76 protein-coding genes and 1 pseudogene are annotated in these 87,445 nt (G+C 74.0%); 36 read left to right on the forward strand and 41 right to left on the reverse strand.

Annotated elements, in window-relative coordinates; translation table 11 throughout:
• Positions 1–226: 226 nt before the first annotated feature.
• Genes ACWDBB_RS24295 through ACWDBB_RS24305 form a run of 3 tightly spaced genes read right to left on the reverse strand, consistent with a single transcriptional unit; the run spans position 227 to position 3,707 of the window.
• The gene (locus ACWDBB_RS24295) at positions 227–1,132 is read right to left on the reverse strand and encodes an SDR family oxidoreductase (protein ID WP_449791606.1); all 906 of its coding nucleotides are present in this window, start codon (positions 1,130–1,132) and stop codon (positions 227–229) included.
• Positions 1,129–2,136 (reverse strand): alpha/beta fold hydrolase, encoded by a 1,008-nt coding sequence (locus tag ACWDBB_RS24300; protein WP_449791607.1) that lies wholly within the window; start codon positions 2,134–2,136, stop codon positions 1,129–1,131. The genes ACWDBB_RS24295 and ACWDBB_RS24300 overlap by 4 nt, the downstream gene beginning before the upstream one ends.
• Positions 2,133–3,707 (reverse strand): flavin-containing monooxygenase, encoded by a 1,575-nt coding sequence (locus tag ACWDBB_RS24305; protein WP_449791608.1) that lies wholly within the window; start codon positions 3,705–3,707, stop codon positions 2,133–2,135. Before ACWDBB_RS24305 ends, ACWDBB_RS24300 begins: the two co-directional genes overlap by 4 nt.
• Before the next feature lie 202 nt (positions 3,708–3,909).
• On the opposite strand from ACWDBB_RS24305, the gene ACWDBB_RS24310 reads away from it, so the two are divergent.
• Entirely contained in the window at positions 3,910–4,698 is a 789-nt protein-coding gene (locus ACWDBB_RS24310) for a MerR family transcriptional regulator (protein WP_392871836.1), read from the forward strand.
• Between the two features lie 299 nt (positions 4,699–4,997).
• Entirely contained in the window at positions 4,998–5,789 is a 792-nt protein-coding gene (locus tag ACWDBB_RS24315) for an ABC transporter substrate-binding protein (protein ID WP_449791609.1), read from the forward strand.
• A 99-nt stretch (positions 5,790–5,888) separates the two neighbouring features.
• On the opposite strand, the gene ACWDBB_RS24320 is transcribed toward ACWDBB_RS24315, so the two are convergent.
• The 4 genes from ACWDBB_RS24320 to ACWDBB_RS24335 form a co-directional block, all read right to left on the reverse strand.
• Positions 5,889–6,815 (reverse strand): CPBP family intramembrane glutamic endopeptidase, encoded by a 927-nt coding sequence (locus ACWDBB_RS24320; protein WP_449791610.1) that lies wholly within the window; start codon positions 6,813–6,815, stop codon positions 5,889–5,891.
• 361 nt (positions 6,816–7,176) lie between these two features.
• Positions 7,177–8,814 carry a M4 family metallopeptidase gene (locus ACWDBB_RS24325; protein ID WP_449791611.1) on the reverse strand — a complete coding sequence of 546 codons (1,638 nt, stop codon included), beginning with the start codon at positions 8,812–8,814 and terminating at the stop codon, positions 7,177–7,179.
• A gap of 555 nt (positions 8,815–9,369) precedes the next feature.
• Positions 9,370–11,400, reverse strand: a complete 2,031-nt coding sequence (locus ACWDBB_RS24330) for a serine/threonine-protein kinase (RefSeq protein ID WP_449791612.1) — start codon at positions 11,398–11,400, stop codon at positions 9,370–9,372.
• A 312-nt stretch (positions 11,401–11,712) separates the two neighbouring features.
• Positions 11,713–12,471, reverse strand: a complete 759-nt coding sequence (locus tag ACWDBB_RS24335; protein WP_449791613.1) for a dienelactone hydrolase family protein — start codon at positions 12,469–12,471, stop codon at positions 11,713–11,715.
• A 220-nt stretch (positions 12,472–12,691) separates the two neighbouring features.
• On the opposite strand from ACWDBB_RS24335, the gene ACWDBB_RS24340 reads away from it, so the two are divergent.
• Positions 12,692–13,054 carry a DUF6191 domain-containing protein gene (locus ACWDBB_RS24340; protein ID WP_392871854.1) on the forward strand — a complete coding sequence of 121 codons (363 nt, stop codon included), beginning with the start codon at positions 12,692–12,694 and terminating at the stop codon, positions 13,052–13,054.
• On the opposite strand, the gene ACWDBB_RS24345 is transcribed toward ACWDBB_RS24340, so the two are convergent.
• Positions 13,015–13,416, reverse strand: coding sequence for a VOC family protein (locus ACWDBB_RS24345; protein ID WP_392871857.1), 402 nt, complete (start codon positions 13,414–13,416; stop codon positions 13,015–13,017). The two genes, ACWDBB_RS24340 and ACWDBB_RS24345, sit on opposite strands and share 40 nt — an antisense overlap.
• A gap of 66 nt (positions 13,417–13,482) precedes the next feature.
• A complete protein-coding gene (locus tag ACWDBB_RS24350; RefSeq protein ID WP_449791614.1) occupies positions 13,483–14,298 on the reverse strand; it encodes a (2Fe-2S)-binding protein in 816 nt (271 codons plus the stop codon).
• A gap of 249 nt (positions 14,299–14,547) precedes the next feature.
• Here ACWDBB_RS24350 and ACWDBB_RS24355 point away from each other — a divergent pair, with 249 nt between their 5' ends.
• The 10 genes from ACWDBB_RS24355 to ACWDBB_RS24400 all read left to right on the forward strand — a co-directional run bounded on the left by ACWDBB_RS24355 (position 14,548) and on the right by ACWDBB_RS24400 (position 27,285).
• Positions 14,548–15,525, forward strand: a complete 978-nt coding sequence (locus ACWDBB_RS24355) for a FecCD family ABC transporter permease (protein ID WP_449791665.1) — start codon at positions 14,548–14,550, stop codon at positions 15,523–15,525.
• Positions 15,522–16,556, forward strand: coding sequence for a FecCD family ABC transporter permease (locus ACWDBB_RS24360; protein WP_449791615.1), 1,035 nt, complete (start codon positions 15,522–15,524; stop codon positions 16,554–16,556). Before ACWDBB_RS24355 ends, ACWDBB_RS24360 begins: the two co-directional genes overlap by 4 nt.
• Entirely contained in the window at positions 16,556–17,500 is a 945-nt protein-coding gene (locus ACWDBB_RS24365; RefSeq protein WP_449791616.1) for an ABC transporter ATP-binding protein, read from the forward strand. The genes ACWDBB_RS24360 and ACWDBB_RS24365 overlap by 1 nt, the downstream gene beginning before the upstream one ends.
• A 115-nt stretch (positions 17,501–17,615) precedes the next feature.
• Positions 17,616–18,620, forward strand: coding sequence for an ABC transporter substrate-binding protein (locus ACWDBB_RS24370; RefSeq protein ID WP_449791617.1), 1,005 nt, complete (start codon positions 17,616–17,618; stop codon positions 18,618–18,620).
• A gap of 152 nt (positions 18,621–18,772) precedes the next feature.
• Entirely contained in the window at positions 18,773–19,999 is a 1,227-nt protein-coding gene (locus ACWDBB_RS24375; RefSeq protein WP_449791618.1) for an ATP-grasp domain-containing protein, read from the forward strand.
• Positions 19,996–21,900, forward strand: coding sequence for an IucA/IucC family protein (locus tag ACWDBB_RS24380; RefSeq protein ID WP_449791619.1), 1,905 nt, complete (start codon positions 19,996–19,998; stop codon positions 21,898–21,900). The genes ACWDBB_RS24375 and ACWDBB_RS24380 overlap by 4 nt, the downstream gene beginning before the upstream one ends.
• The gene (locus ACWDBB_RS24385) at positions 21,897–23,120 is read left to right on the forward strand and encodes an MFS transporter (RefSeq protein WP_449791620.1); all 1,224 of its coding nucleotides are present in this window, start codon (positions 21,897–21,899) and stop codon (positions 23,118–23,120) included. Before ACWDBB_RS24380 ends, ACWDBB_RS24385 begins: the two co-directional genes overlap by 4 nt.
• Positions 23,117–24,964 (forward strand): IucA/IucC family protein, encoded by a 1,848-nt coding sequence (locus tag ACWDBB_RS24390; RefSeq protein WP_449791621.1) that lies wholly within the window; start codon positions 23,117–23,119, stop codon positions 24,962–24,964. Before ACWDBB_RS24385 ends, ACWDBB_RS24390 begins: the two co-directional genes overlap by 4 nt.
• Positions 24,961–26,262 (forward strand): type III PLP-dependent enzyme, encoded by a 1,302-nt coding sequence (locus ACWDBB_RS24395; protein WP_449791622.1) that lies wholly within the window; start codon positions 24,961–24,963, stop codon positions 26,260–26,262. The genes ACWDBB_RS24390 and ACWDBB_RS24395 overlap by 4 nt, the downstream gene beginning before the upstream one ends.
• A 225-nt stretch (positions 26,263–26,487) precedes the next feature.
• Positions 26,488–27,285, forward strand: coding sequence for an inositol monophosphatase family protein (locus tag ACWDBB_RS24400; RefSeq protein WP_449791666.1), 798 nt, complete (start codon positions 26,488–26,490; stop codon positions 27,283–27,285).
• A 96-nt stretch (positions 27,286–27,381) separates the two neighbouring features.
• On the opposite strand, the gene ACWDBB_RS24405 is transcribed toward ACWDBB_RS24400, so the two are convergent.
• The 4 genes from ACWDBB_RS24405 to ACWDBB_RS24420 all read right to left on the reverse strand — a co-directional run bounded on the left by ACWDBB_RS24405 (position 27,382) and on the right by ACWDBB_RS24420 (position 33,285).
• Positions 27,382–28,896 (reverse strand): pyridoxal phosphate-dependent decarboxylase family protein, encoded by a 1,515-nt coding sequence (locus tag ACWDBB_RS24405; RefSeq protein WP_449791623.1) that lies wholly within the window; start codon positions 28,894–28,896, stop codon positions 27,382–27,384.
• Positions 28,893–30,350 carry a diaminobutyrate--2-oxoglutarate transaminase gene (locus ACWDBB_RS24410; protein ID WP_449791624.1) on the reverse strand — a complete coding sequence of 486 codons (1,458 nt, stop codon included), beginning with the start codon at positions 30,348–30,350 and terminating at the stop codon, positions 28,893–28,895. The genes ACWDBB_RS24405 and ACWDBB_RS24410 overlap by 4 nt, the downstream gene beginning before the upstream one ends.
• A 299-nt stretch (positions 30,351–30,649) precedes the next feature.
• Positions 30,650–31,402, reverse strand: coding sequence for a response regulator (locus ACWDBB_RS24415; protein ID WP_449791625.1), 753 nt, complete (start codon positions 31,400–31,402; stop codon positions 30,650–30,652).
• The gene (locus ACWDBB_RS24420) at positions 31,399–33,285 is read right to left on the reverse strand and encodes a sensor histidine kinase (RefSeq protein ID WP_449791626.1); all 1,887 of its coding nucleotides are present in this window, start codon (positions 33,283–33,285) and stop codon (positions 31,399–31,401) included. The genes ACWDBB_RS24415 and ACWDBB_RS24420 overlap by 4 nt, the downstream gene beginning before the upstream one ends.
• Before the next feature lie 243 nt (positions 33,286–33,528).
• On the opposite strand from ACWDBB_RS24420, the gene ACWDBB_RS24425 reads away from it, so the two are divergent.
• Positions 33,529–34,944 carry a cation:dicarboxylate symporter family transporter gene (locus tag ACWDBB_RS24425; protein ID WP_449791627.1) on the forward strand — a complete coding sequence of 472 codons (1,416 nt, stop codon included), beginning with the start codon at positions 33,529–33,531 and terminating at the stop codon, positions 34,942–34,944.
• A gap of 144 nt (positions 34,945–35,088) precedes the next feature.
• On the opposite strand, the gene ACWDBB_RS24430 is transcribed toward ACWDBB_RS24425, so the two are convergent.
• Together ACWDBB_RS24430 and ACWDBB_RS24435 are read right to left on the reverse strand one after the other, a co-directional pair.
• Positions 35,089–36,201, reverse strand: coding sequence for a hypothetical protein (locus ACWDBB_RS24430; RefSeq protein WP_449791628.1), 1,113 nt, complete (start codon positions 36,199–36,201; stop codon positions 35,089–35,091).
• Positions 36,202–36,231: 30 nt separating this feature from the next.
• On the reverse strand, positions 36,232–36,870 hold the full coding sequence (locus ACWDBB_RS24435; protein ID WP_449791629.1) for an RNA polymerase sigma factor: 639 nt from the start codon (positions 36,868–36,870) through the stop codon (positions 36,232–36,234).
• A gap of 298 nt (positions 36,871–37,168) precedes the next feature.
• Here ACWDBB_RS24435 and ACWDBB_RS24440 point away from each other — a divergent pair, with 298 nt between their 5' ends.
• Positions 37,169–37,540, forward strand: coding sequence for a hypothetical protein (locus tag ACWDBB_RS24440; protein WP_449791630.1), 372 nt, complete (start codon positions 37,169–37,171; stop codon positions 37,538–37,540).
• Between the two features lie 199 nt (positions 37,541–37,739).
• Here the strand turns inward: ACWDBB_RS24440 and ACWDBB_RS24445 are convergent, their stop codons facing one another.
• The 7 genes from ACWDBB_RS24445 to ACWDBB_RS24475 form a co-directional block, all read right to left on the reverse strand.
• Positions 37,740–38,312: a GTP-binding protein gene (locus ACWDBB_RS24445; RefSeq protein ID WP_449791667.1), complete on the reverse strand. Its 573-nt coding sequence runs from the start codon at positions 38,310–38,312 to the stop codon at positions 37,740–37,742.
• Positions 38,313–38,427: 115 nt separating this feature from the next.
• On the reverse strand, positions 38,428–38,775 hold the full coding sequence (locus ACWDBB_RS24450) for a DUF742 domain-containing protein (protein ID WP_392913937.1): 348 nt from the start codon (positions 38,773–38,775) through the stop codon (positions 38,428–38,430).
• 125 nt (positions 38,776–38,900) lie between these two features.
• On the reverse strand, positions 38,901–39,311 hold the full coding sequence (locus tag ACWDBB_RS24455) for a roadblock/LC7 domain-containing protein (RefSeq protein WP_355257205.1): 411 nt from the start codon (positions 39,309–39,311) through the stop codon (positions 38,901–38,903).
• Positions 39,308–42,388 (reverse strand): nitrate- and nitrite sensing domain-containing protein, encoded by a 3,081-nt coding sequence (locus tag ACWDBB_RS24460; RefSeq protein ID WP_449791631.1) that lies wholly within the window; start codon positions 42,386–42,388, stop codon positions 39,308–39,310. Before ACWDBB_RS24460 ends, ACWDBB_RS24455 begins: the two co-directional genes overlap by 4 nt.
• Before the next feature lie 106 nt (positions 42,389–42,494).
• Positions 42,495–43,358 (reverse strand): MHYT domain-containing protein, encoded by an 864-nt coding sequence (locus tag ACWDBB_RS24465; protein WP_449791632.1) that lies wholly within the window; start codon positions 43,356–43,358, stop codon positions 42,495–42,497.
• A gap of 379 nt (positions 43,359–43,737) precedes the next feature.
• Positions 43,738–45,141, reverse strand: a complete 1,404-nt coding sequence (locus ACWDBB_RS24470; RefSeq protein WP_449791633.1) for a cytochrome P450 — start codon at positions 45,139–45,141, stop codon at positions 43,738–43,740.
• 121 nt (positions 45,142–45,262) lie between these two features.
• Entirely contained in the window at positions 45,263–46,330 is a 1,068-nt protein-coding gene (locus ACWDBB_RS24475) for an RNA ligase (ATP) (protein ID WP_449791634.1), read from the reverse strand.
• Between the two features lie 379 nt (positions 46,331–46,709).
• Here ACWDBB_RS24475 and modA point away from each other — a divergent pair, with 379 nt between their 5' ends.
• The 3 genes from modA to ACWDBB_RS24490 all read left to right on the forward strand — a co-directional run bounded on the left by modA (position 46,710) and on the right by ACWDBB_RS24490 (position 49,712).
• Complete coding sequence (gene modA, locus ACWDBB_RS24480; RefSeq protein WP_449791635.1) at positions 46,710–47,570, forward strand: molybdate ABC transporter substrate-binding protein; 861 nt, start codon at positions 46,710–46,712, stop codon at positions 47,568–47,570.
• A gap of 95 nt (positions 47,571–47,665) precedes the next feature.
• The gene (locus ACWDBB_RS24485; RefSeq protein ID WP_449791668.1) at positions 47,666–48,520 is read left to right on the forward strand and encodes an ABC transporter permease; all 855 of its coding nucleotides are present in this window, start codon (positions 47,666–47,668) and stop codon (positions 48,518–48,520) included.
• A 115-nt stretch (positions 48,521–48,635) separates the two neighbouring features.
• On the forward strand, positions 48,636–49,712 hold the full coding sequence (locus tag ACWDBB_RS24490; protein ID WP_449791636.1) for an ABC transporter ATP-binding protein: 1,077 nt from the start codon (positions 48,636–48,638) through the stop codon (positions 49,710–49,712).
• 154 nt (positions 49,713–49,866) lie between these two features.
• On the opposite strand, the gene ACWDBB_RS24495 is transcribed toward ACWDBB_RS24490, so the two are convergent.
• Both ACWDBB_RS24495 and ACWDBB_RS24500 read right to left on the reverse strand, forming a co-directional pair.
• Entirely contained in the window at positions 49,867–50,526 is a 660-nt protein-coding gene (locus ACWDBB_RS24495) for a response regulator (RefSeq protein WP_392913935.1), read from the reverse strand.
• 44 nt (positions 50,527–50,570) lie between these two features.
• Positions 50,571–51,926 (reverse strand): sensor histidine kinase, encoded by a 1,356-nt coding sequence (locus ACWDBB_RS24500; protein ID WP_449791637.1) that lies wholly within the window; start codon positions 51,924–51,926, stop codon positions 50,571–50,573.
• 205 nt (positions 51,927–52,131) lie between these two features.
• Here ACWDBB_RS24500 and ACWDBB_RS24505 point away from each other — a divergent pair, with 205 nt between their 5' ends.
• From ACWDBB_RS24505 to ACWDBB_RS24515, 3 genes are read left to right on the forward strand one after another with little or no spacing between them, the layout of a single operon-like run.
• Positions 52,132–53,049: an ATP-binding cassette domain-containing protein gene (locus ACWDBB_RS24505; RefSeq protein ID WP_449791638.1), complete on the forward strand. Its 918-nt coding sequence runs from the start codon at positions 52,132–52,134 to the stop codon at positions 53,047–53,049.
• Positions 53,046–53,819, forward strand: a complete 774-nt coding sequence (locus tag ACWDBB_RS24510) for an ABC transporter permease (RefSeq protein ID WP_449791639.1) — start codon at positions 53,046–53,048, stop codon at positions 53,817–53,819. Before ACWDBB_RS24505 ends, ACWDBB_RS24510 begins: the two co-directional genes overlap by 4 nt.
• A gap of 57 nt (positions 53,820–53,876) precedes the next feature.
• Positions 53,877–54,620 (forward strand): hypothetical protein, encoded by a 744-nt coding sequence (locus tag ACWDBB_RS24515; protein ID WP_449791640.1) that lies wholly within the window; start codon positions 53,877–53,879, stop codon positions 54,618–54,620.
• Positions 54,621–54,745: 125 nt separating this feature from the next.
• Here the strand turns inward: ACWDBB_RS24515 and ACWDBB_RS24520 are convergent, their stop codons facing one another.
• On the reverse strand, positions 54,746–55,459 hold the full coding sequence (locus ACWDBB_RS24520) for a peptidyl-tRNA hydrolase (RefSeq protein WP_449791641.1): 714 nt from the start codon (positions 55,457–55,459) through the stop codon (positions 54,746–54,748).
• A gap of 263 nt (positions 55,460–55,722) precedes the next feature.
• Positions 55,723–56,652: a hypothetical protein gene (locus ACWDBB_RS24525; protein WP_402400157.1), complete on the reverse strand. Its 930-nt coding sequence runs from the start codon at positions 56,650–56,652 to the stop codon at positions 55,723–55,725.
• Positions 56,653–56,776: 124 nt separating this feature from the next.
• On the opposite strand from ACWDBB_RS24525, the gene ACWDBB_RS24530 reads away from it, so the two are divergent.
• Positions 56,777–57,148, forward strand: a complete 372-nt coding sequence (locus ACWDBB_RS24530) for a YbjQ family protein (RefSeq protein WP_449791642.1) — start codon at positions 56,777–56,779, stop codon at positions 57,146–57,148.
• A gap of 117 nt (positions 57,149–57,265) precedes the next feature.
• Positions 57,266–58,405, forward strand: coding sequence for a flavin-containing monooxygenase (locus ACWDBB_RS24535; RefSeq protein WP_449791643.1), 1,140 nt, complete (start codon positions 57,266–57,268; stop codon positions 58,403–58,405).
• 3 nt (positions 58,406–58,408) lie between these two features.
• Here ACWDBB_RS24535 and paaE read toward each other — a convergent pair whose 3' ends face one another.
• From paaE to ACWDBB_RS24575, 8 genes are all read right to left on the reverse strand, one after another.
• Entirely contained in the window at positions 58,409–59,677 is a 1,269-nt protein-coding gene (paaE, locus tag ACWDBB_RS24540) for a 1,2-phenylacetyl-CoA epoxidase subunit PaaE (RefSeq protein ID WP_449791644.1), read from the reverse strand.
• The gene (gene paaD, locus ACWDBB_RS24545) at positions 59,678–60,295 is read right to left on the reverse strand and encodes a 1,2-phenylacetyl-CoA epoxidase subunit PaaD (RefSeq protein WP_449791645.1); all 618 of its coding nucleotides are present in this window, start codon (positions 60,293–60,295) and stop codon (positions 59,678–59,680) included.
• Positions 60,289–61,197 (reverse strand): 1,2-phenylacetyl-CoA epoxidase subunit PaaC, encoded by a 909-nt coding sequence (paaC, locus tag ACWDBB_RS24550; protein ID WP_449791646.1) that lies wholly within the window; start codon positions 61,195–61,197, stop codon positions 60,289–60,291. Before paaC ends, paaD begins: the two co-directional genes overlap by 7 nt.
• A gap of 13 nt (positions 61,198–61,210) precedes the next feature.
• The gene (gene paaB / locus ACWDBB_RS24555) at positions 61,211–61,528 is read right to left on the reverse strand and encodes a 1,2-phenylacetyl-CoA epoxidase subunit PaaB (RefSeq protein WP_387757691.1); all 318 of its coding nucleotides are present in this window, start codon (positions 61,526–61,528) and stop codon (positions 61,211–61,213) included.
• Complete coding sequence (gene paaA / locus ACWDBB_RS24560) at positions 61,525–62,577, reverse strand: 1,2-phenylacetyl-CoA epoxidase subunit PaaA (protein ID WP_449791647.1); 1,053 nt, start codon at positions 62,575–62,577, stop codon at positions 61,525–61,527. The genes paaB and paaA overlap by 4 nt, the downstream gene beginning before the upstream one ends.
• Before the next feature lie 300 nt (positions 62,578–62,877).
• Entirely contained in the window at positions 62,878–64,464 is a 1,587-nt protein-coding gene (locus ACWDBB_RS24565; RefSeq protein ID WP_449791648.1) for a M20 family metallopeptidase, read from the reverse strand.
• Positions 64,465–65,238: 774 nt separating this feature from the next.
• On the reverse strand, positions 65,239–65,898 hold the full coding sequence (locus ACWDBB_RS24570) for a response regulator (RefSeq protein WP_392871939.1): 660 nt from the start codon (positions 65,896–65,898) through the stop codon (positions 65,239–65,241).
• On the reverse strand, positions 65,895–67,283 hold the full coding sequence (locus ACWDBB_RS24575; protein ID WP_449791649.1) for a sensor histidine kinase: 1,389 nt from the start codon (positions 67,281–67,283) through the stop codon (positions 65,895–65,897). The genes ACWDBB_RS24570 and ACWDBB_RS24575 overlap by 4 nt, the downstream gene beginning before the upstream one ends.
• Positions 67,284–67,480: 197 nt before the next feature.
• Here ACWDBB_RS24575 and ACWDBB_RS24580 point away from each other — a divergent pair, with 197 nt between their 5' ends.
• The 4 genes from ACWDBB_RS24580 (at position 67,481) to ACWDBB_RS24595 (ending at position 71,174) form a co-directional block, all read left to right on the forward strand.
• On the forward strand, positions 67,481–68,338 hold the full coding sequence (locus tag ACWDBB_RS24580; RefSeq protein WP_449791650.1) for a class I SAM-dependent methyltransferase: 858 nt from the start codon (positions 67,481–67,483) through the stop codon (positions 68,336–68,338).
• Positions 68,339–68,552: 214 nt separating this feature from the next.
• Entirely contained in the window at positions 68,553–69,488 is a 936-nt protein-coding gene (locus ACWDBB_RS24585) for an aldo/keto reductase (protein ID WP_449791669.1), read from the forward strand.
• Between the two features lie 67 nt (positions 69,489–69,555).
• On the forward strand, positions 69,556–70,143 hold the full coding sequence (locus ACWDBB_RS24590) for a TetR family transcriptional regulator (RefSeq protein WP_449791651.1): 588 nt from the start codon (positions 69,556–69,558) through the stop codon (positions 70,141–70,143).
• Positions 70,144–70,250: 107 nt separating this feature from the next.
• Positions 70,251–71,174: an ADP-ribosylglycohydrolase family protein gene (locus ACWDBB_RS24595; protein ID WP_449791652.1), complete on the forward strand. Its 924-nt coding sequence runs from the start codon at positions 70,251–70,253 to the stop codon at positions 71,172–71,174.
• A 79-nt stretch (positions 71,175–71,253) separates the two neighbouring features.
• Here ACWDBB_RS24595 and ACWDBB_RS24600 read toward each other — a convergent pair whose 3' ends face one another.
• Together ACWDBB_RS24600 and ACWDBB_RS24605 are read right to left on the reverse strand one after the other, a co-directional pair.
• Entirely contained in the window at positions 71,254–71,517 is a 264-nt protein-coding gene (locus tag ACWDBB_RS24600) for a GlsB/YeaQ/YmgE family stress response membrane protein (RefSeq protein WP_449791653.1), read from the reverse strand.
• A 150-nt stretch (positions 71,518–71,667) separates the two neighbouring features.
• On the reverse strand, positions 71,668–71,934 hold the full coding sequence (locus ACWDBB_RS24605; RefSeq protein WP_449791654.1) for a GlsB/YeaQ/YmgE family stress response membrane protein: 267 nt from the start codon (positions 71,932–71,934) through the stop codon (positions 71,668–71,670).
• A gap of 258 nt (positions 71,935–72,192) precedes the next feature.
• Here ACWDBB_RS24605 and ACWDBB_RS24610 point away from each other — a divergent pair.
• A pseudogene (locus ACWDBB_RS24610) lies at positions 72,193–72,306 on the forward strand (glycosyltransferase); the annotation flags it as partial.
• Here the strand turns inward: ACWDBB_RS24610 and ACWDBB_RS24615 are convergent.
• The 5 genes from ACWDBB_RS24615 to ACWDBB_RS24635 form a co-directional block, all read right to left on the reverse strand.
• Entirely contained in the window at positions 72,279–72,581 is a 303-nt protein-coding gene (locus tag ACWDBB_RS24615; RefSeq protein ID WP_449791655.1) for a hypothetical protein, read from the reverse strand. The pseudogene ACWDBB_RS24610 and the gene ACWDBB_RS24615 overlap by 28 nt on opposite strands.
• 637 nt (positions 72,582–73,218) lie before the next feature.
• Positions 73,219–74,811, reverse strand: a complete 1,593-nt coding sequence (locus ACWDBB_RS24620) for an NCS1 family nucleobase:cation symporter-1 (protein ID WP_449791656.1) — start codon at positions 74,809–74,811, stop codon at positions 73,219–73,221.
• A 219-nt stretch (positions 74,812–75,030) separates the two neighbouring features.
• Positions 75,031–76,044 carry a TIGR03842 family LLM class F420-dependent oxidoreductase gene (locus ACWDBB_RS24625; protein ID WP_449791657.1) on the reverse strand — a complete coding sequence of 338 codons (1,014 nt, stop codon included), beginning with the start codon at positions 76,042–76,044 and terminating at the stop codon, positions 75,031–75,033.
• A 175-nt stretch (positions 76,045–76,219) separates the two neighbouring features.
• A complete protein-coding gene (gene hydA, locus ACWDBB_RS24630; protein ID WP_449791658.1) occupies positions 76,220–77,668 on the reverse strand; it encodes a dihydropyrimidinase in 1,449 nt (482 codons plus the stop codon).
• Between the two features lie 11 nt (positions 77,669–77,679).
• Positions 77,680–78,522 (reverse strand): nitrilase-related carbon-nitrogen hydrolase, encoded by an 843-nt coding sequence (locus tag ACWDBB_RS24635; RefSeq protein ID WP_392871972.1) that lies wholly within the window; start codon positions 78,520–78,522, stop codon positions 77,680–77,682.
• A 427-nt stretch (positions 78,523–78,949) separates the two neighbouring features.
• Between ACWDBB_RS24635 and ACWDBB_RS24640 the strand changes: the two genes are divergently transcribed.
• The 8 genes from ACWDBB_RS24640 (at position 78,950) to ACWDBB_RS24675 (ending at position 87,344) form a co-directional block, all read left to right on the forward strand.
• Positions 78,950–82,132 (forward strand): hypothetical protein, encoded by a 3,183-nt coding sequence (locus tag ACWDBB_RS24640; RefSeq protein WP_449791659.1) that lies wholly within the window; start codon positions 78,950–78,952, stop codon positions 82,130–82,132.
• Positions 82,133–82,269: 137 nt separating this feature from the next.
• Positions 82,270–82,347 carry a putative leader peptide gene (locus ACWDBB_RS24645; protein WP_350736542.1) on the forward strand — a complete coding sequence of 26 codons (78 nt, stop codon included), beginning with the start codon at positions 82,270–82,272 and terminating at the stop codon, positions 82,345–82,347.
• A gap of 201 nt (positions 82,348–82,548) precedes the next feature.
• On the forward strand, positions 82,549–83,235 hold the full coding sequence (locus ACWDBB_RS24650; RefSeq protein WP_449791660.1) for a cysteine dioxygenase: 687 nt from the start codon (positions 82,549–82,551) through the stop codon (positions 83,233–83,235).
• Complete coding sequence (locus ACWDBB_RS24655) at positions 83,229–83,615, forward strand: rhodanese-like domain-containing protein (RefSeq protein ID WP_360251340.1); 387 nt, start codon at positions 83,229–83,231, stop codon at positions 83,613–83,615. Before ACWDBB_RS24650 ends, ACWDBB_RS24655 begins: the two co-directional genes overlap by 7 nt.
• Before the next feature lie 214 nt (positions 83,616–83,829).
• Positions 83,830–85,011, forward strand: coding sequence for an ABC transporter ATP-binding protein (locus ACWDBB_RS24660; RefSeq protein WP_449791661.1), 1,182 nt, complete (start codon positions 83,830–83,832; stop codon positions 85,009–85,011).
• On the forward strand, positions 85,001–85,669 hold the full coding sequence (locus ACWDBB_RS24665) for an ABC transporter permease (RefSeq protein WP_449791662.1): 669 nt from the start codon (positions 85,001–85,003) through the stop codon (positions 85,667–85,669). The genes ACWDBB_RS24660 and ACWDBB_RS24665 overlap by 11 nt, the downstream gene beginning before the upstream one ends.
• On the forward strand, positions 85,666–86,343 hold the full coding sequence (locus ACWDBB_RS24670) for an ABC transporter permease (protein WP_449791663.1): 678 nt from the start codon (positions 85,666–85,668) through the stop codon (positions 86,341–86,343). Before ACWDBB_RS24665 ends, ACWDBB_RS24670 begins: the two co-directional genes overlap by 4 nt.
• Positions 86,344–86,387: 44 nt before the next feature.
• Positions 86,388–87,344 carry an ABC transporter substrate-binding protein gene (locus ACWDBB_RS24675; RefSeq protein WP_449791664.1) on the forward strand — a complete coding sequence of 319 codons (957 nt, stop codon included), beginning with the start codon at positions 86,388–86,390 and terminating at the stop codon, positions 87,342–87,344.
• The last annotated feature ends 101 nt before the right edge of the window (positions 87,345–87,445 follow it).

The following is an 87,445-nucleotide window of genomic DNA, read 5'->3' on the forward strand; positions in this document are numbered from 1 at the left end:
CCACGTGATCATTCTGACGGTCCAGCGTCGCCCGGCACGGCAACCGGGCGACACGTCACGACGGGGCGAACGTTGCCTGATGCGGCACTAGGGGGGACGGGTGACAGATGACAGCTGACAGATTTCGAAATCTGTCAGCTGTCATCCGTTCGCTGTCATCCGTCTGCTGTCATCCGTCTGCTGTCATCTGTTCGCAGCCAGCCGCCGGCCGCCGGGCTGTCAGCCGTCAGCCGCCCGACCCGCTCCGGCTCCCCCGGGCCTCCGTGTCCGCCGCGCCCCCGGCACCGACGGCGCGCAGGCGGCTCGCGGCGGTGGCGGCGAGCTGGGGGGCGAGCCGGGCCACGTCCCGGGAGCCGACCACCGCGATCATGGTCGGCAGCAGCCAGCGGACCGGCTGCATCCCGCGCAGCCAGGCCTGCGCGTAGACGTGGGCGGACCGGCGGGCGATCCCGGCGACGATCCGCTCCACCGCGGGTTCCAGCGGGTACGTCTTGTTCGCCGGCCACGGCAGCCGGGATCGCATCTGCCTCAGCACGGCGTCCTGGTCGGCCCCGCGCACCATGTCGGTGTCGGTCCAACTCAGGTACCCGACACCGACCTTGATCCCCTGGTACGCCACCTCGGCACGGATCGAGTGGGCGAAGGCCTCCACCCCGGACTTGCTGGCGCAGTAGGCGCTCATCAGCGGCGCGGGGGTCAGCGCGGCGAGCGAGGCGATCTGGAGCAGGTATCCGCGGCTCTCGGCGAGCGCCGGCAGGAAGGCCCGCGCGGTGGCCACGCTGCCGAGCAGGTTCACCTCGATGACCCGGCTGAACGCCTTGTGGTCGCTGTCGGCGAGCGGCCCGCCGATGGCGATCCCGGCGTTGGCGACGACGGTGTCGATCCGCCCGTAGTGCTCCTTGATCCGGCGGGCGGTGTCCTCCAGCGCCTCGAGGTCGGTGACGTCCACCTCCCAGCTGGTGGCGGACGGACCGCACCGCTCGGCGACGTCCTTCAGCTCCTCCGGCTCCAGCCCGAGCAAGGCCACCTTGGCCCCGCGCCGGGCGAGCTTACGGGCCAGCGACGCGCCGACGCCGCGCGCGGCCCCGGTGACGACGACGACCTGCGCGGACAGCGGCGGGATGGCGTTCATGCGACGGAGGTCCTCTCCTCGACGGAGGCGGGAACGGTGCCGACGGGCTCGGCACCAGCGACGGCACCAGCGACTGAAGCGGCGGCGGAAGCGGCGGCCAGGTACGCCGAGGCCATCCGGTGGATCTCGGCGGCGACCTCGTCCGGGCGTTCCAGCGGCGACATGTGGCCGACCCCGGGGAGCAGCAACAGCCCCTGCGGGTCCTGGAGTTCGGCGACGATCCGGTGGGCGTGCACCGGCGGGGTCAGGCGGTCGGCGGTGCCGACCACCACCGCCGTGGGCGCGGCGAGCCGGGCGAGCCCGGCGTGGACGTCCAGCCGGTCCAGCACCGCGGCCCAGTTGGCGCGGACGGCGGTCGGGCAGGCGTGCACGATCCGGGCCGTCGCCTCGACCTGACCGGCGGGCGAACCGGGCCCCATGGTCGCGTACTTGAGCGCCACCCGGCTGACCGGCGAGACCGGCCCGAGCGGCATCCGGGAGCGCAGCAGCTGCCGGTGCAGGAGGCGCCGCAGTCCCGGGGAGCGTACGGCCGGTGGCAGGACGGTGAGTTCGGCCACCAGGTCGCCGGGCCCGGTGGAGATCAGGACGGCCGCGGCGGTGCGTTCGGCGACGTCGGGTCGGCCGCCGGCGGCCATGATGGTCATCCCACCCATGCTGTGTCCGGCCAGCACGGCCCGCTCGCCCGCCGGAACGGTCCGCGCGAGCACGGCGGAGAGGTCCTCGGCCAGTGCCCGGGTCGAGTAGCGGGCCCGGCTCGGCGGGATCTCGCTGCGTCCGTGGCCGCGCTGGTCGTAGGCCACCACCCGGTAGCGGTCGGTCAGTCGGCGGATCACCGGGGCCCAGAAGGCGGTCGAGCAGGTCCAGCCGTGCGCGAGTACCACGGTGGGCGCGCCGGGCCGGCCGTGCACCTCGACGTGCAGCCGGATGCCGTCCGCCGACCGGATGCTCAACTCCTCCGCCGGAACCGGTGGTTCGTACCCATCGGGGAGGTGGACGCCGCTCATGCGGAGACCTCCTGGTCGGCGGTGCGGGCGGCGGTCGGTGCGGCGCGCATGATCAGTTCGTACTCGCCGAGGTCGACCTTGCGGGTGGCCCGGCGGAACGAGGTGGTGGAGCCGGGCCAGAGCACGGTGTTCTTGCCGTTCGGGTCGAGGTACCAGCTGAGGCAGCCGCCGGTGGTCCACACGGTGCGGTCCATCCGGTGCTGGAGTTCGAGGTTCCACTGCCGCTGGGCGCGCGCGGTGGGCTGCATCGCGGCGGCTCCGATCGAGCCGAGCGTGGCCAACGCGTCGATCATGTAGTTCAGTTGGGACTCGATCATCAGGATCATCGAGCTGTTGCCGAGGCCGGTGTTGGGCCCGATGACGAAGAAGAGGTTCGGGAAGCCGTTCACGGTCGAGCCGCGCAGCGCCTCCATGCCGTCTTTCCACTCCTCCGCCAGGCTGGTGCCGTTGGCACCGAACACCCGGGCGCCGATGGGCATGTCGGTGACGTGGAAGCCGGTGCCGAAGACGATGGCGTCCACCTCGTGCTCGCTGCCGTCGGCCGCGACCAGGGTGGAGCCGCGCAGTTCGCGCAGGCCGGAGGAGACGACCTCGGTGTTGGCCGCCGCGAGCGCCGGGTAGTAGGTGTTGCTGAGCAGGATGCGCTTGCAGCCGATCCGGTAGTCCGGGGTCAGCTTGGCGCGCAGCGCCGGGTCGGGGACGCCCTGGGCGATGTGGCGTTCGGCGAGCCGCTGGACCAGGCGCAGCAGTCCGGGGCGGCGCACGAAGGCGTCCACCTGGATCTCGCGGAGCGCGAAGAGGGTGCCGCGGCGGATCTTGGTGGTGACCGGCAGGCGGCCGTGCAGCCACCTCTCCAGCTGGGTGATCTCGCGGTCGCGGCGCGGCAGCACCCAGGCCGGGGTGCGCTGGAAGACCGTCAGCTTTCCTACCTTGGGCTGGATCGACGGGATGATCTGGGCGGCGGAGGCGCCGGTGCCGACCATCGCGACGCGCTTGCCGGTGAGGTCGAAGTCGTGGTCCCAGCGGGAGGAGTGGAACACCTTGCCGGGGAACCCGCTGAGCCCGGGCAGGTCGGGGATCTGCGGGTCGGCGAGCGGTCCGGCGGCGGAGACGATGGCGTCGGCGGTCCACTGGCCGGCCGAGGTGGTGATCCGCCAGTGGGTCCGCTCGCTCTCCCAACGGGCTTCCAGCACATCGGCGTTGAAACGGAGGTGGGGTCGGAGGCCGAAGACGGTGGCGACCTTCTCCAGGTAGGCGCGGATGTCCGGCTGGCCGGAGAAGCTGCGCGGCCAGTCGGGGTTGGGCGCGAAGGAGAAGGAGTAGAGGTGCGAGGGCACGTCGCAGGCACAGCCGGGGTAGCTGTTGTCGCGCCAGGTGCCGCCGACGGAGTCCGCGCGCTCCAGGACCACGAAGTCGGTGATCCCGGCGCGGCGCAGTCGGACCGCGGCGCCGAGGCCGCCGAAGCCGGAGCCGATCACCGCCACCCGGACGTGTGGGACGGACTCCTGCGCAGCGGCGGTGTCGATCGCTGCGGACGCGCCGGAGCCGGGGCGCTTGCTGCTGGATGCCATGCGGCAACCTCCTGAGGGTGGGACGGTGATCGTCGCGCTCTCCCGGGGGTCTGCGGCCCCGGGACCTCCCGGGGGCTCGCCTCCGGGACCCCGCCAATCGCGCCAGCAATCACTGGCATCGTTGGCAGGGTAGCCCTTGCTGACACCGGATGGAAGAAGCACGACAGCTCCGGTTCGGGGATCGTTCCGAGCCGACGGTCCTATGCTGATCGCCGTGGACAAGGTCAGAGCTGCTGCGGGCGACAGAAAACGCGAGTACCGGGTGGAGGAACTGGCCGAGGCCGCCGGCATCACCACCCGCACCCTGCGCTTCTACCGCGAGCGCAAACTGCTTCAGCCGCCCCGCAAGGAGGGCCGCATCGCCTGGTACGGCGAGGAGCACCTGGCCCGGCTGCGGATGATCGGCGAACTGCTCGAACGCGGCCACACCTTGGGCGGCATCGCCGAGCTGATCGGCGCCGGGGAGAGCGGGCGGGACGTCGCCGGACTGATCGGGCTGGAGGCGGCGATCGTCGCACCGTGGTCGGACGAGACGCCGGTGCGGCTGGACTGGGAGGAGCTGAAGGCGGCCTTCGGCGACCAGCTCACCGAGGAGAACACCGCCGAGTCGATCGCCCAGGGCTACATCACCGTCGAGGAGGACGGCATCACCCACGTCAGCCGCCGGCTGATGGACGCCACCACCGAGTTGGTGGCGGAGGGGGTGCCGCTCTCGGCGGTGCTGGAGGCGAGCCGCCGCACCCGTGAGCACGTGGACGCCATCGCCGAGATCTTCATCGAGGTGGTCACCGAACACCTGCTCAGCGCGCTCGCCACCGACACCCCGCTGCCGCGCGGCGAGGCGGCCCGGCTCACCGAGCGCATCCTTCGGGTCCGGCCGCTGGCACGGACCGTCGCGGACGCCCAGTTCACCCTCGCGATGGACCGGCGGGTCCACGTCGAGTACGCCGAACTCCTGCGCCAGCGACGGGAGAACGGCTCCGAGGCGTAACCGGGCCACTGTCCGGGCAGGGATTCCGGCGCCCCGCCCGTACGTTGGAGGTGCCGCCGATGCCCCGACCGCTCAGCCGCCGCACCGCTCTCGGCCTTGCCGCCGGGATCGCCCCCGGGCTCGTGCTCGCCGCGTGCGGGGCCGGCTCCACGGCGTCGAGCTCCGGCTCGTCCGGATCTTCCGGCACTGGCGGAACGGGCGGGACCGGCGGCGCTGGCGACACCGGCAGCACCGGCGGGCCCCGGACGGTCCGGCACGCGCGCGGCGAGAGCACCGTACCGGCGCGGGCGAGCCGGGTGGTGGCCCTGGACAGCGACGCGCTGGACTCGGTGGTCACCCTCGGGCTCGCCCCGGTCGGCACCACCACCGTCGCGGCGGGTGCCGCCTTCCCCGCCTACCTGCCCGCCGAACGGCTGGCAGGTACGAAGCCCGTCGGGGCCATCGGCCAGCCCAGCCTGGAGACGATCGCCGCACTGCGGCCGGACCTCATCCTGAGCAACCAGGTCCGCGACGACAGGCGGTACGACGAACTGTCGAAGATCGCGCCGACGGTGCTCACCCGGACCACCGGGCCGACCTGGAAGGAGAACGTCCGGCTGCACGCCGAGGCGCTGGGTCGGACGGCCGAGGCCGACGCGGCGGACGCGGCGTTCCGGGCGAAGCTCCGGGACCTGGTCACCGCGCTCGGCGGGCCGGCCAGGGCGGCGGCCACCCGGGTCGAGATGGCCCGCTTCCTGGCGGGCGCGCCGACCAGGCTCTACCTGAACGACACCTTCGTCGGCTCCCTGCTCAAGGACCTCGGGCTCGGCCGGCCCGCCAACCAGGACAAGACCGGCTTCTCGATGGAGATCAGCCCCGAGCAGGTGGACCAGGCCGCGGCGGACGTCATCTTCTACTCCGTGTACGGGGACGAGGCCAAGTCCGACCAGGGGAAGATCACCGGAGGGGCGCTCTGGAAGAACCTGGACGCCGTGAGGAGCGGGCGGGTGTTCCGGGTGGACGACGGTTTGTGGATGCTCGGCATCGGCTACACCGGGGCCGGGCTGATCCTGGACGAGATCCGCAGGGACCTGGTGCCGACGGTCGGGTGACGGGTGCCGGGTGACGGGTGCCGGGTGACGGTGCCGGATTTCAGATGTCAGCCGTCAGCTGACGGAGTTCATCATCTGTCATCTGAACTCCGTCATCTGTCACCGACCGCCCGCCGGCGCCAACCGCCCGGTACTCGCAAGGAAGGCCACGAACCCGCCGAGGACGATCCAGCCGGGCCAGCCCGCCAACGACATGGTGAGCGGGTCCAGCTCGGCGTCGGGGTCCGCGAACTCCCGGACCATCGACACGCTCATGCTGCTCGCGAAGGCGTGCGCCACCACCGCCGGGACGACCGACCCCGAGCGCAGCCTCAGCCAGGTGAAGACCGGCACGACGAGCACACAGCTCACCGTCAGCGCGGGCACCGCCAGGTACCAGGGCCTTCCCGGGTACTGGCCACCCATCAGCAGCGTCGGCAGGTGCCAGAGCGCGAAGGCCGTCCCGGTGAGCAGGTACGCCCGCACCAGCACCCCTGCACCGCCGCCTCCGCCACCACTACCGTCACCGCGTCGCAGCAGCCGGGGGAAGAGGAAGCCCTGCCAGCCGATCTCCTCACCGAAGAACAGCGGCAGCGACAGCACCAATCCGATCAACCCCCGGGCCGCCCACGCAACGACCCGCCCCGGATCCAGCGAGCCGAAGCCGGCGAAGGGGTAGCTGCCCGCCAGGGCGCCGAGCACCAGCGCCGCGGCCGTCAGCCCGCCGAGCACCCCGAGCGGCAGCAGGCAGGCCCGGACCGCGCGCCACCGCGGCCGGGGCAGGCGCAGCGCGAGCGCCTCCCGCACTCCGCCGCCGCGTTCGACGAAGCGGACCACGAGCAGCGCCGCCAGCGCCGGGGCCAGCATGGCGGCCCCGATGCAGAGTTGCTCCAGGGCACCGGTCTCTTCCCGGGCGTCGGCCCGCCGGTACCCGTCGGCGAGCAGCGGTGCCATCGCCGCCCACATCCCGGCGTAGGCGAGCACCAGGTAGACCAGCAGGCCGCGCCGCCGGACGGCGCTCGTCGGGGTTCGCGTCAGTAGCGTCATGTCGGGGACGTTACGGACCTCGGGCCCGTTCCCGGAACCAAGTGCACTGCCACCCGCGGTAGTTGTCCACTACCACCGCGATGGTCGAGTTTTCTGGGTGTACGGGAGCCCGGCAGAGGTGCTACGTCACGCCCCGCTCTCCGCCGCCCGCCACCCGTCATGCCGCGAGTCACCACGAAAGCTGCACGAGAAGGAAAATTGACGTATCGTCAGGCGTCACACAGCGGGGGCGACGGTGGTCCGCTCACCGTCGCCCCCGCCGTACTCCCCCGCCGGCCGGCACCCACGGCCCGGCGGGGCCTCGACACTGTCCCGGGCCGGGCCCGATCGGTTCAGGCCCGGACCTTGACCTCGGTCCGGATCAGTTGACGTTGACCGCCGTCCACGTGGCGGCGACCGCGTTGTACTCCGCACTGCCCGAGCCGTACAGGTCGGCCGCCGCGCTGAGGGTGCCCGCACGGGCGCCCGCGTAGTCGGTGGTGGAGGTGAAGTACGTGGTCAGCGCGCGGTACCAGATCTGCGCGGCCTTGTCGCGGCCGATGCCCGCGAGCGTGGAGTTGTCGTACGTCGGGCTGTTGTAGCTGAACCCGTTGATCGTCTTCGCGCCGCTGCCCTCGGACAGCAGGTAGAAGAAGTGGTTCGCCACCCCGGACGAGTAGTGCACGTCCAGGTTGCCGACGTTCGCGTCCCAGTAGTCCGCCGAGCCGCCGTCCTTGCTCGGCTGGTCCATGTAGCGCAGCGGGCTGCCGTCGCCGCGCAGGTTGATCAGCTCGCCGATCCAGTAGTTCGGCGGGTTGGAGGGCAGGTTGGCGTACCACTCGACCATCGTGCCCATGATGTCCGAGGTGGCCTCGTTGAGGCCGCCGGACTCGCCCGCGTAGTTGAGGTTGGCGGTCGCCGCGGTGACGCCGTGGCTCATCTCGTGGCCGGCCACGTCGATCTCGGTGAGCGGTGCGGTGTCGTTGCTGCCGTCGCCGTACGACATGCAGAAGCAGCTGTCGTCCCAGAAGGCGTTGACGTAGCTGGAGCCGTAGTGCACCCGGCTCAGGGCGCCGACGCCGTCGTTGCGGATGCCGCTGCGGCCGAAGGTGCTCTTGTAGAAGTCCCAGGTGGTGGCGGCCCCGAACTGGGCGTCCACGGCGGCGGATTCGCGGTTGTTGACGGTTCCGTCGCCGAAGCTGTTGCTGGTGTTGGCGAACAGCGAGCCGGTTCCGTCGGTGCCGTTCTTGAGGTCGCTGGTGGACTGGCCGCCACGGCTGTCGTCCTTCAGCTGGTACTCCGAGCCGCTCTGGGCGGTGGTCAGCGGGACCTGGCCGACGAAGACGCCGTTGCCGGTGCCGGCCGCGGTCTGGACGGTCTCGTGGCCGGCGAGGGTGCGGCCGTCGGTGGCATCGGTGACCAGGATCTGACGGCTCGGGGTGCCGTCGGCGCGCAGGCCCTCGACGGTGGTGCGGTACGCCAGGCGGGGGTTGCCGTCGGTGGCCCAGACCATCAGCTCGGCCCGGCCGGCCTGGTGGACCTCGGTGAGCGGCGACTCGTCGGCGTCGGTGGTCACCCCGACGGTGGCCCTGACCGCCGCCGTGACCTGCGTGACGGCCTGGTCGGCGGAGAGCTTCGGGGTCAGGTTCGGCAGCGCGATCCGTGCCGCGACCGCCTTGTCGACCGACTTCACCGAGCCGTCGGCCTTCTGGTGCACGACGAGGTCGCCGCCGATCACCGGCAGGCCGGCGTAGGTGCGCTCGAAGCGCAGGTGGCGGGTGCCGTTCTTGTCCAGCACGGCGTCCCTGGCGACCAGTTGCTCCTTGTCGCCGAGCTTGAGCGCCTTGGCCAGCGGGCCGGCCTGACCGGCCGCCAGCTTGAGCACGGTCGCGTGCTGCTGGGCGGCCTGGGCCTGCAGCGAGGGGGTGGGAGCGGCCTGGGCGGCGGTGCTCACCTGGATCACACCGGTCAACAGGGCCGTGGCCGAGAGTACGGCGACGGCCGCGAGCTTACGCTTCACGTACGAGTCCTTCCGGGAAACCGCGTCTGGGCGCGGTCGCACCGCGTCCCGGGGGGCCGGGTCGGCACCTGTGGGGCGGGACGGGCACTGACGTGCGGGAACCCCGTGCAGTCGAGCGGCTCGCCACCGAGGGGTGGGGGTGGGGCTACCGCCGGGGGATGACCAGAAGCATGACAATCCAGCAGATGAATTGACAGGTCTGGTTCAGCGATTGGCCAGGTCCCGCCATTGGGTAAAGGGCGTCCAATCGACGGGCATACCAGGGCGATTCACCACATCCCACCGCGGGTCTCGACCCGTGCGACGGCCGACCGCCTGCACCTACGGGCACTCACCCGCCGAACGCCGGGGTGACTCGTGCGCCCGGCCGACCGTCGATCGACTTTTACATGTGTGTAGAAGATTCCATACGGTCCCTTGACACCCTGGTGGCGAGGTCCCGCCACCCGAACCCCCTTGCCCACCTGGCGAGTTCCTGCTATCGGCGCGCATCGGCCCGTACCTGCGCCCGGGCCTGTGGCCGGGCCTGAACCCGGGTCCGCGCGGCCTGGGCCGTCACTGGAGCCGCCACTCCTGGGCGGTGTTTCCAGGGGTGCAGGCGACCATGGTGACCGCGCTGCCGGGGCCGTTGTTGGTCATACAGCTCTGGTTCTGGTAGTCGCCGAGCGTGTACGAGCCAGCCGAACTCCCGGTGCGAACCGTCCAGTTGGTGAGGAAGCTGAATCCGCTGTTCAGGACGACCTTCCCGTCCATCGTCTGGACCATCAGCGGGCCTCCGTTGTTGCAGGCGTTGAAGAGGATCCACGAGCCGGGGTTGGTCGAACGCACCCAGCCGTACTGCGCGTGACCTCCGACCACGATCGGGTTGTCGCCGTTCAGGTTGTCGTCGCGCATGCCGATCGCACGGCCGTCCTTCACGCTGACGATGGTGCCCCAGCTGTTTCCGCCACAGGAGGCGGGCCGGCTCGGGCTCTGCGGGGCGCCGGTGGCGCCGCCACCGTTGGTCTGGGCCGGGGGCTGCGGGTTCTGGTTGGCGGGCGGGTTGGCCGGGTTGCCACCGGCGGGCTGGTTCGCCTGACCCGCCGACGCCCCGCCCGCGGCCGTTCCCGTACCGCCGGCCCGGTTGCCGCCGGAGCCACCCGGGCCGCCGCTGCCGCCCTGACCGGCGGCCGGGACCTGGGCGGCCGGGAGCTGCGGCTGGCCCTGGGCGGCGCCGGGCACCGGCTGGTCGGACCCCGGGGTGGCCGCCGGGGTGTCGGTCGGTGCCGGGGCGGCGGGCGCGGTCGTGGTCGCGGGCGCGGTCGCCGGCGTGGCGCCGCCCGGGTTCGCGGGGGCGGTGACCACCACGGTCGGCTGCGCGCCTGGCGGCAGGGCTGCATCGGAGCCGCCGGCACCGCGGTCGATCAGCAGGACGGTCGCCGTGCCCATCGAGATGACGACGGGGATGACGACGGGCACCAGAAGGGTGCGCCGCGGGCGCCGTCGGCCGGGTTCGGTGGGCGCCTGCGGCCCCACCTTCGCGACCTCGTCCGGCGCCGGGGTGCCGCCCTTCGCCAGGTCCACCGCGGCATCGCCCCCGGCCGGCTCCGCTGCCCGGTCCTCGGGTCGATCCGCCGTGACCCGCTCGGCCGGGTCCGCGGCACGGGCACCGCCCGCAGCCCCTTCGCCGGCACCGGGCCGCAGCGGGATGGTCCCGCTGTCGGCCGCGCCGGCCTTCCCGGGCACCCGCGCGCCTGCGGCGCCACCCTCCCCCGCGAGCGCCGCACGGGCCGCACGGGCCGCCGACGCCATCGCGGCGGCATCCGCGTACCGCTCCTCGGGCTTCTTGGCGAGCGCCCTGGCGACCAGTGCCCGCACCGACACCGGGAAGGTGTCCGGCAGTTTCGGCACCGGCTGGTTGACGTGCTTCAGCGCGATCTGGAGCGGCCCGTCACCGGAGTACGGCGGCCGGCCGACCAGCAGTTCGTAGCAGACGACACCGATCGAGTAGAGGTCGGTGGCCGGCCCGAGGTCCGCGCCCTCGGCCTGCTCCGGGGACATGTAGAGCGCGGTGCCGATGATCGCGAACGGGGCGGTGAGCTTGGTACTGGCGAGCGCCCGGGCGATGCCGAAGTCGGTGATGGCCACCCGTCCGTCGGCGCGCACCATCAGGTTGGACGGCTTGATGTCCCGGTGCACGATCTCCCGCCGGTGCGCGGCGTGCAGCGCGTCCAGCGCGCCGGCCACCAGGTCGAGGACGCGCTCGACGCCCATCGGGCCGGTGTCCTTGAGCACCCGGTCCAGCGGACGGCCGTCGATCAGCTCCATGACGATGTAGGCGCAGCGCTCCTCGCCGTCCCCGCCGCTCTCGCCGTAGTCGTGGACGCCCACCACGCCGGGGTGGTCGACCGCGGCAACGAGCTGGGCCTCGCGGCGGAAGCGCTGGGCCGAGGTCTCGTCCTCCAGCAGTTCCGAGCGCAGGATCTTGACCGCGACCCGCCGCGCCAGCACGGTGTCCTCGGCCTCCCAGACCGATCCCATCGCACCGCCGCCGATCTTCTCGACCAGCTCGTACCGCCCACCGAGCACGGTGCCCGCGCCGCTCATACCCCTGCTCCCCCGTGTCATGACCCCGCCCCCGCGGGTCGTCGGCACACAGTGTGCCAGAGGATGTCGAGGACTCAGTCGCGCAGTCCTGAAGAGGAATTGAGCATCGCTTGTCAGTCGGCGAGGAAGTACCGAGCACAGTCCGCGACCTTCCGACCGGCCGCGGCGACGGCCCGCGGCCGGTCGGACTGGATGGCGTGACCGGCGCCGTGAACGGTGCCGTGCGTTTCCCCGGACGGCGCTGCTGGCCATGTGCCGACGGGTCGGCCGGATCGGCCGGGTCGGCCGGGTCGGCCGGGTCGAAATCGGGCCTCAGGCCGGCAGGACCCGCTTCAGCAGGCCGAGCAGCGCATCCCAGTGCCGTTCGGCGGCCACCGCGTCGTAGCGGGTGGTGTCGGCCTGGGTGTAGCCGTGCGGGGCGCCTGCGTAGACCTCGGCCTTGTACCGGACGCCGGCGGCGGTGAGGGCCTCGGCGAGCCGGTCGATCTGCTCGGGCGGCAGCGCGGGGTCGTCGTCCGCGTGGCCGAAGTACAGTTCTGCGGTGATCCGATCGGCACCCAGGTGCGGGCTGTCCGGGAGGTCGGTGGCGAGGCTGCCGCCGTGGAACCCGGCCGCGACGGCGATCCGGTCCGGGTGGCTGGCGGCCGTGCGCAGCGCCAGCAGGGCGCCGCGGCAGTAGCCGGTCAGGCCGACCGGGCCGTCCTGGACCAGCGGGGACTCGGCGAGCCAGCGCAGGTACGCGTCCGCGTCGCGGGCGGTCGCCTCCGGGGTGAGCGTGTCGAGCAACGGGACGAGCCGGCCGAAGAGTTCGTCGGCCTGGTCCAGGTCTATGAGTTCCGGCAGTTCGACGACCGGCGAGCGGCCGTTGCGGTAGTAGGCGTTGGGGACGAGCACGGTGTACCCGGCGTCGGCCAGCCGGTCGGCCATGGCCTCCAGGTGCGGCCGGAGCCCGAAGGCGTCCATGTAGAGGATGACGCCGGGGTGGGCCCGACCGTCGTCGGGGTGGGTGAGGTAGGCGTCGGCGGTGCCGTCCGCCGTCGGGATGTCCACGAGGGTTCCGCGCACGGGCATGGTGAGGGGCGCTCCTTCCGGTTCGTCCGGCAGCGTATCCGGTGGGTCCGCGGCCCGCCCGTGCGCTTTTCGCCACAGCGCGGCCTCGCCCTCACAGCGCGGTCTCGCCCTCCCGGCGCGGCCCCCACACGCGGCGTGGCTTCGCACCCCGGCGCAACCACGATGCACGGCCAGGACGTGCCCGGGGAACGCCGGGGCCCCGCGGGGGCGTTGTGCGGGCATGGGGTGGATCGTGGGTGTGACGGCGGTGGTCGCGGCGGTGCTGGGGCTGGTCCTGCTGGCGGCGTGGCAGGTCCAGGACGAGGCCTCGTCACGGCCGCGTCAGCGCGGGCCGGGGACGGGGCTGGGTGTCGGCGGGCTGGAGGAGCTGCACGCGCTGTTCAGCCCGGGCAAGCAGGTGCAGATCGAGCAGAAGCACGAGCGGCTCGTGCTGCGGGACGACGCGCAGGCCGGAGCGCCGCCGCACTTCGGCGTGGACCTGGACCGGGGCGTGGCGGTGCTGCCCGACGGCGCCGGCGGGCGGACGCCCGGGGAGAAGGGGGCTCAGGACTCCCAGGTGCGGGAGCAGAGCACCAACCGGTAGCCGTCCGGGTCGGCCATCGTCACGCCGTACTCCTCCCAGTACGGGTTGTGGGACTCGACCCGGGTGCCACCGGCCTCCTCCAGCCTGGCGACCAGGGCCTCGTCCACCGGGGCGCCGAGGTAGACGACGAACAGGTCCTCCACCGTCGGAGTGGGCTCCAGCGGCCGTTCCGGGTCGTGGGTCAGCTCGAAGTGCCAGCTGCCGCCGGACGGACCAACCATCAGCAGGTCGTGCTTGCCGGGCACCCGCTCGGTGCTGCGCCACTGCACGTCGAGGCCGAGGCCGCCGACGTAGAAGCGCTCGGCCGCCGCGAGGTCGCGCGAGGGGCGGGCGATCCGTACCCGCGTCGTGGAATCGATCATGCGAGTGACCATAGCCGATGCCACTGACAGCGAACGGGCCCGTCCGGCAGTGCTGTGGACGGCCCGTCAGAGGCGGCCCAGCCGTTCCTCGTCGGAGGTCCGCGGGCAGGTCAGGCAGGCGGCCGCGGCGGGACCGACGGCGTAGTAGAGGCAGCAGCCGAGCCGGGTTCGGGTGTGGTGGGCGCGCCCGTCGGGGGTGTGCAGGCGGCGGAAGTCGGCGCCACCGGGGAGCGGCAGGGTGCCGCCGGGCAGGACGGCCTCGGCGGCGGCGACGGAGGCGTCCTCCTCGCCGAGCATCCGGCCGAGGTACCAGAGGGCGGAGGCCAGGTCGTCCGTCACCATGCCCCAGAGCGCGCGGTCGCGGCGCCGGGTGGGCCCGGCGAACGCGGCGAGCACCGGTTCGAGGTGCGCGACCACGGCGGCCCGCAGTTCGGCGCGCAGTTCGTCGTCGCCGGGGAGGGTGACGTGCCCGCGCGGGCGCAGGGCGAGCGCACCGGTGGGGGCGTGCAGCCAGAGGTCGGCGGCCTCGACGACGGGGACCCGGCGGGCGAGGTGCCAGGGCCCGGCGATCAGCAGGCAGACCGACCAGGCGTAGTGGTGGAGCAGCCGGGAGGCGGTGACGTGCGGTCGCGGGGCGCGGCCGTGCTCGTCGGCGATGCGGGCCTCAGTGCCGGCCAGGACGGCGGCCAACGCCGGTTCGTCGGTGATGAGTTCGGCTCCGGAGTACCAGCCGTCGGCGGCGCGCGGGTCAGGCTCTGCGGCGTCGAGCAGGCGCAGTTCGAGCACCGGGCAGAGCTCCAGCAGCCGCCGGTAGTCGGCGACGAGCGCCGAGGACGCGGCGGGCACCGAGGACGCAGCGGGCACCGAGGATGCGACGGGCACCGAGGATGCGACGGACGCCGCGGACGCGACGGACGCAACGGGCGCGACGGGCATGGGTGTTCCGGGAACCATTGGCACTCCCGTGATCGATTCTGCATGATCGATTAAGGTGAGGCTCACCTTACAACGCTTCACGGTCGAGCCAACCGAAGCTTGACGAATTTAGGTAAAGCTAACCTAAGATATTGCTTCGTGCTGAGAACCGACCCGCCGGCCTCCACAGCCCCGGCGACGCCTCGTTCTCCGGCGATCCGGCAGCCCCTGCTGCTGCTCGCCGGCGTGTGCGCGCTCGTGCTGTGTGCCGCCCTGAGCCTCGCTCTGGGCTCCCGCTCCATTCCGCTCTCCACCGTGGTCGACGCCCTCACCGGTGCCGCCCACGGCGGTGACGCCGATGTGGTGACGGGCCTTCGGGTCCCGCGCACCCTCGTCGGGCTGGCGGTCGGGGCCGCGCTCGGCGTCGCCGGGGCGGTCGCCCAGGGCGTCACCCGCAACCCGCTGGCCTCCCCGGTCACCCTCGGCATCAACGCCGGCGCGAGCCTCTTCGTGGTCGCCGCGATCTACGCGCTGGACCTCGCCCGCCCGGTCGAGTACGTCTGGTTCGCCTTCGCCGGTGCCGCCGTCGCCGCCGTCGGCGCGTACGCGATGTCCCGGCGCGGCGGGGACCTGGACCCGGTCCGGTTGGCGCTCGGCGGCACCGTGCTCACCATGGTGCTCACCTCCTGGACCTCCGCGCTGATGCTGGCCAGTCACCGCACCCTGGACGAGGCCCGGTTCTGGTTGGCCGGCTCGATCGCCGGCCGGCACCTTGACACCCTCGCCCCCGTCCTGCCCTTCCTCGCGCTCGGTCTGGTCGGCGCCCTCGCCATCGCTCCCGCGCTCAACGCGCTGGCGCTCGGCGACGAGACTGCGCAGGCCCTGGGCGTGCCGGTGGCCCGGATCCGGCTGGCCGGCGGGCTGGCCGTGGTCCTGCTCGCGGGCAGCGCCGTCGCCGTGGCCGGACCGGTCGCGTTCATCGGGCTGGCCGCACCGCACCTGGTCCGTCCGCTGCTCGGCAACGACCACCGCTGGCTGCTGCCCGGCTGTCTGATCACCGGTCCGCTGCTGCTGCTCGGCGCCGACGTGCTCGGCCGGCTGGTGGTACGGCCGTCCGAGATCGAGGTCGGCATCGTGACCGCCTTCCTCGGCGCGCCGCTGCTCGCGGTGCTGGCCCGGAAGGTGGCCAAGTGAGCGCGATCGCGCTGCCCGTCCGGGGCCTCGCCCGCCGCCGCGCCCGTACCGCCGCCTGGTCGCTGGTGGCCGCCGCCCTGCTGGTGCTGCTGACCGGGATCGCGCTCGGCACCGGCCAGGTCGGCATCCCCGCCTGGGACGCGCTGCGCGCGCTGGTCGGGCAGGGCGAGCCCGGGAACGTCCTGGTGGTGCAGCAGTTCCGCGCGCCCCGGGTGGTCTCGGCACTGATCGCGGGCGCCGGGCTGGCGGTGGCCGGCTCGATGCTCCAGCGGCTGTTCCGCAACCCGCTCGCCGCACCCGACACCATCGGCATCACCGGCGGCGCGTCCTTCGGCGCCGTGCTGATGCTCGCCACCGGCGCCTCCCAGCAGCTGATCCCGCTGGCCGCGGTCGGCGGCGGTCTGCTCGCGGCGCTGTTGCTCGGCGGCTTCGCCTGGCGCTCCAAGATGGCCGTCACCCGGCTGGTGCTGGTCGGCCTGGCGGTCCAGCAGGGCCTGGCGGCCGCCGTGAACCTGATGATCGTACGGTTCCCGGCCGAGCTGGCCTCCTCCGCTCTCCAGTGGACCACCGGCTCGCTCTACGGCCGCAACTGGGCCGAGGTGTGGATCGGCGGCACCGCGATCGCGCTGACCACCCTCGCCCTGCTGCTCTGCCAGCGGCGGGTCGCGGTGCTCGACCTCGGCGACGACTCGGCCGGCGGCCTCGGCCTCAACCCGGCCCGGGACCGGCTCTGGCTGCTGCTGCTCACCATCACCCTGGCCTCACTGGCCGCCGCGCTCACCGGGCCGGTCGCCTTCGTCGCGCTCGCCGTCCCGCACCTGGTCCGGCTGCTCGCCGGGCCGCCCACCCTCGGCACGCTCGGCCTCACCGCGCTCACCGGCGCCGTGCTGCTGCTCTCCGCCGACCTCCTCGTGCTGCACGTGATCCCCGTCCACGGCCTGCCGGTGGGTGCCGTCACCGCCACCCTCGGCGCGCCCTGGCTCCTGGTGCTGATGATCCGCCAGGGCCGGCTTCCCCAGAGGAGCAGCTGATGACCTCCGTCGAGACGACTGCCGGGACGGGTCAGGCCGCACGTGCGGCTACCGGTGCGGCCGTCGGTGCCGGTGCTGCCGCCGGCGCCGCCGTCGGTGCCGGTGCTGCCGCCGGTGATGCCCCCGGTGCCGCCGCGAACCGGCTCGCCACCCGGAGCCTCGGCCTGCGCTACGGCGACCGGACCATCGTGGACGGGCTCGACCTCGAACTGCCCGGCAACGCCGTCACCGCGATCGTCGGGCCGAACGCCTGCGGCAAGTCGACGCTGCTGCGCGGGCTGGTCCGGCTGCTCGACCCGGCCGCCGGGACGGTCACCCTGGACGGCGCCGACATTCACCGGATGCCCGCCCGGGCGCTCGCCAAGCGGATGGGCCTGCTGCCGCAGCAGCCCGTCACCCCGGAGGCCGTCACCGTCGAGGCGCTGGTGCGGCTCGGGCGCTACCCGCACCAGCGGATGCTCAGCCCGTGGTCCAAGGCGGACCAGGCGGCGGTCGAGGAGGCGCTGGAGCGCACCGGCACCGCCGAGCTGCGCGACCGTCAGGTGGACCGGCTCTCCGGCGGGCAGCGCCAGCGGGTCTGGATCGCGCTGGCGCTCGCCCAGGAGACCGACCTGCTGCTACTGGACGAGCCGACCACCTTCCTGGACCTGCGTCACCAGCTGGACGTCCTCGACCTGGTCGCCGACCTGCACGCCCAGGCCGGGCGCACCGTCGTGATGGTGCTGCACGACCTCGGGCAGGCCGCCCGGTACGCCGACCACCTGGTGGTGCTCAAGGACGGGCGGCTCGCCGCCGCCGGTCCGCCGTCGGAGGTGCTGACGGCGGAACTGGTGGAAGCCGTCTTCCAGGTGCCGTGCCGGGTCGTGCCCGACCCGGAGACCGGGACTCCGCTGGTCGTGCCGCGGGCGCGCGGACGCGGCGGCGCCACCGCGTCCGCCTCCTGAACCCGGGCTCCTGAGCTCCGCCTCGTGACCTCCGCCCTGCCGAACTCCCCCTTCCCATCCCCCCTCCCCGTCCCCCTGTTCGGGCCGACCGCCCGAACCGATCCAAGGAACCCCGATGAACCGCCGACTCCCCGTCGCCGTCCTCGCCGTCGCCCTCTCGACCACCCTGCTCGCCGCCTGCGGCAGCAACGGGGACGGCACCAAGTCGGGCGGCGACTCCGCGTCGTCCGCGTCCTCCGCCTCGGCCGCGACCGCCGCCGGGTTCCCGCGCAGCGTCAAGCACGCCGCCGGAACGGCCCAGATCAAGAGCCAGCCCAAGCGCGTCGTGGTGCTGGACAGCGGCGAGCTGGACGACGTCACGCTGCTCGGCATCACGCCGGTCGGCGCGGTGTCCCCGCACATGAAGACCGAGGGCGGGTTCCCGAACTACCTCAAGGACAAGATCAAGGACACCACGGACGTCGGCCCGATGAACGAGCCGAACCTGGAGCTGATCGCCTCCCTCAAGCCCGACCTGATCCTCTCCTCGAAGGTCCGCCACGCCAAGGTGTACGACCAGCTGAACGCGATCGCCCCGACCGTGCTGGCCGAGACCACGGGCTTCCCGTGGAAGGAGAACCTCGCGCTGTACGCCCAGGCGCTCGGCCGGGAGGACGACGCGAAGAAGGCGCTGGCCGACTACGAGGCGCGGGCGAAGAAGCTCGGCGAGGAGATCAAGGCGAAGAACAACGGGACGATGCCGACGGCTTCGGTGGTCCGCTTCGTGGCCGGCCCGACCCGCCTGTACGCCAAGGCCTCCTACAGCGGCGTGGTGCTCAAGGACGTCGGCCTGGCCCGTCCGGCCTCGCAGGACGTGGAGCAGAACATCGTCGAGGTCAGCGCCGAGCAGATCAGCCAGGCCGACGCCGACCTGGTGTTCGTCACCACCGCCGACGACCCGAGCAAGACCAAGGAGAGCGAGGTCCAGCAGACCCCGGTCTGGCAGGGCCTGAACGCTGTCAAGAACAACAAGGTGTTCAACGTCCCGGACGAGACCTGGATGTCCGGCATCGGCGTCCAGGCCGCCGACGCGATGCTCGTCGACATCGCCAAGGCCGCGGGCGTGGACGCGCCGAAGTAACCGTCGACAGCCCGGGCGAACAGATGACAGCCGTCGGACGAGCGATGACAGACGACAGATTTCAGATGACGGGTTTCAGATAACAGATTTCGAAAGTTGTCAGCTGTCATCTGTTCGCCCCTCCCGCTTCCGCCAGCCCCCGAGGACCCTCCATGCGGCTCTACCTGCTCGCGCTCAACCCCACCGACTCCGTCACCTCCGGCTTCCTGCCCGCCGCCGCCCGGCTCGGGCTCGACGTCACCGTCCTGACCGACGGCGCCGAAGCCCACCGTCGGGCCTACGCCGAGCTCCCGTTCCCCGCACCCGAGGTCCTGGAGTGCGACGTCCGCGACTTCCGCGCCGTCATCAGCCTCGTCTCCCGCCGCGCCCTGGCCGACCCGGAGCACGCGCCCGACGCGGTGTTCAGCAACAGCGACCACCTCCAGACCCAGACCGCGCTGGCCGCCGAGTACTTCGGCCTCCCGGCCAAGGACTGGAAGGCTACTTTGCGAGCCAAGGACAAGGGCCAGTTGCGCCGCCACCTCACGCTGACCGGCCTGGACACCGTCCGGTCCGCCGAGCTGGCCCCCGGCCAGGACCCGGCCGAGCTGGACGTGCCGTTCCCCTGCGTGGTCAAGCCCCGCGAGGGCGTGGCCAGCGAGGACGTCACCCTGGTCACCGACGCCGCCGAACTCGCCAAGCGCTGCGAGGAGATCCGACTCCGCAGAGCCGGCGCCACCCTGGTGGTCGAGGAGTTCCTGGCCGGGCAGCTGTGCACCCTGGAGACCCTCGGCGACGGCCGGCGACGGCACGTCCTCGGCGGGTTCCGTACCCGGCTCTCCCCGCCGCCGGACTTCATCGAGGAGGTGCTCACCTTCGTCCCGGCCCACCCGCAGCCGGTGGTCGACCAGGTCATCGCCCAACTCGACGCGCTCGGCGTCGGTTTCGGCGCCTGCCACACCGAGTTCGTGCTCCAGCCGGACGGCCGGGCCCGCATCATCGAGGTCAACTACCGCGCCATCGGCGACCAGTGCGACCTGATGCTGGCCGAGGTCCTCGACATCCCCCTGTTCGAACTCGTCCTCGGCGTCCACCTGGGCCGCGACCTGCCCGCCGACCTCACCGAGCGGTGCGCCGCCACCCCGCGCCGGGCCCGCAACGAGGTGGTCTGCGCCGACCGCGCCGGCGTCCTCACCGCCGCGCCCGGCCCGTACGACGAGGAGCGCGACGGCGTCCGGCTCGCCTACCGGCCCCTGCGCCCGCTCGGCGAGCGCCACGAGCACTACCGCACCAACCGCGACTACCTGGGCGTCGTCTGGGCGATCGGCGCCGACCAGGACGCGGTGGACGCAGCCGCCGCCCGCTTCCTCGCCGCCAACCGCTGGGAGATCACCCCATGACCGCCGGACAGGCGTCGACCGGTGCCGCACAGCGCTGGACCGCGGCCGAGCAGCTCACCCTGCGCGTGCTCTCCGCCCTGCTGCGTGAGGACGTCCTCGGCCTGCGCACCCTCGGCCGCGTCGAGGAGCGTACCGACGGCCACTGGCTGACCGTCCCCGGGCTTCGACTGGCCCTGCCCGTACGACCGGAGGGCTTCCAGTGCGAGTACGCGGCCCGGCTGCCACTGCTGGAGCCGGCCGGTCGGCGGATCACCGGCCCGGAAGCCGTCGTGGCGGCGCTCGCCGAGTCGGCCGAGGCCGAGGACCGGCCCGGCTGGGCGGCCTTCGCCGAGGAGTGCCGGCAGACCCTCGCCACCATGGAGTTGCACGAGCGGGTCCGCCCCGAGGTGCACGACCGGCTCGTCGACCTGTACGGCGAGGACCCGGCCGACTGGACCGGCCCCGCCGCCGCCCTCGGCCACGACACCCTGGCCGCCTACCTCGACCACCCCGTCTACCCCACCGCGCGCGGCCGCTCCGGCCTCACCGAGCCACAACTTCGTTTGTACGCCCCCGAGTTCCATTCCCCCTTCGAGCTGCGCTGGCTGGCCGTGCCGGCCGAGGCGCTGACCGTCCACGGCGGGCAGCCGCTGCCGAGCTGGTGGCCCACCCCGGCCTGGCTCGGCCTCGGCGACCGGTGCCCCGGCGAGGGCTGGGCCACCCTGCCGGTCCACCCGCTCACCGTCGGCGAACCCCTGGACGAGGCGCTGGCCGCCACCGGCCTGACCGGCCGCGCGGTGCTCGCCGAACGGCCGTACCTGACCGTCGTCCCGACCCTGTCCATGCGCACCGTCGCCGTCGTCGACGACCCCTCGTGCCACCTCAAGCTCCCGCTCGCCACCGCGACCCTGGGGCGCCTCAACCGCCGCACCATCAAGCCCGGCACACTGCTCGACGGCGCCGCCGGCCAACGGCTGGTCGAGGCCGTACTGGCGCGCGAGCCGCGCTTCGCCGGCCGTATCCTGCACGCCGACGAGCAGTCCTGGGCGCATGCCGGACACGAGCTGCTGGCCGTGCTGCTGCGCCGCTACCCGACCGGGCTGGAGCAGGCCGTCACCGTCCCGTTGGCCGCCCTGCTGGCCCCCGCACCCGGCGGCCGCCTCGTCCTGGACCACCTCGCCGACCGCTACTACCGAGGTGACGTCCTCGCCTGCTACGACGCCCTGTTGGAGCTGCTGCTGGACTGGCAGGCCACACTGTTCGGCCACGGTGTCGCCCTGGAGTCGCACCAGCAGAACACCTCGCTGGTGATCGACCGGGACGGCCTGCGGCTGCTCTACAAGGACGACGACGGCCCGCGCGTGCACACCGCCCGGATGACCGCATCGCTGGGCGAACTCGCGCCCGCCCGGGAGGAGTTCGACGACGCACGGATATTCGGCGAGGACGACCGGGCGCTCACTGACCTGTTCGCCACCATCACCGGCCACCTGTGCACCGGCGCCCTCGCCTTCGGTCTCGCCGACCACGGCCGGGCCGAACTCTCGGAAACCCTGGCTCTGTTGCGCAAGCGTACGGCCGAGGCCGTGGAGCGGATCGGGCCGGCGGGCGCACCGCTGCGGGCCGCGCTGCTGGACGCCGAGCGACTGCCGGTCAAGGCCATGGTCACGGCCGGGACACTGCTCAGCAAGCAGCGTTCGGGCGCCGCCGACATCAACAAGCACTACACCAGCGGGCCCAACTATCTGCGCGAACAGGCCGGAGAGCCCCCGCACGACCGGCCGGGCGGCATCGTTCCGGACGGCGATTCGGATGACCACCCACACAACCACCCGCACGACCACCCGGTCGGTCTTCACGAGGACGGACTTCAGGACGGACTTCCGAACAGCCGGCGACGCACGGACGAGGCCGTCCGGTGACCGTGGAGACCCTGCCGCCGCAGTCGCAGCCCTCGGCCGACCGCTCCGGCGGGCTCGGCCGGCGCCAGGTGCACGCCGTCGCGGCCTGTTACTTCGTCGCCTCCTTCGCCGCGCTCGGCCTGCCGCCCTACCTGACCGCGATCCTGCCCTCGCTCGGCGACCCGCAGGCCCGCTGGGCCGGTGTGCTGTACATCGTCCCGACGGTGTTCAGCGCCCTCGGCGCGCCGCTGTGGGGCCGACTGGCCGACCGCTTCGGCCGCAAGCGGCTGCTGCTGCGCGCACAACTGGGGCTCACCGTCTCCTTCCTGCTGGCCGGAGCCGCCGACAGCCTGACCACGTTCACCCTCGCACTGGTCCTCCAGGGCTTCCTCGGCGGCACCTTCGCCGCGACCAACGGCTACCTGGCCGCCGCCCTCGACGGCCCCCGGCTCTCCCGCGCCCTCACCCTGATGCAGGGCAGCGCGCGGGCCGCGCTGGTGGCCGCGCCGATCCTGGTCGGGGCGCTCTCCCCGTGGATCGACCCGCACCGCCAGTACCTGGTGATGGCCGTGCTCCCGCTCGCCGCGGCGGTGTTCCTCTCGCTGCTGCCCGAGCCGGAGCGCCCCGAGACCGTCCCGGCGACCGGCGGCCGGCCCGTCGAGCGGACCGCCACGGTGTCCCTAATGCCGCTCTACGCCTTCGAGTTCACCTTCGTCTTCGCGACGGTGATCTCCTTCCCGTACCTGATCGCCCTCGCCGAACAGCGCCTGCCCGGCGTGGACGGCACCACCACCGGGGTGCTGTTCGCCCTGCCGCACCTGTGCTACCTGGTGTTCGCCGCCCGCACCCACACCGTGTTCCACTCCCGCCCGCACGCCGGCATCGCGCTCGGCTTCGGCTTCGTCGCGCTCGGCCTGGTCGGGCACGCGGTGGCGTACTCGCTGCCCGTGTTCGTCGCCGTCCGGCTGCTGCTCGGGGCCGGGCTCACGCTGGGGCTGGTCTGCCTCGCCGTGCTCGCCGCCGGCGCCGCCCAAGGGCGCCCGCCCGGGCGGATGTTCGGCACCCTCGAACTGGTCTCCAAGGGTGGCGCCGTCGCCGCCGGCGCCGTCGCCGCGCTGGCCAACGGGCGGTTCGGCGCCGCCGCCCCCGTGGTGGCCGGAACCGCCGCCGCCCTGCTGGCCGCCGTCGCAGCCACCACCCTCACCCTCCCGTCCCTCCGCCAGCGCTGGAGTCGCCGATGACCCCCGAGCAGTCCCCCCACTCGCCCAGGACCGACGACCCCCGCGGCACCGACGGCCGGCCCTTCGAGCTCGGAAGCCGAACCTGCGGCACCGACGAACTGCCCACCGCCGACGAGGCGGTGGTCCACACCCTGCTGAACTGCCTGTTGCGCGAGGTCTCCGCGCCCGAGCACCAGACCGCCGCCGACGAGGGCCGCCTGCTGCTGCGCCTGCCGCGCCGCGGCGTGCTGCTGCGGGTCGCGCTGCGCCGCACCTCGCTGCTCGGCGCGCATCGCTTCACCGGCCCGGTCGAGGCCGAACGCGACGGCGGCTGGGCCGAGTTGGACTGGCGGGAACTGGCCGAGCACGTCCGACACGAACTGGAGCTGCGCACCGGCACGGTGAACGAGGAGTTCCTCGACCAGGTCGCCTCCAGTCACCACGGCGTCCGCGAGGGCCTGGCGGGCCGACCGGCCGCCGGAACCGACCGCTACCTGGAGTCCGAGCAGGCGCTGCTGTTCGGCCACCGCTTCCACCCGGCCCCCAAGTCCCGCTCCGCCGCCCGCGGCGACTGGCGCAGCTACGCCCCCGAGTCCCGTGCCGCCTTCCCGCTGCACCACCTCGCCGTCCGGGCCGACCTGCTGGCCGAGGAGTCGCTGGACGGGAGCACGACCGCCCTGCTGGACGGGCTCGGCGAGGTACCGGACGGCTACCGGCTGCTGCCCGCCCACCCCTGGCAGTACCAACTCATCGGTGACCACCCGCTGTTGCGCGCCGCCCTGGCCCGTGGCGACGTCCTCGACCTGGGTCCGCGCGGCGAACGCTTCACCGCCACCGCCTCGGTGCGCACCCTGCACGGCGCCGACGCCTTCCTCAAGTTCAGCCTGAACGTCCGCATCACCAACTGCCTGCGCAAGAACGCCGCTTACGAGCTCACCGGAGCCGTCGCCCTCACCCGGCTGCTCGCCCCGGCCCTGGCCGACCTCGCCCGGCGCTTCCCCGACTCGGCCATGCTGCGCGAACCGGCCTTCCGCACCCTCGCGCTGCCCGGCGCCGACGGCCACGCCGACCGGGCACTGTACGAGGGCTTCGGCCTGATCGTCCGGGAGGGCTTCGGCGGTGTGCTCCGGCCGGGCGTCACCCCGCTGCTGGCCGCCGCCGTCGCCGACGAGCACCCGACCAGCTCCGCGCACGTCTCCCGGCTGCCGGCGGGCGGTTCGGACGGCGCGGCGGCGCTCGGCTGGTGGCGCGACTACCTGCGGCTGCTCGTCCCGCCGGTCCTGGCCGCCTACTTCGAGCACGGCGTGGTGCTCGAACCGCACCTGCAGAACGTGCTGATCGGCGTGGACCCCACCGGGCACCCCGTCCAGGTGCTCTTCCGCGACCTGGAGGGCACCAAGCTCGTCCCCGAGCAGAACGGGGACGTCCTCGCCGCGCTGCCGCCCGAGGTGGCCGGCCCGATGACCTACGACGCGGAGCGCGGCTGGGACCGGGTGGTCTACTGCCTGCTGGTCAACCACGTCGCCGAACTGCTCGCCGCGCTCGCCGACCGCCACCCCGACCTGGAGTGCGCGCTCTGGCAGGCCGTCCGGGACAGCCTGGAGGAGTACGCCGCCGCACACGGCTGCCCGCCCCGGCTGCGCGCGCTGCTCGCCGGTGTCCCGCTGCCCGCCAAGGCGAACCTGCTGACCCGCTGGGAGCGCAAGGCCGACCGCGAGGCGGGCTACGTCCGACTGCCCTCCCCGCTGGCCGGCTCCGTCCTCGCCGAGGCCGCCCGCATGCCCGCCCGGACGTCGGCCCGCGCGTCCGCCCACGCGCCCACCCACACGTCCGTCCGCCTTCCCGCCGGGAGCACCGCCCGATGACGAACCAGACCATCCGGCCGACCCAGCCCTGCCGAGCGACCCAGCCCTGCCGGGCGACCGAGGCGGCCGGGCCGACCGAGGCCGTCCGCCGCTTCAGCGCCGGCCTGGCGGCCGAAGAACTGCCCGCCTACGTCTACGACTTGGCGGCACTGCGGGAGCACGCCGCGGCCGTCCGGGCCGCGCTGCCCGAGCGGGTCGAGCTGTACTACGCCGCCAAGGCCAACCCGGAGGCACCGCTGCTGATCGCGCTGCGCGAATCGGTGGACGGCTACGAGGTGTCCAGCGGTGGGGAATTGGCCCACGTCCGGGCCGCCGTGCCGGGCGCACCGCTGGCCTTCGGCGGCCCGGGCAAGACCCCGGCCGAGATCACCTCGGCGGTGGAGGCCGGGGTGCACCGCTGGCACGTCGAGAGCGAACAGGAGCTGCATCGGCTGGCCGCCGTCCTCGCGGACCGACCGGGCACGGTCGTGGACGTGCTGCTGCGGGTCAACCCGGCGGTCGAGACGGAGGCACTCGACGCTGTGCCGCTCGCGATGGGCGGACGTCCGACGCCGTTCGGCCTGGACCCGGACCGGGCCGAGGAGTGCGCCCGACTGCTCACCGGGGACGGCCCGCTGGGGCGACAGCTGCGGCTGCGCGGCGTGCACGCCCACCTGGCCAGCGGGCTCGCGGCAGCGGAGCAGCTGTCGGTCGCGGCGCAGATCGTCGGTTGGTCGGCCGCGCTGGCCGAGCGGCACGGCTCCCCGCTGACGGAGGTCAACATCGGCGGCGGGATGGCCGTGGACTACGCGGACCCGTCCGCCCGCTTCGACTGGACGGCCTTCGGCGAGGGCCTGGCCAAGCTGCTCGACGCCCACCCCGGGCTGACGCTGCGGATCGAGCCGGGCCGGGCACTGACCGCCTACTGCGGCTGGTACGCGACCGAGGTGCTGGACGTGAAGGCGAGCCGCGGCGAGGACTTCGCGGTGGTCCGCGGCGGCACCCACCACCTGCGCACGCCCGCGACCCGGGGGCACTCCCAGCCCTTCGCCGTCCTCCCGGTGGACGCCTGGCCGCACCCGTGGCCGCGCCCGGCCGTCACCACCGGCCGTGCCACCCTGGCCGGGCAGCTCTGCACCCCGAAGGACGTCCTCGCCCGCGCCGCCGAGGGAGCCGACGGTCTGCGGGCGGGCGACCGCGTGCTGTTCGCGATGGCGGGCGCGTACGCCTGGAACATCTCGCACCACGAGTTCCTGATGCACCCTCGCCCTGGCTTCCACCACCTGGACGGCGACGGGCCGGGCGCGGTGGAGGAGTGACGGAGGAGCCGACGAAGGATCGCTGACGGATGACAGCTGACAGATTTCGAAATCTGTCAGCTGTCATCCGTCAGCGGTCGGCCGTCGGCTGTTGTCCGTCGGCCGCCGATCGCCCGCCCCGCCCGCCACCTGAACCGCCGCCCCCTTCCGCCACCCGGTCCGCCGCCGCCCCCTTCCGCCGCTCGTGGGAGAGTGGTAGGCAGCGAAGGGAGCGCGAACGTGCTGATGGACAAGGTGGCGGAGATACTCGCCGAGGCGTCGGCCGAGGCGGTGGAACCGCGCTTCCGGGCGCTGACCGCCGGCGAGGTGCTGGAGAAGGCCCCCGGCGAGATCGTGACGGTCGCCGACCGCGAGGCCGAGGCGATCATCGCCCGCCGCCTGCACGAGCTGCTCCCCGTGCCCGTGGTCGGCGAGGAGGCGGTCGCCGCCGATCCGTCGCTCGCCATGGCCCTGCACGACGAGCCCGCCGTCTGGCTGGTCGACCCGGTGGACGGCACCGCGAACTTCGTCGCCGGCAGACCCGAGTACGCCGTGATGTGCTCACTGGTCCGTTCCGGCCGGACCGTCGCCTCCTGGATCTGGCAGCCCGCCACCGCCACCGCCTACCGCGCCGAACTGGGCTCCGGCGCCTGGCGCGACGATGTGCGCCTGACCCGCCCCCCGGCGCCGAAGGACGTCGCGAAGCTGCGCGGCTCGGTGAAGAGCCGCTACCTCGACGCCGAGCACAGCCGCCGGCTCCAGGACAACATCGCGGCCTTCGGCGAGATCTCCCCCGGTCGGCACGCCGCCGGGATCGAGTACCCGGACGTCGTCGAGGGCCGCTCCGACTTCGTCCTCTACTGGCGCACCCTCCCCTGGGACCACGCCCCCGGCTCCCTCCTGGTCACCGAGGCCGGCGGTGTCTCCGCCCGCCCGGACGGCTCCCCGTACCGCCCCGAGGCCCCCGGCTGCGAGGACGGTCTCCTGGTCGCCGCCGACCCCGAGACCTGGGAACTCACCCACTCGATCCTGCTGGACGGCTGACCCCGCGGCCGCGCCCGCCCGGAACCGTTCCGGCCGCGCCCACCTGGCCCCCTTCCGGCCGCGCCCCGTTCCGGCCCCGAACAGCCGGACCGGCGTCTACCCCGCCCGCTCGCCCGCCACCTCGCGGCCGGCGCCCACCACTTCCCGCAGCAGCGCGCCGACCTCCTCCACCGTGGTGTGGGGGTTCAGCAGCGTGAGCTTCAGCCGAACCCGGCCCGGACCGTCGCCCGGCAGTTCGGTGCGGCCGACCACCGCCCGTCCGGTGCGCAGCAGCAGGCGACGCAGCCGCCCGTTGACCTCGTCCAGCGCCGTCTCGTCCGTCATGCCGGGCGGCCGGTACCGGAAGAGCAGGACGGTGAGCACGGGCTCGGCGTGGAGTTCGAGCGCCGGGTCGGCGCGCACCGCGTCGGCGGTGGCGCGGGCGAGGTCGTGGCAGGCGTCGACCAGCCGGCCGAGTCCGTCGCGGCCGAGGGTGCGCAGGGTGACGGCGAGCTTGAAGGCGTCGGCCCGGCGGGTGGTGCGCAGCGAGCGGCCGAGCAGGCTGGGGTAGCCGGCCCGCTCGTCGTCGGCCGGGTTGAGGTACTCGGCTCGGCGGGCGAGCGAGGCGTAGGTCTCGGCGCGGCGCACCAGGAAGATCCCGGCCGCGGCCGGCTGCCAGCCGAGCTTGTGCCAGTCGAGGGAGACCGAGTCGGCGCGGGCGAGGCCGTCGAGCAGTGGGGCGAGCCGGTCGGAGAGCAGCGCCCCGCCGCCGTACGCGGCGTCCACGTGCAGCCAGGCGCCGTGGCGGCGGGCGAGGTCGGCGGCGGCGTGCAGCGGGTCGACGGCTCCGGTGTCGGTGGTGCCGGCGGTGGCGACGACGGCGATCGGGGTCCGTCCGGCCCGGTCGGCCTCGGACATTGCCCGCTCGAGTGCGTCCTCGCGCATCCGCAGCCTCCGGTCCACCGGGACGGGGATGACGGCCCGCTCGCCGAGTCCGAGCAGGGCGGCGGCGCGCTGGACGGAGAAGTGCGCGGCCTCGGAGGCGAGGATGCACGGCCGGACGCCGGCCGGGATGCCGTCCAACTCGACGATGCCGCCGAGCTTCTGGTCGCGCGCCAGCATGAGCCCCATGAGGTTGGACTCGGTACCGCCGGAGGTGAGGACGCCGGCGGCGCGGTCCGGGTCGTAGCCGACCAGTCCGGCGATCTCGGCGAGCAGGGCGCTCTCCAGGGCGGTGGCGGCGGGGGCCTGGTCCCAGGAGTCCTGGGAGGGGTTGAGGGCGCTGACCGCGAGGTCCGCCGCGGCGGCGACGGCGAGCGGCGGGCAGTGCAGGTGCGCGGCGCAGGCGGGGTCGGCGGGGTCGGCGGCGGCGTGGGCGAGCAGTTCGGTGAGCCGGGCGAGCGCACCGGGTCCGTCGGCGGTGGCCAGCGCGTCGTCGACGAGTGCGGCGATCTCGGCCGGGCTGCCCTTCGGCAGCGGTCCGGAGCGCGTGGCGGTGCCGCGCTCCAGGGAGTCGAGGACGGTGGCCAGCAGCGGTCCGAGTGCGCCCGGCCCGGCCGCGCCGCCCGCCAGGGCGTCCGTCGCGACGCTGTCGTGGGGGAGCCCGACGGGGCCGGCTCCGGCCCCGGTCACCGCTTCCCCCGAACCGCCGACGCTCCCGCCGGACCGCCTGCCGAACCATGTACCACCGCGCCCGACGACCCACCGCCGGGCCCGCTCGCGGAAGCCGCCGCGATCGCCTCCGCCAGCCGCTCCAGCACCGCCGCCACCTGTTCGTCCGTGATGGTCAGCGGCGGGAGCAGCCGCAGCACCGCGTCGTGGCGTCCGCCGAGTTCGACGATCAGCCCCCGGGCCAGGCACGCCTCCCGGACCCGCACCGCGAGCGCCGAGTCGGCCGGCCGGGCGCCGCACGCGTCGGGCTCGGCCGCCGGGTCGACCAGTTCGACCCCGAGCATCAGCCCCCGTCCGCGAACGTCGCCGATCACCGGCAGGTCGGCCGCGAGTTCGCGCAGTCGGGCCGCCATCCGCTCGCCGACGGCGGCGGCCCGCTCGGCCAGCCCGTTCGCCGCGACGTGGCGCAGTGTCGCGGCCCCGGCGGCCATGGCGAGGGTGTTGCCGCGGAAGGTGCCGGTGTGGGCGCCGGGCCGCCAGCCGTCGTAGTCCTCGCGGTAGACGACGACGGCGAGCGGCAGGCTGCCGCCGATCGCCTTGGAAAGGACCATGGCGTCCGGGACGATGCCACTGTGCTCGATCGCCCACATCGCCCCGGTGCGGCCGACTCCGGTCTGCACCTCGTCGACGATCAGCGGGATGCCGCGCTCGGCGGTGATCCGGCGCATCGCGCGCAGCCACCCGTCGGGCGCGGGGACGACCCCGCCCTCGCCCTGGACGGCCTCCAGGATCATCGCGGCGGGCGCCACCACACCGCCCGCCGGGTCGTCCAGCAGCCGCTCCACGTACGTCTCGGCGAGTTCGGCACCCGCCTCGCCGCCGACCCCGAACGGGCAGCGGTAACCGTACGGGTACGGCAGCCGGGCGACCTCGCCGCCGCTCGGCAGCGGCTCCTTGACGGCGACGTTGCCGGTGAGCGCGAGGGCGCCGGCGGTCATGCCGTGGTAGGCGCCGGTGAAGGCGAGCGCGCCGGAGCGGCCGGTGGCGGTCTGCATCAGCTTGAGGGCGGCCTCGACGGCGTCCGTCCCGGCCGGTCCGCAGAAGTGCACCCGGGCGCGGGCGGCGAACTCCGCGGGCAGGCTCTCGAACAGCGCGCTGGTGAAGTCGTCCTTCTCCGCGGTGGCGAGGTCGAGCAGGTGCAACGGGGCGCCGCTGTCGAGGGTGCGGCGGATCGCCTCCAGCACCACCGGGTGGTTGTGGCCCAGGGCGAGCGTGCCGGCGCCGGAGAGGCAGTCCAGGTAGCGCCGTCCGTCGGCACCCTCGACGGTCATGCCGTGGGCGCGGACCGGGACGATCGGGAAGGAGCGGGCGTAGGTTCTGGCGGCGGACTCGCGGACGCGCTGACGGCGCAGGATGGCTTCACCGGCGGCCGGGGTTCCGGAGGTGGCCTGGACGGGTACGGCAGCGAGCGACACGAGAAACCCCCAGGGGAAGTTAGGTAAGCCTAACTTTACTGGCCGTGACCTGGCGGAATGCCCCCGGGGCCCCAGAACCACCCGCGCGAGTGAACCTCCCCCGGTTCGCCCAACGAGCGCCGCGTGGAAAGGTCACGGCCCGGACCTCGACGCCCCCTCCGACCGACGGTCCGGGTCCGGATACGGCCCCGAGCCCGGACTCGGGCTCGGGGCCGGGCTCGGGCTCGGGCCGGGCTCGGGCTCGGGCTCGGGCTCGGGCTCTGACCAGGCTCGGGCTCTGACTCGGGCTCGGTGAACCGTCAGGCCCGGCTCCTCCACCGGTAGCAGAGCTCCGGTCGCCCGACGCTGCCGTACTGCGGCTCCCGCACCGCGCACCCGGTCTCCACCAGGTGCTCCAGGTAGCGCCGCGCGGTGATCCGCGAGACCCCGGCGGCGGCGCCGGCGGCCGCGGCCGACAGTCCGGTGGCCGCTTCGCGCAGGACCGAGGCGACGGAGTCCAGGGTGGGCGCGCTCAGCCCCTTGGGCAGGGTGGTGCGCTCCGGCGTGCGGAGCAGCGCGAACGCCTGGTCGACCTCCTCCTGGCCGGTCGCCTCGCCGGTGCGCCCGAGGCTGTCGCGGTAGCGGGCGTAACGCTCCAGACGGTCGTGCAGGGCGGCCGCGCTGAACGGTTTCAGCAGGTACTGCACGACGCCCGCGGAGACGGCCTGCCGGACCATGGCGAGGTCACGGGCCGAGGTCACCGCGATGACGTCGGTGCTGTGACCGGCCGCGCGCAGGGTGCGGCAGAGCTGGAGCCCGTGGCCGTCCGGCAGGTAGAGGTCGAGCAGGGTGAGGTCGACGGGCGTCCCGGCCGCGCGGGCCCGGTCCAGGAAGCGCAGCGCGTCGGCGCAGCTGTGGACCGTCCCCGCGGCGTGGAAGCCGGGCTCGCGCCGCACGTACAGGGTGTGCGCTGCGGCGGCCACCGGGTCGTCCTCGACCACCAGGACGGAGATCTCCTTCCCGGCGGGGGCGCCGATCCCGGTGTCGGCCGTGCTGTCGGCGGCGCCACTCATGCCAGGGCCCCTTCCTGTTCCCGACCGGCAGACCGGGCGGCCTGGTCGGCCCGGTCCGCGGACTCCTCCGATTCGCCCGCCGCTCCTCCCGGCTCCCCCGGCCCACCCGGCCGGCCGGCCAGCGGAAGCCGCACCGTGAGCACCGCGCCACGCTCCCGTCCGACCTCGACGGTGCCGCCGTTGCGCCGCGCGGCCTGGGCGACCAGCGCCAGCCCGAGCCCGTGCCCACGGCCGTCCTGCTTGGTGCTCCAGCCGCGCCGGAACACGTCCTCGACCGCGCCCGGGTCGATCCCCGCGCCGGTGTCGGCGACCCGCAGTAGCAGGCACGCGCCTGGCGCCCCCGCGTCCCCGTCGTCGCCCCGGCCGTCGCTCCCGCGATCCCGACCGACGCCGTCCCGACTGCCGCCATCCCGAACGCCATCGTCCCGAACGCCGCAGTCCCGGCCGTCGGCGATCCGCGCCGTGACGGTGACCTCCGGCGGGACGGGGCTCTCGGCCGCTCCGGCGATCGCGGCGTCCACGGCGTTGTCGATGAGGTTGCCGAGCACGGTGATCAGGTCTCGTGCGGAGAGCCCGGGCGGCAGCACCCCGTCGTCGATCCGGCTGTCCTCGGTGAGGGTCAACTCCACACCCCGTTCGGCGGCTTGGGCCGCCTTGCCGAGCAGCAGCGCGGCCAGCACCGGCTCGCTCACCGCCGCGACCACCCGGTCGGTGAGCTGCTGGGCGAGTTCGAGCTCGGCGGTCGCGAACTCCACCGCCTGCTCGTGGCGACCCAGTTCGATCAGCGAGACCACGGCGTGCAGCCGGTTGGCGGCCTCGTGCGCCTGCGCGCCGAGCGCCTCGGTGAAGCCGCGCACAGAGTCCAACTCTCCGCTGAGTGACTGGAGTTCGGTGTGGTCCCGGAGGGTGACCACCCGGCCGAGGCCGGTGCCGGCGCCGATGGTGGAGGTGTTCAGCACGACGACCCGCTCGGCCGTCAGGTGCACCTCGTCCCGGACCGGCTCCTTCCCCAGCACGGCCGCGACCAGCGCCTCCGGCAGGCCCAGCTCCACCACCGGACGCCCCTCCAAGTCACCCGCCAGTCCGAGCAGTTCACGGGCGGCGTCGTTGCACAGCACCACCCGGTGCGAGCGGTCGACCAGGACCAACCCCTCGCGCACCGCGTGCAGGGTGGCCTGGTGGTACTCGTAGAGGTGGCTCAGCTCGTCCGGCCCCATCCCGTGGGTGTGCCGCCGCAGCCGGGAGTTGGCGAGATAGGTGCCGGCGCCACCGAGCGCGAGCGCGGCCACCGCCACCCCGACCAGGGCGAGCAGCGGACCGCTCAGCTGCGCGGAGATCGACTCCACCGTGAGGCCCGCGCTGACCAGCGCGACCACCCGGTGCTGGTCGTCCCAGACCGGGGTGACCACCCGGACGGACGGGCCGAGCGTTCCGGTGTACGTCTCGCTGCGGGTCTGCCCGGCGAGCGCCCAGTCGATGTGCCCGAGGTAGGTCCGGCCGATCTGCTCGGGCAGCGGGTGGGTCCAGCGCACGCCGTCGGTGTCCATGACGGTGATGAAGGAGACCCCGGTGTCGGCCCGCACCTGCTCGACGTACGGCTGGAGCACCGCGGTCGGGTCCGGGCCGCCGACGGCCGCACGGACGGACGGCGAGTCCGCGACGGCGTGCGCGACCGCGGTCACCTGGCGGCGGGCGGCGTCCTCGGTGCGGTCGGCGGTGAAGAGGTAGGCGAGCACCGCGCCGCCGGCGACCACGGCGGCGACGATCACCACCTGGACGACGAACAGCTGCCCGGCCAGGCTGCGGACCAGCCGCCGGGGCCCGCGGCTCGTCGACCGGTGCGAACGGCGGCGCGGGGCGGTGGGGGCGGTGCGCTCGGACATGCCTGCCAGTGTGCACCACACTCCCGGACGACCCCAGGGCACGGCGGCGGGCGGCCGCAGCCCGCCCGTGCCCGCCCGGCCCGCACCGTTCGCGGCCCGCACCGTTCGCGGCGAGGACATCCGGGCCACCCGTACCGTTCATGAACTCTATGAACGCAAACGTGACCTCCGTCACCTCCGGGCTCATAGTCAGAGCGGCCCGTCCCCCGGGGCCCCCAGGACTGCACGGCAAGGGAGCCGCAGATGTCGATCACCGGAGCCGCCACGGCGGCAGGACCCAGACGCAAGGACCGGACCCACTACCTCTACATCGCCGTGATCGCCGCGGTGGTCGCGGGTGTGGTGGTCGGCCTGGCTGCCCCCGGTTTCGCCGTGGAGCTGAAGCCGGTCGGTACGGGCTTCGTCAACCTGATCAAGATGATGATCAGCCCGGTGATCTTCTGCACCATCGTCCTGGGCATCGGCTCGGTGACCAAGGCCGCCAAGGTCGGCAAGGTCGGCGGCCTCGCCATCGGCTACTTCCTCGCCATGTCGACCGTCGCGCTGGGCATCGGCATGGTCGTCGGCAACCTGCTGGAGCCCGGCGGCGGCCTGCACCTGACCGCCGCGCTCGCCAAGTCCGGCCACGCCCAGGCGGCCGCCGGCGGCGCCCAGTCGACCACCGACTTCCTGCTCGGGATGATCCCCGAGACCCTGTTCTCGGCCCTCACCCAGGGCAAGGTGCTCCAGACCCTGCTGGTCGCCCTGCTCGCCGGCTTCGCCCTCCAGGCGATGGGCACGGCCGGCGCGCCGGTCCTGCGCGGGATCGAGCACTTGCAGCGGCTGGTCTTCCGGATCATGTCGATGATCATGTGGGTCGCGCCGATCGGCGCCTTCGGGGCCATGGCCGCCGTGGTCGGAGCCACCGGCACCGCCGCGCTGAAGAGCCTGGCCGTCATCATGATCGGCTTCTACGTCACCTGCGTGCTGTTCGTCGTCGTGGTGCTGGGCACGCTGCTGCGCCTGGTCGCCGGGGTCAACGTGTTCTCGCTGCTGAAGTACCTCGGCCGCGAGTTCCTGCTGATCCTCTCCACCTCCTCCTCCGAGAGCGCGCTGCCCCGCCTGATCGCCAAGATGGAGCACCTGGGCGTCAGCCGCCCGGTCGTCGGCATCACCGTGCCGACCGGCTACAGCTTCAACCTCGACGGCACCGCCATCTACCTGACCATGGCCTCGATCTTCATCTCCGAGGCGATGGACAAGCCGATGTCGCTCGGCGAGCAGCTCTCGCTGCTGGTCTTCATGGTGATCGCGAGCAAGGGCGCGGCCGGGGTCACCGGGGCCGGACTGGCCACCCTCGCGGGCGGGCTGCAGTCGCACAAGCCCGCGCTGGTGGACGGGGTCGGCCTGATCGTCGGCATCGACCGCTTCATGTCGGAGGCCCGCGCCCTCACCAACTTCGCGGGCAACGCCGTCGCGACCGTCCTGATCGGGCACTGGACCGGCGAGCTCGACACCGAGCGCTCCCGGCGGGTGCTGGCCGGCGAGCTGCCGTTCGACGAGCAGACGCTGGTCGACGTCCACGGCGCGCCCGCCGGCCCGGCCACCGCGGCGGACGGTTCGGCGGCTGCCGCCCCCGAGACCGTTCCCGCCCAGGGCGCCGCTCCCGCCGGCGTCTGAGCCCGGCAGCGGCCCTCGCACTCCCCCGGCCCGGCGCCTCCACCAATCCGGACGGCGCCGGACCGGGGCTTCGTCTTCCCCGAGCCGGGGCCTCGTCGTTCCCGGACCGGTCGGCCAGCCCGGACGGGCCTCGCGACTCGCTCGTCACAGCTCCTGCGAGCCGCTGACCACCCAGGCCACCCCGCTGGCCGGATCCTCCAGCGCGACGTGCAGATGGTGCAGCCCGGCCGACGGCTCCTGCCAGGTGAAGCAGCGCATCCGGGCCACCAGCGCGTTCACCTCGGCGCGGTCCACTCCGCGCGTCCCAGCCGTCCCGGCTGCCCTCTCCCAAGTGCCCGCCCCGGCCGCCGTGTCCGCACCGTCCATCGCAGCCATCGCGGCCAGCGCCCGCCACAGCGCCAGCCGCCCGTGCGCGCAGCCCTGATCCCGCCCCACGGCGGCGGCCCGCACCAGCGCCGGATAGGCGAGCGGGAACGGCAGGTACCCGCCGGTCACCCGACGGTCGCGGGCGAGCAGGGCGGCCGCCGCCGGGGCCGGACCGCGGACACAGGCCGCCGCCGCCCACGGCGCGAGTGCCCCCAGTCCGGCCAGCGCCCGGGTGACCCGCGGCCCGTCCGGGCGTCCGGCCGACTCCTCCGCCGGTGGCAGTTCCACCTCACCCAGGCCCTCCCGGCTGGCAGGCAGGGTCAGCAGCGCGCTGCGCGCACCCCCGCCGGGCAGGTACTCGCGCACCCGGGCCGCCTCGTCCCAGCCCGACGCCTCCCACGGCTCCAGGCGCAACGGCACGCCCTCGGGGTCGGACTCGGGCCCGTACGGCCCGGAGCCGCACGACTCGGACCGGTGCGACTGGGACCCGTGCGGCTCGGACCCGTGCGGCTCGGACCCGTGCGAGAGGTCCTCGCCGAGCAGTGCCCGGGTGTGCGCGACCAGCCGTCGCACCGGGGCCGGGCCCAGCAGCGGGGCCAGCCGCGACCAGGAGTGCCTGGTCGCCAGCACTTCCCAGAGCGGGCCGGCGTCGTGGTCGGCCACCCCGGCCGCCGTCCCCGCGCCGCCGTCCCCGTCGAACAGCCGGACGGCCAGCTCGGGCGGCGCCGCGTAGGCGATCAGGTGGCCGAGCGGTGCCGTCAGCACGGCCGCGGCCTCCTCACCGGCCTCGGCCACGGCGGCCGCCCGGCCCTGCCGGTAGGCGGCGAGCAACTCGGGCCAGCGGCCGTCCTCGGCCAGTGCGCGCAGGCGGCCGTCCTCGTACGTGATCACGATTCGCAGGGTACGGGCCGGGGCGCCGCATCAGTTTGACTTGCCGTCAGCCCGGTGCGTCGGAGCGGCGATCGCACACCCGTCCCGACCCCCTCGGTCGCGCCCGCGGTCACGCCCGCGGGCACGGTCCCGGTCGCGTTCCCGGTCGCGTTCCTGCTGGAGGATCGCGCGCAGTCGGCCGTGGGCGCGGCGCCGGGTGACAGCGAGCGTACTGCGGTGCAGCCCGAGCAGTTCGGCGGCCTCGTCGATGCTGTAGCCGTCGAGGTCCACCAGCACCACCGCGCGGGCCTGCTTGACCGTCAGGAAGCCCAACAGGCGCAGCACCTCCCAGCGCGCCTGCGACTCGGCCATCCCGCCGGCCCAGGAGTCGGCGGCACCCCGGTCCCGCTCGCCGACGTCGCCCGCCTCCGGCACCTCGGGCATCGGCACCCGCCGGCGCTCCCGGCGCCACTGGTCGCGCAGGATGTTCACCATCGTGGTGAACGCGTAGGCGTACGGCTGCGGATGGCCTAGGAAGCGCTCCGGCCGGCGGGCGATCCGGAGGTACGCGTCGTGGACGACGTCTCCCGCTCCGATCGGGCCGCCGGCGAGGGAGGCCGCCGCCTGCTGGAGCCTGGGCAGCAGATCCGTGAACACCCGGTTGAACTGTGCCGATTGACCACTGCTCACGCCGGGAGCGCAGTCCGCTTCCCGTCCGCCGCCCGCATTCCGACCACTGCAATCCGCCATGCCGCTCTCCCCGGAAATCGGCACCCCGAGCACCAGGCCGGCCTTGACGACGGAGCGCCGTAGGCCAACCGGATGACTTGTGACACAGGTCACATCATAGTTCGTCGTTTCACTGTGCGCAGTCAATCGTGTGCAACATGTCACCGACCGCGCGGGAGGCGGGAGTTCACCTCCCGGCAGACATCCGGGCGGTCGGGGCGCCCCGCCCGACGAGAACCCCTCGACAAGGAGAACCACCGTGCGAGGCTGCATCGCCAGGAAGTTCGCCATGTTCGGACTGGCGGCCACGGCCGCCCTCGGCGTACTCGGGACCACCACCCCGCCGGCCGCCGCGGCGACGGTCCGGATCCAGACCACGACCCCCGACGCCATCCCGGCCTGGAACACCGTCGCGACCGACACCTACCGCTGCGTCATCACCGGCAACTACGGCTGGCGCTGGGAGGGCCGCTGCAACGTCTATTCCGGACGACTGCGCACCATCACGTACTGCGCCGACGGCTCGTACAGCACCGGCCTGTGGGTCGGCGCACGACCGGAGGCCTGGGCGGTCTGGGGCAACTGCCCCGGGTCCACCTGGACGCGGGTCGTGTTCCAGTGGCACAGCTGAACCGCTGACGCCCTCGGCGGAACGGCCGGAGCACCCCCGGCCGAACGCGGACGACCGATCGACCGACCGCCGACGACCACCGTCGACGATCGACGGCGGACAGATGACGGATGACAGATTTCGAAATCTGTCAGCTGTCATCTGTCATCCGTCCGCCGCACGCTGTCCGCCCGTCGGTGCCTCGGCCCGCCTGCCCGCCTCAGCCCACCGGTGAGGCGTCCGCGAGCAGCCTGGCGGCGTGCACCCGGCCCGCGTGCTCGACCAGGTTGATCAGCACCTCCTTGCCCGAGGCCCGGTGGCGCGCGTCGCACAGCAGCACGGGTGTGCCCGCGTCCAGGTCCAATGCGCGGGCGACCTCCTCCGGACCGAACTCCCGTGTCCCGGCGAAACGGTTCACCGCGACCACGAAGGGAATTCCCCGGTGTTCGAAGAAGTCGACGGCCGGGAAGCAGTCCGTCAGCCGACGGGTGTCGGCGAGCACCACCGCACCGAGCGCCCCCTGGGCCAGCTCGTCCCAGAGGAACCAGAACCGGTCCTGCCCCGGGGTGCCGAACAGGTAGACCGCCAGCCCCTCGCGGATGGTGATCCGGCCGAAGTCCATCGCCACCGTGGTGGTGGACTTCCGCTCCACGCCGTCCAGGTCGTCCACCTCGCGCCCGGCCTCGGTCAGCCGTTCCTCGGTGCGCAGCGGCCGGATCTCACTGACCGCGCCGACCAGTGTCGTCTTCCCCACCCCGAATCCCCCCGCCACCAGGATCTTGAGCGCGAGCACCGTGCCGTCGGGATCCCCGGCGTCGAACGGATTCGGTCCGTCGTACGGATCCGGTCCGTCGTACGGCGCGGGCGGCGCGGACGGGGCTGCCGACGCGGGCGGGGCGGGCGGGCGGTCAGAGTGCGCGGAGTCCACGGATGACCTCCTGGAGGATGCGCTCGTCGGGGAGCAGGGCGGGCGGGACGGGGCGGCGGACCCGGATGAGCCCGGCCGCCAGCAGGTCGCCGAGCAGTACCCGCACGACGCCCACCGGCAGGTCGAGGTCGGCGGCCAGCTCGGCCACGGACAGCGGGGTCCCCCGGCACAGCGCGAGGATCCGCGCCTGTTCAGGGCCGACCGGCGGCTCGGGCGCGTCCGGCACGAGCACCGGGTCGGGCAACTCGGTGACCACCACGGCGATCAGGTCGAACTGCTGCTCCCCGGCCCCGGTGCGCCCCCGGGTCATCGCGTACGGGCGGACCACCGGCCCGGCGTCGTCGTCGTACCAGCGGGACCGGTGGGCGGCGGCGAGCGGATTGCGGGAGTGCCCGTCGGGTTCGGCCCTCGGGTGCTCCGGATGTCGCCCCCGGTACGGGCGGGGCACCGGACTCACCGGCCGCCCACCGCCCGCGGCGGGGCGCTCAGGTGCTCGCCGACCCGGCGGACCAGTCTGGCCATCTCGTAGGCGATCAGGCCGAGGTCGGCCCGGGCGGTGGCGAACACGGCGAGGCAGGTGCCCTCCCCGGCCGCCGCGACCAGCAGGTACCCGCCCTCCAACTCGACCATGGTCTGGCGGACTTCGCCCGCGCCGAAGTGTCGGCCGGCGCCCTTGGCCAGGCTGTGGAAGCCGGAGGCGACGGCCGCCAGATGCTCCCCGTCCTCGCGGGCCAGGCCGGCCGAGGTGCCCATGGCCAGGCCGTCGGCGGAGAGCATCACGGCGAAGCGGAGTTCGGGGGCGCGCTGGACCAGCTCGTCGAGGAGCCAGTTCAGCTCCCCCGCGCGGTGGGTGGTGGCGATCACGGACGCTCTCCTTCGGTTCGGAACGGGTGTCGGGGGTGGCGTGCCCGCGGCGGCTGCGGAGGGTCGGCGGGTTGCCCGTCTGGCCGGCCCTCCGGGTACAGGCCGCGCGCCCATCCGTTCTGGAAGGCGGACATCGCCGCCCGCGCCTCCTCGGGGCTGCGGCCCGCGGCGCCAAGGCCGTCGCCGGCTCCGGGATCGGCCGAGGAGGCGGAAGCCGTACGGCGGCCGCGCGCGGTCGGGCGGGCCGGGGCCTCGCGCAGTTGCGGCGCGAGGCTCGCCTGGCGGGTCCGGCGCGGCAGCTCGGCGGGGCCCGGGTCGGCTGGGTGACCGTCCGGTACGTGGCCGCTCGCAGGTCGGGCCTCCGGTCGCCGGGCCTCCGGTCGGTGATCGTCGAGTCGGTGGTCGTCCGGCCGGTGGCCGCCCGGTCGGTGGCGCTCCGATCGCCGGCCGCCCGGTCGTTGGCCACCCGGTCGCCGGTCCTCCGGCCTGGCATCGCCCGCGCCGCCGGGCCCGGGTACCGGTTCGGCCTGGGGTTCCGTACGGTACGGCTCCGCGCCGTACGGCTGCGGCGGTCCGGACCGCGGACGGGCGGTCGCACCCGCACCCCCGCCCGCGGCCGGACCGGTCACCCGGGCGCCGTCGGCCCGGAAGGGGGTGCGGCGCACCGGCCCCGGGTCACTGCCCCGGACACCGAACGCCAGCAGAGCCCCACCCTCCGGCGGTGGCCCACCCACCGCCGGAAACCCGTCGCCGGTCCTGCCCTGCGGGTGCTCCCGGCGCCTCGGGCCGCCGCTCGAGCCGCCGCTCGACGCGTTGCCCATGACGCTGCCCGGATCGCCCGTCGCCCCCTCCCCGCGGGCGTGCACCGCCGTGAACTCCCGTTCCGGGAGACCGGCTTGTGCCCACCCGGCAGGCAGCGGCCCCACCGGCGCCTCCCCGACCGCCGCACCGCCCGGCGCCGCTGCGGCCGGCAGGGGCGCCACCGGCTCGACGTCGTGTCGCACGTCCCCCGCCTCCATCGCCTCCGGCTCCATCGTCCCCGCCGCCATCGCCTCCGCCGCCGCCTCGTCGGCCAGCAGCGTGGTCGGCAGCAGGACCACCGCGGTGGTGCCGCCGTACGCGGAGGTCACCAGCGAGACCTTGACGTCCTGCCGCCGGGCGAGCCGGCTGACCACGAACAGGCCGAGCCGGTCGCTGTCGAAGAGGTCGCTCTGCTCGACGGCGGCGATCCGGCGGTTGGCCGAGGCCAGCACCTCCGGGCCCATGCCGAGGCCGCGGTCCTCGATCTCCAACGCGAAGCCGTTGCCGACCCGTTCGCCCCGGATGTGCACCCGGGTGTGCGGCGGGGAGAACCCGGTGGCGTTCTCGACCAGTTCGGCCACCAGGTGGGTGAGGTCCGCGACGGCGTGGCCGACCACGGCCGCGCACGGCAGCGGGTGGACCTCGACCCGGGCGTACTCCTCGACCTCCGAGACGGCCGCGCGCACCACGTCCACCAGCGGGACGGGTCGGCGCCAGCCACGGCCGGGAGCGGCCCCGGAGAGGATGATCAGGCCCTCGGCGTGGCGGCGCATCCGGGTGGTGAGGTGGTCCAGCCGAAACAGGTCGGCCAGCTCGGACGGGTCGTCGGTGCGGCGCTCCATCGCGTCCAGCAGGGTGAGTTGGCGGTGCACCAGGACCTGGCTGCGGCGCGCGAGGTTGACGAACACCCCGGAGACGCCGGAGAGCACTTCGGCCCGCTCGACCGCCGCCGTGACGGCAGCCCGCTGGACGGTGCCCAGCGCCCGGTGCACCTGGCCGATCTCGTCGTCCCGCCCCACCGGCCGGGGCGCCTCGGCCTCGATGTCCACCTCCTCGCCCGCGCGCAACTTCCGCATGGTCGCCGGGAGTTTGCGCCCGGCCAGCTCAAGTGCCGAATTGCGCAGGCCGATCAGCTCGCTGACCAGACCGCGACCGATCTGCACCGAGATCACCAGCGAGGCCACCACGCCGACCAGGCCGAGCAGCACGGCCATCCCGGCCGGGGTGAACAGGCCCAGGGCGTAGGGGTCCTGGCGCTCGGCGGCGACCCGTCCGGCCCGGTCCTCGACGGTCCGCAGGGCGCCGGCCACATTGCCCGCGACCATCGCCCAGCGGTCGGCCTGCACCGCGGCGACCGCGGTCCGCCCGTCGGCGGCCGTCCGCACCCTGTCCTCGTACCCGGCCAGCTCGCGGTGGTCCTGGCCACCGGTGACGGCGAGCAGCGACTCCCGGTCGGCGGGGCGCAGGTCGGCGGCGGCACCCCGCTCGAACTCCCGCCGGGCGAAGGCCGCGCCGGAGAACTCCCGCAGCTGGTCGTCACCGAGCCCGCCGGACAACTGGGCGGCGCGCAGCAGCGCGTCCTCGCGGGCGAGCAGCTCACGGGAGCGGGCCAGCTCCAGCAGCACCCGGGCGTCGGCGGCCACCTGGCGGTCCTGGAAGGGCGCGACGGCCCCGGCGGCGGCGAGCGCCCGGTCCACCGCCTCGCCGTACACGGCGTACGCCTCGGGCCAGCCGACGCTCCTGGCCAGGACCCGGTCGCGCAGGACGGGCAGGGCGGCGAGCGAGCTGCCGAGGGCGTCCAGCCTGGCCGCCGCCTCACCGCCCAGTCCCTGGGCGTCGGCGCGGTTGTAGCCCCGGTCGGGGCGGTGGGCGTCCGGGAAAAGCGGGGTGAGCGCCCGGTCGGTGGCCGCCGCCGCCTCGCGCAGGGCGCTCTCCCGGACGGCGGTGGGGGCCGGCGCCGGGGCCGCCAGCAGCTGACCGACGGCGGTGCGTTCGGCCTGCAGCCCGGCGACGGTTTCGGCGACGGGGGTGAGCAGCGTGCGCTGGGCATCGCGCTGGCGCATCAGACCCCAGACGCCCTGGGCGGTGGTGACGGTGGCGAACCCCCACAGCGCGATGACGGAGACGACCGGGACCATCAGCAGCGCGATGATCCGGGCGCGGACGCTCCGGGGGCGCAGCCCGCGCAGCCACGGGCCCGGGCGCGGCGGACGGGCGGGCGGCCCGGCATGGGCACCCCGACGGGTACCGGGGGCGGTACCGCGGTCTTCTCGCATGGGTGAGGAGCCTTTCGGGCGGGGAGAGCGGGAAAACGGGAAAGCGGGAAGGCGGAAGGCGTGCGGCTCATGCGGCTTGCAGGACGCGCCGCGGCGGATGCGCAGCTCAGGCGGCGCGCTGCCCGGCCCCCGCCTCGGCCGGGGCCGGCCCGTGCGGAGCGGGCCCGTGCGGAGCGGGCCCGGAGTGCGGGGGCTCGCCGGGGTGCTCGCCGATGGACGGCTCGCCGGCCGCCCGGTAGCCGGCCCGCTCCTGGGCGGTCGGCGAGAGCGCCACGAAGGCGGAGGCGAGGAAGAGGAAGGAGCCGAGGCCGACGGCGAGCGGGAAGACGAACTCCATCGGGCTGACTCCGCCGAGCTCCGTGCGGGTCGGCTCCAGCCGGACGTGGACGGCGGCCATGCCGGTGTAGTGCATGCAGCTGACGGCGAGGCCCATGGCCATCGCGGCGGCCGCGGCCGCGTACACGTTGCGGATGGTGACGGCGGACCAGAGCGCGGCGGTGGCGGCACCGACGGCGACCAGTACGGAGGCCGCGACCGTTCCGGGGTCGTAGTGCAGTCCGCCGTGCATCCGGAGGGCGGCCATGCCCAGGTAGTGCATCGCGGCGACGCCGAGGCCGGTGGTGACGCCGCCGGAGAGCAGGGAGAGGCCGCGGTGCCGGCCGTAGCAGACCACGGTCAGGCCGAGGCCGGTGACCAGCACCGCGACCACGAGGCTGAGGAGGGTCAGCGGCACGTTGTAGCGCAGCTCGGTGCCGTCGACGGTGAAGCCGAACATGGCGACGAAGTGCATGGTCCAGATGCCGGAGCCGATCGCGGCAGCGGCCGTGACCAGCCAGTTCCGCCGGGCCGGGCCGCTCGCGGTGAGGCCGCGCAGCGTGCAGCGCAGCCCGAGGGCGGCGCCGGCGCAGGCCATCAGGTACGAGAGGGCGGGGGTCAGCCAGCCGAGGCTGAGATTGTTGAGGGTGCCCATGGGACCTCCGGTCGACCGGTCGGGCCCGGGGGCGGTACGCGGTGCGCCCGGGCTCCCCTGGCCGGGCGGACTGCGTGAATGGCATATGCCAGCCGCATGTGCGCTTCCGGTCCGGGGTGCGTGGGACGCTACCGAGAGGCCGGAATCGGTCAGACAAAGATCTGAAAAGCTGCCCGTGACACACGGGTGGTGTGTTCGAATGGCCCGGTCGTGTACCCAGCGGACGGTCGACGAGCGCGCGGCGGGCGCCGTACGGACGACAGCGAACAACCGACAGCGAACAGCGGACAGATGACAGAGTTTGAAATCTGTCATCTGTCCGCTGAACCCCGTCGGCTGTCGCCTGTCAGCTTGTCGCCCGCCGACCGCAAGCCGCCCGTCAGTCGCCCGGCGTCACCCGGATCCGCATCGGGCTCGCCGCCCGCAGCGTGATCCCCTGCGCCAGCGCCACCCGCCGGTCCACCGCCTCCAGCTCGAAGTCCCGCAGCAGCACCCCCAGGGCCAGCACGGCCTCCAGCATCGAGAAGTGCTGACCGATGCAGGCCCGCGGCCCACCGCCGAACGGGAACCAGGCGTACCGGTGCCGCGCCCGCTCCGCCTCCGGCAGGAAGCGGTCCGGGTCGAACCGCTCCGGCTCCTCCCAGTGGTCCGGGTGCCGGTGGGTGACCAGCGGCGCGACGACCACCTGTGCCCCTGCCGGGATCACGTACCCGTCGATGACGGTCTCCTCGACCGCCCGCCGCCCGCCCAGGGCCGCCGACGGGTAGAGGCGCATCGCCTCCTTCAACACCCGGGTGATGTACGGCAGCGCGTCCAGGTCCGCCGCCATCGGCGCCCGCCCGGCCAGGACGGTCCGCGCCTCCTCCCGGGCGAGCCGCCGCTGTTCGGGGTGGATCGCCAGCAGGTGCAGCGCGAAGGCCAGCGCGGTGGCCGTGGTCTCGTGCCCGGCGAGCAGGAACACCAGGACCTGGTCGCGGAGTTCGGCCGGGTCGAGCCGCGCGCCGTCGTCGTCGCGGGCCCGCCCGAGCAGGGTGAGCAGGTCGTCCGCGGCCTCGTCGTCGCCGCGCGCGGCCCGTTCGGCGATGATCCGGTCGCAGACCCCGTGCAGCGCCCGCTGGGCCTCGGTGCCGCGCCGGTTGGCCGGGGTCGGCCAGGTGCGCGGAAGCCGGACCGGGGCGTAGCCGCGCTCCTTCACGTACTCGCCGAGCACCGGGAAGCTGTGGTGCACCACCGCGATCGCCTCCTCCACGTCGGCGCCGAAGAGGATGCGCGCGACCGCCCGCAGCGCGAACCGGGACGTCTCCTCCGCCGCGTCCACCACCCCGTCGGGCACCGCCCGCCAGCGCTCGACGAGCGACTGCGCCTCCTGCGCCAGCGCGTCCGCGTAGCCGTCCACCCGGCGCCGCGTGAACAGCGGCTGTATCATCCGCCGTTGACGCTGGTAGTCGGCGTCCTGGCTGGTCAGCAGCCCGTTGCCGACACTGGTGCGCAGTTCGTCGTAGAAGGAGCTCTCCTTGCGGAAGTTGGCCGCGTCGCCGGCCAGCACCTGGCGGACGCCCTCCGGCGAGAACACCCCGTAGAAGTCGGCCCGCAGCCCGGGCGGCCCGGCCTGGAAACGCACCACGTCGCCGTGTTCGCGGTGGGCCGCGAGGTAGCTGCGCAGCGGGCGACGGGTGAGGTCGAACAGCGATCCGACCAGACGGTTCCCGGACGGTACGGGTATCGCGGAGGTGGGGGCGGGCACGAGCCCGGGGGCGCGCACGGGGATGACGTCGGTGGCCATCGGCACTCCTTCTGTACGGGGATGCGCCCGCCGTCTCTCCCGACGGGCAGTCAGCACCGAGAGGAGCCGCGCCCGGACCCGCCCGACCGGGCTGATCCGCCCGGTCGGATCCGGACCCGTCTCACTCGTATTCGGTGCCCCCCTTGCGGGTCAGGTAAGCGTCGCTGACCACTTTGGCGATCGCCCGCCCGCCGAGCACCGGGCTCCACCGCTCGGTGACCGGCCGCACCACCACGCCCTCCCGCAGGTGCAGTTGACGTCCGGAAACGGTCTCCTTGCCCCGGGCGAACGCCAGCACGGTCTCCGGGTCGAACGGCCCGCGCCACAGCTCCGGAGCCAACGGCAGCTCGCCGTCCAGGAGTTCTACCGACGACAGCCAGTTCAGCTGTCCGTCGATCAGGGCCGACACGTCGAAGGCCGCGTAGCCGGGGCGCTCGGTGCGCGCCGAGGCACCGTAACCCAGGTCCTGCACCCCCTCGCCGAAGACCTCGCCGAAGATGCCGACCCGCTCGGCCCCGAGGCGCTCGGCCAGCCGCGCCGCCACCTCCGGGATGCCGTACGCCCGCACCGCCCGCCAGTACAGGTTGCGCTCGTCCTCGGCCAGCGCCAGCCCCTGCGCGCCGATGCCCTTGGAGGACACCTGCACCTCGCCGGTGGCGGCGAAGTACGTGACCAGGCAGCAACTGCCGTGCAGCTTCTCGGTCAGCACCACGGGCTCGCCCGGCGCGAAGACGTCGGGGTAGCGCTTGAGGTTCTCGATGTCCACCCAGGGCAGCAGGTCCGGCGCGCTGACCACGTCGCCGCTCATCGACGTCGGCACCGGCGGCTGCCACTTGACGATCCCGAGCAGCTCGGCGAAGTCCTCGCCGCGCTCGGCCGCGGCGGCCAGGTCGGAGCCGGCGAGCGCGGCGGGCCGGCAGACGATGCCCTGGGACAGCTCACCGCGCAGCCGTACCGCCTTCACCCGGTTCGCCCGGGTGCCGGCCAGCTTGCCGGTCAGCCCCAGCTCGTCGATCAATCCCTCGGGGAGGACGGCCTGTTCGGGGATGTAGACGGCGTGGTCCCCGGTCCGGTAGGCACCCTTCGCGACCACCGCGCGGTAGAGGCCGACCTGGGCGAGCTCCAGGGCATCGGCGTTCGGGTGCTCCAGGATGGCCAGCTTCTCGGCGGTGACGCGCAGCGTGGACACGGACGGACCCCTCCCCTTGGTTCGGCCGCGGCGGCGCCTCTGACCGCCCCCGGCCGCATGTACGGACAGCGACCACTGTGACCGTCCGGCCGTTTACGGCGCGACACAATTTCCGCGCGCCCCTTCCGGCGCACGCACGCCGGGGGCGCACGCCGGGCACTCACGCCGGGCACTCACGATCCCGGACGCGCCGTTCCACGCCAGTCCGAGGGCCGCCACCCGGCTGTCACCGGCCGCCACCCGCCGGCATCGGCCTGCGCCGTGCGAACCGACAGGGGGTTCATCGCTCGCATCTGCGGCACTATGATCGCGGTAATGGCCGCACCTGCGATCAGGACTCCGCGCCCCTTCCGGCGCGCACCCTGGAGGGGAAGCACCGATGAGCACCCGCACGCCGACCACCCGCAGACTCGCCGTCGCCACCGCCGCGGCCCTCGCCCTCGGCCTCGGGGTCACCGCCTGCGGCAGCGGCGGCGGCTCGTCCTCCGGTTCCGCGGCCTCCTCGAGCACCTCCCCGAACGCCGCCGCGGACGCGGGCGGCGCGGGCGGCGGCGTCCCGAAGGCCGCCGGCACCGTCACGGTCTTCGCCGCGGCCTCGCTCAAGGAGACCTTCACCGAGCTTGGCAGGAAGTTCGAGGCCGCCAACCCGGGCAGCAAGGTCACCTTCAACTTCGGCGGCAGCTCCAGCCTTGCCACCAGCATCAACTCCGGTGCCCCGGCTGACGTGTTCGCCGCCGCCAGCCCCGCCACCATGAAGACCGTGAGCGACGCGGGCGGTGCGAGCGGACAGCCCACGACCTTCGTGCGGAACACCCTCACCATCGCCGTCCCCAAGGGCAACCCCAAGCACGTCGCGGGCCTCAAGGACCTCACCGCCTCCGGCGTGAAGGTCGCCCTGTGCGCGAAGGAGGTGCCGTGCGGCGCCGCCGCCCAGACCGCGCTCAAGGCCGCCGGTGTCGACCTCACCCCGGTCACCCTGGAGCAGGACGTCAAGGGCGCGCTCACCAAGGTCGAACTCGGCGAGGTCGACGCGTCCCTGGTGTACCGGACCGACGTGCAGGCCGATGCTGCGAAGATCGACGGCGTGGACTTCCCCGAGGCCGACAAGGCCGTGAACGACTACCCGATCGCCGCGCTCGCCAAGGCACCGAACAAGAACGGCGCCGCCGCCTTCGTCGCGTACGTCCGGACGCCCGAGGCCAGGCAGGTGCTGACCGCGGCGGGCTTCCAGGCGCCGTGAACGACCGCACTGCCGGCTCCGGGGCGAACAGCCGTCCGGGCCGGGACCAGCAGGCCCGCACCGTCGGCGGCGGCCCGGCAGGACCCGCGCAGGCCCTGCCGGGCGGCCGCCCGCGAAGCCGCCGCCCCCGAAGCCGTCCGCGAAGCCGGCCCCACAGCCGTCGCCCGCGCACGCAGCGCGTCCCGGTCGCACTGCTGCTCCCGGCTCTGCTCGGACTGGCCTTCCTGACCCTGCCGCTGGCCGGCCTGCTGATCCGGGCGCCCTGGAGCAGCCTGTCCGAGCAGCTCACCAGCGCCGCGGTCTGGGAGGCGCTGCGCCTGTCGTTGATCAGCGCGACCGCGGCCACCGCGGTGTCACTGGTCTTCGGCGTCCCGCTGGCCTGGCTGCTCGCCCGCACCGAGCTGCCCGGCCGGCGGGTGATCCGGGCGCTGGTCACCCTGCCGCTGGTGCTGCCGCCGGTGGTCGGAGGCGTGGCACTGCTGCTGGTGCTCGGGCGGCGCGGCATCGTCGGCTCCTGGCTGGACTCGGCCTTCGGCATCACCCTGCCGTTCACCACCACCGGGGTCGTGATCGCCGAGGCGTTCGTGGCGATGCCGTTCCTGGTGATCAGCGTCGAGGGCGCGCTGCGGGCCGCCGATCCCCGCTACGAGGAGGCCGCCGCGACCCTGGGCGCCTCCCGGCTGACCGCGTTCCGGCGGGTCACCCTGCCGCTGATCGCCCCGGGGATCGCCGCCGGGGCCGTCCTCGCCTGGGCCCGGGCGCTCGGCGAGTTCGGCGCGACGATCACCTTCGCGGGCAACTTCCCGGGCCGTACCCAGACCATGCCGCTGGCCGTCTACCTGGCCATGGAGTCCGACCCCCAGGCGGCGATCGCGCTGTCGCTGGTGCTGCTGGTGGTCTCCGTGGCCGTCCTGGTCGGCCTGCGCGACCGCTGGCTGTCGACGCCGTGACTTCGCCCGCACCGAGACACCGCCCGCACCGGAGACACTGGCCACACCGGAACACTTCGAACACCCTGGACACTTCCAACGCCCTGGACACTCCGGACACCTGGACGCCGCACCGATGAGCACCGCCAGCCGCCCCGGCCCCGCCCTGGACGCCCGTCTGAGGGTCGAGCGCCCCGGGTTCGCCCTCGACCTCGACCTCACCGCCGCCCCCGGCGAGGTGGTGGCGCTGCTCGGCCCCAACGGCGCCGGCAAGTCCACCGCCCTGCGCGCCCTCGCCGGCCTGCTCCCGCTCACCGGCGGCCACCTGCGCCTGGACGGTCACGTCCTGGAGGACCCTGCGCAGCGCGCGTACACCCCCGCCGAGGAGCGGCCGGTCGGCGTGGTCTTCCAGGACTACCTGCTGTTCCCGCACCTCAGCGCGCTCGACAACGTCGCCTTCGGTCCGCGCTGCCAGGGCCGCCCCAAGCGCGAGGCGCGGGCCGAGGCGGCGGCCTGGCTGGAGCGGATGGGCCTGACCGACCACGCCTCGGTCCGCCCCGGCCGGCTCTCCGGCGGCCAGGCCCAGCGGGTGGCGCTCGCCCGCGCCCTCGCCGTACGCCCCCGGCTGCTCCTGCTGGACGAGCCGCTGGCCGCCCTGGACGCCCGCACCCGGCTCGACGTACGGTCCCAGCTGCGGCGCCACCTGGCCGAGTTCGAGGCGGTGGCGGTGTTGGTGACGCACGACCCGCTGGACGCCATGGTGCTGGCCGACCGGCTCGTGGTGATCGAGGACGGGCGGGAGGTACAGTCCGGCAGCCCGGCGGAGGTCGCCCGGCGTCCGCGCACCGACTACATCGCCCGGCTGGTCGGCCTGAACCTGTACCAGGGCCGGGCCGACGGCACCCGGGTCACGCTCCCGGACGGAACGGTCCTGGCCACCACCGAGGAGCTGGACGGCCCGGCCTTCGTGGCCTTCCCGCCCTCCGCCGTGACGCTGTACCGTGAGCGCCCGCAGGCCAGCGCCCGCAACCTGTGGAAGGCCGAGGTCACCGGGCTGGACCTGCACGGCGACCAGGTCCGCGCCGAACTCGCCGGCGACCTGCCGCTGGCCGCCGACCTCACCCCGGCCGCCGTCGCGGAGCTGGAGCTGGCGCCCGGCGTCGCTGTCTGGGCCTCGGTCAAGGCGACCCAGACCCACGCCTACCCTGCCTGACAGCCCACCGCCGGAGCGGCTCCGGCAGGAGCCCTCCGGCAGAACCCCTCCGGCGGGGCCGCTCCAACAGGCCGCTCCGACGGGGCCGCCCCGACAGGCCAGCTTCGGCGGGCCGCTCCGACGGGGCCGCTCCGACGGGATCGAGCCGGCAGCGTCACTCCGCCGGTTCGACGAACCCCGACTCGTACGCCGCGATCACCGCCTGGGTGCGGTCCCGCGCGCCCAGCTTCGCCAGCACGCTGCTGACGTGCGTCTTCACCGTCTGTACGCCGAGGAACAGCTGCTCGGCGATCTCCCCGTTGCTGAGGCCGCGCGCGACCAGCCGCAGCACCTCCGCCTCGCGCTCGGTCAGCGCCGCCCGCTCCATGGCCGCCCGGGCGGTCGGGTTGCCGTGCCCGGCCGCCAACCGGCGGATCGCGGCCGGGAACAGCAGCGACTCGCCCGCCGCCACCAGCCGCACCGCCTGGGCGATCTCGGCCGGGCGGGTGCGCTTGAGCAGGAAGCCGTCGGCGCCCGCGCGCAGCGCCTGGTAGACGTAGTCGTCGTTCTCGAAGGTGGTCACGACCAGGATCCTCGGAGGGCGCTCCCCCGGTGCGCCGGGGCGCAGCAGTTCGCGGGTGGCCGCCAGGCCGTCCAGTACCGGCATCCGGACGTCCATCAGCACCACGTGCGGGCGCAACGCGCGGGCGAGGGCGACCGCTTCGGCACCGTCGGACGCCTCGCCGACCACCCGCAGGTCCCCCTGCGCCTCCAGGACGGCCCGCAGGCCGGCCCGGACCAGTTCCTCGTCGTCGGCGAGCAGGATGTCCGTCATCTCGGCGGCTCCTCCGGCCGCACCTCGGGTCACAAGATCGTTCGTCACGAGCCCAAGCGTAGGGGCAACCGGACGGTCAGCACCCATCCCCCGTTCCCCTCCTGCGCCTCGGCCGCCCCCGGCCCCGTCCCCTGCACCGACCCCGCTCCCGACCCCGTCCCCGGTGCCACTCCCCGCGCCGGTCCCGCCGTCGCCTCCCCGCCGAGCAGGGTGGCACGCTCGCGGATGCCGCGCAGTCCCTTGCCGCCCTTGCGCGTTGCGCCCCTGCCCGCGCCGTAGGCGGCCGGCCGATCCGCCCCGGCCGGTGAACGGCCGCTTCCGAGTGGCCGGTTGGCGCAGCGCAGCTCCAACTGGCCGTCCCGTACGGCGATCCGGATGTCGATCGGCTCGCCGGGCGCGTACTTGAGCGCGTTGGTGACTCCCTCCTGGACGATCCGGTACGACTCGCGGGAGAGCACTCCGGGCAGGGTGCCGGGAGGCACCTCGATCCGTGCCTCCACCGGGCTTCCGGCCGCCCGGGCGGTGTCGAACAGCGCGGGCAGCTGGTCGATCCCGGGCTGTTCGGTGGCCGCGCCGTTCGCTCCGGCCGGAGTCTCGCGCAGCAGCACGAGGGTGCGCTCGAGATCCTCCATGGCCTGTCGGCCGGTCTCCTCGATGACTTCGAGCGCCTTGGCGACGAAGGCCGGATCCCCGACCTCGCGCGCCGCTCCCGCCTGGAGGACCGTCACCGTCAGGGCGTGGCCGATCGAGTCGTGCAGCTCCCTGGCCAACCGGTTGCGCTCCAGCAGCCGTTCGGCCCGCAGTTCCGCCTCGGCCAGGCGCTCCGCCGACGACGGGCCCAACAGTCTTACTGCCATGGCGAGTTGGAGGCGCCCTGCGTACACCAGGAACCAGCCGAGGCCGAGTGCCGCCAACGGCGTGAACGGGAGGTACCAGAGGACGTCCGGACCGGTCAGCCGCTCGAAGGCCCCGGCGATCCCGAAGACCACGGGGAACCCGACCGCCGAACCGAGCGCGACCCGTCCGATCAGCCAGCCGGCCGTGCGCCGCCGGTCGGCCCAGGAACGGGAGGGCTCGGTGGCGATGTCCTCCTCGCGGTCGGGCACCAGCAGCAGCCGGGCCTGCACCCCCTCGGCCCGGCGCGCCGCCGGGATGAGCGCGGCGAGCGCGAGCAGCACGACGTCCGTCGAGACGCTCGCCATCAGGATCCCGCCGACGCCCTTGTGGTACGTCCCCGGATAGACCATCAGCACGACGCCGGCGAAGATCCACCCGACCAGCAGGTGCAGCAGTCGTGCGTACGTGGCGCCGGCCACCAGGGGCGCGACGAGCCTCGGCACCGCGCTTCCCGGCGCAACGCTCCCGGACACCGCGCTGTTCAGCGCTGCGATCTTGGACATTGGGCCATCCTGTCAGGCCGTCCCGGGCCCCGGCTCCCGCGCCGGTCTCCGGCCGGCTCCCTCTCGGGAGGGAGGCGGCTCCCCGCCCCGGCGGGATCCGCCGCACCGGACCGCTCCGGTCGAATGGAGCCACCGCCCGGGGACGACCATAGCGAGCCCCGGCGGAGACCGACGACAAGGCGAGACGAGACGAGGGGAGCGGGCCGTGATCGAGATCCAGGGCCTCACCAAGGAGTACGACGGCCGGCGCGCCGTCGACGACCTGACCTTCGAGGTCCGGCCCGGCGTGGTGACCGGCTTCCTCGGCCCGAACGGCGCCGGCAAGAGCACCACCATGCGCCTGGTCCTCGGCCTCGACCGGCCGACCGCCGGACACGCCCTGGTCGGCGGCCGGCCGTACGTCGAACTCCCCGACCCGCTGCGGACGGTCGGAGCGCTGCTGGACGCCCAGGCGCTGCACGGCGGCCGGACCGCGCACGGCCATCTGCGCTGGCTCGCCGCGAGCAACGGCCTGCCGGCCCGCCGGGTCGACGAGGTGCTCGGCCGGGTCGGCCTGGCGGACGCCGCTGGGCGGCGGATCCGGGGCTTCTCGCTCGGCATGCGCCAGCGCCTGGGGGTGGCCGCCGCACTGCTCGGCGACCCGCCGGTCCTGCTGCTGGACGAGCCCGTGAACGGCCTGGACCCGGAGGGCATCCGCTGGATCCGCACCCTGCTGCGCGGCTTGGCCACCGAGGGCCGGGCGGTGCTGGTCTCCTCCCACCTGATGACCGAGATGGCTCTCACCGCCGACCACTTGGTGGTGATCGGGCGCGGCCGGCTGCTCGCCGACGCCGCCACCCCGGAGTTCATCGACCGCCACGGCCGGACCCGGACCAGGGTCCGCGCCGTCGACCCGACCAAGCTCGCCGCCCTGCTCGGCGACCCCGGCCACGGCCTCGACGCCACCGAAGTCGGCGACGGCGCCTGGGAGGTGAGCGGCGCCGAACCCGAGCGGATCGCCGCGCTCGCCGCCGCCGGCGGCGTGGTGCTGTACGAGATCGCCGTGCAACAGGACTCCCTGGAGGAGGCGTTCATGCGGATGACCGCCGACAGCGTCGAGTACCGCGCGGAGGCCGCCGCGTGAACGCGCCCACCCCTGCCGGGACCTCTGCCACCGGGGCTCCTGCCGCCAACGCCCTGCGCGCCGAGTGGATCAAGCTCGCCACCCTCCGGTCGCTCTGGATCACGCCCCTGCTCGCCCTGGTGCTCACGGCGGGCGTCACCACCGCCGTCGGCGCGGCCCTCGGTGACAAGGACCACAGCCTCACCGGCGACCCCGGCGTCGGCATCTTCTACGGCCTCAACTTCGGCCAGGCGGCACTGACCTGCTTCGGCATCCTGCTGATCGGCCAGGAGTTCAACACCCGCATGATCGACTTGTCGTTCACCGCCGTACCGAGGCGGGGCCGTTTGTACGGCGCCAAGCTCGCGCTCGGCGCACTGGTCGGACTCGCGGTCGGCGCCGTCGGGACGGCGGGCGCCTTCGCCGGTTACGCGGCCACCGTTCCCGCCGAATGGGACGGGCCCGCCTTCGTCCGCACCGCCGTGGCCGGGGTGCTCTACCAGACGCTGCTGGTGGTGCTCTGCCTCGGGACGGCCGCCCTGCTGGGCAATCTCACCGCCGCCATGGGGCTGTTGGTCCCGTCCCTCTTCCTGCTCTCACCGCTGCTCAGCGGTGTCCCCGGGGTGCGGAAGGTGGTCCAGTTCCTGCCCGACCGGGCCGGCCAGTACGCCCTGCGGTACGCCGACGACCCGGCGGTCGCCTACGGCCACTGGACCGGACTGCTGATCATGGCGCTCTGGACGGCCCTGGCGGCGTACGGCGGGCTGCGGGCACTGCGACGCGCCAAGTGACCCGGAGCGAAAGGGACATGGGAGATCGGACATGGGATACCGGAGTTGGGAGCGACAATGAGCACGATGGCCGACGCCGTACGCGCCGAACGGGTCAAGTTCACCACCCTCCCCTCGCAGTGGGCGGCCCCGCTGGTCGCGCTCGCGCTGACCGTCGGGGTCACGGCGGCCGTCAACGCCGCCTACGGGGCGAAGGACCACACGCCCGGTGAGGACCCGGCCGGCGGGATCTTCTACGGGCTGCTGTTCGGCCACGTCGCGGTGGCCTGCCTCGGGATCCTGCTGATCGGGCAGGAGTTCAACACCCGCATGATCGGCACCTCACTCACCGCCGTCCCCCGGCGCGGTCGGCTGTACGGCGCCAAGCTCGCGCTCGGCGCCGGGCTGGGCCTGCTGCTCGGGCTGGCGTCGACGGCGGGCTCGTTCCTGGCCGTCGGCACCACCGTCGGCCTGGACCTCTCCACCCCGGGCCTGGCCCGCAGTTTCCTGGCCGGGGTGCTGTACCACCCGATGATGGTGCTGCTCTGCCTCGGACTGACCGCGATGCTGGGCAACTTCAGCGCCGCACTCGGCCTGCTGACCCCGATGGTGTTCCTGGGCACCACCTGGCTGGCCGCCATCCCCGGCGTCCGCGAACTGGGCCAGTTCCTGCCCGACCGGGCCGGCCTGTACGCGACCCGCACCCAATCCGAGCCGGGCGTCCACTACAACCACTGGACCGGACTGCTGATCATGGCGCTCTGGACGGCCCTGGCGGTCTACGGCGGGCTGCGGGCGATGCGGCGCTACGAGCGGAGCTGACGACCGACGAGGAACGGCGAACGGATGACAGCTGACAGATTTCGAATTCTGTCAGCTGTCAGCTGTGATCCGTTATCTGTTCGCTGCAATCTGTGCGCCGCCGGCCCTCTGCCGCCGCCACCCCGTCACCGCAGTGCCGGGTGGTCCGCGATCACCGTGCAGCTGCCGGGGACGATCTCGGTGAAGCCCGCGTCCTGGACCACCGGCAGCCCGCTGCGCAGGAGGTCCTGCCACGTCTCCGGCGCGGCCGTCCGGACCGCGAGCGCGAACCCGGCCTCGGCCCACTCCTTGCGCTGTGCCTCATCGAGCCGCCACCACGCGAGCTGGGCGGCGTGCCCGGTCTGCGCCATCGTCTTGCCCGCGCTCATCTCCAGCTCGGGGTTGAGCCACAGCACCGGCAGCCCCGGCTCGGGCGTCCCGACCTCGGCCGTCTCCTCCAGGTCCGTCCCGGACACCTGGAGCTTGGCGAGTTCCTTCGGCCAGCCGTCCAGCGGGATCGGCGGGAACACCCGCACCTCGGCCTCCCGCCCCCGCACCGTGACGCCGGGCAGCTCGCCCGCCCGCCGCCACTCACCGCCCCGGGCCCGCCGGACCACCTTGCGGATCCGGGCGTCCTCCCAGGCGGCGACCCGCTCCGCCCACTCGCCGTCCACCTCGGTCACCCGGGGGTCGGCGAGCAGGGTGAGCACCGCCCGCGCCGAGGTCTCCAGCGCGTCCGTCCGGCCCGGCGGAGTCGCCCGCTCCACCCGGACGACCAGCGGCAGCACGTACTGCGGCCGCTCGTCGCGCTCCTCGCGCGACGGGGTGTCGCCGAGCTCCGCCGCCGGGGCGGGGGCCACGGCGGCCCGCGACGGGACCGAAGCCGGGGCCGGGGCCGGAGCCGTGGGCAGGGACGGGGAAACCGGAGACGAAGGAGCCGGGGCCGGAGCGGCGGAAGTCGGAGCGTCGGAAAGAGAAGTCACCCGACCAGGATGCCAGCCCCGCCCCGACCGACTCGGCCCGCCCCGTTCACCTCGACGGTTCGCCTCGACGGCGAGCCCCCGGCACTCGCCGTCCGAACCGCCGTACCACCGCACCACCGCACGGCAACCGCGACGCCCGGTCAGCGCCGGTAGCCGCGCTGCGGGTCCCGCTCCTCCGCGTCCTCGTACATCAGGAACCAGCCCTCCGGGTGGGTGGCTGCCAGCAGCAGTTCCGTGCGCTGCTCCGCCGCGAGCTCCGGATCGCCGTCGTCCGGCCCGTAGACGCCGAACAGCTCGTCGTGGCAGCCGTCCCAGTCGTAGTCGTACAGGTCGGCCGGGAGGTCGCCCATCATGTCCGCCACCGACTCGGGCTGCGCGCCGAGCAGGGCCCGGGCGTCCACCAGGGCCATCCGCAGCGCTATCTCCTCGGCCAGGCAGCGCGGCAGCGGCCACTCGCCGAGCGCGAGGTCGTCGGCGAGGTCGTCGAAGGCCCGGGCCATCGCGCGGCGCCAGCCCCGGTGCATCCGCCAGGTGCGCTCGGGCAGCCGGGAGAAGACCGTCCAGTCCGTGTCGTCGCCCTCGGAGACCGCCTCGTCCCCGTGCTCGTCGAAGTCGTCGTACGCGGCGTCGGCCAGACCGATCAGCTGGGCGTGGAGCAGACAGGCGGTGCGCGGGGTGAGCGTCCAGTCCGCGCCCGCGCCGCCGTCCTCCTCGTCGCCCTCCAGCGGGAACAGGTCCGCGAAGTCGGGGGTGAAGTCCTCCGTGACGCTGATCTCCAGCGTGCCGCCGAGCGCCTCGACCCCGGGGATGGCGGCCACCAGCCGGTCCGGGTGCAGTAGCGCACCGAGCGCCGCGTTGGCGTCCTCGGCCACCTCACGCAGCAGTTCACGGCGCTGGCCGGCCGGGTCGATGCCCTCGAAGTCCAGCTCCTCGACGGCCCTGATCGCGGCCGCGCGCAGGGCCGGCCAGTCGGTGATCCGAAGGCCCAGCACCACCGTCGCCTCGATCTCCTGCGCACCGGAGTCCTCCGCCGCGCCCGGCCCCTGTGGATGATCGCTTCGCTCGCCCATGGGGCTAACGGTACGGCCTTTCGGGCGCCCGATCACGGGTCCGGACCAGCTTCCGGAAGCCTTCTCGGCCACCACCCGGCCCCGCCTCGGTCACTCGGACGCACGAACTGGCAGGATGCGTCCCATGGCAGACATCAACGAGTACGGCGGCGGGCAGGGCCCGAACGCAGACGTCCTTGTCGTGACCACCAACGACATCCCCGGTTTCCGGGTCGACCACGTGATCGGCGAGGTCTTCGGGCTGACCGTCCGCAGCCGCCACGTCGGCAGCCAGATCGGTGCCGGTCTGAAGTCGCTGGTCGGCGGTGAGCTGCGCGGTCTGACGAAGACCCTGGTCGAGAGCCGCAACGAGGCGATGCAGCGGCTGGTCGAGCAGACCAAGGCGCGTGGCGGCAACGCCGTCCTGATGATGCGTTTCGACGTCACCGAGGCGGCCGCTGTCGGCACCGAGGTCTGCGCCTACGGCACCGCCGCGGTGATCTCCCCGGTCTCCTGACGCCCTTCCGGCCCGGAACGGACGCCCTCCGGCCCGGTGCGCGGGAACACATCGCCGGTCCGCCGATGTTTCACGGGCGTGACTGTTTACGGTGCAACTAATGGTGTTCCGCAACGCGTGGACGTCCTGGTGGTGGGCGCCGGGCAGGCGGGCCTGTCCGCCGCCTACCACCTGCGCCGTCGCGGCTTCGCCCCGTACCGGGCGGGCATCGACGGCGGCTTCGTCGTCCTCGACGCCAACCCCGTACCAGGCGGTGCCTGGGCGCACCGCTCGCCGTCCCTGCGGATGGCCACCGTGCACGGCGTCCACGACCTCCCGGACGCCGAACTCCCGCCGCCGGACCCCGAGGCCCCCGCCCGCGAGGTGGTGCCGGAGTACTTCGCGGCGTACGAGGCCCGGCACGCGCTCCCGGTCGTACGCCCGGTCGTGGTGCGTGCCGTACGGGCGGAGTCCGAGCGCCCGGACTCCCGGTTGCTGGTCGAGACCGACCACGGCACCTGGTCCACCCGTGCGCTGGTCAACGCCACCGGCACCTGGACCCGCCCCTTCCTCCCGCACTACCCGGGCCACTTCGCGGGCCGTCAGCTGCACTACGCCGAGTACCGCGGTCCCGAGGAGTTCACGGGCAAGCGCGTGCTGGTGGTGGGCGGCGGGGCTTCGGCGATCCAGGTGCTGTCGGAGGTGGCCGCCGTCGGCGAGACGGTCTGGGTCACCCGCTCCGAACCCGTCTACCACGACGGACCGTTCACTCCCGAGTACGGGCGCGCGGTGGTCGCCAAGGTGGCGGAGCGGGTCCGGAAGGGCCTGCCGGTGCGCAGCGTGGTGAGCGTGACCGGGCTCGGCCCGTCCGTCGCCTACCGGCGCGCCGAGGAGCTGGGCGCGCTGCACCGCCGGCCGATGTTCGACCGCCTGACCGAGCACGGGGCCGCCTGGGGCGACGAGGAGCTGGCGGTGGACGCGATCGTCTGGGCGACCGGTTTCCGGCCCGAGATCGGGCACCTCGGCCCGCTCGGCCTTCGTTCCCCCGGCGGCGGCATCGCGCTCACCGGGACCCGTGCCACCGCCGACCCCCGCGTCCACCTGGTCGGCTTCGGCCCCTCCGCCAGCACCGTCGGCGCCAACCGGGCCGGGCGCGCGGCGGTCAACGACCTGGTCAAGCTCCTCGGGAACCCGGCCCTCGGTGCTCCGGCGCTCGGTGCTCCGGCGCTCGGTGCTCCGGCGCTCGGTGGCGCGGTGACGGAGCCCGCCGCCGTCTGAGGCTCAGCGGTCGTAGTCGACGGTCACCCGGTCGGTGAGCGGGCGGGCCTGGCAGGTGAGGACGTAGCCGGCGGCCAGTTCCTTCTCCTCCAGCGCGAAGTTGCGGCGCATCTCCACCTCGCCCTCGGTGACCAGGGCGCGGCAGGTGCCGCAGACCCCGCCCTTGCAGGCGAACGGCAGGTCGGGGCGGGAGCGCTGGGCGCCGTCCAGGATCGAGCGGTCGCGCGGGAGGCAGAGGGTGCTGCCGCGGCCGTCGAGGACGACGGTGACCTCGCTCTGCGGGCCCGAGGCTCCACCGGACGAAGCGCCGCCCGACGAGGCGTCCGTCCGGTCCCAGTCCTCGTCGCGTTCCGGGAGCGGCTCGTCCTCGGCGTGGAACAGCTCCTGGTGCACCCGCTCGCCCGGCACGTCCAGCTCCGCCAGCAGTTCCTTGGCCCCCGCGACCATGCCGAACGGGCCGCACAGCCACCAGTGCCCGACGCTGCCGACGTCCACCAGCGCCGCCAGCAGCGCGCGAACCCGCTCCGGGTCCAGGCGGCCGCTGAGCAGCTCGGCGTCCCTGGTCTCCCGGGAGAGTACGTGGACCAGCTGGAAGCGGCCGAGGTAGCGGTCCTTCAGGTCGGCCAGCTCGTCCGCGAACATCACGGTGTCGCTGCGCCGGTTGCCGTAGAGCAGGGTGACGGTGGAGTCGCGGTCGGCGGCCAGCACGGAGGCGGCGATCGACAGCATCGGGGTGATGCCGGAGCCGGCCGCGAGCAGCACGTGGTCGGCCGGGACGCCGAGTTCGGGGGTGAACAGGCCGGACGGCGTCAGCACCTCGACCTCCTCGCCCGGCACGGCCTCGCGCACCAGCCAGCGCGAGAACAGCCCGCCGGGCACCTCCCGGACGGCGATCCGCAGCGGCCCGCCGACCGGGGCGCAGATCGAGTACGAGCGGCGCTCGTCGGCGTCGTCCACCAGCTTGCGCAGGGTCAGGGTCTGCCCGGGGCGGAAGGCGTACTCCTGCACCAGTTCGTCCGGCACCGCGAAGGTCACCGCGACGGCGTCCTCGCACAGCCGCTCGACCCGGTCGATCCGCAGCCGGTGGAAGGTCGGGCGGCGGGCGGGGCGGATGCCGCTCGCCTCGGTGTCCGAGCCGGTGTCCGCCCTGGTGGCGGAGGCGGAAGCCGCAGTGGCGGAGGCCGGTCCGGCGGGGGTGGAGGCCGGTCCGGCGGAGGCGGCGCCCGGACCGGCGGTACCGGCGGACGCGGCGGCGGGGGAAGCGGCGGGCATTCAGATCTCCTTGACGCGTTCGAACGGCTCGCGGCAGGCCCGGCAGCGCCAGAGCGCCTTGCAGGCGGTGGAACCGAAGCGGGACAGCTCCTCCGTCGCGGTGCCACCGCAGTGCGGGCACGGCACGGGGGGCGGGGTCGCGGTTCCGGTGCGGGTCGGGCCGAGGGTGAGCGCCACCGGACCGGCCGTGGCGACGGCGGCGGTGGGGCGCGGCGGGGCGATGCCCGCCTCGGCGAGCTTGCGGCGGCCCTCGGCGGTGATCAGGTCGGTGGACCACGGCGGGTCCAGCCGCAGCCGCACCCGGACGTCCGGGTACCCGGCCGCGCGCAGCCGGCGGTCCACGTCGGCGGCCATCTCGGCGACGGCGGGGCAGCCCGAGTAGGTCGGGGTCAGCCAGGCGGTCACCGTGCCGTCGGCGCTGCCGCTGCCGTCCACCTCGACCTCGGCCAGGACGCCCAGGTCGGCCAGGGTCAGCATGGGCAGCTCCGGGTCCGGGACGGCCGCGGCGACCGCCCAGGCCAGGTCCCGGGTCGTCCTGCCCGTCGGGTCCGCGGTGCCGGTCGGGTCCGCGACGCCCGTCGGGCCCGCCGCGCCCGTCGCGGTGCCGCCCGTCACCATGTCGCCCCCGGGTGGGCCCGGGCCACCACCTGGAGCTCGGCGAGCAGCGGGCCGAGCGCCTCGGTGTGCACGCCGTCCCGGCCGGCCCGGCCCAGGACGGTGGCCAGCGGCGGCACGTCCGGTACGGTCAGCCCGGCCTCGGCGAGGACGGCGGCGAGCGAGCGCAGCACCGGTTCACGCAGCGTCGCAGGGTCGACGCCCGCGCGCTGCTCCACCGGGTGTGCCGTGAACAGCTCCTCCAGCAGTGGCCAAACCGCGTCCAAACCGGCCTGCATCCGCTCGGCGGAGTACGGCGTGCCATCGCCCAGGCGCAGCGTCCAGGCGGTGGCGTACTCCCGGTGGTAGGCCAGCTCCTTGACGCCCCGGGCCGCGACCGCGGCCAGTACCGGGTCGGGGTGCGTGCTCAGCGCCTCGTACAGGGCGCCGCGCGCGGTGGCGAACAGCAGCAGCCGGGCGATCGAGTACGCGAAGTCGCCGTTCGGCGTCTCCACCAGGCGGACGTTGCGGAACTCGTGCTCCTCGCGCCAGTACGCCAGGTCGTCCTCGGTGCGGCCGGTGCCGTCCGCCTGACCTGCCCGGGTGAGCAGCAGGCGGGCCTGGCCGAGCAGGTCGAGGCCCAGGTTGGCGAGCGCGACCTCCTCCTCCAGCTCGGGCGCCCTGGTGCACCACTCGATCAGCCGCTGGGCGAGGACCAGAGCGTCGTCGCCCAGCATCCGGCAGTAGGCGGCGAGGTCCGCGCCGTCCACGCCTGCGGGCAACGCCGTGTCCACGCCGAGCAGCGGGTCGGCGAAGCCCGTCCCGTACGCCCAGCGGCCCTCGCCCTCGGGGCCGGGGGCGGCGTCGGCGAGGCTGAGGTAGACGTGGTCGTCCTGGTCGGCGCCGGTGGTGGTGTCGTTGTGCACGGTGGCTCCCCCGTCAGATGTGCGGGACATCCTCGGGGATGTCGTAGAAGGTCGGGTGGCGGTAGACCTTGTCGCCGCTGGGCTCGAAGAACGGGTCGCGCTCGTCCGGGGTGGAGGCGGTGATCGCGTCCGAGCGGACCACCCAGAGGCTCACACCCTCGTTACGGCGGGTGTACAGGTCGCGGGCGGCGAGCAGGGCCATCCGGTCGTCGGAGGCGTGCAGCGAGCCGACGTGGACGTGGTTCAGCCCGCGCCGGGGGCGCACGAACACCTCGTACAGCGGCCAGCCGGCCTTGGACCCGGCCGGGGAGCCAACCTGGGGGTCGGTCACTTTCCGTTCTCCTGTTCGGTGGCTTCAGCGGCCGCGGGGGCTGCGGTGGTCTCGGGGGCTGCGGTGGTCTCGGGGGCCGCGGGGACTGCGGCGGCTTCGGCGGCGCGCTTGGCCGCGTAGGCGACGGCCGCCTCGCGCACCCAGGCACCGTCCTCGTGGGCGGCGCGGCGGCGGTCGACCCGCTGGGCGTTGCAGGGGCCCTGGCCGTGGATGACCCTGGTCAGCTCGGACCAGTCCGGCTCGCCGAAGTCCCAGCCGCCGCGCTCCTCGTTCCAGCGCAGCTCGGGGTCCGGGAGGGTGACGCCCAGGTGCTCGGCCTGCGGGACGGTCATGTCGACGAAGCGCCGGCGCAGCTCGTCGTTGCTGTGCCGCTTGATCCGCCAGGCCATCGAGCGGGCGCTGTTCGGCGAGTCGGCGTCCGAGGGGCCGAACATCATCAGCGACGGCCACCACCAGCGGTCCACCGCGTCCTGGACCATCCGGCGCTGGGCCTCGGTGCCGCGCATCAGCGTCATCAGCAGCTCGTAGCCCTGGCGCTGGTGGAAGGACTCTTCCTTGCAGATCCGCACCATCGCGCGGGCGTACGGGCCGTAGCTGCAGCGGCAGAGCGGGACCTGGTTGCAGATCGCGGCGCCGTCCACCAGCCAGCCGATCACGCCGACGTCGGCGAAGGTGAGGGTCGGGTAGTTGAAGATCGAGGAGTACTTCTGGCGGCCGGAGATCAGCTTCTCGGTGAGCTCGGCGCGGTCGACGCCGAGGGTCTCGGCGGCGGCGTAGAGGTAGAGGCCGTGGCCGGCCTCGTCCTGGGCCTTGGCGAGCAGGATCGCCTTGCGGCGCAGGGACGGGGCCCGGGTCAGCCAGTTGCCCTCGGGCTGCATGCCGATGATCTCGGAGTGGGCGTGCTGGGCGATCTGGCGGATCAGGGTGGCCCGGTAGGCGTCGGGCATCCAGTCCCTGGGCTCGATCCGCTGCTCGGCGGCGACGACCGCCTCGAACCGGTCCTCCGGCGTCTGCGCGGGGACCGCCTCGGCCACCTCTGCTGTCACCACGGTCCCCTCTCGTGTCCTACCCGGTCGGTCGGGCGTCTGGGCGCCGACCAACCGACTGACCGTTCGGTCGGTACCATTCTGCGCGGCGGGACGGAGGGATGGCAAGGTGCGGAACGGATAACAGCTGACAGATTTCAGAATCTGTCAGCTGTTATCCGTCAGCTCTTCACTGTTTGCTGTTCGCTGTCCCCTGTTCGCTGACTGCTGTTCGCTGTGAGTTGTTCGCTGTTCCCTGTCGACTGTCGACTGTCTGCCCGTCGTCGACCGTCAGCGGTCGGCCGTCAGCGGCTCACTGGCGGCTCATCCCTCCGCGCGGTCGCGCAGTCGCGGCAGCGGTACGGCAAGAAGTGCTGCCAGCAGGGCGACCCGGGGGGCGATCTGGTCGAGCCGGATGTGCTCGTGCCGAGCGTGTGCTCCGGCGCCCACCGCACCGAAGCCGTCCAGGGTCGGCAGCCCGCGCGAGCCGGGCAGATTGGCGTCCCCCGCCCCACCCGCCGGGGCTCCGTCCAGCTGCTGCCCGAGCTCGGCGGCGAGCGAACGCACGTGCCGCAACAGCGGGTTGCCCGTCCGTTCGGGCCACGCCGGACGGCTGGACAGCACCTCCGTACGGACCCGGGCGCCCGGGCGCAGCGCGGTGAGCCGGGCGAGGTCGTCGAGCGTGCGGCGCTGCGCCTCTGCGGTGGCGAAGCGCAGCCCCAGCTCGGCCTCGGCCCGGCCGGCGACGACATTGGCGCGCGTACCGCCGCTGATCCGCCCGGTGTTGAGCTCGGTACCGGGTTGGCCGGCGAGATCGCGCACCAGCACGAGCTGGTCCACCAGTTCGTCGACCGCGGACACCCCGTCGTGGGCGTCGTTGCCGGCGTGCGCCTCGCGGCCGGTCACGGTGAGCCGCACCCGGGTGCTGCCGCGCCGCGCGGTCTTCAACCGGCCGTCGGGGTGCGACGGTTCGAGCCCCAGGACCGCGGCGGCGCCGCGCAGCTGGCGCTCGACCAGGCGCCGCCCGTCCGGACTGCCCACCTCTTCGTCGGAGACCACGACCAGGCGGACGGTGCGGTGCGGGCACTCGCCCAGGTCCGCGAGAAGCGCCAACGCGCCCTCGAGGATGGCGAGTCCACCCTTCATGTCGACCACGCCGGGGCCGGTGAGCCGGCCGTCCTGCTCGGTCACCGGCCAGTCCGCGAGGGTGCCGACCGGCCAGACGGTGTCGTGGTGCCCGACGATCAGCAGGTGCGGCAGGGACTCGTCCCGGCCCTCCCACTCCAGTACCAGGTGGTCGCCCGCCGGTCCGGGTTCGCGGCGGGCGGTGGCACCGGTGGTACGGAACCCGGCCGCCAACTCCTCGGCCAGGGCGTCGAGTCTCGGGGCGTCACCGCTGGGGGACTCGATCCGCGCCAGGTCGGCGCAGCGGCGCCGGACGGCGCCGGCGAGGCTACGGGCACGGGTGCTGAGTGCCTGCGGCACACCGGGCAACGCCGTGGTGGCGGTTGCGGTCCCCGGGGTGGCGGTGGCCGCCGGTCTTGCCGTGGGCTTCGCGACAGTCGTCTTCGCCACCGCGGTCTTCGCGACGCCGGTTTTGGTGAGGGCTGATTTCGTGAGGGCGGCGTTGGTGAGGGCCGACGTGGCGGCCGTGGCCTTGGCGACCGCCGCCTTGGTGGCGGCCGTCTTCGCGGTGGCGGACGCGGTGGCGGTGGCCTGCCCCGAGGCGGTCGGCACCGTGGTGGCCGGAGCCGGAGCGGCAGTTGCCGTGCAGGCGGCGGCAGCGGTACCGGTGGCAGTGGTGATGGCGAGGGCCTCGCCGTCGGTGGCGGCCGGGACGGTGACAGGTGACGGGGCGGGTTCCCCGGCGGCGCCCGGCACGGCGTGCGACCCGATGGTCTGGGAACTCAACGCTCGCCTCCGCGGCCGCCGCCGGTATACAGCGGCCGTACCGGCCGACCGTTTCCGCCCGGGCGCCAGGCCCGGCCGGACCGCACCGACCGAACGGGATGATGGGCGGCCCACCGGAGCGGCCCGACTGGCCCAAGTACGGTGGTACGGCATGGCGGCGTGCTTGGCATGATGCGTCCTCCTCGCTCGATCCGGGGACCCCGGTCCGCCCGGAGCCCCCGTGGACGGCGGCCTCCTGACAGCGGGCGCAGTGGCCGGACCGCCGCAGGGAAGCCGAGATGTGAGCCTAGAAGAACCGTTCGGTTTCCTGCGAGGTGGCCCTGCTCCCAGCGTGCCGGTACCGGGCCCCGCTTCGGAGGCCGCCCGTCCGCGATCGGCGCGAGCGCTCGGCGCGCGGGCCTGGATCGGCGCGCGGGCGCGGTCGCCGGATCGCGCCCATCTCCACCATGGACCCGCCGCCCGAGTTCGGCAGCGCAAACGGCGAAGGCACGGCAATTCCACGCCGGATGGGTGACAGCGGCTCAGCACGCGGTACGAACCGGGGGCACGCGACGGCTCAGGGAGGCCCGCTTCGAGTCCCGCCCTGACTCCGGAGGAACGTCCGGGGAACGCCCGCGTGAACACCGGACGATGCCGTGCCCCGATGTGCCCCACCGCGCCTCGACGTGCCTCGGCTGCTACGCCGGGCACGACAGGGCGGCAGCCGGGCACGGCGGGACGGCGGCCGGGCAGGGCGGGACGGCTGGGCGGCGTGCCCTTGGGACAGCGACTCGCTCAGCCACCGTCGCCCACCAGCCCGGCGTCGCGCGCGAGCAAGGCCGCCTGGACCCGGTTTCCGACTCCGAGCCCGGTCAGGATCCGGCTGACGTGCGCCTTGACGGTGCTCTCACGCATCCCGAGCACGCCGGCGATCTCCGCATTGGAGAGCCCGTCGGCGAGTTCGCGCAGGACCTCGGTCTCCCGCGGGGTGAGCCCGGCGACCCGACTGCGGGCCGTCACCGACCGGGGCGCCCCGACCCGGTGGTAGCGGTCGATCAGCCGTCGCGCGGCCGCCGGGTGCAGCATCCCCTGGCCGCCGGCGACGACGTGCACGGCCCGGGCGATCTCCGCGGGCGGGGTGTCCTTCAGCAGGAACCCGTCCGCCCCGGCCGCGAGCGCCTGGTACACGTACTCGTCCAGGTCGAAGGTAGTGAGGGCGATGACCCGCGGGCCGTCCGGGAGTTCGCGCAGCCGCCGGGTGGCGGCGATCCCGTCGAGCCTGGGCATCCGGATGTCCATCAGCGCGACGTCGATCCGCCGGCTGCCGGCGAGTTCGACGGCCTGCAGCCCGTCGGCGGCCTCGGCGACCACGGTGAGTGCCGGATCCTGGGCCAGCAGGTCGACCAGGCCGAGGCGGACCAGCGCGTCGTCGTCCACCACCATCGTTCGGATCATGCGATGTCCTTCGGCTGAGGCTTCGCGCCCTGCTCCGACCGTTCTGACCATTCTGACCGCTCTGATTGCCCTGATCCCTCGGACTGCTCCGAGCTCGGTGACACTCGCCCCGGGTGGGGCCGCGCGGCCCGCGGTGGTGAAGCCGGACCGTCGCCACGGGTGGGACCCGGGTCGGGCGCCGCACGCGGCGGGCGGTCCGGCGCGGGTAACCGGGCGGAGAGCCGGAAGCCGCCGCCTCCGTCCGGGCCTGCGTCGAGATGGCCGCCGAGTGCGCCGACCCGTTCGGACAGCCCCACCAGTCCGTACCCGCCACCGGTGCTGGGCTCGTCCGGCGGCGCCTCGCCCGGGCCGTTGCGGACCTCGACCGTCGTCGCCGGAGCCCCGTAGCCGACCCGGACGGTGACGGGTGCGGCGTGGGCGTACTTGCGGGCGTTGGTCAACGCCTCCTGGACCAGCCTGTGCACAGCCAGCCGGTGGGTGGTCGGGACGGCCTCCGGGTCTCCGGAGAGGGCGAGTTCGACCCGCTGGCCGGCCTGGGTCGCCTCGCCGACGAGCTCGGTGAGGTCGCGCAGGGCGGGCGCCGGGACACGCCCGCCCCCGGCGGGCACGGACGGCTCGACTCCCGTCGCGGACGGGGCAGGTGGGTGGTCGGCCCGCAGCGCGCCCAGGACGTCGCGCAGGTCGTCGAGCGAGCGGGCGGCGGTGGTGCGCAGCAGTTCGAGGCGGTGGGTGAGCCGGTCGGGGTCGGCGGCGACGGTGCCGGCTCTGGCCTGGTCGCGCAGCACCCCGGCGTGCAGCACCAGGAGGCTGAGCCGGTGGGCCAGCACGTCGTGCATCTCCCGCGCGATCCGGGCGCGTTCGGCGGCCCGGGCCTGTTCGGCGCGCAGCTCGCGCTCGCGGCGCAGCGCGTCGACCTGTTCGTGCAGGGTGCGGATCAGCACCCGTCTGCCGTGCAGCCACAGGCCGACCGCCAGGACGGCGGCCTGGACCAGGAGTTGGGACCCGGTGGCACCGACCCAGCCGAGCAGCGAATCCGCGCGCGTCGCGCCGGCCACCGCGATGACCGCGCCACCCGCCATTGCGGGGCCCGTCCGGCCGAGGTAGGCGAGGTGGAAGACGCTGAACAGCCCGGGGAAGGCGCGGTTGAACAGCCCGCCGACGAGCACCGGCAGCACGGCCGAGGCCACCGGGTGGCGGCGGGCGAGGAAGAGCGAGAGCGCGGCGAGCGCGGCCACGGCCGTGCGCGGCAGGCGCAGCGGATCGTCGGAGTGCGTCCACTGGACCAGGGCCTCCTCGGTGGCCAGGCCGAGCACGCCGATCAGCAGCAACGTGTCGATCCCGGCCCGGTGGTCCGGCTCGTACCAGCCGAGCACACTCCTGCGCATGCCCTTCCTCCTTTCCTCGCTTCGCGCTCCGAATGCCTTCCGGGGGGCCGGCGTTCGGCACTTCGGGCTCGATGCTAGGGGCGCTGCGCCGCGCAGCGCCTCTGTCTTCCGGCTACCCGCACCCTCGACTTTCGTCGGGGGTCGGCGCCGCTGACCGGCCGATTCGCGGCGGCTCCGCCGTGCCTAGCGTCGACGGCATGACCGAGAACCGGCTCCGCCACCTCCCCGACTCCCCTTCCCTCCGCCACAGTTCGCCCGTCGGCGGGGACCACCTGCTGTTCCTCGCCGAGGCCCTGCGCACCTTCCACGACACCGGCGCGCTGGCCCCGAGCGGCCCCGAGCTGGTGAACGCGCTGGTGGTACCGGTCACCAGCCGCCCGAACCGTCCGATCTCGGTGCTGGAGGTGGGTGCCGGTACGGGCGTGGTCACCCGCCGACTGGCCCAAGTGCTGCGTCCGGGCGACCGGTTGCACGTCGTCGAGGCCAACCCGCGGTTCGCCGACCGGTTGCGGGAGGATCCGGTCCTGGCCGCCCGGCACCCCGGGGTCGGGTTGCGGCTGTCGGCCTGCCGGGTCGAGGAGTTGCCGGAGTGCCGGCCGTCGGCGCCGGACGGGGCGCGGCCGGAGGACGGTCCGCACCGGTACGACGTGATCGTGTCCGGGCTGCCGTTCACCAACTTCGAGCCCGCTCGGGTGCGGGACATCCTCGACCTCTACCTTCGGCTGCTGGTGCCCGGAGGCGAGCTGACGTACTTCGGGTACCTCGGCACGACGACGGCGCGCACCCTGACCTCGGGTCCCCGCCAGGGCGCCCGCCACCGGGCGGTGGTGCGGCTGCTGCGCCGGTTCGAGGCGGAGCACGGCCTGGGCCGGCGCACGGTGTGGCGCAACGTGCCGCCGGCCCGCGCCCACCTGCTGCGGTCGCCGGGCGGGCGCGAGGCCTGGGCACCGGCGACGGAAGCGGCGGGCCCGGGCGCGGCGGACCGGGACACGGCGAGGCCGAAGAACCCGGCGGGCGGCGAGGAGGTGGGGCGTCACCCGATTCCGAACAAATGACAATCGACAGATTTCAACTTTCAGATAACAGACGACAGCGAACAGATTTTGAAATCTGTTCGCCGTCATGCCATAGTGGCACCCGGGTCACCCTGCCCCCGCCTCCCCGGCACCGCAGCCGCCCCCTGGAGCCCCCGTGTCCCCTCACACCCGCCCCGCCCAGCGCCCCCTCGGCACCACCGGGCCGGTCACCTCGACCCTCGGCCTCGGTTGCATGGGCATGTCCGACCTGTACGGCCCGGCCGACGAGGCCGAGAGCATCGCCACCATCCACGCCGCCCTCGACGCCGGGATCACCCTCCTCGACACCGGCGACTTCTACGGCATGGGCCACAACGAGCTGCTGATCCACGAGGCACTGCGCGGCCGCGACCGCGAGAGCGTGCAGATCAGCGTGAAGTTCGGTGCCCAGCGCACGCCCGACGGCCAGTGGCTCGGGTACGACGCCGGCCCCGCCGCCACCAAGACCGCGCTCGCCTACACCCTGCGCCGCCTGCGCACCGACCACGTCGACGTCTACCGCCCGGCCCGGCTGGACCCGAACGTCCCGATCGAGGAGACCGTCGGCGCCATCGCCGACCTGGTGCAGGCCGGCCACGTCCGCCACATCGGGCTCTCCGAGGTCGGCGCCGACACCCTGCGCCGGGCCGCCGCCGTCCACCCGATCAGCGACCTCCAGATCGAGTACTCACTGCTGTCCCGCTCGATCGAGGCCACCGTCCTCCCCACCGCCCGCGAACTCGGCATCGGCATCACCGCGTACGGCGTGCTCTCCCGCGGCCTGCTCGGCGGCCACTGGGACCGGGACCGCGCCCTCAGCGGCACCGACTTCCGCAGCCACAGCCCGCGCTTCCAGGGCGAGAACCTGGCCCACAACCTGGCGCTGGTCGAGGCCCTGCACGAGATCGCCGCCGCCCGGGGCACGACCGTCGCCCAGATCGCCATCGCCTGGGTGGCCTCGCGCGGGCAGGACGTCGTCCCGCTGGTCGGCGCCCGCCGCCGGGACCGCCTGACCGAGGCCCTCGGCGCACTCGACGTCACGCTGACCGAGGCCGACCTCGCCGCCATCGAGGCCGCCGTACCCGCCGGCTCCGCCGCCGGCGACCGGTACGGCGCCGCACAGATGGCCCACCTGGACAGCGAACGCTGACCGCACCACCCAGCCCCACACCCCGACCGCCACGCCCGACCACACGATCCCAAGGACGGTCCTCCCCGTGACCACGGACACCACACTCACCGCCGAGCAGATCCTGATCGCAGCGGAGGACGTCCTGCGGCGCTTCGGCCCGGCCAAGGCCACCGTCGTGGACGTCGCCCGCAACCTCGGCGTCAGCCACAGCAGCGTCTACCGTCACTTCCCCAGCAAGGCCGCGCTGCGCGAGGCCGTCACCCAACGCTGGCTGGACCAGGCGCACTTCGACCTGGCGGCCATCTCCAACGAGGGCGGCCCCGCCGCCACGCGGCTGCACCGCTGGCTGAAGACGCTGTTCGCGGCCAAGCGGAAGAAGGCGCTGGACGATCCGGAGCTGTTCGCCACCTACATGGTGCTGGTCGAGGAGAACAGCGGCCTGGTGGAAGCCCACATCGACACCCTGGTCGACCAGATCGCGCAGATCGTCCAGGAGGGCACGGAGGGCAAGGAGTTCAAGCTCGCCCACATCCGGAACACCGCCCGCGCTGTCTTCGACGCCACCGGCCCGTTCCACGACCCGGCCTATGCGGCCACCTGGTCCACCCCGGGGATCGACGACCGGTTCGAGGCCGTTTGGCGGCTCGTTCTCGGTGGCCTGAAGGCCAAGTGACGTCACGTCAGTGATCGGGGGCGCCGGCGAGCGGGGGAAAACCGCTGGCCGGCGCCCCGCCCGTCGGCCAGACTGCCGCACACGGTCGATCTCACCTGGAGGATGACATGCGTGCGGCCCTCCCGGCCCTGGACAGCCTGGAGGGACTCGCCCTCGGCGACGCCTTCGGCGACCGGTGGTTCTCGGTGCCACTGGACGAGGCGCCCGCCGCGCTGGCCGCCCGGCTGGTCAGGCCGGCGCCCTGGCACTGGACCGACGACACCGCCATGGCGCTCGTGCTGGTCCGCCACCTGCTCGACGGGGGCGAGGTCCGACCGGACGCGCTCGCCCGGGAGTTCGCCGCCGAGTACGCCCGCGAGCACGGGCGCAAGTACGGCCCGTCGATGCACCGGGTGCTGCGCGGGATCGGCACCGGCGGGGACTGGCGCACCATCACCGCGGGCCAGTTCGAGGGCCAGGGCTCTTACGGGAACGGCGCCGCCATGCGGGTCGCACCGCTGGGGGCCTGGTTCGCCGAGGACCTCGACCTGGTGGCCCGGCAGGCCGAACGGCAGGCGCTCACCACCCACTTCCACCCGGAGGCGGTCGCCGGTGCGGTGGCGGTCGCGCTCGCCGCGGCGCTGGCGGTCCGCGGCCGGGGCGAAGACCGGCCCGCTCGGGCCGAGTTGCTGACCGAGATCGCCGGACGGCTGCCGGACACCGACGTCCGCTCCGGGCTGCGGATCGCCGCCCGGCTGCCCGAGCACACCAGTGTCCGGCACGCCGCCAACGTGCTCGGCTCGGGGGCGCTGATCTCCGCCCCGGACACCGTGCCGTTCGCCCTCTGGTCCGCGGCCGGGCACCTGGACTCGCTGCCCGAGACCGTCTGGCACACCCTGGAGGGCTGGGGCGACAAGGACACCACCTGCGCCATCGCCGCCGGCGTGACCGCCGCCAGGACCGGGCTCGCGGGCGTGCCGCCCGAGTGGCTCACCGCGCGCGAGCAACTCCCGGGCTGGGTCGCCGAGGTGTCCCTGACCACCGACCGGTGACCGGGCGCAGCGGCCGGTGACCAGAACACCCGCTGACCGGAACGCCTGGAAAGCCGGGCCCCGCTTCGGGGCCCGGCGGTCAGCGCCGGGAGACGAAGCGGAACACCCGGTAGGCGAGGAGCAGGACCATCGCGCCACCGATCGCCGACACCCAGGTCGTGACGTCGAGGATGCTCGGTCTCACCGTCCCGTGCATCCAGTGCGAGACGACCCAGGTGCCGATGTAGGAGCCGGTGATGCCGATCAGGGTGTTGCCGATCAGGCCGCGCTCACCCCTCGACATCGCCATCCTGGCCACGGTCCCCGACACCAGGCCCAGCACGATCCACGCCATCCAGCTCATCCGCCGCCCCTTGCGTCATCGGTTGACGACCCCGCCGAGCCCCCGGGTCCGACCGGAAGGACGTACGAGGACGCCGTGCCGTTCCAGCGAACGGAAGGACCGGTACGAACCGGCCACCCGCCGTGCCGCGGCCGCTGCCGAACTGCTTCGTCAGCGGCGCGAGTTGCCGAACAGCAGCCGGTAGAGGATCAGCAGCACCAGCGCGCCGCCGATCGCCGACACCCAGGTCGCCGCGTCGAAGAAGTGCGCGGTGACCGAACGGTGCAGGAAGTGCGACGCGATCCAGCCGCCGACGAAGGACCCGGCGATGCCGATCAGGGTGGTCACGATCAGGCCGCCAGGGTCCTTCCCCGGCAGCAGCAGCTTGGCCAGCCCACCCGCCAGCAGGCCCAGCACGATCCACGCGACGACGCTCATCCGCAGTCCCCTCCCGTCCGAGGCGCGACGGGCCCCGTCCCGTCCGCTCTTGCCCGCAAGGACGCCACCGCACGCCACCCGGTTCCGGCACCCGCGGAGCCGCGGTCGAAGCAGCCGACCAGCCGGGCCCACGCCATGCCGGGACGTGCCACGCCGGGCCGTACCGTGCCGCGCCGGGCCGCACCGCGCCGTGCTGGAGCCGAACCGCCCGCGCGCGGCACCCTTCCGGCGGGCCGCCCGCGCCGAAATACCGCGGCCATGCGCATCCTGATCGCCACCGCCGGCTCCCGGGGCGACGTGGCGCCCTTCACCGGGCTCGGCGTCCGCCTGCGGGCCGCCGGACATCAGGTGGCCGTCGCCACGCACGGCACCTTCGCCGATCCCGTGCGGGCCGCCGGGCTGGAGTTCCGTCCCCTGCCCGTCGAACCGCGCGCCGAACTCGCCTCCGCCGCGGGCCGTAGCCCGCTGCGGGCCGGCAGCGGACCGGGGGCCGTCCTGCGGCTCCTGCGGCTCGGCAGGAGGTTCATGCCCGCCCTCGGCGACGGCATCGCCGACGCCACCGCGCTCGGCACCGACCTCCTGCTGACCACCAGCACCACCAGCGCGCTCGGGCAGGTGGCCGCCGAGGCGGCCGGCATCCCCAGCATCGGGCTGTACCTCCAACCCCTCGCCCCACCCGTGAATTCGCGCCCGCCGTCACCGGCACCCGATCGCTCGGCCGGTCCGGCAACCTGCTGGCGGGGCACGCCGCCCGGGCCGCGACCGACCAGCTGTTCGCCCCGGCCGTCCGCGGACTGCGCCGGCGACTCGGCCTGCCGCCGCTCGGCGTCGCCCGGGCCCGTCGTGACCACCCCGTGCTGGCACGACTGGCTCTTCCCGCGCACCGCCGCCGTGGTCCACCACGCGGACGCCGGCACCACGGCCGCCGCCCTCCGCTCCGGGACGCCCACCGTGCCCGTGCCGACCCAGCTCGACGCGCCGTTCTGGTCCGCCCCGCTGGCCCTGCTCGGGGTCTCCCCCGGCCCCGTCCCCCTGCGCTGCCCTCACCCCTGCCCGCCTCGCCGCCGCCCTGCGCCTCGCCCTCGACGACCCCCGCTACCGGGCCCGCGGCCAAGCCGTCGCCGCCGCCCTGGCCGCCGAGGACGGTGCGGCCAAGGTCCTGACCGCCGTCGAACGGGTGGCGGCAACGGCCGGGTGACGAGTGGCAGCCGACAGCGGACGGCGAACAGCGGACGGCTGACAAATTTCAAAATCTGTCAGCCGTCCGCGGGCACCCGTCATCTGTCAGCCGCCACCCGTCATCCGCCTTCCGTCATCCGTCAGCGCCCCACTCCCTCCCGACGCCCCTCTCCCGAACACCCCGGTCAGCCCCAGGTACACCACGGCCGCCGCCGTCAGCCCGACGGCCCAGCCGTAGTCGGCGAGCGGCTTGAGGACGGGGATCAGACCGTCGGCCGGAAAGGGGCCCTGCTCGGCGCCGTCGGCGTCGAGGGCGGAGTACGAGCCGCCGACGGCCAGCACCCCGCCCACCAGCAGCGCCGCGACGGCCCGCCAGTTCCAGCCGGCCGCGTACCAGTAGGCCCCGCCCGGCCGGTACAGCTCGGCGAGCCGGAGGCGGGTGCGGCGAAGCGCCCAGTAGTCGGCGATCAGCACTCCTCCGACCGTGCCGAGCAGGCCGCCGACGACGCCCAGCCAGGTGAAGATGTACACGTGGGGGTCGGAGATCAGCCGCCACGGGAAGATCGCGATCCCGACCACTCCCGTGATCAGCGCCCCGGTCCGGAAGGTCACGAGGCGCGGCAGCAGGTTGGCCAGGTCGTAGGCGGGTGAGACGACGTTGGCGGCGATGTTCACCGACAGCGTCGCGACCAGCACGGTCAGCAGCGCGAACAGGATGCCGATCGGGTTCTCCATCTTGGCGGCCAGTTGGATCGGGTCCCACACCGGCGCCCCGTAGACCGCCTCGGAGCCCGAGGTGACCAGCACGGACAGGAAGGCGAACAGCGTCATCGTGGTCGGCAGGCCGAGTGCCTGCCCGCGGATCTGGGCCCGCTGGCTGCCGCCGAAGCGGGTGAAGTCGGGAATGTTCAGCGAGAGGGTGGACCAGAACCCGATCATGCCCATCAGAGCCGGGAAGAAGACCTTCCAGAAACCGCCGCCCCACCCCAGCCTGGACGGCTGGTCCAGCAGCGGCCCGAGCCCGCCCGCCTTGAGGGTGATCCACACCAGCAGCGCGAGCGCGCCGACGATGACGAACGGCGCCGCCCAGTTCTCGAACCGCCGCAGCGCCTCCATCCCCCGCGCGATGACGGCCATCTCGATCAGCCAGAACAGCAGGAACGAGAGCCACTGCGTCCACGGGTAGCCGCCGAACTCACCGGCCGTGCGCCAGGATTCACCGAACAGCTTGCCGGCCAGCAGGAAGATGCCCTCGCCGCCGATCCAGGTCTGGATGCCGAACCAGGCACAGGCCACCGCCGCCCGCAGCAGGGCGGGCAGGTTGGCGCCGCGCAGCCCGAAGGCGACGCGGGCGAACACCGGGAACGGGATGCCGTACTTCGTTCCGGCGTGGCCGGTGAGCAGCATCGGTATGAGCACGAGGAGGTTGGCGAGCGCGATGGTCAGCACCGCCTGCTTCCAGTCCATGCCGAGCGTGACGAGGCCTGAAGCCAGCGTCCAGGACGGGATGTTGTGGGCCATGCCGACCCAGAGCGCGAGGAAGTTGTACGTGGTCCAGGTGCGCCGCGCCACCGGGACCGGCCGCAGGTCGTCGCTGGTGAAGCCGTTGGGGGGCAGTTCCCCGGCGGCCGGGTCCAGTTCGACCCGGCCGTCGGGGTGGTGCCACTGTCTTCCGCCACTGGTCGCGGTGTCGGGCATGGGCAACTCCCGTCCGCCGCGGGCGAGTCCGCGGCTGGGCTCAGGTGGAGGTCACAGGCGGATTCGCGGGCAGGTTCACCAGCCGGCTCGGGATCGACACACAGCGGGTCGCCACCGCAGCGGATCGGCACCACACCGGGTCACCACCGCAGCGGGTCGGCACCGCAGCCGGAGGGGCATCACACGGAACATCACAGGCAGAACATCACGAACAGGGCGTCACAGGTGCGGGATGACGTCCGTCCCGTACGCGTCGATGGTCGCCTCGATGGCGTCGTGCATGGCGTAGACGGCGAACTGGTCGACGCCGAGCGAGCGGAGCTCCGCCAGCCGGGCCCGCTGCGCCTCCACCGGGCCGATCAGGCAGAAGCGGTCCACGATCTCGTCGGGGACGAAGGCCGTATCGGGGTTCCCGGCCCGCCCGTGGTGACTGTAGTCGTAGCCCTGGCGGCCCTTGATGTAGTCGGTGAGCGCCTCCGGCACCAGGTCGGAGTGCTCGCCGTAGTGACTGACCAGGTCGGCCACGTGGTTGCCGACCATGCCGCCGAACCAGCGGCACTGCTCCCGGGCGTGGGCGAGCGCCTCGGGCGAGTCGTCCGCGGTGACGTAGGCGGGGGCGGCTACGCAGATGGTGATCGAGTCCGGGTCCCGGCCGGCCTCGACGGCGGCGGCCCGTACCGCCTTCACCATGAACTCCGTGAGGTAGGGGTCGGCCAACTGCAGGACAAACCCGCTTGCCTGACGTCCGGTCAGGTTCAGCGCCTTCGGCCCGTACGCCCCCATCCAGATCGGCAGGGAGGCACCGGCGCCGACCCACGGCAGGCGCATCTCGGTGCCGTCCACCTCGGCGGTGCGCCCCTCGGCCAACTCCTTGATGGCGTGCATGGCTTCGGAGAGCCGGGCGAGGGTGGCGGGGCGTCGTCCGGCGACCCGCATGGCGGAGTCGCCGCGGCCGATGCCGCAGACGGTCCGGTTTCCGTACATGTCGTTGAGCGTGGCGAACATGGATGCGGTCACCTCCCAGGTGCGGGTGGAGGGGTTGGTGACCATCGGGCCCACGACCATCCGCTCGGTCTCCGCGAGGATCCGGCTGTAGATGACGAAGGGCTCCTGCCACAGCACGCAGGAGTCGAAGGTCCAGCCGTGGCTGAACCCGGCCCGCTCGGCGCGGATCATCCGGTCGATGAGCAGCCGGGCGGGCGGGTCGGTCTGAAGGACGAGGCCGATGTCCATGAGGGGCTCCAGGTAAGGGTTTCGACCGCCGCCGCCCGGTCGCCGGTCGGGTCGGAGCGACGAGCGCGCGGGCGGCGGCGGGTGGACGTCCAGAGCGGGAGAGGCGGGCGGACGTTCCGGACGGGAGGAACGAGAGGGGCAGGAGAGATGGAAGGGACGGGAAGCTGAGGTGGTGTCAGAGCAGGTACTGGCAGGTGTCCCGGCGCAGGAAGGTGCCGTGGCCGGCCCGGCCCAGCCAGTGGCCGCCGTCCAGCACGACGGTGCCGCGCGACATCACCGTCCGTGCCCGGCCGGTGAGTCGGCGGCCCTCGTAGGCCGAGTAGTCCACGTTCATGTGGTGGGTCGCGGCGGAGACGGTCTGCACCGCGGTGGGGTCGTAGACCACCAGGTCGGCGTCGGCGCCCGGGGCGATGGTGCCCTTGCGCGGGTGCAGGCCGAACATCCGGGCCGGGGTGGTGCAGGCGATCTCGACCCAGCGGCGCCGGCTGATGTGCCCGTCCAGCACGGCCTGGTGGAGCAGGTCCATCCGGTTCTCGACGCCCGGCAGGCCGTTGGGGATCTTCGAGAAGTCGCCCCGGCCCAGCTCCTTCTGGCCGACGAAGCAGAACGGGCAGTGGTCGGTGGAGACCACCTGGAGGTCGTTGGTGCGCAGTCCGCGCCACAGCGCGTCCTGGTGCTCGCGCGGCCTGAGCGGCGTGCTGCACACGTACTTGGCGCCCTCGAAGCCGTCGGCCCCCTCCTCGGCGAGGTTGTCGGTGGAGAGGAAGAGGTACTGGGGGCAGGTCTCGCCGAAGACGTTGAGGCCTTCGTCCCGGGCCCGGGCGAGTTCGGCGAGCGCGGCGGCGGCGGAGACGTGCACCACGTAGAGCGGGCTGCCGGCCACCTGGGCGAGCCTGATCGCCCGGTGGGTGGCCTCGGCCTCCAGCAGTTCGCGGCGGACCTCGCCGTGGTGGCGGGGGGCGGTCCTCCCGGCGGCGAGTGCCTGTTCGACCAGGACGTCGATGGCGATGCCGTTCTCCGCGTGCATCATGATCAGCCCGCCGTTGGCGGCGCCGCGCTGCATGGCGCGCAGGATGCGGCCGTCGTCGCTGTAGAACACGCCGGGGTAGGCCATGAACAGCTTGAAGGAGGTGGACTCGCCGGAGTCCACGAGGGCGTCCATCTCCTTCAGCACCGCGTCGTTGACGTCGGAGACGATGGTGTGGAAGGCGTAGTCGATCGCGCAGTTGCCCTCGGCCTTGGCGTGCCAGGTGTCCAGGCCCTCGCGCAGCGAGCCGCCGACCGGCTGGACGGCGAAGTCCACGACGGTGGTGGTGCCGCCCCAGGCGGCGGCCCGGGTACCGGTCTCGAAGGTATCGGAGGCCGCGGTGCCGCCGAACGGCAGTTCCATGTGGGTGTGGGCGTCGACGCCGCCCGGGATGACGTAGTGGCCGGTGGCGTCGATGACGGTGTCTGCGGTCCAGGCCTCGGCGGCGGAGCTTCCTGTGGCGGCGAGGGCGGCGATGCGCTCGCCCTCGATCAGGACGTCGGCGTGGAGTTCCTCGGTGGCGGTGATGACGAGGCCGCCGCGGACGACGGTGCGCTGCTGCGGGCCGCGGGCGGTCCGCACGTCGTTGGTGGTCATCGGGCTGCTCCTCACGCCTCGGCGAGCGGCCCGTAGGCGTCGGGGCGGCGGTCGCGGTAGAACGCCCACTGCTGGCGGACCTGTTCGATCAGGCCGAGGTCGAGGTCGCGGACGACGAGTTCCTCCTCCTTGTCGGAGGCGACGTCGCCGACGAACTGACCGCGCGGGTCCACGAAGTAGGAGGTGCCGTAGAAGTCGTTGTCGCCGTACTCCTCGGTGCCGACGCGGTTGATCGCGGCGACGAAGTACTCGTTGGCGACGGCGGCGGCGGGCTGTTCGAGCTGCCAGAGGTAGCCGGACAGGCCGCGGCTGGTGGCGGAGGGGTTGTAGACGATCTGCGCGCCGGCCAGGCCCAGGGCGCGCCAGCCCTCGGGGAAGTGGCGGTCGTAGCAGATGTACACCCCGACCTTGCCGACGGCGGTGTCGAACACCGGCCAGCCGAGGTTGCCGGGCTTGAAGTAGTACTTCTCCCAGAAGCCCTTGACCTGCGGGATGTGGTGCTTGCGGTACTTGCCGAGATAGCTGCCGTCGGCGTCGATGACGGCGGCGGTGTTGTAGTAGACGCCGGTCTGCTCCTCCTCGTAGACCGGGACGACCATCACCAGCCCGAGTTCGCGGGCGAGGTCCCGCATCCGGCGCACGGTCGGGCCGTCGGGAACGGCCTCGGCCCAGCGGTAGTGCTCGGCCTCCTGGACCTGACAGAAGTACGGGGAGTTGAAGACCTCCTGGAAACCGATGATCTTCGCGCCCTGGGCGGCGGCCTCGCGGGCGTACCGCTCGTGGAGCGCGATCATGCTCTCCTGGTCACCGGTCCAGCGGGTCTGAACGAGCGCGGCACGGACGATCTGCGACATAGGTACCTCCGCAACTCCGCGGCCCGGCCGTGCGGTCGGGCCTGCGGTCTGAGGGTTGACGGGGCTGGTCCGACCCGCGGTTCCGCTCGGGGAACCACTGGGTCTACGTGCGTAGAAAGCGATCTGTAGACGGTAGGCCCGGCCTCGGTGGCCTGACAATACGTCGGCTGAAACGCGTCTGGGGCGATCTTGTTGCGCGGACACGCGGACGGTCCCGGGTGGGATGAAAAGCTGATCTACCCCGGGAGTTGCCCCCTTACTCGTTCGAGTGAAACCAGGCACTCCTGGTGCGCAATCGGCGACGGTGGGGTAAGACCCGCGTGGACGTCGTCGCGGATCACCACGAACCGTCAGTTCACCGTGGTCTCCTACGAGTTCACGGCCCGATCACGGGGGATCGGGCCGACGAAGCGGGGGTGTGGTGGTGGTGAGGAATTCCGCGGCGGACACCGCGAGATCGGCGGAACCGACGGGCACGGCGCCCACGGCGGCGGGCGCCCCCGCGGCACGGCCGCCCGCCCTGCCCGCCTGGGCGGGTCTGCTGCTCGCCCTCGGCACGCTGCTGCCGCTCGTCCTCGGAGGGCTGCTCTTCCACCGCCAGGCACCGCCCGTACGGGACGTCGCCCTCCAGTTGGCCGGTTCCCGCACGGCAGCCGAGGCGGTGGTCGGCGGGCGGGTCGCGGACCACCTGGCCGCCCTGCGCGCCGACGGCTGGCTGATCGGCGGCTACGGGCTGACGCTGGCCGCCGCGGCGCTGCTGGGCGGGTACGTGCTCGGGCCGGCGCGCCGGCGGTCGCAGGCGTTCGCAGTCGGCGGCGCCGGGCTGCTCGCGGCCTGCTGCGACCTCGGCGAGGACGCGCTGCTGCGCGCGGGGCTCGACGGCCTCCACCCGGGCACGGGCGGCTCCGACGCCCCCTTCGCCGCCGCCACCGCGCTCGCCACCGTCAAGTGGCTGCTGCTCCTGCCCGCCGGGGTGGCCGCCGCGGGGCTGTTGCTGGTGACGGCCACCCGGGCGGTGCGCGGGCTCCGGCCGTCGCGCGTGGACGCGAAGGCCTTCGGCGCCGACTCCCCCGACCGGCCGGCACTGATCCCGCCCTGGCCGATCGCCACCCGGCACGCCGCCCCGCCACCCGCCGACGCGGCGCCGGGCGCCTGCGCCACACCCGACGCCCGGGAAGCACCCGTCCGGCACGCCCACTGGCGCGACGCCGCCCGGGTGCCGCCCGGCCGCGAGCCCGCCGAGCTCGGCTTCTGCGCCTCCGGCGGCGGCATCCGCTCCGCCTGCGTCGCGCTCGGCGCGCTCCAGTCGCTGCGGCCCTGGCTGAAACGGGCCCGCTACCTGGTCTCCGTCTCGGGCGGCGGCTACACCGTCGGCGCGCTCCAGCTCGCACTCAGCGACTCGGCCCCCGGCAGCCCGGTGCGCGCCGTCTCGGGCCTGACGGCCGACACCGTGCTGGAGCCCGGCTCCCCCGAGGAGGACCACCTCCGCCGGCACGGCAAGTACGTCGCCGACGGCGCCGGGGAATGGCTGGTCGCCCTCGGGACACTGCTGCGCGGCCTGCTGTCCGCCCTCACCCTGCTGCTGGCCGCCGTCCTGACGCTCGGCCTCGGACTCAGCCGCTTCTACCAGGCCGTGCCGCTCACCGATCCGGGCCGGCTGGCGGCGGCCGGGCTGCGCCACGCCGGGGCCGTCGCAGGGCCGTTGGAGTTCCGGGCGCCGGCGCTCGCGGCCCTCGGTGCCCTACTGGCGTTGGCGGCCGGGTGCTGGCTGCTCTGGCTGCTGGCCTTCCCGTCGCTCGGCTGGCAGGCGCTGCTGCCACGCGCGCTGCGCCGGGTCAACCTCGGCCTGCTCGGGCTGGCCGCCCTGCTGGCCGTCGGGGTGCTGGCGGTGCCGGGCCTGGCCTGGGGCGCGGTGCGGCTCCAGCAGGCCCTGGCCGCGGGGCCGCAGCTGACCGGCGCGGGGCTCGGCCTGATCTTGGCGCTCAGCTACCTGGCACTGCTGCTCGGCATACTCTGGCGCGACCGCCGGGTGCCCGGCCGGGGTGCCAGCGCACCGGGCGCGGCGGGCCGCGGCGCGGTCCGGCCCCGCGGCGTCCGCTCCGCCAGCCTCCCCCAGACCCTCGTGGTGTGGTCCGCCCTCCTGGCGCTGACGGCGGGTGCCCTGCTGGCCCTCGGCTGGGCGGTCGCCACCGGGTACGCCTGGCCGGCCGCCGTCCAGGTGCTGCTGCCGCTGCTGCTCGTCGCGGTCGGGCTGAACCTCGACCAGACCTGGATGAGCCTGCACCCGTTCTACCGGCTGCGGCTGGCCTCGGCGTTCGCGGTCCGGCGGGTCACCGAGGGCGGCCGTTCGCTGGCCCGCCCGTACCACTTCTTCCGGGAGCAGACCTGGCTGAGCCACTACGGCGCCCGGCGCCCCGACTTCCCGCAGGTGATCTTCTCGGCGGCAGCCAACCTGTCCGGCAACTCCCGCACGCCACCGGGTCGTCCGGCGGTCTCCTTCTCGCTCTCGTACGACTACGTGGGCGGTCCGGACGTCGGGTACGCGCGTACCGACCTGCTCGAGCGGCGCACCCGTCCGCACATCGCCAGGGACCTCACCGTGCAGTCGGCGATGGCCGTCTCCGGCGCGGCCTTCTCCTCCGCGATGGGACGGGAATCCCGGGTCTACCAACGGCTGTTCGCGGTCACCAACGCGCGTCTCGGCACCTGGCTGCCCAACCCCGCGGTGCTCGGTCCGGACTGGTCCGGGCCGCCGGACTGGCGCCGCTCCGCGCAGCCCGCCGTCCGCCGCCTCCCGTACCAACTGCGGGAGCTGATCGGGCGGTTCCCGGCCGACGACCGCTTCCTGCTCACCACCGACGGCGGCCACTACGAGAACCTCGGGCTGGTCGAGCTGCTGCGGCACCGGGTGCGCACCGCGGTCTGCATCGACGCCAGCGGGGACGCCGGCTACGCCACCAACCTGGCCGCCGCGATCACCCTGGCCCGTGAGGAGCTGGGTGTCGCCATCACCCTGCACGAGCCCGAGCTGCTGATCCCGGGCAGCGCCGCCGACCGGCCCGCCGAGGGTGGCGTCGCGCACGACGGCGCGCACGACGGCCCCGACGGTGGCCCGGACACCGGTTCGGACAGCGGTTCGGACAGCGGCCCGGGCTCCGGTGCGGTCGGCAGCACGGGCCGCCGACCGCCGCTGCGCGGGCTGGCGGCGCAGCTGTCCGCCAGGCTCTCGGCCCGGGCGGTGGTCACCGGGGACATCCACTACCCCGACCTGGGCGAGGGCCCCGGGGCCGTCCGGCACGGCCGACTGATCGTCCTCCAGGCGGTGCTGACACCCGACATGCCGTACGAGCTGCACGCCTACGCGATGGCGAACCGGGCCTTCCCGAACGACCGCACCAGCGACCAGTGGTTCGACCACCAGCAGTTCGACGCCTACCAGACGCTCGGCCGCCACTTGGGCGAACAGGCCGCACCGCTGCTCGAGCGGGCCCTGGCCGGCCCCGCGCCGGGCAGCACCGCCGGGTCGCTGCCCGCGCAGCCGGCGGGTGACGCCATGCCGGCACCGTCGGCCACTGCCCCGCCGGCGCCGCGCGGCCGGGCCGAGGGGTAGCGGCCGACGGGTTGTCGACATGTGGTCGAGGGGCGGTCCGCGGGTGGCCGAGGGGACCGCCCGGCACCGGCGGTGACCGGCGGCGGGCCGTCGGCTCGGCTTGACTTCGTCCGCTTCGCTCGGGAAGGATCCGGCGCATGGAATCCGGCACCACTCTGGTCTGCCGCCTGCACGTCGATCTGCGACGCCAGGCGAGTTCCATCTGTGCCTGTTGACCTTGCTCTTCCCCGCCGGTCCCGCCCTGTGACGTCTGCCAGGGCCCGTGCCGCGCGATCGCACCCGCAGTCCTGACTTCCGCCTCCGTCCCGGCGCACTCGTGCATGGCCGGCCGCTCCGTCGGCCCGCGCCCGTCCACGGCGGCCGGATGGCGGGCGCATCCCACCGACGTTCCCCGCCGCATCCGAGGACGCCCCCCCATGAGCCTGAGCCCGAGCACCAGCCCCGACGCCCGACCCGCCGCCGGCCCCGGTCCCGACTCCGCCACCGCCCCCGGCACCGCCCCCGTCCATCGCGCCGGCACCGGCACGGGCACCGCGCGCCCCGCCGACAACGCGGGCAAGGCTGGCAACGCGGGCACCGCGAGCACCGCCGCGAGCACCGCCGCCAACCCCGAGCCGCCACCGACGCCGCCCACCGAGTCCACCCCCGCGCCGCTCACCCCCGGCACCCTGCGGACCATCGTCCGCGAGCTGGCCGAGCGCCCCGAGGAGTGGATCCACCACGTCCGCCTCTCCACCGAGGAGCGCTGGTACCGGCGGCTGGCCGTCGACGGGGCCCACGAGGTGTGGCTGATCAGCTGGTTGCCCGGCCAGTCCACCGGTTTCCACGACCACGGCGGCTCGCGCGGCGCGTTCACCGTCGCCCTCGGCGAGTTGGAGGAGCTGTCCCTCGGCGGCCCGGACCAGGGCCTGCTGATCCGGAGGATCCCGGCCGGCACCACCCGCGCCTTCGGCCCCGAGTACGTGCACGACGTGCGCAACACCGCCGTCGGCCCGGCCGTCACCCTGCACGCCTACTCGCCGCCACTGAGCTCGATGGCGCACTACGACCTGCGGGCCGGCGGGCTCGTCCGCACCTCCGAGGAAGGACCCGAACAGTGGTGACCACGATCGACGACCTGGTGGAGCGGGCCCGGGAGGGCGTCCACCGGCCACGCGCCCGGGAGGCGTACCAGGCCCAGCTGGACGGCGCGCTGCTGGTGGACATCCGTCCGGCGGCGCAGCGGGCGGCCGAGGGGGAGATCCCCGGCTCGCTGATCATCGAGCGCAACGTGCTGGAGTGGCGGCTCGATCCGACGGGCAGTCACCGGATTCCCGAGGCCTCGGGCTACGACGTCGAGGTGATCGTGGTCTGCTCCGAGGGCTACGCCTCCAGCCTGGCCGCCGCCTCCCTGCGTGAGCTGGGGCTCCATCGGGCGACCGACCTGGACGGTGGTTTCGTCGGCTGGGCGGCCAGCGGCCTGCCGACCCGTCAGGGCGGCTGAGCGCGCGGGCGCACCGCGTGCCGGGGCGGTAAATCAAGGACAGGAGATGATGCAGGTCATAGTCTGATCAGAGTTTCCGCCGGTCCAAAGCTGGGCAGCTACGCGGGCGGAAGTACGCCTGGGCGCTAGAAACTGCCGTCACCGAACGACCCGACCGAACGACCGAACGACCCAGGCGCCACCTCCCCGGGGCGCCCTGACGAGGAAACTCCACGTGATCAGATTCGAGGGCGCGGGAAAGCGCCACCCCGACGGCACCGTCGCCGTCGAGGGCCTGGACCTGGAGGTCCCGACCGGTCGGATAACCGTCCTGGTCGGGCCTTCCGGCTGCGGGAAGACCACCCTGCTGCGCATGGTCAACCGGATGGTCGAGCCCACCTCCGGCCGGGTCCTGCTGGACGACACGGACGTCGCGAAGCTGGAACCCGCCAAGCTGCGCCGTGGCATCGGCTACGTGATCCAGCAGGCCGGGCTCTTCCCGCACCGCAAGGTGATCGACAACATCGCCACCGTCCCCTACCTGCTCGGCTGGGACCGCAAGAAGGCCCGCGCCCGCGCCGTCGAACTGCTCGAACTGGTCGGACTCGCACCGGAAACCGCCAAGCGGTACCCGTTCCAGCTGTCCGGCGGCCAGCAGCAGCGCGTCGGCGTGGCGCGCGCGCTGGCCGCCGACCCACCGGTGCTGCTGATGGACGAACCGTTCAGCGCGGTCGACCCGGTGGTGCGGGCCGGGCTCCAGGAGGAACTGCTGCGGCTCCAGTCCGAGCTGCACAAGACGGTGCTGTTCGTCACCCACGACATCGAGGAGGCCGTCCGGCTCGGCGACCAGGTGGTGGTGCTCCGCGAGCACGGCCGGATCGCCCAGCTGGCCGACCCGCACACCCTGCTCACCACCCCCGCCGACGACGGCGTGGCCGCCTTCCTCGGGCGCGACCGGGGCCTGCGCGGCCTCGGGCTGCGCCCCGCGAAAACCGTCGAGCTCCGCCCCGTGGACGGAGGACTCCGCTACGGCGGCTGGGAGTTGACGCTGGACGACGAACGCCGCCCGATCGGCTGGATCGACCGCGACGCCGTCACCGCCGAACTGCACCCGCCGGCGGTCTTCCGCCCGGACACCGACACCCTGCGCACCGCGCTGGACGCCGCCGTCCTCTCCCCCGCCGGGGTCGCGGTCGCGCTGGACGCCGACGGCCGGGTCACCGGTACGGCGAGCCGCGACGCCGTCCTCGCCGCGCTGCGGCCCGACGGCTCCGCCTCCGGCTCTGGCTCCGGCTCGTCTGAGGCCGGCCGGGGCGTCCGCGTCGACAAGTCCCCGGCCGGCGCCGGAAGCCGGCGGAACGACACGGGTGGACAGCACGACGCGGCGGGCGCGGACGGAGTCGACGGTGGACGATGAACCGATCGTCCGCTGGTACTGGATCGGCGACCACCTCGGCTACCTCGGCGACCTGCTCGCCGACCACGCCCTGATCGCCCTCGTCCCCGTGCTCATCGGCCTGCTGCTGGCCGTCCCGCTCGGCCTGGCCTGCGCCCGCTACCCCCGGCTGTACCAGCCGCTGTCCGCCGTGTTCAACATCGTCTACGCGCTGCCCTCGCTGGCCGTGTTCGTGGTGCTGATCCCGTACACCGGCCTCGCCACCCAGGCGACCGTGATGATCCCGCTCACCTTCTACGCCCTCGCCGTGCTGCTGCCGACCACCGTGGACGGGCTGCGCGCCGTCCCGGACCCCGTCCGGCAGGCCGCCACCGCGATGGGGTACGGGCCGTGGCACCGGCTGACCTCGGTCGAGCTCCCGGCCGCCGTGCCGTACCTGATCGCCGGACTGCGGGTGGCGGCGGTGTCCAGCATCTCGCTGGCGAGCGTCGGCGCACTGGTCGGTCGCGGCGGACTCGGGTACCTGTTCGTCGACGGCTTCCAGCGCACCTTCCCGACACCGATCGTGGCCGGCATCGTGCTGATCGCCGTCCTGGCCCTGGCCGTCGACCTGCTGCTGGTGGCCGCCCGACGGCTGCTCGCGCCGTGGGCCGTCCGGGAGAAGGGAGCCGGCTCGTGAACTGGCTGAACTGGCTGAGCGACTTCTTCACCGCTCCGAACCACCTCAGCGGGCCGGACTCGATCGTGCACCGGGTCGCCGAGCACCTGGTGCTCTCCGGCGAGGCCCTGCTGTTCGCGGCGCTGCTCGCCGTCCCGCTCGGGCTGCTGATCGGCTACACCGGGCGCGGCGTCACCGCGGTAACCGCGCTCGCGGGCGCCGCCCGCGCCCTGCCCACCCTCGGCCTGGTGACGCTGGCGGTGCTGCTCGCCGGGGTCGGCGACACCGCCGTGCTGGTCCCGCTGGTCGCGCTCGCCGCACCGCCACTGCTGGTGGCCGCCGTCGAGGGGGTGCGCGGCACCGATCCGGACGTGCGAGACGCCGCGCGCGGCATCGGGCTGACCCATCCCCAGGTGCTGCGGCAGGTCTGCCTGCCCTCGGCAGCGCCGACCCTGCTGGCGGGCTTCCGCACCGCGACCGTGCAGGTCATCGCGACCGCCACGGTGGCCGCCTACGTCGGCCTGGGCGGTCTCGGCCGCTACGTCATCGACGGGCTGGCGACCCGCCAGTACGCGGTGACCGTGGGCGGCGCGCTGCTGGTGGTGCTGCTCGCGGTCGCCGCCCAGCTGTTCTTCGCGCTGCTCGCCCGGTTCGCGCTCCCGGCCGGGGTGCGTGCCCAGCAGCAGCCCAACTGACCCCGTCCGCCCTCCTCTCCAACTCCGGAAGGACATCTGTCACCATGTCGACAATCAACCGAAGCCACCGCGTCGCCGCCATCGGTGCCCTCGCCGCGCTCGCCCTCGGCGCCACCGCCTGCGGTTCCTCCGGCGGCAACCCGCTCGACGGGGGCGCGGGCGCCTCGGCCTCGGCGGGCGGCTCGGGCGGCTCGGACGGCTCGGGCGGTTCCGGGTCGACCGTCGTCGTCGGCTCGGCGAACTTCCCGGAGAACGTCCTGCTCGGATCGATCTACTCGCAGGCACTCAAGGCCAAGGGCGTCAAGGTCCAGGAGAAGTTCAACATCGGCAGCCGCGAGGTGCTCTACGGGCAGTTGCAGAGCGGCAACCTGACCGTCCTGCCGGAGTACAACGGCTCGCTGCTCGCCTACCTGGACGCCAAGTCCACCGCCGTCACCACCCAGGACGTGAACGCGGCGCTCACCAAGACGCTGCCGGCCTCGCTGGGAATCCTCGAGTCCTCCCCGGCCGAGGACAAGGACTCGCTCAGCGTCACCCAGGAGACCGCCGACAAGGACAACCTCAAGAGCATCGCCGACCTCGCCGCCAAGGGCGGCGAGTTCACCATCGGCGGGCCGCCGGAGTTCAAGAACCGCCGCGAGCAGCAGCTCAAGGACGTCTACGGGCTGACCTTCAAGGAGTGGAAGCCCACCGCCGACACCACCGCGAACGCACTGAAGGACGGCAGCATCCAGGTCGGCAACGTGTTCACCACCGACCCGAAGATCGCCCAGTACAAGCTCGTCCCGCTGGCCGACCCGAAGAACATCTTCGGCGCACAGAACGTCACCCCGCTGGTCCACAAGGCGGGCGTGGACGGGACCGCGACGGCGGCGCTCAACGCGGTGTCGGCCAAGCTCGACACGGCCGGGCTGATGGCGCTGATGAAGCGCGTGTCGGTGGACAAGGAGGACCCGTCGGCCGTCGCCAAGGACTGGCTGAAGGTTAACGGCCTCGGCTGACGACTGACGGCTGGTCGGCAGGGCCGGCGGTCCGGCCTGCGGCAGGCGGTCGGCAGGTCGACCGGCAGGCGGGCGCGGCCCGCGGCGGCCCCGGAGGAGCT

It is taken from the genome of Kitasatospora sp. NPDC001095 (assembly GCF_053598615.1).

Bases quoted from the DNA above. Each gene is read 5' to 3' on its own strand.
- ACWDBB_RS24515 (WP_449791640.1), top strand. From the start codon at position 53,877: ATGAGCACGATGGCCGACGCCGTACGCGCCGAACGGGTCAAGTTCACC.
- ACWDBB_RS24320 (WP_449791610.1), bottom strand. From the start codon at position 6,815: ATGACGCTACTGACGCGAACCCCGACGAGCGCCGTCCGGCGGCGCGGC.
- ACWDBB_RS24460 (WP_449791631.1), bottom strand. From the start codon at position 42,388: ATGCGAGAAGACCGCGGTACCGCCCCCGGTACCCGTCGGGGTGCCCAT.
- ACWDBB_RS24425 (WP_449791627.1), top strand. From the start codon at position 33,529: ATGTCGATCACCGGAGCCGCCACGGCGGCAGGACCCAGACGCAAGGAC.
- ACWDBB_RS24395 (WP_449791622.1), top strand. From the start codon at position 24,961: ATGACGAACCAGACCATCCGGCCGACCCAGCCCTGCCGAGCGACCCAG.
- ACWDBB_RS24470 (WP_449791633.1), bottom strand. From the start codon at position 45,141: ATGGCCACCGACGTCATCCCCGTGCGCGCCCCCGGGCTCGTGCCCGCC.
- ACWDBB_RS24375 (WP_449791618.1), top strand. From the start codon at position 18,773: ATGCGGCTCTACCTGCTCGCGCTCAACCCCACCGACTCCGTCACCTCC.
- ACWDBB_RS24415 (WP_449791625.1), bottom strand. From the start codon at position 31,402: ATGAGTGGCGCCGCCGACAGCACGGCCGACACCGGGATCGGCGCCCCC.
- ACWDBB_RS24625 (WP_449791657.1), bottom strand. From the start codon at position 76,044: ATGGACATCGGCCTCGTCCTTCAGACCGACCCGCCCGCCCGGCTGCTC.
- ACWDBB_RS24530 (WP_449791642.1), top strand. From the start codon at position 56,777: ATGGCAGACATCAACGAGTACGGCGGCGGGCAGGGCCCGAACGCAGAC.
- ACWDBB_RS24575 (WP_449791649.1), bottom strand. From the start codon at position 67,283: ATGCGCAGGAGTGTGCTCGGCTGGTACGAGCCGGACCACCGGGCCGGG.
- ACWDBB_RS24420 (WP_449791626.1), bottom strand. From the start codon at position 33,285: ATGTCCGAGCGCACCGCCCCCACCGCCCCGCGCCGCCGTTCGCACCGG.
- ACWDBB_RS24580 (WP_449791650.1), top strand. From the start codon at position 67,481: ATGACCGAGAACCGGCTCCGCCACCTCCCCGACTCCCCTTCCCTCCGC.
- ACWDBB_RS24305 (WP_449791608.1), bottom strand. From the start codon at position 3,707: ATGGCATCCAGCAGCAAGCGCCCCGGCTCCGGCGCGTCCGCAGCGATC.
- ACWDBB_RS24340 (WP_392871854.1), top strand. From the start codon at position 12,692: ATGGGGTGGATCGTGGGTGTGACGGCGGTGGTCGCGGCGGTGCTGGGG.
- ACWDBB_RS24370 (WP_449791617.1), top strand. From the start codon at position 17,616: ATGAACCGCCGACTCCCCGTCGCCGTCCTCGCCGTCGCCCTCTCGACC.
- ACWDBB_RS24495 (WP_392913935.1), bottom strand. From the start codon at position 50,526: ATGACGGACATCCTGCTCGCCGACGACGAGGAACTGGTCCGGGCCGGC.
- ACWDBB_RS24595 (WP_449791652.1), top strand. From the start codon at position 70,251: ATGCGTGCGGCCCTCCCGGCCCTGGACAGCCTGGAGGGACTCGCCCTC.
- ACWDBB_RS24600 (WP_449791653.1), bottom strand. From the start codon at position 71,517: ATGAGCTGGATGGCGTGGATCGTGCTGGGCCTGGTGTCGGGGACCGTG.
- ACWDBB_RS24645 (WP_350736542.1), top strand. From the start codon at position 82,270: ATGGAATCCGGCACCACTCTGGTCTGCCGCCTGCACGTCGATCTGCGA.
- ACWDBB_RS24310 (WP_392871836.1), top strand. From the start codon at position 3,910: ATGCTGATCGCCGTGGACAAGGTCAGAGCTGCTGCGGGCGACAGAAAA.
- ACWDBB_RS24380 (WP_449791619.1), top strand. From the start codon at position 19,996: ATGACCGCCGGACAGGCGTCGACCGGTGCCGCACAGCGCTGGACCGCG.
- ACWDBB_RS24335 (WP_449791613.1), bottom strand. From the start codon at position 12,471: ATGCCCGTGCGCGGAACCCTCGTGGACATCCCGACGGCGGACGGCACC.
- ACWDBB_RS24650 (WP_449791660.1), top strand. From the start codon at position 82,549: ATGAGCCTGAGCCCGAGCACCAGCCCCGACGCCCGACCCGCCGCCGGC.
- ACWDBB_RS24490 (WP_449791636.1), top strand. From the start codon at position 48,636: ATGAGCACCGCCAGCCGCCCCGGCCCCGCCCTGGACGCCCGTCTGAGG.
- ACWDBB_RS24465 (WP_449791632.1), bottom strand. From the start codon at position 43,358: ATGGGCACCCTCAACAATCTCAGCCTCGGCTGGCTGACCCCCGCCCTC.
- ACWDBB_RS24585 (WP_449791669.1), top strand. From the start codon at position 68,553: ATGGGCATGTCCGACCTGTACGGCCCGGCCGACGAGGCCGAGAGCATC.
- ACWDBB_RS24620 (WP_449791656.1), bottom strand. From the start codon at position 74,811: ATGCCCGACACCGCGACCAGTGGCGGAAGACAGTGGCACCACCCCGAC.
- ACWDBB_RS24365 (WP_449791616.1), top strand. From the start codon at position 16,556: ATGACCTCCGTCGAGACGACTGCCGGGACGGGTCAGGCCGCACGTGCG.
- ACWDBB_RS24295 (WP_449791606.1), bottom strand. From the start codon at position 1,132: ATGAACGCCATCCCGCCGCTGTCCGCGCAGGTCGTCGTCGTCACCGGG.
- ACWDBB_RS24635 (WP_392871972.1), bottom strand. From the start codon at position 78,522: ATGTCGCAGATCGTCCGTGCCGCGCTCGTTCAGACCCGCTGGACCGGT.
- ACWDBB_RS24605 (WP_449791654.1), bottom strand. From the start codon at position 71,934: ATGAGCGTCGTCGCGTGGATCGTGCTGGGCCTGCTGGCGGGTGGGCTG.
- ACWDBB_RS24615 (WP_449791655.1), bottom strand. From the start codon at position 72,581: ATGCTGGGGATGCCGGCCGCCTCGGCGGCCACCTGCCCGAGCGCGCTG.
- ACWDBB_RS24330 (WP_449791612.1), bottom strand. From the start codon at position 11,400: ATGAGCGGCGCGGGCACCGTGCTCGGTGGGCGGTACGAGCTGGTCGAG.
- ACWDBB_RS24345 (WP_392871857.1), bottom strand. From the start codon at position 13,416: ATGATCGATTCCACGACGCGGGTACGGATCGCCCGCCCCTCGCGCGAC.
- ACWDBB_RS24525 (WP_402400157.1), bottom strand. From the start codon at position 56,652: ATGGGCGAGCGAAGCGATCATCCACAGGGGCCGGGCGCGGCGGAGGAC.
- hydA (WP_449791658.1), bottom strand. From the start codon at position 77,668: ATGACCACCAACGACGTGCGGACCGCCCGCGGCCCGCAGCAGCGCACC.
- ACWDBB_RS24390 (WP_449791621.1), top strand. From the start codon at position 23,117: ATGACCCCCGAGCAGTCCCCCCACTCGCCCAGGACCGACGACCCCCGC.
- paaE (WP_449791644.1), bottom strand. From the start codon at position 59,677: ATGCCCGCCGCTTCCCCCGCCGCCGCGTCCGCCGGTACCGCCGGTCCG.
- modA (WP_449791635.1), top strand. From the start codon at position 46,710: ATGAGCACCCGCACGCCGACCACCCGCAGACTCGCCGTCGCCACCGCC.
- ACWDBB_RS24400 (WP_449791666.1), top strand. From the start codon at position 26,488: ATGGACAAGGTGGCGGAGATACTCGCCGAGGCGTCGGCCGAGGCGGTG.
- ACWDBB_RS24570 (WP_392871939.1), bottom strand. From the start codon at position 65,898: ATGATCCGAACGATGGTGGTGGACGACGACGCGCTGGTCCGCCTCGGC.
- ACWDBB_RS24675 (WP_449791664.1), top strand. From the start codon at position 86,388: ATGTCGACAATCAACCGAAGCCACCGCGTCGCCGCCATCGGTGCCCTC.
- paaD (WP_449791645.1), bottom strand. From the start codon at position 60,295: ATGGTGACGGGCGGCACCGCGACGGGCGCGGCGGGCCCGACGGGCGTC.
- ACWDBB_RS24300 (WP_449791607.1), bottom strand. From the start codon at position 2,136: ATGAGCGGCGTCCACCTCCCCGATGGGTACGAACCACCGGTTCCGGCG.
- ACWDBB_RS24500 (WP_449791637.1), bottom strand. From the start codon at position 51,926: ATGTCCAAGATCGCAGCGCTGAACAGCGCGGTGTCCGGGAGCGTTGCG.